The sequence below is a fragment of the Streptomyces sp. NPDC048106 genome (genome assembly GCF_040706415.1).
Taxonomy (GTDB): Bacteria; Actinomycetota; Actinomycetes; order Streptomycetales; family Streptomycetaceae; genus Streptomyces.
This window is the reverse complement of record NZ_JBEZND010000019.1, coordinates 57,480-148,435: the sequence shown is the minus strand read 5'-3', so window position 1 is coordinate 148,435 and position 90,956 is coordinate 57,480. Positions and strand designations below refer to the sequence as shown.

Genomic DNA, 90,956 nt, shown 5'->3' with positions numbered 1-90,956 from the left:
GAACGGGGCTATCCAGGAGGGCTCCGACGCCGTGATCACACCAGACACAGCGAGATCATCTCACCCGTGACCAGCAGTTACGGGACAGCCCTTAGACGATTACGAGAGATTTTTCCCGTTACTGTGGCTGAAGGCTCCCATGATCCGCGGCGACCTCGCGCGCCATGGCGGCGGGGCGACTGATCACATATTGCTGACGAACGTCCCGCCTGCGGAGCGAATTGCCCGGCTCAGCGTCGGCGCCCCCTCCCGAACCGCACTGGTGCTTCCCACGCCCGGGAGCCACGTCGTGCCGGGCACGCTCGGTTGAAACATCTCCAGTACCAGGAGCCGTCGCCACGACGCCGCAGGTCCACATCGTCGCCCCGGCACGAACCACACCGCGGCGGCTTCGCGAAGTCCTCCGCGTGTTCGTGGGTGAGGATCTTGCGGGCGAAGTGGCCACCCTTGATGGTCAGCATCACCTCGCGAGAACGGCTCTGCGAGAGGGAGTTGAGGCTGCCCAGCAGAACCGTGTGCTCGTCGATGACGACGATCTTCTGGTGCATGACGTTGACGGGGACGACGGTGGAGACCACGGTGCGCAGCTGCTTGACCAGGTGGGACTGCTTCTTCTGGCCACTGTCGTAGGGGTCGCGAACGAAGATCGTCACGCGCACTCCGCGGCGTACCGCGTCCTCCAGCACCGGGAGGAGGCTGAGCAAGCGTTTCGCGGTCCAGGGGGACCAGATCCACAGTGAGGTGCGGGCCTCGGCCAGGCGGTCGGCGAACGTCTCGTAGAAGGAGATCTCGTCATGGACGTCGGTGACTTCCACGTGGCGCGAAAGGACGTCGGCGAGGCGGGTGCTGAACGGGCCGAGAGGGATGTCAGGCTGTCCACCGGGGGCGACGAGCTGGGTCGCCGGGACCCATTTGGCACGCCGGTCGTGGATGAGTGCGGCGAGCTTGCCCATGGCCGTCTGTTCACCCGCGGCGAGGATGCGACTGCGGCTTCCGATGACGTACAACCTGGTCTGTACGCGGGTGACGGCGACGTTGAAGAGCCGTACGCCGTTGCGGGCCCAGGCTGTCGCCTCGGGGGCCCGAGTGGCCTGGGACATCCACAGGCCGTCGCCGTAGTCGTCCTCTACAGTGTCGAAGACGACGACGGGGAACTCACGGCCCTGGAACCGGTGGGCCGTCCCGACTTCGGCGAGTTGGCCGCCGGTTGCCTCGTGATCCCGCAGGGCCTCCAGAGTGGCTTCCGCCTGTACCGGGTACGGCGTGACGACACCGGTGTCTTCGCCGTCCTCGCGGTGCAGATCGACCAGCGCCCTGGCGAGCAGGGCGCCGGCTGGCCACCACCCCTTGCGGCGGCCCGTGCGGTGGGCCTGGGCGAGGCTCTGGAGTCCGTCGGTGTCGATGATCACGATTTCCGCGTCGTCGAGTGCGCGCCGCGCGGCACGCTGCTCGACGCCGGGGCCGGGTTTCAGCACGCCGTCATACGCGAGGGTGTTCGCGAGGCTCATGACGTCATGGCCGAAGCGGTGCTGGACGTCCAGGACGACACAGCCGGGGTGGTTGACGGCAGCCACTGGTGAGTCGATGCCGAAGTGCTCGTACACCTCGCGCAGGATCCAGCGGGCGATGTCGGGCCTTTTCGTGCCGTCGAGTTTCGGCAGGACAGGGCCGAGCTGCATGAAGTCCCCGAGCAGAACGGCCGTCGTCCTGGCCTTGCCCACAGCAAGGAGGACTTCGGGCAGATTCGCGGCACCCGCCTCGTCGACCAGGACAACGTCGTACTCTCCTTCGAACACCGCCTTGGTGGTGCGGAAGCGGGCGAGCGTGGTGGCCACGACCTTCGCGCCGCGGATGATCTCGCCCTGGGCGTCGCGGGCGAGTTTGTCGTACTCCTCTTGGAGTTCACGGTGGCGGCGTTCGAGGGCCGGGTGGTTCTCCTGGTCCTCGGCAACATGGGGTTTCAGGGTTGCCGCGAGGGCGTGGCGCCCGGGGTGACCGAGGCGGTCGGCCTCCGCGACACGTGCCTCGGCGGCCTGCGAGAGGCCGAGTTCTCGGACGAGGGGAGCGCAGCGGGCGGCGAGAACCCTGTGGGTGCGGCGGGCCTGCTCCAGGTCCTTCGCCACCTTGTGAAGTGTTGTCCGCCGGACCGTGATCTCCTGCTTGCTGAACGGGATCCGCGCGCGGATCTCCATGAGCCGCGCCGTTACGGATTCCTCTTGGCCGGCAAGGACAGATCGGGCCGCTGAGGCTTTCCTGCCGGCTTCTTGGGCGTTCGTGCGTGCCGTCTCCAGGTCAGCGCTCGCCGCTTCCCGGGCACGCTTGGCCCGGCGCCTCGCCAAACCCGTCAACTGTTCAAGGCCAGCCAGACGGTCCTGAGCCGACGCATGCTCGCTGTCGGCGAGCAGGGCTTTCGCCTCCAGGTCGGAGACCGCCGTGCGCAGGTGGCCGAGGCGTTCCTGATACTCGTCGTGCGCCTTCCAGTCCGCCTGGGCCTGCTCTGTAGCCCTCAGCTTTTCGACCGCAGACTGGTGGTCGTTCTCCAGCCGTGCGACAGCCTCCGCCGCCGCCCGGGCATCGCGGTGCGCCTGATCGCGTGCCCTCTCCAAAGCCTGGGAGGTACGGGCGGGGTCGTCGAGTCGGGTGCGGTCCGCCGCGTGTTCCACTGCATCGAAGTCCGCGAGGCTGCGCTCCAGCTCCTCCAACTGACGTGCCCGATCCCGGATTTCGACCAGCTGCGCGGCAACCGCACGACGCCGTTCATCGGTCTCGGCCAGCCGTTCGCGCACCATCAGGGTGAGACAGACACTCGCGTCCTCCGCGACCTCCCGCAGGTGGGGCGGTCCCACTCGGACGATCTGGCCGTCTGCGTGCCGACGCTCCTTCACCACACCCCACAGGGCGTTGTCCACGGCGATGTTGGTGGCCGAGACCAACAGGACCCGCTTGCCCCGTGCGATCAGGTCGCCGATGGCCCGTTTGAGGACCGTGGTCTTGCCGGTGCCCGGCGGGCCCCACACCAGCCACAGTCCCTCACCCGTGCAGGCACGGTAGGCGAGGTCCTGAGCCGGCAGGAGCACGCCCGGCGGCGGTCCGGTCGGGGCCAGCCGGCCGGTGCCCGCCTCGCCGCGGGCCATGAGGTGGGCCAGCGGGGCGTCGGTGAGGGCGGCCAGGCCCTCACGCAGGGCCTTCACGAGGAATCCGGTGGGCTGCGGTTTCATCCACAGATGCGGGTCAGCGGGGTCCGCGAACTCCGGCACGCGCACCCGAAGAGCGGTGCCGTCCTTGAACACGTCGAGTACGGAGTAGCCCGCGTCGACGCCGTTCTCGTCGGGTCCGGCCAGCCTCAGGCCCTCGCCCTGGAGCTGGTCCGTCCCGATGTCGGAGCCACGCACGTCGACGACGTACTCCCCGGGTTTCCGGCCCCGTACCGCTCGGCCGAGAGAACGCCACCGTGGCTCCCGCGCAGGTACGCCCTCATGGGCCACCCAGGCGTCCAGCGCCGAGACAACTTCTTCCTGCCAGCCCACGTTCCCCCACTATCACTGCGCCGCCTGGATCTTGACCCCGTAGTACCAAGTCAGCCAGGCCATGACCACCGGCAATCTCGCCAAGGTCAAACGGCGACTCGCGCCGCGTTCGTCCCCAGTAGCATGCTTGGTAGCATAGAGAGCATGAGCGAGCCCACCCAGAAGTACTCGATCACGATGCCCCGGGACATCGCCGACGCCGCCCGCGCCCGTAGCGGCCCCTCCGGCCTGTCCGCCTACGTCGCCGCCGCCGTCGCCCGGCAGATCGAGCGCGACAACCTCAATGAACTCATCCAGGTCGCAGAGGCGGAACACGGCCCCATCACCGATGGCGAGGTTCAGGCCCTGCGCGATCAGCTGCACCAGGCACGCGCACAACAGGCCGGCGAGGGGAAGAACGCGGCGTGACACGGTCCTCCGTCACCCCGGGTGGCACGCTGGTGCTCGACAGCGAAGGACTGGCCAAGGCTGTGCTGCGCGACCGAACGGTCACCACCTGGCTCGCGCTGGCCCGCGCCGATGACCTGCGCGTGATCACGTCCGCAGCCACCTTGGTGGAAGTCGTCCACCCGCGCATCAACCGCCCCGCACTGGAATGGACCCTCTCCCGTCTCATCGTGGAGCCGGTCAGCGAGCCGATCGCTCGCCACGCCGCCGCCCTCCTGGCCGATACCGGCCTGCACGGCCACAAATACGCGATCGACGCCATGCTGAGCGCGACCGCACTGGCCGCCCCCGGGCCCGTCACCGTACTTACGTCCGACCCGGAAGACCTCACCGCACTCTGCGGGTCGCGCGCGACGGTCATCAAGGTTTGAGTTCTCTATCGGAACGACCCCTTCTGGCGCTCGGCTCAGCTCGCCGGCCGGAAGCCTCGCGCCGCGCGCGATCACTCGTGTTGGACCTGGCCCTCTTCACTCACGCGGCGGCGCGGGTCCGCCTTTCTGCTCGGCTCGTTCGCATGCCCCGCACCGCCAACTCTTGGACACGAAGGGCGCACGCGGGCGTCCACCACTACAACCCGCACTCAAAGTACTGTCCCCGTCCAGCACTTCACGCACCGCTCCGTACTTCGTGTACACCCAACTCTCCTGCTAGCGCGCGCAGTTCTTCCGACGGAGGCTGGCTCATGGTCAGAAGGTCTGCCACGAGCTGCTTGACCATCGGCAGGGACCGCACCATCTCGGGCGACTGCTCACGGGCCTTCAACAGCGCTGCTACCGCGTCAACGACCTGGCGCCGCTGGGCGTATGCCCTGGCCATATCGATCTGGAACCGCGTCTGCCGCTCTGGCGACAGCCCCGAGGCGTCAATCGCCCGCGCAGCCCGAAGGGCATGGCCGGCGTCTCCGAGATCGACGGCTACAGACACCTCATGCAAGCCGACGTTGGTGAGGCCGAACTCGGTGTTGTAGTCATTACGCCCGTCACCGACCTCTTCGGCCATCGCGCGAGCGTCACGAAGGAAGCCGTACGCCTCATCGGCCAGGTTCAACCGGGCCGCGGCCACCGCCCGCTGCAAGGTCAACGCGCCACGAAGCGCCACTGCCTCCACCTGCCCGGCCTCCGCCAGGGGGCGCAGGGCGTCAGCCGCGCTTCCCGACGCTTGAGCCGCCTGCTCGAAGTGACGCGCGCTGAGGAAGACGATCGAAAGCCGGAACTCACCAGCCGCCATCAACAGCGGATCATCGGCCCGCTCGGCGGCGACCACCGCACGATCGACGGCGATCCAGGCCGCCTCAGGCTCCCCCAGATTCGCGAGCGCTCCACTGCACGTGTGGTACATGACCGCCAGGAGCCGGAAGAGTTCGGGGCGGTCGGCATCCGGAACCGTCCGGGCGGCCGACTCCAGTCGCGGAACGAGCCCTTCAAGCAGTTCGGCCAGGTCGGCGTAGTTTGCCTGATGCGTCAGCGACCAGGCGTGGTCGACCTCAGCCCGCAGCGCGGATACATCAGGGGATGCCTTCTGCTGCCCGAGGATCGCCTTGAGGGAGTGCGCGGCGCTCAGCACCAACCGCAGCCGACTCGCACCGGGCGCCTCACCTTCGGCCACTGACGCACTTTCCCCGGAGACCCGCAAGAACTCAGCGCCGCGCGTCGCTGGACCCGCGCCACCCTGAACGGCCACCCCCGCTCCGAAGACGCCGAGCTGATCGTCACCGAACTCGGCACCAACGCCGTCACCCACACCGCCAGCGGCGAAGACGCCGGCACCTTCCACGTCAGGCTCACTGTCTCGGATCAGACCATCACCGTCGCGGTCACCGACTGCGGCCGCTCGAAGACCGCTCCCGAGGTCCAGCACCCGTCCCTCAACGCCACCCACGGCCGCGGACTCGGCATGGTCGCCGTCCTCGCCGACACGGTCACGGTCGAAGGCGACGACTCCGGCCGCACGGTGACCGCCGAACTCCACCTCCAGGCAGAGCTCCGAGGAGCCGACGCCGCGTCCCTGAAAAACAGGCAGGACAGCCAGGACGTGCCCCATAGGCCCCGGCCCCTCAGGCGGATCGATGGGTGGCGATCGCCCTCCGGACGATCTCACCGGCCCTCGACTCAGACGCGTCGGACGCTGCGTGGGAGTGGCAGTGCGGACCGTCTCATCCGCGTAGCCATACGTGACTCCAAGGCCCCGGCCGTGGCGGCCCTTTCCTTCCCCGCCGGAGCCTTCGTCGCCTTCGTCGCCTTCGTCGAGATCCTGAAGGATCAGTCCACCGCGACGGGCTTCGCCATGTTCCGAGGCTGATCCACCTCGCTCCCGGATGCCCCCTGGCTGAGTGTCCGGGTGGCCGGTTTCGGTGGGGGTTCTTGAAGCTTGGCTTGTCGTCCGCGGATGATGGCCGAGGTTTCCTCGTGCGTCTCCGGGCCGTGGACTCGTGGTCCCCGTGCACGAAGGGGGACGGGATGAGGAACGGGACGGGGGCGTGACAGGGGTGCGCGGGTGTCGAGCAGGCCGGCGCGTCGTATGAGGCGGCGCCTGCAAGTGGTGCTTCAGGTCTTGCTGGCGCTGGTCGCCTGTCTGCTTGGTATCGCCACCAACTACGCCACCAACGCGGCCCATGTGCCCTGGGCGCTGGAGGTCATCCGGCGGGGATCCGTGCCGGCCATCGGGGTGCTCGTCGTCGCCATGGTGATCGGTCAGGTCGTCGTGTACCGGTTGGAGAACCCGGCGCCCGGGCAGTCCGAGTGGCCGCGGGACCGGATTCCGTACCCGGGGCTGGACGCCTACAGCGAGGACGAGGCGGCCGTCTACTTCGGGCGGGAGGCGCAGGCCGCCGAGCTGACCCGCAGGCTGCACGCCGCCGGGCCCCGTCCGGTCGACCGGTTCCTGCTGCTGACCGGGGCCTCCGGCAGCGGCAAGTCCTCGCTGGTACGGGCCGGGGTGATGCCTCGGCTGCGGCAGCGCCGGTGGACCATCGTGCCGGCGTTCGCGCCCGGGGCGAACCCGCTCAGCGCTCTGGCCGCGTCCCTGGCCGTGGCCGGCGGCGCCGAGCCGGTCGGGGCGGTGTTACGACGGCTGCGGCAGGGGCCGGACGGTCTGGCGGCCGAGGTGTCACGCCTGCGTAGCGGGCAGTTCCGGCGGATCCTGCTGGTGATCGACCAGTTCGAGGAACTTGTCACCCTCGCGGGCGAGCGAGAACGGGCCCAGTTCCTGGAGGGGTTGGAGACATGCCTGCGGCGGGAACCCACCGTCCGGGTTCTCGCCACCTGCCGGGTGGACTTGCTCGGAAGGCTCCTCGGGACCAGGCACGCTCACCTTCTTCAGCATCCGGTGGCGATCGGCACGTTGAGCAGGGCTCAGCTCGCTCAGGTCGTCGAGCGGCCGGGCGCCCTGGTGGGGATCTCGTTCGCCCCCGGTCTCGTCGAGACCATCGTGGACGACACCGGCACGGACGACGCGCTTCCGCTCCTCGCCTACCTCCTCCAGGAGCTGTACTTCGCCTGCGGGCCGGGCGGCACGGTCACCGAGGAGACGTACCAGCGGCTCGGGGGCGTGGCCGGGGCGCTCGCGCGGCAGGCCGACAACACCGTGGCGGCGCTCAGCCCACCGAACGGCGTCGAGTTCGCTCTGCGGGTACTGCTGAAGTTCGTCACGTTCGAAGGGCGCGACCTCGCCCGCCGCCCGGTACGCGTGTCCGAGCTCACGGACCAGGAGCGTTACGTGGTGGACGCGTTCATCGACGCGCGCCTCATCAGGTCCGACGCGGTGGAGGGAGCGGCGGGGGAGGTGAGCGTGCGCCAGGAGGCGTACGCGGAGGTGACGCACGAGGCGCTGTTCCGCCAGTGGGCGCCGCTGCGGCAGGAGGCCGAGGCTCGGGCCGAACGCCTGCGGGAGCGAGCCGAGTTGGAACGGTGGGCCGCAGACTGGGAACGGTCCGGGCGCAGCGTGGACTACCTCCTCACCGGTGAGCGGCTCGCCGTCGCGCAGCGGTGGTTGGACGCGCTGGAGGAGGCGGGCCAGGCGTCGGCTGTCGCCCGGGCGCTCGTCGACGCCTCGCAGCGCCGGGACCTGGCCTTCCTCAGCCGCGTCTCCGACAGCATCGGCCGTCAGGTGATCGCGAGTGTGGAGACCGAGCCGGAAAGGGCTCTGCTCCTCTCCCTGGCCGCGCTCGGCGAGTGCGCGCCGACGCCGGCCGCGCGCCGCGGGCTCATGACCGCGCTGGCCGCCGGACATCTCCGTGCCCAGTTGGACGGGCACTCGGACACCGTTCGCGACGTGGCCTGGTCCACCGACGGGAATCTGCTGGCCACCGCGTCCCGGGACGGTACGGCCCGCGTGTACGACGCGCGCTCGGGACGTCAGCTGTGCGTGCTGCCCTGCGACGGGGTCATGGTCGAGTCGGTGTGCTTCTCCCCCGACGCGACGCGGGTGGCCACCGCGGGCCGCGATCACGTCGTGCGCGTCTGGGACGTCGCGTCCGGCGAACCGGTCCGGCGGCTCACCGGTGCCGGGGACATCGGACGGCGGGTGGCGTGGTCGCCGGACGGGCTGCGGATCGCCGCCACGTTCAGGGACCAGGTCGTACGTGTCTGGGAAGCCGGCACCGGCCGGATAGCGAAGGAACTGCGCGGCCACACGGGCGACGTCTGGGGCGTCGCCTGGGCACCGGACGGCACCCGTCTCGCCACGGCGTCGCACGACCGTACCGTGATCGTCTGGGACGCGGTGACAGGCTCGGCCACGACGACCCTGGCCGGCCACACGGAGTTCGTCGAGGGCGTCGCGTGGTCACCGGACGGGGAGTCGCTGGCGACCGGTTCCGGTGATCACACCGCCCGGGTCTGGGACGCCCGTACGGGGGCGCTGCGGCTGCTGCTGCGCGGCCACACCGACTACGTGTGGAACCCCGCCTTCTCGCCGGACGGCAGGATGCTCGCGACTCCGTCGTCCGACCGGACCGTCCGCGTCGTCAGTACCGAGGACGCGAAGGTGGTGGCGGTGTTGCGCGGGCACGCCGACACGGTGTGGTCCGTGGTGTGGTCACCGTCGGGTACGCGGCTCGCCACCGCGTCGACGGACGGCACCGGCCGGGTATGGGACCTGAAGCCGCGGGGCGCGGAGTCCGTCCTGGTGCACGGGCACGACGGGCCGGTGAACCAGGCCGTGTGGTCCGGCGACGGCACCCGTCTCGCCACCGCCTCGGACGACGGCACCGCGCGGGTCTGGAGCGCGGACTCGGGTGTGTCCGCCGGGCCGGTCACGTCGCTCGGCGGACGCGTGTGGAGTGTGGCGTGGGCACCCCACGGCGACCGCCTCGCCCTCAGCACCGCGGACGGCCTGTTCCGCGTCGTCGACGGCTCGGGCGGCACGGTGTTCGAGTCGCAGGGGGAACCCGTCGAGGGGTGCTCGTGGTCCCCGGACGCCCGGCGGATCGCGACCGGCGGCCACGACGGCAGCGTGGGCATCGTATCGGCCGTCGACGGCACGGAACTGGGGAAGTTCACGGGGCACCAGGACTGGGTGGGCCGTGTCGCGTGGTCCCCGAGCGGGCGGATGCTGGCAAGTTGCTCCGACGATCGCACCTGCCGCCTGTGGGACACCGCCGACGGCACACAGCTGACCGTGCTCCGCGGACACGGCAACTACGTGGAGGACGCCGCCTGGTCCCCGGACGAGCAGCGCGTGGCCACGGCGTCCGGGGACTGGACGGCGGCCGTGTGGGACGCGGTCACGGGGCGGCGCGTCGACGTGCTGAAGGGGCACGAGGGGCGGGTCCGGGCCATCGCCTGGTCACCGGACGGCGCCCGCATCGCGACGGGGTCGGACGACCGGACGGTACGGCTGTGGTCCGCCACCACCTTCGAGGAGGTGGGCGTCGTCGGCGTCCACCGGGACAAGGTGACCTCGGTGGTCTGGTCAGGGGACGGTACCCGGCTGCTCACCGCGTCGACCGACGGGACCGCGCGCGTGTGGCAGGCGGATCCCGACTACGACCGGCTCGAAGCGCGGGCGCGCGGGCGGGTCTTCCGCACTCTCGATGCCGAGGAGCGGCGGCACCACCTGCTGCCGCCGGACCCCGCCTGAGTCAGTAACTCGGCTCGACCGTACGGTCCTCGGTGCGCAGGAGATAGTCGTCCGGGTCGAGGTCCATCGCCTCGCGTTCCGGCGACGCCCAGTACATCGCGTTTCGCTCGGCGAAGGTCTCGGGGCCGTCGTAGGAGATCAGCCAGACGAACTGGTTGCGCTCGCGGTCGATCCAGGCCCCGCCGATCTCGAAGCCCAACTCCAGCCGCAGCGGCACGATGTCGTCGCGCCACCGCGCCACCCACTCGTCGAGGAGCCCGTCGCGGACGGTGTACGTACGCAGCTGCGTGGTCCTGGGCATCGCGGAGCGTCTCCTGTCGAGTCGAGGGAGACCGGCGGGCCGTCCCCTCGCTCCACCCGAGCATGACGGGCCACCGGCCGAAGCCACCGAGCCAACCGTACGCCACGGGTCGCCTGCCGATCGTGCGGTCGTCAAGCACCGGAGCCGGCGAGAGCCGCCGCCACCTCCGGTCGCCGGCCCGGGATGCCGTTCTTCTGGCACCATGCCTGCGGGAAGATGTGATGGATGTCCATCGCCTCGTCGAAGTAGACGCGGACCTCCGCCTTCTCCTTCTCGGTCATACGGCAGGCTTATGCGCATTGATATCGCACAGATTTCGGTGATAGCCGAGGTGCGCCTCGTCCACCGGGTGCCTGGGGTCGCGGCGGAGTGCGCGGGGTTCTCTCGTGCCGTTCGTCCCCCTGACCAGGCCGTCGGGGTCGACGTAGATCTCCAGGCCGTCGAAGAGGACATGGCAGTTCGCGCACAGGCACAGGAGGTTTTGCAGTTCGTCGGGGCCGTGGTGGGGCCGGCCCAGGCCCCTTATGTGAGCCGCCTGGCTGTACGGGCGGTTCAGGTAGCGGAGCGCCGTGCCGCAGATCTGGCACCGATCGCCCTCGAGTTCCTTGACCTTCCTGGTCAGGGCCTCGTCGCGGACGATGACGGAGCGGGTCGTGTCACGGCGCGGCGCGGGGCCGGTCGCCCGCCCGTACTCGTCCACGCCGGCACCGCCGCTCTCAGTCTCCGACGGGCTCGGCGGGCTGCCGGCGGTGGTGTATCCGTCCAGGCCGATTCGCTCGAAAAGGGCCTGGCGGTCGACGTCTTCGAGATACGTCTCGCAGATCGTGGCGATGGCGTCGAGGCGGGTCACCGGGTCCCGGAGGAGACCGGCGGCCTCTTCCTTGAGACCGGCCTGCGGGTGGTGCGCGTCGAGGAGGCTCACCTTCGGCATTTCCCTGGCCAGCTCGGCGGGTATGCCCTGGACCTCCCACAGCCCGCTGCCCCGGAGATGCCAGAAGGGGTACTCCGGGGTGGCCTTCGCGTTGGGCAGACCGAACTCGACCAGGAGCGGGCCGACTTCGTCCCGGAACTGTGGCCAGGGGGTCAGGCGGGGCCGCTCGTCGGCTTCGCGGGATATCGCCCACAGGAGGCTCAGCGGCTGGTGGCGGCTGGGTGCCGGGTTTGCGGGCCCGCGGGAGACCTTGAGTTTCCGCAGGCGTTCCAGCAGGGCCGCACGATCGGTGGCCGGCTCCCCGGATTCCAGCAGGGCCGCACGATCGGTGGCCGGCTCCCCGGTCTCCACCACGAAGCCCAGCTCGCGCAGGCGCCGCGCCACCGTGGCGGCGCCGCCGCTGAAGTCCCTCGCGACCAGGAAGTCGCCGGTGGCATGCCCGTGGGCGACACCGGTGATGGCCTTCGAGTCGTAGCGAACACCATCCAGGACCAGTTCGTACGATCTGGCCCGCCCGAAGCCGTACGTGTGGAGGAAGTTGTCCCGGCCCAGGCGGCGGAACTCCTCGGTCGCCGCGATGATGTCTTCGTACGTGATGTCGCCAAGCCCCATCCGCCAAAGGCTAGTCGGATCGTATGACAATCCACATGCCAAGCCGCTCCGATGGCGCGGACAGCAGCCTCGGATGAGAAGAGTGCGATCACGTGTACGTCAGTAGTAGTCGCGCATGATGGTGGTGGCCCAGTCGGGCTGGGTGGTGGTGCCCTGGGGGCCAAACTCGGTCATGTAGGGCTTGATGTCGAGGACGGGGGTGCCGTCGACGGCGTCGAGGCCCTGGACGTGGAGGTCGAGGCCGTCGGTCCTGAGCAGACGGCAGCGGGAGACGCCTAGCCGGTTGGGGCGGTTCTTGCCGCGCTGGGCGAAGATGCCGACCCGGGGCCAGTCGGTGTTGCCGCGCGGATGGCGGGCACCGGTCTCGATCTTCTCCGCCGGCACGCGGTCGAAGTGGTAGACGACCTCCAGGTGGGAGAAGGCGTCCAGACCGGCCACCGCCTCGGGCCCGTACTGGTCGGCATCCAGACGGATGACCGCCGTCTCCCCGCCCCAGTCGTCGTCACGGACCTCCGCCCGCCCGCCGACCACCCGGCCCACCGGAACCGAAACCACCTCGGCGGGAGTGCTGTTCTCGGGCATGCGCAGCGCCTTCCGTCAACGGGGTTCAGAATCAGTCGAGTTGGCCCACCGTATCGACCAGACCGTGCCGCCTCGCCGCCGGGCCGTCCCGCCGCCAAGCCGTCAGTCGGCGGTGACCCCCCAGTACCCGATCTGCGTCGGCCGGTCGTCGGTGTAGAGAACCGTGCAGTTGCCCCGGCCGCGGCCGGGGAAGGGGAGGCGGTCGGAGTTCAGGGCGGTGTTCCACTCGTCCCGGGTGGGGTGGCCGCCGGGGCACCAGGGGCGGATCTCGGCGTCGGTGAGGGGACGCAGGTAGGGGCCGTCGTCGCGGTCCGTGGCTTCGATCATGAGGGGGAAGTCCAGGACCGAGGCCGTACCGCCGGTGAAGACGTACTCGTGCCAGTCCGGGTCCCGCCACAGCTCGGCCACGGTGCGGCCGGCGAAACCGTGGTCGTCCCGGGCCAGTTCATTCTCCTGGGCCGCGCGGAAGGCCGCGGCCAGATCCGGCTGGTACGGGCCCGTCCGCCGCCATGCGTTGCCACCCATGGGCATCTCCCTCTCCACCGTGTGCAGTTGGCAGGGAGGGTAGGGCGTGGCACTGACAACGCGGCACTGACAACGCCCCAGCCCGCCTCAGGCCGCCTCAGGCCGAACGCCTGCGTGCGGCCGTCTTCTTCGCCGTCGTCTTCTTGCCCGTGGACGACTTCGCCGCGCTCTTCCCGGTCGCCTCCGCCGACTTGGCGGCCGACTTCCTGGCCGGGGTCTTCTTGGCGGTCTTCTTGGCGGCGGTCTTCTTCGCCGTGGAGGTGGACTTCTTGGCGTCCGTCTCCTTGGGGGTGGAGCGGCTTCGCTGGAGGGGTCTGACGTCGGCCTCGCCCGCGGGTTCGGCGCCGCGGGACTCGCGGGCGGCACGGACGCTGCTCTCCAGGGCGGCCATGAGGTCCAGGACCTTGCCACCGGTCGCCGGCTCCGGGGCCTCCGGGAGCGCCTCGCCGGCGGCCTTGGCGGCGACGACCTCCTCCAGGGCCTCCCGGTACTCGTCGTGCAGGTCCGCCATCTCGACCTCGCCGAGGGTGTCCATCAGGGCGTCCGCGAGGTCGAGTTCCTTGTCGCGGATGGTGACGTGCACATCCGGGGCGACCCCCTCGGGGGTCCGCACCTCGTCCGGCCAGAGGAGGGCGTGCATGGCGATCGCCTCGTCGACGACCCGGAGCATCCCGAGCCGCTCCCGCCCGCGCAGCGCGAACTTGGCGATGGCCACCTTGTTGCTGCGCTTCAGCGCCTCGCGCAGCAGGGTGTACGGCTTGGCGGCCGGTGCTCCGCTGGCGGCGAGGTAGTACGCCGCGCCCATCTGGAGCGGGTCGATCCTGTCGGCCGGCACGAAGGCGACGATCTCGATGGTGCGCGCCGTCGGGATGGGCAGGTGGGACAGGTCCTCGTCGGTGATCGGGACGATGGTGCCGTCCGCGTCCTCGTACCCCTTGCCGATCTCGGACTGGCTGACCTCGCGGCCCTCCACCTCGCACACCTTGCGGTAGCGGATGCGGCCGTTGTCCTCGGTGTGGATCTGGCGGAAGGAGATCGTGTGGTTCTCGGTCGCGTTGACCAGCTTGATCGGGATGCTGACCAGTCCGAAGGAGATCGCGCCGTTCCATATCGATCGCACGTGCCGCACCCTGCCCTTCCCGTCGAGCCCTCTTGCTCCGCTTATCCCTGTTTGTCTGGGATTGTCATCTTATGACGCCTATCACAGAGGTGGAGGGGCGGCGGGTCCCGCTGACCAACCTGGAGAAGGTGCTGTACCCGGAGACCGGCTTCACGAAGGCGGAGCTGGTCCACTACTACGCGACCACCGCCGACGTGCTGCTCCCGCACCTGCGGGACCGGGCGGTGTCCTTCCTGCGCTATCCGGACGGCCCCGGGGGCCAGGTGTTCTTCACCAAGAACGTGCCGCCGGGTACGCCCGAGTGGGTCACGACGGCCGAGGTGCCGAGGTCGTCGGCGGACAGCCCGGCGCGGATGGTCGTCCTCCAGGACCTGCCGAGCCTGGTGTGGGCGGCGAACCTGGTCACCGAGTTCCACACGCACCAGTGGCTGGTGCGGACGCCCGCCGAGGCCGACCGGCTGGTGTTCGACCTCGACCCGGGGGCTCCGGCCACCATCGTGCAGTGCTGCGAGGTGGCCCTGTGGCTGCGCGAGCGGCTCGCGGCGGACGGGATCGAGGCGTACCCGAAGACGGCCGGGTCCAAGGGGCTCCATCTTCTGGCGGCGGTCTTCGGCGCCTCCTCGGAGCGGACCAGCGAGTACGCCAAGGCGCTCGCGGTGGAGGCGGAGCGGGCGCTGCCCCGCCTCGTGGTGCACCGGATGACCAGGAGTCTCAGGCCCGGGAAGGTGTTCGTGGACTGGAGCCAGAACGCGGCCCGCAAGACCACCGCCACCCCCTACACCCTGCGCGCCCGCCACGCCCCGCTGGTCTCCGCGCCCGTGACCTGGGACGAGGTCGCCGAGTGCGGCGCACCGGGGCGGCTGGAGTTCCAGGCCGAGGACATCGCGCCACGGCTGCGGGACCACGGCGACCTGCTGGCGCCCCTGCTGGACCCGGACCGGGCCGTGCGCCTCCCCGGGAGAACGACCTAGACCTTCTCCCAGGTACGGCGGTCCCGGGCCAGCGCGTGCAGGGCCTCGACGTCCGCCGGTTTCAGCACCCCGCCCAGCCGGGCCAGCCCCGGCAGCTCCCCCGCGGGCAGGATCCGTACGCCCCGGAGCGCGGCGGTCAGGGTCACTCCGGCCGGGTCGGTCGGGGCGAGGACCGGGCGGACCTCGGCGGTCAGTGCGTAGGCGGCCCGGTCGGCCTGGGCGCGCAGCCGGCGCAGCAGGGGCTCGGCCGGGCGCCGGCCCACGGTGACCATCGGGTCGGCGACGCGCACCCGCGCCTTGCGGGCGTAGAGGGCGTGGACGACGAACAGGCCGCCGGGGCCGATCAGCAGATGGTGGACGCGGTCGCCGCCGGGCAGCGGCAGCGAGTGCAGGGTGTGCCAGCCGGCGCCCGCCAGGCCGTCGAGGGTGTCGCCGACGGTCTGCTCGCCAGCAGGGCGCGCCGGCGCGGGTCGGGGCGCAGCCGGTGTGCGGCGCCCGGGTCGCGGTCGAGGGCGATCAGCAGCGCCTCGCCGGGGCGGTTGGGCGCGAGGTCGTCGTCCGGGTGCAGGGCGAGCCGGGCGAGTTCGGCGGGCGTGGGGACCGGGGGCGGGCCCACGGTCACCGGGCCGGTGAGGAAGGGTTTCAGGGCGTCGAGCACCTGCTCCCGCTCGTCCTCGACGAGCAGGTCGACCCGGCCGGCGTCGCGGTCGTACCAGGCGACCCGGTTGCCGTCCGGGCGGCAGACGTACAGCCGTGGCCGGCCGTGCCGGTGGGCCGGCACCACGCGCAGTCCGCTCATCCGCATCACCCCTCGACCATGGGAACAGGCCGGGTGCTTCCCGGGCAAGACCGGTTACCGTGGAGAGCGGCCCTGCGCAGGGGAGTTGGGGAGGCGCCGGTGCGAACCCGCGGGATGCAGCCCGACGTGCCGGCTCCACGGAGTCCGTGGAGCGAGATCGTGCCCGGCCTGTGGATGGGCGGACACGAGTACCGGGACCGTACGGGACGGCTGGAGCTCGCCGTCGTACGGGACGAGTTCGACGTGGTGCAGTCGCTGCTGCGGCTGCCGGGGTACGGCCCGGACGCGGGCGTCGAGCACCATGTGTGGCCGGTGCCGGACGGGCCGCTGGACGGGACGCAGCTCGCCGGGGTGATCCGGCTGGCGCGGGCGGCGAACGAGGCGCTGGACGCCGGCCGCCGGGTGCTGGTGCGCTGTTACCACGGGTACAACCGTTCGGGGCTGGTGGTGGCGCACGCGCTGGTCCAGCAGGGCGGGACGCCGGACGAGGCCATCCGGCTGATCCGGTCCCGCCGCTCGGCGTGGGCGCTGCACAACGAGCTGTTCGTGGCGTATCTGCGCACGGGGCTGCATACCGTACGGCTCCTGGAGGAACTGGCCGAGTAGCCTCTCCCCCGATGTCCCGACATCTCGGTGTCCCGGCGTCCCGACGTCTCAGCCGGGCCCCGCGGCCCGGTGCGCGGAGCCGTGATGCGCGGGTCCGGTGTACGGAACGGGCGAAAAGGGGCTTCCTTGGAATCTATGTGCATACTGGCCTACTGACCTGCAAAACCATCGCTCCAGGAGCATCGTGCCCCTCCGTCGCCCTGTGCGCACCGCCCTCGCCGCGGCCGTCGTCGCCCTGCTGTCGGCGACGGCGGCGGCCTGCGGGGACGCCGGCCAGTTGCAGAGCGCCGGGCCGACCCGGACCGCCGACAGCCCCGCCAGGCTATGGCCCGACCTGCGCCCGGCGTCCAGCCCGGCCTATCCGTACGACGTGGCCACCCGCGAGACCGTCAAGGGCCTGACCGTCCCCGGCGGCGACATCCGGAGGATCGATCCGGTGGACATCGTCGAGGCGGAGCTGAGGGCGCACCCGACCGACTACGGCTCCAAGGGGGCCTTCCACGCGACCGTGGACCGGATGAGGGAGTGCCGTCCGGGCGGCGACCGGGCGAAGTGCCCGCTGCTCAAGCCGTACTACCGGGATCTCACCGGGGACGGCCGGCCCGATCTCACGCTCGGCTTCCGGCTGTACCCGACCAACCAGACGGCGGTCCGGGTCTACACCGTCGAGGGCGGCCACCTGGTGCAGGTGCTGGCCGACAACGACGCGATCATGGGCGTGGAACTGGCCGGGCGCGCGCTGATCGAGCGCAACCCGGCCGACATCTCCGGCTACGAGTACCGCACCACCTGGGAGTGGGACCCCGGGCAGCGGGCGATGGTGTTCTCCCGCGACGAGTACCTGCACACCGGCGGGGGCCGCGGCAACCGCAAGGCCGCCCCGTCCGCGCACTCGTCCGCGCGCGCGTCCGCCGCCCCGGCCCCCTCCCCGAGCGCCTCGTGAGGCCGCCGCTGCCCCGCTGGGCCGGGCCCCTCGCCATGAAGGCGGCCGTGTTCATCACCGTGATGTGCTGCGCGCTGGCCGCGCTGCTCGGCGTACTCGTGCACGTCTCGGTGACCGACCAGACCGTCGGCCAGGCCCGCGAACTCGCCCTGTCCCGGCTCGCGGACGCCACTCGCGCCTACGAGGCCGGGGACGCGCTGCGGCCGAACGCGGGGGTGGACCCCGAGGGGCTGCCCGGCTCGCTGCGGGCGCTCGCGGCCGCCGGGCAGCGCGGCACCATGGTGTCCACGCACCGGGGGCGGCCGACGATGTGGGCGGCGGGACCGGCCCAGGGGCACCGGGCGCTCGCCGTGGAGATCGACTACTCGCAGCAGTCCCGCACCATCGCCGGCCTCGACACCTCGATCCTGTGGTCCTCGGTGCTCGCCGGCGGCGCGACCGTGCTGGTCGGCGTCTTCGCCGTGTCCCGGGTGACGCGGCGGCTGCACGGCACGGCGCGGGTGGCCCGCCGGATCACCGCGGGCGACCTGGACGCGCGGGTCGAGGACCCCCGTACGAAGGATCCGACCCGGCCCCAGGACGAGGTGGCCGCGGTGGCCGCCGCGCTCGACACGATGGCCGCCTCGCTCCAGGGCAAGCTGCTCAGCGAGCAGCGGTTCACCGCGGACGTGGCGCACGAGCTGCGTACGCCGCTCACCGGGCTGCACGCGGCGGCGGAACTGCTGCCGCCGGGCCGGCCGACGGAGCTGGTGCGAGACCGGGTGGCGGCGCTGCGCACGCTCACCGAGGACCTGCTGGAGATCTCCCGCCTGGACGCCGGGCGGGAGCGGCTGGAGGCCGAACCCGAGGAGCTGGGGGCGCTGGCGAAGCGGGTGGTGCGGGCGTCGGGGACGGACACCGAGGTCCGCGTCGTGCGGGACGCGCTCGTGGAGACGGACCGGCGGCGGCTGGAGCGGGTGCTGGGGAACCTGGTGGCGAACGCGCACAAGCACGGGGCGGCGCCGGTCCTGCTGACGGTGCACGGGCCCGTGGTGACGGTGCGGGACCACGGGGGCGGATACCCCGGATACCTGGTCGCGCACGGTCCGCAGCGGTTCCGCACCGAGGGCGGGGCGAGGGGGCACGGGCTCGGGCTGACGATCGCGGTGGGGCAGGCGGAGGTGCTGGGGGCGCGGCTCTCCTTCCGCAACGCGGTGGACGGGGGCGCCGTGGCGACGTTGATCCTGCCGGTGGCTTCGCCGCGCTGACGCGCCCGCGACACACGAACAGAACGTCCCTTTTAGATAGGTTCCGGGCATGACCAACGCCGGAACCGCCGCGGCGACGGCCCGGACGGCCGTGGCCGGCGTACCGCTGCCCCGGCGCCGCGGCATCGAGCTCGCGCTGATCGTGCTGGCCGTCACGCTGTCCGTGTACGGGTACTGCGCGGTGGGCCTGGCCCGCGCCGGGCGGCTGCCGCCGGGGGCGCTGGCGTACGGGGCCGGGCTCGGGGTGCTCGCGCTGCTCGCCCATCTCGCCGTACGGCTGCGGGCGCCCTACGCCGATCCGCTGCCGCTGCCGATCGGGGTGCTGCTCAACGGGCTCGGCCTGGTGCTGATCTACCGGCTGGACCTGGAGACGCCGGGCGACAGGGCCGCCCCCGCCCAGCTGGTGTGGTCCGCGCTCGGGGTGGCCCTGTTCATCGTCGTGGTCCTGCTGCTGCGCGACCACCGGATGCTCCAGCGGTACTCCTATGTGTGCGTGGTCGCCGCGCTCGCGCTGCTGCTGCTGCCGATCCTCTTCCCGGCGGTCAACGGCGCCCGGATCTGGATCCGGATCGCCGGATTCTCCATCCAGCCGGGCGAGTTCGCGAAGGTGCTGCTGGCGGTGTTCTTCGCCGCCTACCTCGCCGCCAACCGCAACGCGCTGGCGTACACCGGCCGCCGGCTGTGGCGGATGCAGTTCCCGACCGGGCGGGTGCTCGGGCCGATCGTGACGATCTGGCTGCTCAGCGTCGGGGTGCTGGTCCTGGAGCGGGACCTCGGCACCTCGCTGCTGTTCTTCGGGCTGTTCGTGGTGCTGCTGTACGTGGCCACCGGGCGCACCGGCTGGATCGCGGTGGGGCTGGTGCTCGCCGTGCTGGGGGCGGTCGCGGTCGGCCGGGTGGAGCCGCACGTGGGCGGGCGGATCGCGGACTGGCTGCACCCGTTCGCCACCATCGAGGCCGGGCGGGGGCCCAACCAGCTCTCCCAGTCGCTGTTCGCGTTCGCGGCGGGCGGGCTGCTGGGCACCGGGCTCGGGCTCGGGCACTCGGTGCTCATCGGCTTCGCGACCAAGTCGGACTTCATCCTGGCCACGGCCGGCGAGGAGCTGGGCCTGGTGGGCCTGGCGGCGATCATCCTGCTGTACGCGCTGCTGGTGGAGCGCGGCTACCGGGCCGGCCTCGCGCTGCGCGAGCCGTTCGGACGGCTGCTCGCGGTGGGGCTCGCCTCGATCCTGGCGCTCCAGGTGTTCGTGATCGCGGGCGGGGTCACCGGGCTGATCCCGCTGACCGGCATGGCGATGCCGTTCCTCGCCCAGGGCGGCTCCTCGGTGGTGACCAACTGGGCGATCGTGGCCCTGCTGATCCGGGTGAGCGACTCGGCGCGCAGTCAGTACGACGGCAGGGAGGCGCCGTGAGCGACTTCTCGGGTGTGGGCGAGAGCGGGCGCCCGATGGCCCGGTACATCCGGCACGCCTGCGGGTTCTGCACCCTGCTGCTGGCGGCCCTGCTGGCCAACGCGGCGCGGGTGCAGCTCGTCCAGGCCGGCGACTACACCGGCAACCCGGCCAACCGGCGCTCCGCCATCGCGCGTTACCAGCAGCCGCGCGGCGACATCCTGGTGGGCGGCAGGCCGGTCACCGGCTCCGTGGACACCCATGAGCAGCTGCGCTACGAACGCACCTACACGGACGGCCCGTTGTACGCCCCGGTGACCGGTTTCGCGTCGCAGTCGTACGGCACCGCGTTCCTGGAGGACGCCGAGGACGGGGTGCTCTCGGGCACCGACCCGATGCTCGCGCCGCTGCCGCTGTGGAACGACGTGACGCGGGGCCTGAGTCCGGGCGCGGACGTGGTGACGACCCTGAACCGGGCGGCGCAGGAGGCGGCGTACCGGGGGCTCGGCGGGCGCAAGGGCGCGGTGGCCGCGATCGAGCCGGCGACCGGGCGGATCCTGGCCCTGGTGACGAGCCCCTCGTACGACCCGGCCCAGCTCTCCGGCAACGGCGAGGCGGTGACCGCGGCGTGGGCGCGGCTCAACGGCGATCCGGACAAACCGATGCTCAACCGGGCGGTACGGCAGACCTATCCGCCGGGTTCGACCTTCAAGGTGGTCACCGCGGCGGCGGCGCTGGACGCGGGTGTGATCACCGACCTGGACGCGCGCACCGACTCCCCCGACCCCTATCGGCTGCCCGGCACCCGCACCCGGCTGACCAACGAGGCCGACGGCTGTGCGGACACCTCGCTGCGGGACGCCTTCGAGTGGTCCTGCAACACCGTCTTCGCCAAGCTGGGCGTGGACGTGGGGGTGCGGGACATGAAGGCCACGGCGGAGGCGTTCGGCTTCAACGACAGCGGGGTGCGCGTCCCCTTCCAGGTCGCGCCCAGCAGCTTCGACTGGCATGTGGACAAAGCCCAGTTGGCGCTGTCCTCGATCGGGCAGTTCAACACCCGCGCCACCCCGTTGCAGATGGCGATGGTCGCGGCCGCGGTCGCCGACGACGGCCGGCTGCACCCGCCGTACCTGGTGGAGCGGACGGTGCGGCGCGGTGGGGAGACGGTCGCGGGCAGCGGGGCGCGTCCGGTGCGTCAGGTGATGCGGCCGTACACCGCCGAGCAGTTGAAGGAGCTGATGACCGGGGTGGTCCGGGAGGGCACCGGCACGCGGGCCGCCATTCCCGATGCCGTGGTCGGCGGCAAGACCGGCACCGCCCAGCACGGGGTGGGCAACACCGGCCTGCCGTATGCCTGGTTCGTCTCCTGGGCGCAGGCCCGGGACGCTGTGGAGCCGGCGGTCGCGGTCGCGGTGGTGGTGGAGGACGCCTCGGCGGACCGGGGCGAGATCAGCGGCGGGGGCGACGCGGCGCCGATCGCCCGGGACGTGATGCGGGCGGTGCTCGGCCGGTGAGACGGGGCTCCCGGAGGCGGCCAAAGTCTCCTTAGGGTTCCACCATGACGAATACCGCACCCGTGTACGAACTGGCCCAGGTCAACGTCGCCCGCCTCAGACACCCGCTGGACGCACCGCAGTTGAAGGACTTCGTGGACGGGCTCGACCCGGTGAACGCGGTCGCCGACGCCGCGGACGGCTTCGTGTGGCGGCTGCGGGGCGACTCCGGCAACGCGACCGACGTCCCGGTGCTCGGGGACGCGTGGATGATCGTCAACCTGTCGGTGTGGCGGGACCCGGGCGCGCTCACCGCGTTCATGTACCGGGGCCTGCACCGGGAGTTGCTGGCCCGGCGCCGGGAGTTCTTCGAGCGGCTGGAGGAGGCGGTGACCGCGCTGTGGTGGGTGCCGGCCGGCCACCGCCCGGCGGTCGCCGAGGCGGAGGACCGGCTGCTGCACCTGAGGGCGCACGGCCCGACGCCGTACGCCTTCACGCTGCGGGCGCCGTTCGCGCCCGGGGACGCCCCGGCGGTCAGCCGATCGGCTTGACCGCCTCGGAGCGGATCTGCTGGGTCTGCTTGGCGAGCGCCGCCAGATCGACCTGCGCGGGATCCTGGGAGAGGTGCGGGGTGTCGACGACGGCGATGGTGGCGCCGGTGTTGTCGTCGGCCCAGGCGCACATGGGCAGGGTCATCTTGGTGCCGAGCTGTTCCTGGGTCAGCACCTCGCAGGTGATGGTGACGCCGCCGAGGTCGAAGTCCTTCGCCGGCACCGCGACCTTGGCGCCGTCGCCCTCGGCGGCGCCCTTCATCATGTTGCGGCGGGCCATGTCGGTGTTCTTGAAGCGGCCGTACATGCCCGACACCACCAGGGTGCCCTTGGCCTGGTCGCCGCCCAGGTCGTAGCTGCCGACGACACCGTGGGTGTCCTTGGCGTCCCAGGCGCCGTCCGCCTCGTCCCCGATCTTCTTGCCCTCGGTGTCGGAGAGGTCCTTGGCCAGCTCGTACTTCCCGTCGAGCAGCGTCTGCGGGAGCGTGAGCTTGTTCTTGGCGTCGGGGAAGGTGGTCGCCGCCTTGTAGCCGATCGCGCCGAGGGCGACCAGACCGCCCACGATCAGCACGACGGCACCGCCGATGATCCCGAGGATCAGGCCGAGCCGCCGCTTCTTCGGGGGCGGCGGCACGACGGGCGGCATACCGCCCCAGCCCTGGTAGGGCGGCTGCTGCGGGGCCCCCTGCTGGGGCCCCGGCTGGGGGTAGGGCGAACCGCCGTACGGACCGGGGTTCTGGGGCGGCTGCTGGCCGTAAGGAGGCTGCTGGCCGTACGGGGGCTGCTGGCCGTAAGGCGGTTGCTGGCCATAGGGAGGCTGCTGGCCGTACGGGGAACCGGGCTGGTTCGGCGACGGCGGCTGCTGCGGGGACGGAGGCATGGACACGCCAGCACGCTACTGCACGAGAGTGAACGGAAGGACAGACGGGCGGTCAACAAGTCGTGCGCGGGGGATTGACGGCCTTGCTGACAAGCAGTCTCATAAGTTAGCGGACAACATACCCCCGGGTAACGAGGTGAGGGAGCCATGACGACGCTGACGGAAGCGGACGCGCTGGACGGCCTGCGCGACGCGCTCGGCCTGCTCAAGGACCGGGAACAGGTGGCCGAACGGCTGCTGGTCTCCTCCGCCAAGCACTCCTTCGACCCCGACAAGGAACTGGACTGGGACGCGCCCTTCGAGGAGGGCAAGTGGTTCTGGCCGCCCGAGCTGGTCTCGCTGTACGGCACGCCGATGTGGCAGCGGATGAGCGAGGAGCAGCGCATCCTGCTGTCCCGCCACGAGGCCGCGGCGCTGGCCTCGCTCGGCATCTGGTTCGAACTCATCCTGATGCAGCTCCTGGTCCGGCACATCTACGACAAGTCGGCCACGAGCGCGCACGTGCGCTACGCCCTCACCGAGATCGAGGACGAGTGCCGCCACTCGAAGATGTTCGCGCGCCTGATCGCGCACAACGGCACCCCCTGGTACCCGGTCAGCAAGGCCCACCTGAACCTGGGCCGCCTCTTCAAGACCATCTCCACCACCCCGGGTTCCTTCACGGCGACCCTGCTCGGCGAGGAGGTCCTGGACTGGATGCAGCGCCTGACCTTCCCGGACGAGCGGGTGCAGCCGCTCGTCCGGGGCGTGACGCGGATCCACGTGGTGGAGGAGGCCCGCCATGTGCGCTATGCCCGTGAGGAGTTGCGCCGCCAGATGGTGACCGCGCCGCGCTGGTCCCAGGAGTTCACCCGGGTGACCTCCGGCGAGTTCGCCCGCGTCTTCTCCGTCGCCTTCGTCAACCCCGAGGTCTACACCAACGTCGGCCTCGACAAGCGCGAGGCCATGGAGCAGGTCAAGGCCAGCGCCCACCGCCGCGACGTCATGCAGACCGGCGCCAAGCGGCTGACCGACTTCCTGGACGACATCGGGGTGCTGCGGGGGGTCGGGCGGCGGATGTGGCGGTCCTCGGGGCTGCTGGCGTAGCCGGGCCCCCGGCCCCCTCCCGGCCCCTTCCCGGCCCCCTCCCGGCCACCACTCGTGGTCGCTACTCGTGGGCGCTGATCACGCCGCCGGCGCTGAGCACGATGTACACGCCGTTGGCGTCGAGCCCGACATCGTGCTGGTTCGTCAGCAGAGTGGCGGCCACTCCGTCGTGGCCGATGATCCGCGCGCGGTAGCGGAGTTCGCCGGACTTCGTGACCTCGGCCTTCCAGCCGCCCGCGAGCCCGAAGGTGCCCGGCCCCTGGTGACCGCCGCCCATCCAGGCGTGGACCTCGCCGCCCAGCGTGAGCACGATGAACATGTCGTTGGCGTCGAGCCCGGCATCGCGCCCGTTCGCGTCCAGTGTGGCCAGGACCGAACCGTGGTTGACGATCTTGGCGTGGTACCCCTGCGCGCCGAACCGGTAGATCTCGGCCGTGCTGCCGTCCGGCAGGGTCTGGGTGCGGTGCGGGGCCGGTGTCTCCTTGCTCGCCGCCACGGTGGCACGGGGCGCGCCACCGCCGGCCGCGGAGGCTGCCCGGGTCACGGACGAGGCGACGGGAGAGGCGACGGCGCCGGAGACGTGCTTCTCCGGGCCGGAAGCGTCACCCTTGCCCCCTCCCTGTCCCTGGCACGCGGTCAGCGAGAACGCCGCGGCGGCGGCGACGGCCACCAGACCGGCGGAACGGACGGTGGCGCGCGCACGGTGAGCAGTCATGATCGAAGTCCCCCTCGGGTGTCCACTGTTACCTACGCCCCGTCAGATGACCCCCTCCCGAGAGCGGTTCAGCCGGTTCTGTCCGTACTTGGTAACAACACCCCGGCACCGCCGGCCGTCAGCACCGTGCCGTTACGGACAGGCCGGTCGGCACGCGGCGCTCGTGCGGGCACGCACGTTACGCTGCGGGGCATGACCTCCCAGACCGCCACCCCCGCCTACCGCCGGCTCAGCGTCGAGGAGCGCCGGCGTCAGCTGCTCGACGCCGCGCTGTCGCTGTTCGCGCACCGGGCGCCCGAGGACGTCTCGCTGGACGACGTGGCGGAGGCGGCCGGAGTGTCCCGGCCCTTGGTCTACCGGTACTTCCCGGGCGGCAAGCAGCAGCTCTACGAGGCCGCGCTGGGGTCGGCCGCGGACGAGCTGCGGCAGTGCTTCGACGAGCCCCGCACGGGCTCCCCGCTGGCCCGGCTGACCCGCGCCCTGGAGCGCTATCTGACCTTCGTGGACGAGCACGACACCGGCTTCGCCGCACTGCTGCGGGGCGGCAGCGTGGCGGAGACCTCGCGCACCACGGCCATCGTGGACGGGGTGCGCCGGGCCGCCGCCGAGCACATCTTCAGCCACCTCGGCGCCACCGACCCCGGCCCCCGGCTGCGCATGACCGTCCGCATGTGGATCACGGCCGTCGAGGCGGCCTCCCTGATCTGGCTGGACGAGGACAAGCAGCCGCCCGCCGGCGAACTGCGCGACTGGCTGGTGGACCAGTTCGTCGCCGTCCTCTCGGTCACCGCGGCCCGCGACGAACAGACCGCCGCCCTCGTGGGCACCCTCGCCCGTGATGGCCGAGACTGAGACCGTGAAGAGCCAGGACACCCCGTTCGAGGGCGGCCCCATGGACGGACGCGTGCTGCCCGTCCTGCTCGGGCCGACCGGGCACCCCCCGAAGACGTACCGCATCCCCGTGCCCGCCCCCGACGGCGGCCCGCCCACGGTGTACGTCTACCGGCGCGTGCCGCGCGGCCACAGCAGGCGGCTGGGCCTGATCCAGGGGTGGAAGTACGCGTACGACCCCGACGACACCTCCGGCGGCCGCCTCCGCTGGCCCTGGTCCAAGCCGCACGCCAAGCCGTCCGGCAACCCGGATGACACGCGCGGGTGACAGGGTTGCGCCGAACCGCGCACACGCGGCGCGCGCCCCACACGGATACGTCTGATTATCGCGGTCGGATAGGGGACTGCAATGCGCCCACCCCTTCCGCACCCGAGGTGATGACGTGTCAGGAAAGCTTGTGCGCCTGGCCTGTACGGTCACGGTGGCGGCCCAGGCCGCCTTCGTGCCCGCGCCCGCCACCGCCGCGCCCGAGCCGCGGCAGCGGTCCGTCTCCCAGCTGCTGACGGACCTGCAGAAGCTGTACCGGCAGACCGAGCAGGCCACCGAGGCCTACGACGCCACCGCCGACCGGCTCACGCGGCAGAAGGCCGAGGTGGCCCGCCTCGACAGGGAACTGAACCGCGCCCGGCTCGCCCTCAAGGACAGCCGCGCCGACGCCGGCCGGCTGGCCCGCCAGCAATACCAGAGCACCTCCGGCGGCCTCGGCCCCTACGTCAGCCTGCTGCTCGCCCCGGATCCGCAGCGCGCCCTGGACGAGGGCCATGTCCTCAACGAACTGGCCCGCCAACGCGCCCGTACGGTCGCCCGGTTGACCAGCGCCGAGAAGCACACGGACGCCGTCGCCCGCGCCGCCCACAAGGCCCTGGGCACCCAACTGGCCCTCGCCGACAAGCAGAAGAAACAGCGCGACGCCGTCCAGGCCAGGCTCGCCGACGTGGAACGCCTCTTGGCGGCCCTCGACCCGGACCAACTGGCCGCCGTCGACCGGCTCGAACAGCAGGGCGTCACCGCGGCCCAGCGGGCCCTCGCCGGCTCACTCGCCGACGACCGCCCGCCCTCCCCCGAGGGCGAGCGCGCCGTCCGCTTCGCCCTGGGGCAGTTGGGCAAGCCCTACGTCTGGGGCGCACAGGGCCCCTCGGCCTACGACTGCTCCGGCCTGACCTCCCAGGCCTGGCAGCACGCGGGCACCCCGATCCCGCGCACCAGCCAGGAGCAGTGGCACCGGCTGAGAAGGGTGCCGCTCGGCCGGCTCCGCCCGGGAGACCTGGTCATCTACTTCCCGGAGGCGACGCACGTGGCCATCTACGTGGGCGGCGGAAAGGTCGTACAGGCCCCGAGACCGGGGACGTCGGTCAAGATCTCGCCCGTGGCCTCGAATCCCGTACTCGGAGCCGTGCGCCCGGGATAGCGATGCCCGGAGCGCGGGGCCGCGCCCGCCGCGCGGCCCCGCGGCGGTCAGGCCCCCGCCAGAGACCCGAGGTACGCGTCCGCCTTCTCCGGCTCGAAGAAGAAGTTCTCGAAGTCGGCCGGGTTGTCGAAGCCGTTGGCGAATCGATCCGCCACCGGCTGCGACTGCCCCGCCGCGCCGATCAGGTTCAGGACGTGCTCCGGCGGCGGCGCCAGCATCGCGTTCGTCCACTTGGTGACGTGCCGCGCCGTCTGCCAGTACCGCTCGAACGTCTCCCGCATCCACTCCTCGTCGAACGGCTGCTCACCGCGCTCCAGGATCGACGCGAGATACGTGGCCGCGCACTTGGCCGCGGAGTTGGAGCCCTGCCCGGTGATCGGGTCGTTGGCCACGACCACGTCGGCGACGCCGAGCACCAGACCGCCCGAGGGCAGCCGGCCGATGGGGTTGCGGACGGTCGGCGCGTACCGGCCGGCCAGCGTGCCGCCGGCGTCGGTGAGTTCGACCTTGGTCGCCCGCGCGTACTCCCAGGGCGTGAACCTCTCCATGAGTTCCAGGGTCAGGGAGAGGTGCTCGGAAGGGTCCTTGACGCCGTTGAAGACGTCGAGCGGGCCGCCCGGTATGCCCTCCCAGAACAGGATGTCGGCACGCCCGGAGACGGTGTACGTCGGCATCACGAACAGCTCGCCGACGCCCGGCACCAGGTTGCAGCGGACCGCGTCGAACTCCGGGTGCTCCGGGCGCGGGCCGAGCCCGTGGACGTACGCCACCGCGAGCGCGCGCTGCGGCTCGCTGTACGCGGAGCGCTCGGCGTCGCGGGCGAACATGGACACCAGCTCGCCCTTGCCGGCCGCGACCAGCACGAGGTCGTAGGTGCGGGAGAAGTAGTCGAGGTCGCCGACCGCGGCGCCGTGGATGACCAGCTGGCCGCCGCGCTGGGCGAAGGTCTCCATCCAGCCGGCCATCTTCACGCGCTGGTCGACGGACTGGGCGTAGCCGTCGAGCCTGCCGACCCAGTCGATGGCGCGCTGGGTGGGGCCGGGGTCGTGCGAGCCGGGGGCCGCGACGGAGACGCCGAGCCCCTGGATCTTCGGGGCCTGGGACTCCCAGAAGTTCAGCTGGAGGTCGCGCTCGTGCTGGAGCGCGGTGTGGAACATGCACTGCGTCGACATGACGCGGCCGGAACGGATCTCGTCCGCGGTCCGGTTCGACATCAGGGTGACCTCGTAGCCGTGCGACTGCAGGCCGAGGGCGATCTGGAGTCCGGACTGGCCGGCTCCGACGACGAGTATCTTGCGCATGCGGGTGGTGGCTCCTTACAGGACTACTCGGGGGTTTCGTCCAGCGCGTGGCCGACCAGGGCCAGAAGGGTCTCGATGGCCGATATCCGGCGGCGCGCGTCCATGATCATGACAGGGATGTGCGCGGGTATCGTCAGCGCCTCCCGCACGTCCTCGGCGTCGAACCGCTCGCTGCCGTCGAAGTGGTTGACCGCGACGACGTACGGCAGCCCGCAGCTCTCGAAGTAGTCCAGGGCGGGGAAGCAGTCCTTCAGGCGGCGGGTGTCGGCCATGACGACGGCGCCGATCGCGCCGCGCACCAGGTCGTCCCACATGAACCAGAACCGCTGCTGGCCCGGCGTGCCGAACAGGTAGAGCACCAGGTCGTCGTCGAGCGTGAGGCGGCCGAAGTCCATGGCCACGGTGGTGGTGACCTTGTCCGGGGTGTCGGACAGGTCGTCGGTGCCCTCGCTCGCCTGGGTCATCAGCGCCTCGGTCTGCAGAGGCGTGATCTCCGAGACGGCCGTGACCAGCGTGGTCTTGCCGACGCCGAAGCCGCCCGCCACCACGATCTTCGTCGCGACGGGGGCCCGCGTCCGGTCCGTCTGCCAGGCCTTGAGGTCCTCGTCGGGCTCGGCGAACCCGGCGACGAGGGGGGCGGTGCCTCCGTAGGAGGCGGCGGCGTCAGAGACGGCGAAGTCCACTCAGCACCCTTTCCAGCAGAGCGCGGTCCGGGCGGCCGGTGCCGTGACCCGTTCCGGTGCCGTACACACGGATCTTTCCCTGGTCCGCGAGGTCGCTGAGGAGCACGCGGACCACGCCGAGCGGCATCTTCAGCAGCGCGGCGATCTCGGCCACCGTGCGCATACGGCGGCACAGTTCGACGATGGCCCGCATCTCCGGCATGACGCCGGCGAGGGACCCGTTCGTCAGCTCTTTGCGCTCCTCGGGGGCCTCGATGGCCGCGGTGCTGGCCACGAACGTCTCCACGAGGAGGACGTGGCCGAAGCGGGTGCGACCGCCGGTGAGCGAGTAGGGGCGCACGCGGGCGGGTTTGCGCTCGCCCCCGCGCACGGGGAGCTTCTTCGGCGTGCCGCTCATCGGGCGCTCCCCGCCGACTCCATGGACTTGCGCAGCTCGCTGCGGAGTTCCGGGGTGAGGACGTGGCCGGCGCGGCCGACGAACAGCGCCATGTGGTAGGCGACCACGCTCATGTCGCACTCGGCGGAGCCGTGCACGCCGAGCAGTGAGCCGTCGCTGATGGACATCACGAACAGACTGCCCTCCTCCATGGCGACCATGGTGTGCTTGACCCCGCCGAGCGTCATCAGCTTGGCGGCGCCGAGGGTGAGGCTGCCGATGCCGGAGACGATGGTGGCGAGGTCGGCGGCGGAGCCACGGGGGCCCTTGCCGGGACGGGCCTGGCGGGACTGCTGGGTGTGGCCCGGGTCGGACGACAGCAGCAGCAGACCGTCCGAGGAGACCACGGCGACGGACTGGATGCCGGGGACCTCCTCGACCAGGTTGGTCAGCAGCCAGTGCAGATTGCGGGCTTCCGTGCTCAGCCCGTAGGTACTGGGAGCGGTCAACTGCTTGCCTCCTCGACAGGGCCCCCCGTGGCTTCCTCGGTATGGTCTGCGATCTCCGCCTCGACGTCGCGGTAGCCGGCCTGTGCTCCTCGGCGGAAGCCACCGAGCCTGCGGCGCAGGGCCTCGGCGTCGACGTTCGTGCCGGGCCGGCGGGGCGCCGGCGCGGGTGCGGTGATCTTGGGCGTGCGCTTGGGCAGCCCCTTGCTGGTGACCCGCTCCTCGGCTTCGCCGTCGCCGTCTTCGTCGACGGGCGCGGACGCGGGCGTGGCGGGAACCGGGGATTTGTCCGGCGCTTCGTCCGGTGCTGCGTCCGGTACGTCGCCTGGTGTGTCGTGCGGTGCGCCGTCCCTGATCGGGAGCAGCAGCTCCATCGTGGTCTCGGCGAGGGTCTCCACCGGGGCCTTGGGGCGGGCCTCCGCCTGCTCGGTGCCGGGGCCGGCCTGCTCGTGCGTCGTCTCCTCGGCGGCCGCCGGCACCGCCTCGTCGGAGGCGTCACCCGGCGCGTCCTCCGCCCCCGGAGCCTCCTCCGGCCCCTGCGCCTGCTCCACCCCGGCGTCCCTGACCGCCTGCTCCGCCAGCGCCACCAGCGGGTCCTGCTCGTCGCCGTCCTTCGGGCGCGTCGGCAGGACGTTGGAGTTGGCCTCGGCGGCGGCGCCCGGAAGGGAGAAGGTGCCGGTGGTGGAGGTGGCGGTCCCCGGGGGTACGGCGGTGGCGGGGGCGTCGGCGAGGAGGGTGGCCGGCAGGACCACGACCGCGGCGACCCCGCCCTGCTTCTGCTCGCGCAGCTGCACCCGCACCCCGTGCCGGTGGGCGAGGCGGGCCACGACGTACAGGCCGAGCCCGAGGCCGTCGTCGCCCTCCTGGTCGTACGCGGAGTCGGGGTCGAAGGCGGCGAGGCGCGCGTTGAGGCGGGTGAGGCGGTCGTCCGCCATGCCGATGCCCTCGTCGTGCACGGAGAGCATGACCTCGCCGGACTCCAGCAGCCAGCCGGAGACCTCGACCGGCACGTCCGGCGGGGAGAACGTGGTGGCGTTCTCCATCAGTTCGGCCAGCAGGTGCGAGAGGTCGTCCGCGGCGAAGCCCGCGAGGTGCGCGTGCGGCGGCAGCGCGGCGATGCGCACCCGCTCGTACCGCTCGATCTCGCTGACCGCGGCGCGCACCACGTCGACCAGCGGCACCGGCCCGTGGTGCTGCTGCACGTGCTCGGTGCCGGCGAGGACCAGCAGGTTCTCGCTGTGGCGGCGCATCACCGTGGCGAAGTGGTCCAGCTTGAAGAGGGTGGCCAGCCGCTCCGGGTCCTGCTCGCGCTCCTCCAGCCCCTCGATGACGGCGAGCTGGCGCTCGACCAGGCCGAGGGTGCGCAGCGCCAGGTTGACGAAGGTGCCGCCGATACTGGCCCGCACCCGCCCCAGCTCGGCCGCGGCGTCGGCGAGTTCGGCGCGCAGCTCCTCGCGGGCGTCGGCCATCTTCTGCCGCTGCCCGACCAGGTGCTTGCGGTCGCTCTCCAGGGTGGCGACCCGCTCGTGCAGCGCGACGGCGTGCGCGTGCAGGGCGTTGACGGAGCGGACGACCTGGGCGAACTCGTCGTTGCGACCGGTGAAGGCGATGGGTTCGCGGCCGGCCGCGTCGCCGGGCTCGGCGAGCCGGGCCGTGCCGCGGCGAAGCACCGACAGGGGCCGGGTGAGGGTGCGGGCCATGGCGGTGGCGATGCCCACCGCGACCAGCATCAGCACGCCGAGGACGGCGATGCGGATCTCCAGCGCGGTGACGTCGTCGTCCCGCAGCTTCTCCAGGTCCTGGGTGCGGTGCTCGTAGAGGGCCGACTCCGCGCCGCGCATCAGGTCGATACGGCCGGACAGGGCCGCGTCCAGCTTGGCGGCGCTGGTGGCCGACGCGCCGGCGGGGAAGGTGGGCTGGGCGGTGAGGGTGTCCAGGTACTTCTCGGCCGAGTTGACGTCGGCACCGGTGACCGTGGAGTCGTACGCGTCGACGGCCGCCTTGGGCGCGGTCTCGCGGAAGTCGGCGAGGGCCGCGTCGGCGCGCAGCCGGGCCTGCTGGGCGGCGGCGGTGAGCGCGTCGCGCTGCTTGCGACCGGCCTCGGTGGGGACGGAGGTGGTGGTGGGCAGGCCGGTGACGGGGTCGATCACCGTCCGGGTGGTCGCCGGGACGCCGAGCGCGGCGAGCAGCAGACCGCGGGCGGCGGCGGACTGCTGGACCGCGGTGTCCAGTTCGGCGAGCGCGTACGCGCCGGAGCCGGCCCGCGGGGGTGTCCGCTCGGCCAGCCGGCCGGCGAGCCGGTGCAGTTCGCCGATCGTCGCCGAGTACGCCTGGTGGGCCTCCAGAGCCGTGCTCTTGCCGGTGAGGGCGGCGCGCCGGACGGTGGCGATGCGGTCGAGGTCGCCGCGCAGGTCCGCCGGGGTGTCGCTGTCGGCGCGCAGGTCCGCCACCTGGCGGTCGACGCGGGTGCTGCGGTCCTCGGAGGGCGCCTTGGACTCGGGGCGCCCGGCGGCGATGTAGGAGGTGACCTCGTCGCGCTCGTCGGCCAGGGAGCCCGCGAGGGCGAGGGCGTCCTGGGTGCGGGCGGCCAGCGTCACCAGTTCCTGGGAGTCGCTGACGTCCGAGGACGCGGTGAGGAGGGAGGGGGCACCGGCACCGGCGACCGCGGCGGCCACGACCGCGACGGCGACGATCAGCCGGGTGCGCACATGCGTGGGCCGGCCGGTGCCCACGGGAGTCTCGGGGGCGGCCTTCTCGGGGGCCGTCTGCCTGCCTGTGCGCCGAGGCCGCTTCATCTGCACCGGTGCTCGCATTCCTGAACTCGTCTACCCAAGGGCCCGGGTGGCACCCCGTCAGCTCGGTGCCAAGTGGTGCGTGCACCCGGTTCGTACGGTTCCCGACCCTCCCAGCGCCGGTGGGCGGTGGTCGCGCATCACCTGACCCGCCACCCGAAGGAGTGAACACGGAGGGGAGTTGGCGGGCAAGTTCCTCTGGCGCGTGCCGCGACCTCGTACGGCGGGCCGGTTGGACGCGCGCGGCAGGGTTTGGCAATATTCGCCACCGCGCTTTTTCGGAGTGGCCCATTCCTGCCCAAACCAGGCGCCTGACCTGCGCGAGTCCGCCGATCCGAGGGCGATTGCCAGGCTTTGGGGGATGCTGTGAAGGGCTCGTGCAGACTGGCTGGATGCGAACTGATCTCGTCTCGGAACCCGGCGACGCCACCCGCCCCAACGAGGACTTCGCCGATGTCCGGCTACCCGCTTCCGGACAGGGTGGTTGCGTGATCTTGCTGGACGGAGTGACGCCGCCCACCGGGGAGACGGGCTGTCTGCATTCCGTCCCCTGGTTCACCGCGCGGCTCGGTGGCGCGCTGACCGAACTGACCGTTTCCGCCCGGGATCTGACGCTCGCGGGCATCCTTTCCCTGGCGATCGGAGAAACGGCGCGGGCCCATGCGGACACCTGTGACCTTTCTCACCCGCGCACCCCGCAGGCAACCGTGGTCATGGCCCGCTGGTCCGCCGAAACGGTCGAGTACCTGGTGCTCTGCGACTCGACGCTGCTGCTGCGCTCGCCCGCCGGCGAGGTCACCGCGGTGCTGGACGACCGGCTCGCCCGGCTGCCCCGCTCGGCCCTCGCCACCGACGCCCTGGTGGACGCGAACCTGCGCAACAAGGAGGGCGGCTTCTTCACGGCCGCCGCGGACCCGGCCGTGGCCGCCCGCGCGGTGACCGGCACCGCGCCCCGGCGCGAGGTCGCCGCGCTGGCCGCCCTGACGGACGGCGCCACCCGCTGGGCGGAGACGTTCCGCCAGGGCGACTGGCGGGGCCTGTTCGGCGTCCTCGCGCGGGACGGCGCCCGCTCGCTGGTCGACCGGGTACGGCGCCTGGAGGCGGCGGACCGGGAGGAGCGGGCGTTCCTGGGGCGCGGCAAGACGCACGACGACGCGACGGTGGTGTACGTCGAGCTGTAGGGCGAAATCACGCCCGGACCGCTCGGGTCACCTCTCCATGACCCCGTTCAGCTCGTGCAGCAGCCGGGCCAGCTCGGCCACCTCCCGGCGGTCCCAGTGGGCGAGCTCGCTGACGTACCGGGCGCGGCGGGCCTCGCGGACCGTGCCTACCCGGCGGTGGCCCTCCTCGGTGAGGGTGACGAGCCAGGCGCGGCCGTCGGCGGGGTCGGGCTCGCGGGTGATCAGGCCCAGCTCCTCCAGGGAGCGCAACTGGCGGGACATGGTGGCCTTGCCGACGCCGAAGTAGCCGGCGAGTTCGGTGGCCCGCCGGCCGCCGTGCTCGCTCAGCCGGATCATCAGCCCGTAGGCGGAGGACTCCAGGTCGGGGTGGACCTCCCGGGCCATCTCCCCCTGGTTGGCGCGGGCACGTCGCAGCAGTACGGTCAACTCGCGTTCGAGTGCCAGGAATTCCTGGTCTGCACCACTGGGCGTCACCTGCTCGGCGACGCATGCTTCCGCGCCGTTCGCGTCCTCGTGCACGTCACACCCCTGATCGGTTTCGCGGTCCTGAAAGTTTCTGTCCAACGCCGTCATTGCCGCAGCTCCGTAAGTATTTCGCAGGCGTAGACCAACGGCAGCGGCCGGACCCCCTTCCCACGCCTTGTCTACGTGCGTAGCTTTTTCGTCAGGCATTGAATGACATGCCCACGACAGTGCACCTCTTCCGAGGTCACTGCCATGTTCCCCCCACTTTCACCCCACGCTCCCCGGAGGCACGTCATGCCCGCGCCCAGACCCCGATCACTGCGCCCACGCCCGCTCGCCGTCATGGTCACGGCCCTGCTCGCGGCGGTGGCCTGCGCACTCCCCCTCAGCACCGCCCAGGCCGCGACCACGCCCACCCGCGGCACCGCCTACATGGGCGAGACCGTCGCGGCCCACGACGGCACGCACGGTACCCCCACCAGCGGTGACGCCACCCAGACCGAGGGTGTGGACGTCTCCAACTACCAGGGCAGCGTGGCCTGGTCGACCCTGTACGGCAGCGGTGTCCGCTGGGCCTACACCAAGGCGACGGAGGGCACGTACTACACGAACCCCTCGTTCACCCAGCAGTACAACGGCTCGTACAACGTGGGCATGATCCGCGGCTCGTACCACTTCGCGACCCCGGACACCACCAGCGGCGCCACCCAGGCGAGCTACTTCGTCGCGCACGGCGGCGGCTGGTCCAAGGACGGCAAGACCCTGCCGGGCGTGCTCGACATCGAGTGGAACCCGTACGGCGCCGACTGCTACGGCAAGACGGCCAGCCAGATGGTGAGCTGGATCTCGGACTTCACGAAGACCTACAAGTCCCTCACCGGCCGTGACGCCGTGATCTACACCGCCACCAGCTGGTGGACCGAGTGCACCGGCAACTACTCCGGCTTCGGCGCCACCAACCCGCTGTGGGTCGCCCGCTACGCCTCGACCGTGGGGACGCTGCCGGCCGGCTGGTCGTACTACACGATGTGGCAGTACACCTCCTCCGGCCCGACCGTCGGCGACCACGACTACTTCAACGGCGCGCTGGACCGCGTCCAGGCGCTCGCCAACGGCTGACGGTCCGACGGCGGCCATCGGGCGCCATCGGCCGACGCCCCGCGTACGCCCGGCTCGATGAGCCGGTGTACGCGGGGTGAGGACCCGGGCCTCCCTCACGGGACCCGGGTCCTGCCGTTCCCCGGCGTCCGTCACGCCGCCAGGGGAACCTCCGGCGCCGCCCCGTCCGCCGCGGGCGCGAGCGCCAGTTCCAGGACCTGGCGGACGTCGGTCACGGTGTGGACGTCGAGCTTGTCCAGCACCTCGGCCGGGACGTCGTCCAGGTCGGGCTCGTTGCGCTTGGGGATGATCACTGTGGTCACCCCGGCGCGCTGGGCGGCGAGCAGCTTCTGCTTCACGCCGCCGATGGGCAGCACCCGGCCGGTCAGCGAGACCTCGCCGGTCATCGCCACGTCCGTGCGCACCTGACGGCCGGACAGCAGCGAGGCCAGCGCGGTGGTCAGCGTGACGCCCGCGCTCGGGCCGTCCTTCGGGACCGCGCCCGCCGGGAAGTGGACGTGCACGCCCCGGTCCTTCAGGTCGGTCACCGGCAGCCCCAGTTCGGCGCCGTGGCTGCGCAGGAAGCTCAGCGCGATGCGCGCCGACTCCTTCATCACGTCGCCCAGCTGACCGGTCAGGGTCAGCCCCGGCGCGCCGGTCTCCGGGTCGGCGAGGGACGCCTCCACGAAGAGCACGTCGCCGCCCGCGCCGGTGACCGCGAGCCCGGTCGCCACCCCGGGCACGGCCGTACGGCGCTCGGCCGGGTCCTGCGCGGACTCGGGCACATGGCGCGGCCGTCCGATCAGGGCCCGCAGATCGCCGTCCGCGACGGTGCGCGGCAGCTCCCGCTCGCCCAGTTCGTGCTGGGCCGCGACCTTGCGCAGCAGCCGGGCGATCGAGCGCTCCAGGGTGCGCACGCCCGCCTCCCGCGTGTACTCGCCCGCGAGCTTGCGCAGCGCGCTCTCCTCCAGCGTGACCTCGCCCTGGTCGAGCCCGGCCCGCTCCAACTGGCGCGGGAGCAGGTGGTCCCGGGCGATGACGACCTTCTCGTCCTCGGTGTAGCCGTCCAGGCGGACGATCTCCATGCGGTCGGCGAGGGCCTCCGGGATCGCCTCCAGGACGTTGGCGGTGGCCAGGAAGACGACGTCGGACAGGTCGAGTTCGACCTCCAGGTAGTGGTCCCGGAAGGTGTGGTTCTGCGCCGGGTCGAGCACCTCCAGGAGGGCGGCGGCCGGGTCGCCCCGGTAGTCCGAGCCCACCTTGTCGATCTCGTCCAGGAGCACGACCGGGTTCATCGACCCGGCCTCCTTGATGGCGCGCACGATCCGGCCGGGCAGCGCGCCGACGTACGTACGGCGGTGGCCGCGGATCTCGGCCTCGTCGCGGACGCCGCCGAGGGCGACGCGGACGAACGTGCGGCCCATGGCGTGCGCGACGGACTCGCCCAGGCTGGTCTTGCCGACGCCGGGCGGGCCGACGAGCGCGAGCACCGCGCCCCCGCGCCGCCCGCCGATCACGCCGAGGCCGCGGTCACCGCGCCGCTTGCGCACGGCCAGGTACTCGGTGATGCGCTCCTTGACGTCCTCCAGGCCCGCGTGCTCGGCGTCGAGGATCTCCTTGGCGGCCCGGATGTCGTAGGCGTCGTCCGTCCGCTCGTTCCACGGCATCTCCAGGACGGTGTCCAGCCAGGTGCGGATCCAGCTCCCCTCGGGCGACTGGTCGGAGGACCGCTCCAGCTTGTCGACCTCCTTGAGCGCGGCCTCGCGGACCTTCTCGGGCAGGTCCGCGGCCTCCACGCGGGCGCGGTAGTCGTCGGACTCCTCGCCCTCCTGGTCGCCGTTCAGCTCGCGCAGCTCCTTGCGGACGGCCTCCAGCTGACGGCGCAGCAGGAACTCGCGCTGCTGCTTCTCGACGCCCTCCTGGACGTCCTTGGCGATGGTCTCGGCCACGTCCTGCTCGGCGAGGTGGTCGCGCAGCAGCTGCGTGGCGAGCTTGAGCCGGGCCACCGGGTCGGCGGTCTCCAGGAGTTCGACCTTCTGCTCGGTGGTCAGGAAGGGCGAGTAGCCGGAGTTGTCGGCGAGCGCGGAGACGCCGTCGATGGCCTGGACGCGGTCCACGACCTGCCAGGCGCCGCGCTTGCGCAGCCAGCTCGTGGCCAGCGCCTTGTATTCCTTGACGAGTTCGGCGACCTGGCCGGGCAGCGGGTCGGGCAGGGTCTCGTCCACCTGCGCGCCCTCGACCCACAGGGCGGCGCCGGGCCCGGTGGTGCCGGCGCCGATGCGGACGCGGCTGCGGCCGCGGACCAGCGCCCCGGGGTCGCCGTCGGCCAGCCGGCCCACCTGCTCGACCGTGCCCAGCACGCCGGTCTTGGCGTACGTGCCGTCGACCCGCGGTACCAGCAGCACCCTGGGCTTGCCGGGTTCCGAGCGCGCGGCGGCCTGGGCGGCCTCCACCGCGGCCCGTACCTCGGCGTCGCTCAGGTCCAGCGGAACCACCATGCCGGGCAGCACGACCTCGTCGTCGAGCGGCAGCACGGGCAGGACGAGTGTGAACGCCGGTGACTCAGCAGCCATGATCTCCCCTTGGGCAGTCAACTTGAGCTATGCCGACTCAATGTCTGTCGCCGGAGGAATGTTCCCAACCGGGTGTTCGCTGTCAGCGATCACCGGGATTCCGCAGGCGGGAGGGGGTGTTCCGGCCGCTCGCGCGGTTCCCCGCGGCCCGGGACGGCCCGGCCCAGCGACGCACGAGCGGCCAGGTGGCCGTCCCGATCGCCAGCGCCATCAGGTGGCCCCAGTCGGTCAGGGGGTCCGCGTAGGCCAGCAGGTCGTTCAGCAGCAGGCCCGCCGCGACGGCGAGCAGCGGCCAGCGCAGCCACGGGCGAAGGAGGCCCGCCAGGGCGCCCGAACTCGCCGCCACGCCGAAGCTGATGCCGTAGTCCAGGCGGTGCAGCGAGGTCGGCGGCAGGCGGCCGGCCAGGACCGCGAGACCCACCGGGACCTCCGTGGCCAGGGTGGCGAGGACGTGTCCGGCCAGGAAGACGCAGGCCGCCCGCGCGCCGCCTATGCGCCGCTCCAGCGCCGTCAGCACCAGGACGAACGCGCCCGCGTACGGCGTCAGCAGCCCGCCCGCGATCCACAGCGCGCTGGTCAGCAGCACCACCGCCGGCGAACGCACCAGGTGGGCCACGTCCGTGCTGGAGCCCTGCTGGAGGGCGCGCACCAGGCCGGGCGGCGCCAGGGCCGCGATCTGGGAGGTGACGGCCAGGACCGCCGCGTAGCCGAAGGTGAACGGCGCCCCGGTGGGCGTCGGCAGCAGCCGCCAGGGCCGTACGCGCGGCACCGCGAGGCGGCGGGCCGGCGGCGCCGGGGGCGCGGCGGCCCACTGGCGGGGCACACCGTCCAGCAGGTCCGCGCCCACGGGATCCGGCGCGATCCGTTCCACGGTGGCGCTCCTTCCGTCGCGCCCCAGCCTCGGCGCGGCGGGGCGCCGCTGTCCACGACCGGCGCCGCGGGAGCGCGATTTCACGGCAACCTCATACGTTCCGGCCGCCTCCGGCGCCCGCGGCCCCGGACTGGCATCCGTAATTGCCGTGAAAGCAAAGCCCCGTTCAAGCAGGATGGACCCATGGCTGTCCCAGACGACTCCCCCCTGGTGCTGGACCGGCGCGAGGGGCCGTACGGCGAGGTGGTGCTGCGCAGGCACGGCGCGCTGCTCCAGATCATCGCCAACGGCTGCTTCCTCATGGACACTTCGGACGGCCGCTCGGAGCGGCTGCTGGTCGACGCGGCGTACGACGCCCTGGACGGGCGACCGGCACCGGCCGTGCTGATCGGCGGCCTGGGCGTCGGATTCTCACTCGCACACGCGTCCGACGACCCTCGCTGGGGACGGATCGTGGTCGTGGAGCGGGAGCCCGCCGTGGTCGACTGGCATCGCTCGGGGCCCCTCTCCGGGCTCACCTCCGCGGCGCTCGAAGACCCGCGCACCGAGATCGTCGGAGCCGATCTGGTCCGTTACGTCAATGAGACATCGGACACGTTCGACGCGCTGTGCCTCGACATCGACAACGGTCCCGGATGGACGGTCACCGAGGACAACGAAAGCCTGTACTCACCGGCCGGACTGGCCGCCTGCGCAAGGGTGTTGAGGCCGGGCGGGGTACTTGCCGTATGGTCGGCGCAGCCGTCTCCGGAATTTGAAGGAACCATGCGGAATGCCGGATTCCGACGGGTGCGTACCGAAGAGGTGCCCGTTGCCCGGGGAGTTCCGGACGCCGTGCACCTCGGCGTCCGCCCTGGATAGCGACGGCACGGCCGATCCCCGTAGGGTGCTTCCCTGACGCGGATCTTTCGCGTCGGACGCAGACATGGGATCACCCCACGGGTTCCGGAAAGCAACAAGCAGGGGCGGGCGATGGAGCAGACACACACCTCCCAGAGCGGCGCGGCGGCGACGACCACCACCCCGGGCGCCCAGCGCCGGGTGCTGGTCGTGGAGGACGACCCCACGATCGTCGACGCCATCTCGGCCCGGCTCCGCGCCGAGGGTTTCCTCGTGCAGACCGCGGCCGACGGACCGGCCGCCGTGGACACGGCCGAGGCCTGGCAGCCCGACCTGCTGATCCTCGACATCATGCTGCCCGGCTTCGACGGCCTGGAGGTCTGCCGGCGCGTGCAGGCCCAGCGCCCGGTGCCGGTGCTGATGCTCACCGCGCGGGACGACGAGACGGACATGCTGGTCGGGCTCGGGGTCGGCGCCGACGACTACATGACCAAGCCGTTCTCCATGCGCGAGCTGGCCGCGCGGGTGCACGTGCTGCTGCGCCGGGTGGAGCGGGCGGCCATCGCCGCCTCCACGCCCCGCTCCGGCATCCTGCGGCTCGGCGAACTGGAGATCGACCACGCGCAGCGCCGGGTGCGGGTGAAGTCCGAGGACGTCCACCTGACGCCGACCGAGTTCGACCTGCTGGTGTGCCTGGCCAACACCCCGCGCGCGGTGCTCTCCCGGGAGCAGTTGCTGGCCGAGGTGTGGGACTGGGCGGACGCCTCCGGCACCCGCACCGTCGACAGCCACATCAAGGCGCTGCGCCGCAAGATCGGCGCCGAACGCATCCGCACGGTGCACGGTGTGGGCTACGCCCTGGAGACGCCGAACCCGTGAGCGTGAGCGGGCGCCAGGCCGCACGGAAGAGCCCCGGGGCCCGCACGGAGGACCCCTGGGGCGGGGTGCGCCCGTTCTCGATCAAGACCAAACTGGGCGCGCTGGTCGTCATCGCGGTGCTGATCACCACCGGTCTGTCGATCGTCGCGGTGCACACCAAGACGGAGCTGCGCTTCATCACGGTGTTCTCGATGATCGCCACCCTGCTGATCACCCAGTTCGTGGCGCACTCGCTCACCATGCCGCTGGACGAGATGAACACGGTCGCCCGTGCCATCTCGCAGGGCGACTACACCCGCCGGGTGCGCGAGAGCCGGCGGGACGAGCTGGGCGACCTGGCGCAGACGATCAACGTCATGGCCGACGAGCTGGAGGCCCAGGACCGGCAGCGCAAGGAGCTGGTCGCGAACGTCTCCCACGAGCTGCGCACCCCCATCGCCGGGCTGCGGGCCGTGCTGGAGAACATCGTCGACGGGGTCACCCAGGCCGACCCGGAGACCATGCGGACGGCCCTGAAGCAGACCGAGCGGCTCGGCCGCCTGGTGGAGACCCTGCTGGACCTGTCCCGGCTGGACAACGGCGTCGTACCACTGAAGCTGCGCCGCTTCGAGGTGTGGCCGTACCTGTCGGGCGTGCTCAAGGAGGCGAACATGGTCGCCTCGGCGCGCGCGGGCATGGCCACCGGCTCCGGCAGCCACACCCGTACCGACGTCCATCTGCACCTGGACGTCTCCCCGCCGGAGCTGACCGCGCACGCGGACCCCGAGCGCATCCACCAGGTCGTCGCCAACCTGATCGACAACGCGGTCAAGCACAGCCCGCCGCATGGCCGGGTGACCGTGAAGGCGCGGCGCGGGCCCCATCCCGACTCGCTGGAGCTGGAGGTCCTGGACGAGGGTCCGGGCATCCCCCGCTCGGAGTGGCACCGCGTGTTCGAGCGGTTCAACCGGGGCGCGGTGACCCGGCCGCACGGTCCGGGCAGCGACGGCGGCACCGGCCTCGGGCTCGCGATCGCCCGCTGGGCGGTGGACCTGCACGGCGGCCGGATCGGCGTGGCCGAATCCGAGCGCGGCTGCCGGATCATCGTCACCCTTCCGGGAGCGAACTCCGCTTCAAGTTGACGTAAAGTTCCGGCGAAGGCACAAGATCCACGGTCGTCCACGCCGTCTTCGCGCAGCTGGACACGTGTGCATCGACACAGGCCCGCACCGCCCGCAGAGACCGGGGGCGCAGGGCCGCACGAGTGCACCCTCACACACCCGGAACCCCGCTTGTTTCCCGCCATTTCAAGCCCTGAAACAAGTTTTTCGGTGTGACTTACACGACGATGAACGGGCCCGACCTGACCTTCCCGGTCTCCAAGGCGTAGCCTTTATTCCCGCTGTCCATCACCTTGTGAAGCGGAAGAGGGCGGTTGCCGCCGTGTCGCCACAGTCCCCCAGTAACTCGAGCATCTCCACCGACGACCAAGCCGCCGGGAAGAACCCCGCGGCCGCGTTCGGCGCGAACGAGTGGCTCGTCGACGAGATCTATCAGCAGTACCTCCAGGACCCGAATTCGGTAGACCGTGCCTGGTGGGACTTCTTCGCCGATTACAAGCCGGGCGCGCCTGCCACGCCCGCGCCGGCGACGGCGGCCTCGGGGGTCGCAGCGACCCCCGCCCCGGCGCCCCAGGCCGCTCCGGCGCCCGCGGCCCCGGCGGCCCCGAAGCCCGCCGCCGCCCCGGCTCCGGCGCCCGCCCCCGCCGCGCAGGCGGCCCCGGCGGCCCCCGCCCCGGCCAAGCCGGCGCAGCCCGCACAGGCGCCCGCTCAGCCGAAGGCGAAGGCCGCTCCCGCCGCGGAAGCCCCCGCCGGCCCCGAGCTGGTCACCCTGCGCGGCCCGGCCGCCGCGGTCGCCAAGAACATGGACGCCTCGCTGGAGATGCCGACCGCCACCTCGGTCCGCGCCGTCCCGGTGAAGCTGCTGTTCGACAACCGCATCGTCATCAACAACCACCTCAAGCGCGCCCGCGGCGGGAAGATCTCCTTCACGCACCTCATCGGGTACGCGATGGTGCAGGCCATCAAGGCCATGCCGGCGATGAACCACTCGTTCGGCGTCAAGGACGGCAAGCCGACCCTGATCAAGCCGGCGCACGTCAACCTCGGTCTCGCCATCGACCTGGTCAAGCCCAACGGCGACCGCCAGCTCGTCGTCGCGGCGATCAAGAAGGCCGAGACGCTGAACTTCTTCGAGTTCTGGCAGGCCTACGAGGACATCGTCCGCCGCGCCCGCGAGGGCAAGCTGACCATGGACGACTTCACCGGAGTCACGGTCTCCCTGACCAACCCCGGCGGCCTGGGCACCGTGCACTCCGTGCCGCGTCTGATGCCCGGCCAGTCCGTGATCATGGGCGTCGGCTCCATGGACTACCCGGCCGAGTTCCAGGGCACCAGCCAGGACACCCTGAACAAGCTCGGTGTCTCCAAGGTCATGACCCTCACGTCGACCTACGACCACCGGGTCATCCAGGGCGCCGCCTCCGGCGAGTTCCTGCGCCAGGTCGCCAACCTGCTGCTCGGCGAGAACAAGTTCTACGACGAGATCTTCGAGGCGCTGCGCATCCCCTACGAGCCGGTCCGCTGGCTCAAGGACATCGACGCGTCCCACGACGACGACGTCACCAAGGCCGCCCGCGTCTTCGAGCTGATCCACTCCTACCGGGTCCGCGGCCACGTCATGGCCGACACCGACCCGCTGGAGTACCGCCAGCGCAAGCACCCCGACCTGGACATCGTCGAGCACGGCCTCACCCTGTGGGACCTGGAGCGCGAGTTCGCCGTCGGTGGTTTCGCCGGCAAGTCGATGATGAAGCTGCGCGACATCCTCGGTGTGCTCCGCGACTCGTACTGCCGCACCACCGGCATCGAGTTCATGCACATCCAGGACCCCAAGCAGCGCAAGTGGATCCAGGACCGGGTCGAGCGCGGCCACGCCAAGCCGGAGCGCGAGGAGCAGCTGCGCATCCTGCGCCGGCTGAACGCGGCCGAGGCGTTCGAGACGTTCCTGCAGACCAAGTACGTCGGCCAGAAGCGCTTCTCGCTGGAGGGCGGCGAGTCCGTCATCCCGCTGCTCGACGCGGTGATCGACTCGGCCGCCGAGTCCCGCCTGGACGAGGTCGTCATCGGCATGGCCCACCGCGGCCGCCTGAACGTGCTCGCCAACATCGTCGGCAAGTCGTACGCGCAGATCTTCCGCGAGTTCGAGGGCAATCTCGACCCGAAGTCGATGCACGGCTCCGGCGACGTGAAGTACCACCTGGGCGCCGACGGCACCTTCACCGGTCTGGACGGCGAGCAGATCAAGGTCTCGCTGGTCGCCAACCCCTCCCACCTGGAGGCGGTCGACCCGATCCTGGAGGGCGTCGCCCGCGCCAAGCAGGACATCATCAACAAGGGCGGCACGGACTTCACCGTCCTGCCGGTGGCGATCCACGGCGACGCGGCCTTCGCGGGCCAGGGCGTGGTGGCCGAGACCCTGAACATGTCGCAGCTGCGCGGCTACCGCACCGGCGGCACCGTGCACATCGTCATCAACAACCAGGTCGGCTTCACCGCGGCCCCCGAGTCCTCGCGTTCCTCCATGTACGCGACGGACGTGGCCCGCATGATCGAGGCCCCGATCTTCCACGTGAACGGCGACGACCCCGAGGCCGTCGTCCGCGTCGCCCGGCTGGCGTTCGAGTTCCGCCAGGCGTTCAACAAGGACGTGGTGATCGACCTCATCTGCTACCGCCGCCGCGGTCACAACGAGTCGGACAACCCGGCCTTCACCCAGCCGCTGATGTACGACCTAATCGACAAGAAGCGCTCGGTGCGCAAGCTCTACACCGAGTCCCTGATCGGTCGCGGCGACATCACCCTGGAAGAGGCCGAGCAGGCCCTCCAGGATTACCAGGGCCAGCTGGAGAAGGTCTTCACCGAGGTCCGCGAGGCCACCACCGCGCAGCCGGCCGCCGGTGCCCCCCAGGAGGCGCAGGACGGCTTCCCGGCCACGGTGCCGACCGCGGTCTCCTCCGAGGTCGTCAAGCGGATCGCCGAGTCCCAGGTCAACATCCCCGAGCACATCACCGTGCACCCGCGGCTGCAGCCTCAGCTCCAGCGCCGTGCGGCGATGGTCGAGGACGGCACCATCGACTGGGGCATGGGCGAGACCCTGGCCATCGGCTCCCTGCTGCTCGACGGCACCCCGGTCCGCCTGGCGGGCCAGGACTCCCAGCGCGGCACCTTCGGCCAGCGCCACGCGGTGCTGATCGACCGGGAGACCGGCGAGGAGTACACCCCGCTGCAGTACCTCTCCGAGGACCAGGCGCGGCTGAACGTCTACAACTCGCTGCTGTCCGAGTACGCGGCCATGGGCTTCGAGTACGGCTACTCGCTCGCGCGTCCCGACGCGCTGGTGATGTGGGAGGCCCAGTTCGGCGACTTCGTCAACGGCGCCCAGACGGTCGTCGACGAGTTCATCTCCTCGGCCGAGCAGAAGTGGGGCCAGACCTCCGGCGTCGTCCTGCTGCTGCCGCACGGCTACGAGGGCCAGGGCCCGGACCACTCGTCCGCGCGCCCGGAGCGGTTCCTCCAGCTCTGCGCCCAGAACAACATGACGGTGGCCATGCCCACCTCGCCGTCGAACTACTTCCACCTCCTGCGGTGGCAGGTGCACAACCCGGCCCACAAGCCGCTGGTCGTCTTCACCCCGAAGTCGATGCTGCGCCTGAAGGCCGCCGCCTCCAAGGCGGAGGAGTTCACGACCGGCGGCTTCCGCCCGGTCATCGGCGACGCCACGGCCGACCCGGCCGCGGTCCGCAGGGTCGTCTTCTGCGCGGGCAAGGTCTACTACGACCTGGAGGCCGAGCGGAAGAAGCGGGGCGCCACGGACACCGCGATCATCCGCATCGAGCGTCTGTACCCGCTGCCGGGTGCCGAGCTCCAGGCGGAGGTCAACAAGTACCCGAACGCCGAGAAGTACCTGTGGGTCCAGGAGGAGCCGGCGAACCAGGGTGCCTGGCCGTTCATCGCGCTCAACCTGATCGACCACCTCGACCTGGCGGTCGGCGCCGACATCCCGGCCGGCGAGCGGCTGCGGCGCATCTCGCGCCCGCACTCCTCGTCCCCGGCGGTCGGCTCCGCCAAGCGCCATCAGGCCGAGCAGGAGCAGCTGGTGCGTGAGGTGTTCGAGGCGTAGGCCTCAGGCACGGCGGCACGGAAAGGGCCCGGTTCCCCTGGGGGAGCCGGGCCCTTCCGCATGCCTGCTCGTTCTCGTCCGCCTGCTCGGCTCAGCCGGCTTGGCCGCGTTACCGGGCTTACTCGTCGTCCTCGTCGTCGAGGCGGGCGAGCCAGGTGGCCAGGCGTTCCACGGGCACCTCGAAGTCGGGGTTGAGGTCCACGAAGGTGCGCAGCTGCTCGGCGAGCCACTCGAAGGTGACCTCCTCCTCGCCGCGCCGCTTCTCCAGCTCCTCGATGCCGCGGTCGGTGAAGTACATGGGGTTGCGTCTCCTGGGTGTGCGTATGCGTCCGGCCCCGCGGGACAGGCACCGGCGTCGTCACCAGCGTATGCAATGCGCGGGGCGGCTCTCCCGAAAGAGTGTCTTGACTTCGCGACCCCACGATATATCGTGTTTCTCGTAGACGCGATATGGCGCGTCACGATCGGGTACGGCCGAGGAGGTCCCCCATGTCCGAGTGGTCCGTCGCCGAGCCACAGAAGCTGACGTTCGACGCCCCCGTGAGCACCCTGCAGGTCCGCATCGCGGGCGGCACGGTGAACGTGGTGGGGGTGGAGGAGGGCCCCGCGCGCCTGGAGGTGTCGGCCATAGAGGGCCCGCCGCTGGTGGTGACCCAGAAGGACGGCACCCTGTCGGTGGGCTACGAGGACCTGACCTGGCAGGGCTTCGCCAAGTTCCTGGACCGCAGGAGCTGGCGCCGCAGCGCGGTCGTCTCCCTGACGGTCCCGGCGGACACCAGGGTGGAGGTGGGCACGGTCGCCGCCGGCGCCGTGGTCTCCGGCATCCGGGGCCCGGCGGTGGTCAGGGGCGTCACCGGCGACACCGCCCTGGTCGGCCTCTCCGGCCCGGTCCAGGCGAACACCGTGTCGGGGAGCCTGGAGGCGCAGGCCGTCACCGGCGAGCTGCGCTTCACCTCGGTCTCCGGCGACCTGACCGTGATCGAGGGCTCGGGCCCCGCCGTCCGGGCCGACTCGGTCAGCGGCTCGATGATCGTGGACCTGGACCCGGAGGGCCCGACGGACGTCCATCTCACCAGCGTCTCGGGCGAGATCGCCATCCGGCTGCCGCACCCGGCGGACGCGGAGGTGGAGGCGAACACGGCGAGCGGCAGGATCTCCAACGCCTTCGAGGGGCTGCGGGTGCACGGCCAGTGGGGCGCCCACAAGATCACCGGTCGGCTGGGCGCGGGCACGGGACGGCTCCGGGCCACCACGGTCTCCGGCGCGATCGCCCTGCTCCGCCGCCCCGACGGCGCGTCCGACGACGCTTCCGGCGACACGTCCGGCGGCCCGACCGGGAAGAAGGTGCTCTGACATGCCCCCCGTCTTCGCTCACGGACGCCTGCGCCTGTACCTGCTCAAGCTGCTGGACGAGGCCCCGCGCCATGGCTACGAGGTGATCCGCCTCCTGGAGGAACGCTTCCAGGGGCTGTACGCCCCCTCGGCGGGCACCGTCTACCCCCGGCTGGCCAAGCTGGAGGCCGAGGGCCTGGTCACCCACACCACCGAGGGCGGCCGCAAGGTGTACGCCATCACGGACGCGGGCCGCGCCGAACTCGCGGGCCGCGGCGGCGAGCTGGCCGACCTGGAACTGGAGATCCGCGAGTCGGTGGCGGAGCTGGCGGCGGAGATCAAGGCCGATGTGCGCGGCGCGGCCGGCGACCTGCGCCGGGAGATGCGCGCCGCCGCGTCCGAGGCCCGCGAGGAGGGCGCCGCCGAGGGCGACATGGACGCCTGGCGCGTCGCCAAGGAGGAGATGCGCCGGGTCAGGCAGGAGTGGAAGGAACAGGCCCGCCGCGCCAAGGACGAGAGCCGCCGGGCCCGCGAGGAGGCCCAGCGCGCCCGCCGCCAGGCCCAGGAGGCCCAGGCCCGCGCCCGCGCGCAGGCCCAGGAGGAGATGCAGCGCGTCGCCCGCCGCGTCCAGGACCACTTCGCCCGCGGCAACTGGCCCGCGGGCGTCCGCGAGGGCCTGACCGAGCTGGCCAGGGAACTGGGCGACCTGGGCAAGGACTGGACGAGCCCCCGCCCCGCGCCGGCGTACACCGCTCCCACGACCGACTTCCCCGCCGACTACGTTCCGGCCTGGACCCACGAGCCCCCGACCGACAACCCCGCCCGCGACCTCGACCGCCTTCTGGACCGCTTCCGCGACGGCATCCGCGACCTGTCCCGCGACCACGGGGTGACTCCGGACCAGCTCCGGGCGGCCCGGGAGCATCTGTCGCGGGCGGCGGCGGAGATAGCGTCGACACTGCGGCCACCGAAGGGGTAGTCCCCGCAGGGGGCGGGCGGGTGACGCGGGGCACGGAAAAGGCGGGCCCGGCGCCCCGGACCCGCCCACGGCTCCCCGGCGAACCTCAGGACGTGGTCAGCACGATCTTCCCGAACTGCCCGCCGGACTCCATCCGTTCGAAGCCCTCGCGGGCGCGGTCCATCGGCAGCACCTCGTCGATGACGGGCCGTACCCCGGCCGTGGCGCAGAAGGAGAGCAGGTCCTCCAGCTCCTCCTTGGTGCCCATGGTGGAGCCGACCACCTTCAGCTCCAGGAAGAAGATGCGGGTCAGCTCCGCGTGCGAGGGGCGGTCCCCGCTGGTCGCGCCGGAGATGACGAGCGTCCCGCCGGGCCGCAGCGACTTCACCGAGTGGGACCACGTCGCGGCGCCCACCGTCTCGATGACGGCGTCCACCCGCTGCGGCAGCCGCGCCCCGCTCTCCACGGCCTCCACCGCCCCGAGCTCCAGGGCCCGCTTGCGCTTCGCCTCGTCCCGGCTGGTGGCGAACACCTTCAGCCCCGCGGCCTTGCCCAGCACGATCGCGGCCGTGGCGACCCCGCCGCCCGCGCCCTGCACGAGGACGGAGTCCCCGGGTCGTACCCCCGCGTTGGTGAACAGCATCCGGTACGCCGTCAGCCACGCGGTGGGCAGACAGGCGGCCTCGGCGAAGGACAGTTCCTTCGGCTTGGGCAGCACGTTGAAGGTCGGCACGGCGACCTGTTCGGCGAAGGTGCCCTGGTAGCGCTCGGTCAGGATGGAGCGCGGCTCGGTCGGGCCGACGCCGTGGCCGGTCTGGCCGATGACGGAGTGCAGGACGACCTCGTTGCCGTCGGCGTCGACCCCGGCGGCGTCACAGCCCAGGATCATCGGCAGCCGGTCCTCCGGGAGGCCGACGCCTCGCAGGGACCAGAGGTCATGGTGGTTGAGGGAGGCGGCGCGCACATCGATGGTGCTCCAGCCGGGACGGGCCTCGGGAGCCGGACGCTCCCCCAACTCAAGGCCGGTGAGCGGCTGGTCGCGGTCGATTCGGGCGGCGTAGACGGCGAACATGGGTCGACGATAGGTGCGCCGGCGCCGTGACGGAACCGGACCGCTCTGTGACACATGCCCTCTTGCCTCCGAGGGCACCCGTTCGACACGCGGGCCGGACGGCGGAGCGGCCGGGCGGCCGGGGAAAAGGGGACGGCCCCGCCCAGCGGGCGGGGCCGTCCCGGCCGGACTCAGCGGCCGGACTCAGCGACGGGCGACGCCCTCGGCCCGCGCCGCCGCGGCCACCGCCGCGGTGACCGCCGGAGCCACCCGCTCGTCGAACGGCGACGGAATCACGTAGTCAGCCGCGAGGTCGTCGCCGACCACCGCCGCCAGCGCCTCCGCCGCCGCGATCTTCATCCCCTCCGTGATCCGCGTGGCCCGCACCTGGAGCGCGCCCGCGAAGATCCCGGGGAAGGCCAGCACGTTGTTGATCTGGTTCGGGAAGTCCGAGCGCCCGGTGGCGACGACCGCCGCGTACTTGTGCGCGACCTCGGGGTGCACCTCGGGGGTCGGGTTGGCCATCGCGAAGACGAAGGCGCCCTCCGCCATGGCGGCCACGGCCTCCTCGGCGACCGTGCCGCCGGAGACGCCGACGAAGACGTCCGCACCCTTGAGCGCGTCCTGCAGCGTGCCGCTGATCCCGGCCTTGTTGGTGAAGCCGGCCAGTTCGCGCTTGACCGGGGTCAGGTCCTCGCGGTCCAGGGAGACGACGCCCTTGCGGTCCGCCACCGCCACATCGCCGATGCCGGCCTCGACCAGCATCCTGGCGATGGCGACACCGGCCGCCCCGGCGCCCGAGATCACGGCGCGCAGCTGCCCGATCTCCCGGCCACTGAGCCGCGCCGCGTTCCGCAGCGCCGCGAGCGTCACCACGGCCGTGCCGTGCTGGTCGTCGTGGAAGACCGGGATGTCGAGGCGCTCCTGGAGGCGGCGCTCGATCTCGAAGCACCGGGGCGCCGAGATGTCCTCCAGGTTGACTCCGCCGAAGGAGGGCGCGAGCCGGACGACGGTCTCCACGATCTCGTCCACATCGGTGCAGTCGAGCGCGATCGGCACCGCGTCGACGCCGCCGAACTGCTTGAACAGGATCGCCTTGCCCTCCATCACGGGGAGGGAGGCCTGGGGACCGATGTCCCCGAGTCCGAGCACGGCCGTGCCGTCGGTGACGACGGCGACGACGGAGGACTTCCATGTGTAGTCGTTGACGAGCTCCGGCTGCTCCGCGATCGCGGTGCACACGCGCGCGACGCCGGGCGTGTACGCGAGGGAAAGGTCGTCCTTGTCGCGGACCGGCACGGTGGCCTGCACAGCCATCTTGCCGCCACGGTGCAAAGCGAACACCGGATCGAAGGAATCGAGGGGCTCGGCCCCGCCGTCCTGGTCCGTGCCGATGTCGCTGCGAGGATTGACGATCTCCGCTGCCACTTGTTCTACCCCTTAGGTATGCATGGTTTGAGGGTCGACCACTCCTGGTGAGGGGTGGGCGGGCACCGCGCAGGGCCCGGTTGCGGATACGCACGGGTCCATGCGCGACGGGCGCGCCGCACACGCGCCCTGAGCCCCGGATGAGGGGTGTAAAGAACCTTCTTACCGGACGGACGGCGCCCACGACGAGTCCAATAGGTCCAAGGTCACATCTGGGAACCAGTAAGCAGCACAGAGGTGACACGCCGCTGACGGCCGTGGTGATCGGCGACGCGGGGGTCCAGGGACTCGGCGGGGCCGGGCGGCCGGGAAGTCGTACGACACCCACAGGTCCAGCCGTCCACATTCTGAGATGTGCCGGAGATTTCCCGGCGATGGGACGGGAATCACGCAGGTGGACCGGTGCGATATGGCACCGGAAGACCGAGGATGTACCGACCTGATGGGGTTCGGGGGTCACCCGTTATCCGATTTTGACATATCGGCGCCCCTGAATGCCGTAGTCCGAATGGCAAGATGCCGTAAACCCGCGAGGTCGCGCCACCCAATGGTGTGTGTTCTCGTCTACCCAGCGGCAAACTCTTCGCATACGCCGGAGGAATCCACCATGACCGCAAGCTCCACCCGTCGTTCGACCGCCACGCACCGCCGGCTGGCTGCGGTCGGTGCGATCGCGGTCGCGGGCGCCCTGCTGCTCACCGGCTGCGGTGACCAGACGAAGGGCAAGAACAACGACTCCGGCGGCGGCGCCGCGGCCAGTGCCCCGCTCGCGAGCAAGCTCCCGCAGTCCATCCGCGACAAGGGCAAGGTCGTGGTCGGCTCGGACATCGCCTACGCCCCGGTGGAGTTCAAGGACTCCAGCGGCAAGGCCGTCGGCCTGGACCCGGACCTCGCGGCCGCGCTGGGCAAGCAGCTCGGGGTGAAGTTCGAGTTCCAGAACGGCACCTTCGACGGCCTGCTCACCGGCCTGCGCTCGGGCCGCTACGACATCGCGATGTCCGCCATGACCGACAACAAGGACCGCCAGGAGGGCATAGACCCGGACACCGGCAAGAAGGTCGGCGAGGGCGTCGACTTCGTCGACTACCTGACCGCCGGTGTCTCGATCTACACCCGCAAGGGTGACACCCAGGGCATCACGAGCTGGTCCGACCTGTGCGGCAAGAAGATCGCCGTCGAGCGCAGCACCGTCTCCGAGGACCTGGCCAAGGCCGAGGCCAAGAAGTGTCCGGCCGGCAAGAAGCTCTCCATCGAGCCCTTCGACGACGACCAGCAGTCCCAGACCCGGCTGCGCTCGGGCGGCGTGGACGCGGCCTCCTCCGACTTCCCGGTGGCGGCGTACGCGGCGAAGACCTCGGGCGGCGGCAAGGACTTCGAGATCGTCGGCCCCCAGGTCTCGGCGGCGCCGTACGGCATCGCGCTCTCCAAGGAGGCCGGCCAGCTGCGGGACGCGATCAAGGCCGCGATGGACGCGGTCATCAAGAACGGCGAGTACCAGAAGATCCTCCAGAAGTGGGGCGCCCAGGACGGCGCCGTCAAGGAATCCGTGATCAACGGCGGCAAGTGACCCGCGGCGTAACCAGCGGCCACCGAGAGGCAGCACATCCGTGACTGACATAGAGAAGACGGCCGGGGACCGAGGCACTCCCCCGGCCGGCCCGGAAGCCATCAGGGCCATCCCGGTGCGGCACTACGGACGCTATGTGTCCGCCGTCGTCGCCATCGCGATCCTCGTCGCGATCATCTACGCGTTCGGCCAGGGCAAGATCAACTGGCACGCGGTGCCGGAGTACTTCTTCGATCACCGGATCCTGACCGGTGTCAGCAAGACGCTTCTGCTGACCGTCCTGTCGATGCTGATCGGTATCGTCGGCGGCGTCGTGCTGGCCGTCATGCGGCTGTCGAAGAACCCGGTGACCTCGTCCATCGCGTGGTTCTACATCTGGTTCTTCCGCGGCACCCCGGTGCTGGTCCAGCTGTTCCTGTGGTTCAACCTCGGCCTCGTCTTCGAGTACATCAACCTGATGCCGCTCTACAAGGACGAGTGGTCGAACTTCATGACGCCGCTGCTGACGGCGCTGCTCGGCCTGGGTCTGAACGAGGCGGCGTACATGGCCGAGATCTGCCGGGCGGGCCTGCTCGCGGTGGACGAGGGCCAGACCGAGGCGGCCCACGCGCTGGGCATGAGCTACGCCAAGACGCTGCGCCGGGTGGTCATCCCGCAGGCGATGCGGGTCATCGTGCCGCCGACCGGCAACGAGGTCATCAACATGCTGAAGACGACCTCGCTCGTGGCGGCCGTCCAGTATCCCGAGCTGTTCCGCTACGCGCAGGACATCGGCCAGAACTCCGGCGCCCCGGTGGAGATGTACTTCCTGGCCGCGGCCTGGTACCTGATCATGACCTCGGTGCTCAGCGTGGGCCAGTACTACATCGAGCGGTACTACGCCCGCGGCTCCAGCCGCAGCCTCCCGCCCACCCCGTGGCAGAAGGTCAGGGCGCATCTGACGACCTTCTCCAGCAGGAAGGTCATGGCATGAGCGACACCAAGGCGAGCAAGCAGGACTCCGTGACCGCGGGCACCGTCCCGATGGTCAGGGCGGAGGGCGTCCACAAGTCGTTCGGGCATGTGGAGGTGCTCAAGGGCATCGACCTGGAGGTGCGGCCGGGCGAGGTGTTCTGCCTCATCGGTCCCTCGGGTTCGGGCAAGTCCACCTTCCTGCGGTGCATCAACCACCTGGAGAAGATCAACGGCGGACGGCTGTACGTCGACGGCGAGCTGGTCGGCTACCGCCAGAAGGGCGGCAAGCTGTACGAGCTGAAGGACAGCGAAGTCGCCCTGAAGCGCCGGGACATCGGCATGGTCTTCCAGCGCTTCAACCTGTTCCCGCACATGACGGCGGTCGAGAACGTCATGGAGGCGCCGGTCCAGGTCAAGGGCGTGGCCAAGTCCGAGGCCCGGGAGCACGCCATGCGGCTCCTGGAGCGGGTGGGGCTGGCCGACAAGGCGGGCAACTACCCCTCGCAGCTCTCCGGCGGCCAGCAGCAGCGGGTGGCGATCGCGCGTGCGCTCGCCATGGAGCCCAAGCTGATGCTGTTCGACGAGCCGACCTCGGCCCTGGACCCGGAACTGGTCGGCGACGTCCTCGACGTCATGCGCGACCTCGCCGAGTCCGGCATGACGATGGTCGTCGTCACCCATGAGATGGGTTTCGCCCGCGAGGTGGGCGACAGCCTGGTGTTCATGGACGGCGGTGTCGTGGTCGAATCCGGCCATCCGCGGGACGTGCTGACGAATCCGCAGCACGAGCGGACCCAGTCGTTCCTGTCGAAGGTGCTGTGACGGGACGCGGAGCGGACATCGGGGGAAGGGGCGGTGCGCGCACCGCCCCTTCCCCCTGTCCCGCCTACTTCAGGGCGAGGACCAGACTGTCCGACGGGGAGCACCACACGGGCCTGGCCTCGGCGAAGCCCTTCTCCCGCAGGGTCCGCGCGTGCCAGGCGGCGGAGGGCATGTCGCCGTCGGCGTGCTCGCCGTAGATCTCGTAGCGGCGGGCGGTCGGCTCGGCGAGCACCGGGTCCTGGGCGGCGAGCTGCCACCACTGCGCCCAGTCGAGGGCGCCGTCCCGCTTGGCCTGATCCATACGGGTGTGGCGCTGGGCCCGCTCGGCCGCGTTGATCCGGGGCGTGCTCTCGTCGATCATGTGGTCCGCGTTCATGAAGACACCGCCGTCGCGGACGAGTTCCGCGATCCGACCATAGAGGGCCGCGAGGGGTTCGCTGTGCAGCCAGTGCAGGGCCGTCGCGGTCAGTACGGCGTCGTACGAGTCGTACGGCAGCTTCGTCGCCCAGTCGGGGTCCTTGAGGTCCGCGGTGACGAACGAGACCCGCTCGTCGCCCTCGAAGGTGCCGCGCGCGATGGCGAGCAGGGCCGGGTCGAGGTCGACGCCGGTGCTGGTGGCCTCGGGGAACCGCGCCAGCAGCCGGGCGGTGATGCTGCCGGTGCCGCAGGCGAGGTCGAGCACGCGCGGGGCCGTGCCGACGAGCGCCTCGACCATGTCGAGCATGATCCGGAAGCGGTCCTCGCGGTCCGGCATGTACCACTCCTGCTGCCGGTCCCAGCTCTCCTGCCAGGCCGCCCAGTCGGTTCCGGTACCGGTGGTCATGGAGCCCGCCTTTCCCCGCGGATGCGTAATACCCTGGATGCACGATCGACTGTTACCCGACCGCCGGTACGACGATAGAGCGCCCCAGTAAGGACTACAAGTGGAACTGGCCTATTACTCGGATTACGCCGTACGACTCGTCAACACCGAGGAACCGGCCCGGGGCAAGGACTGCCTGACCTCGGTCGAGGCCATCCGTGACCTGTTCGGCGTCAACGCGTCCGCGGCCCGCCGCGCCACCGACGCCGACGTCACCCGCTTCCGTTCGGTCCGGGGCCGGCTGCGGTCGGTGTTCGAGGCGGCCGACGAGGGCGACGAGACGCTCGCCGTGGACCTGCTGAACTCGCTCCTGCTGGAGTTCCCGGTGAGCCCCCAGATCTCCGGGCACGACCACCGGGACGAGGACGACCGCCCGCTGTGGCACATGCACCTGGCCGACCACCCCTCCAACGCCACCGCGGGCTACGCGGCGATCGCGGCGATGGGCCTCGCCTTCCACCTCACCGAGTACGGCGTGGACCGCCTCGGCCTGTGCCAGGCGGCCCCCTGCCGCAACGCCTACCTGGACACCTCGACCAACCGCTCCCGGCGCTACTGTTCCGACCGCTGCGCCACCCGCGCCAACGTGGCCGCCTACCGGGCCCGCAAGCGCCTGGAGGCCGACCGGTCGCCGAACAGCGGCCGCGCGGCCGACACGGCCCAGCGCAGCACGGCCAGCGGCGAGCGCTGAGCGGCTCTGAACGGCCGCAGCCGCAGCCACGCCCGCCCGAGGATCAGCTCCTGCGGCACGACCCCGTAATCGGTGCTGTCCCCGCCGGCGTACGGGTTGTCCCCGAGCACCCACCAGCCGCCCTCGCGCCGCTCCACGGCCCGCTTGACGACCAGCAGGTCCTGCTGGAACGGGTGCCGCAGTACGACGATGTCACCGGGCCTGACCGCGCCCCCGTAGCGCACCAGCAGCTGATCGCCGTGCTGGAGCGTGGGCACCATGGACGGTCCCGTCACCTCCGCCAGCCCGAACGGCGCGGGCGGCCTCCCCCGCTCGCTCTCCTGCGACAGCTCCGGCATTCCCGGCACCTCCCCGGTCCGTTCCTCCACCAGTCCCAGTCTGACCCCGGACTTTTGTCCTAAGCCCCAGGGGGCACCCAGGAAAACAGGCCCCCCAGGGAGTAATGTCGCACCTGAGAAGACGATCACGAGGAAGGAATGCTCCATGCTTTCCCGCCTGTTTGCCCCCAAGGTCAAGGTCAGCGCCCACTGCGACCTGCCCTGCGGCGTGTACGACCCGGCCCAGGCCCGCATTGAGGCGGAGTCGGTGAAGGCCGTCCAGGAGAAGATGGCCGGCAACGACGACCCCCACTTCCAGGCCCGCGCCACCATCATCAAGGAGCAGCGCGCGGAGCTCGCGAAGCACCACGTCTCCGTCCTCTGGAGCGACTACTTCAAGGCCCCGCACTTCGAGAAGTACCCCGAGCTGCACCAGCTGGTCAACGACACCCTGAAGGCCCTCTCGGCCGCCAAGGCGTCCACCGACCCGGCGACGGGCCAGAAGGCGCTGGACTACATCGCCCAGATCGACAAGATCTTCTGGGAGACCAAGAAGGCGTGATCTCCTTTCACGCCTTCTGACCTGCGATTCCTTTCATTGCAGTGTCTACCTGTCCGCACCCGGTCCGCAGGCCGCCGAGCACGGCGTCCCTCGCGGTCCGGGTGCGGTCTTGTTCCACCACGCTTCAGGAGCAGTGCCACTCCTCGCTGGGCAGTGAGTGCCACAGGTCGAGCCAGTCGTGGAGCAGGAAGAGCGGCCGGGTCAGGACGACGTCGCCGGCCCGCTGAGAGCGGATGGCCAGGCCGAGGTCGGGGAAGACCGGATCGGCGGCGGGGCTGTACATCACGCTGCCGGGCCGCGGTGCCGCGCGGTGGACGAGCCAGCCCTCCACGAGGGAAGGCGCGCAGCCGGTCAGCGGGACCGCGTCCAGCCTCACCTGGGGTCCGGTGAGGGCGTTCACGGCGACGCACCCCAGGCGGCCGTCCTGGAAGAGGGCCCTGATGCCGTTCTTCGTGAAGTCGGCGTAGTCGAGCCGCTGGTCTTCGCCCTGATAGGAGGAGGCCGTGACGGCCGGTCGTTCGCCGAGGGCACCGGCGATCTCCTCCAAGGCCATCCCGAAGTGCAGGGGACCGACTCCCACGTACGGCGTGAACGTCCACTCGGCGCGCTCCTCCTCGCGGGCGATCCGCCACGGGCCGCGGTACCCCGCCTCGCTCCCCGGGACGGCCACGGGCGGTTCGGGCGCCGGCTCGCGCGGGGCCGCTGGCGCCGGCGCGGTGCGGTCCCCGAGCCGACGGCCGAGTCGTTCCGGGGCCGCGGTGTCCTCGGGTTGCTCCTCCAGCCGGCGGATCGCCTGCTCCTGACCCTCCCCGAACGGGTCGTCCGCCAGAGCGTGTACCCGGTCCAGGGCCGCGCGGTGCTCCTCCTCCGCGGCGACGAGACCGGTGATGTCCTCGCCCCAGGCCGCCAGCCGTTCCCGGGCGATCCAGCGGTGGTACGAGTCCGCGCTCACGGCGAGGACCGCGCGAACGGCGGGCGCGTACCGGGGTACGCACGGGTCGAGGGCCGGGTCGGCCAGCAGCAGGGCGGTGGCCGCGAGCGCGGCCTCCCTCACTCGCGGGTCGTCGTCCTCGCAGAAGTCCCCGACACGCTCGTAAAGCATCGGCCGTGCCGCACGGGCGGCGCCCAGCTCCCGCGCCGCGCCCACACCGTCCTCGACGTCCAGGCGGGCGGTGTCGGCGAACGAGGCCAGCCAGTTCAGCAGTTCGGCGCGCAGCGGCCGCCGGCCTGCCCGGCACGCCCACCGGTCTTCGGTGAGGGTGCGCGGATCGTCGAGAAGCCGGGCGACGACCAAGGCCGCTGGGGCGGTCGCCGGGAACAGGCGCTCCTGATGGAGGAGCAGCCGGTACAGGTCCTCCACCGCCCGCGCCCGCCGGGCCGGTTCGGCGGCGAGCACCCCGCCAAGGATCTCCGGCGTGTCGGGCACACCGTGCCGCCCCGTACAGAAGTGCGGCAACTCCTCCCAGGCATTGCCGGCGAGCTCCGCCCGCGCCGTGGGCGGCAGGGAGCCGACGGAAGCATCGGCAAGGTCGGGGGTCGTCTCGTTCCTCACGGCCGCAGTGTTCCAGCCGGCTCCGACATCAGCGGCGCCGATGCCTGCCGCGGCCCGTACCGATCGCTTCGGCCGGTGGCGGTCCGTTGTCCGACCCGCTGCCTATGCTGCGCCGCATGTCGAACGAACGTGCGCCGCGTCATGGCGTCGACGAGCCGGCCTCCTGGTCGGCCGCCCGAATGGTGGTCCACTACTCCGTCGCCGCTCCGAGCGAAGCGGACGCCCGGTCAGTGGCCTCGGCGCTGGCTCGACGCGGACACCGGTGGGTGACCGTGCGCCCGGTGTACCTTCCGCATCTGGACCCGGGGAACCGGCTGTTCGGCAAGCCCGAGTTCTCCCGGCCCGAGCTTGAGGGCTGGTGGAGCGTGGACAGCGTCGTGGACGAGGAAACCCCCGACCCGGCGTCGGAGTTTCACCAGCACGACTGCGAGAAGGCTGCGGTCGAGGCCATCGGAAGAGCCCACGGCGGTTTCTGGCTGGGCGGCTCCCTGGCCGGCCGGGAGACCATGCTGCCCGGATTCGACCACCGGGGGCTGGTCCATGAACTCGACCAGGAGCACGCCCATCGCATTCGGCGCGACGTGATCTCACGCTTCCCTCCGCCGCCGGAGGAACCCGCCCCGGCCACGCCGCTCCGGTGCGCCGTCGCCGGACGTCCGTTCCCGCCCGTGCTCGACTGTGCGCGACAGGTCGCCCGCGACCAGGAGGCTCGGCAGGGCAGTCTGCCCGACGGAACGGCCTGGTGGCTCACCAGCGAGGCGGACGACTTCTCCGACGATCACGAAGTGATCTTCGAGCTGGCCGACTCGGTCATGCACCAGGGCACCTGTTACCCGCACACCGCCGACGAGATTCCCTTGCTGGCCGGTCTCGCCTGCCACGAAGACGTCCGTCCCGCGCATCGGGCCCTGTTCACCACGTTCTTGTTCGAAGCGGCCACCATCGGCCGGCGCCTGACCGCTTCCGGGGCCGACCGCAGAGTCGCACTGGGCCTTCCGCTGGAGGAGACGGCGGACGAACTCGCCGCCCGCCACGCGGTCGAAGCCGCGGCACCGCACCTTCTGAGCCGCTGGGACGGCGAGGACGAAGCCGTACAGTTCACCCTCGCCGCCCTCGCGGCAGCGACTCGCCACAGCGCCTCACGCGCGTGCATCCGTCATTTGGCGGAACGCTGGACCACGGGACCCCGGACGGATGCCCTGCGTCTCGCAGCCGCCCTGGCCCGATCCGACGACGTCGAGGTGGCCGCCGTTCTCCGCGGCATCGCCGAGAGCGGTGCCATACGCCCCCACAGGGTCCCGAGTCCCCTCGCGCCCACCCGCGGCGCGGCGCTCAACCTGCTCAAGACTCTGGTCGAGCGGGAGATGTCTCCCCTCCTGGCCTCCGGAACGAGTCAGGCGAGCCAGTCGCTGTAGTGCGTGGGAGCGAGTCGGGCGTGCGGGTCCGTGAGGACGTCGCCCTTGACGACGGCGAACATGCCGGCCGTGGGGTCGGTGACGACCGTACGGCTGTCGCCCTTGTGGGACAGGGTGAGCCGGCCCAACTCGTCCAGGGGGAAGACGTCGGGCCCCGCGATGTTGCGGATGCCGTTGAGCGGGGTGCCCGCGGCGACGTCCGCCACCGCGGCGGCCACGTCCTTGGAGGCGATGGGCTGGAGGGGCGTGGCGGGCAGCCGGACGGAGTCGGCGTCGGCGGTCCAGGACATGACGGCGTCCATGAAGTCCATGAACTGCGTCGCCCGGACGATGGAGTAGGGGATCGACCCGGCCGCGAGGATCTCCTCCTGGAGCGCCTTGGCGCGGTAGTAGTCCAGCTCCGGCACCTGGTCCACGCCCACGATCGAGAGGATGACGACGTGGCCGACGCCGCCCTTCTCCGCCGCGGCCATGAGGTTGTCCATTGAGGTCCGGAAGAAGGCGAGGGATGCCTCGTCGAAGGTCGGCGAGTTCGTCAGGTTGACGACGACGTCGGCTCCCGCCACCGCCTCGTCCAGCCCCTGGCCGCCGAGGATGTCGACGCCGGTGGACTTCGAGTGCGGCACCGCCTCGTGCCCGGCGGCGTTCAGGTTCTCGACGACCTGCGACCCGATCAGGCCGGTACCGCCGATGACTGCGACCTTCATGGCACGCCCTTTCCCGTAGGGGTTCATGTGCGGAATATGGCATGCGGTCGGGTACGTGGGCAGGGCAAGAAAGAGCCCTTACGGGGCCGTCACCCACACGGCCGGAGCGTCTCCTCGCACCAAGAATTCATCAAGCAACTTGGCAAAGTTCCTTGATGAGTTTTACGGTGCGAAGGTGACCACCGGCTCCGCTCCCCCCTCCTCTCCGCCCTCCTCGCCCGCCGAGACCGCGCAGCGGCTCAACCAGGCGATGAAGCGTCTGCGGGCGCGGCTGCGCGCGGAGTCGGGGCAGCACGCGACCGGGCTGACCGCCACCCAGCTCGCCGTCCTGGCGGAGGTGGTGCGCGAGGGCCCGGTCACGGCGGCGCGGCTCGCCGCGCTGGAGCACGTGACCCCCCAGGCCATCGCCCAGAGCCTCGCCGTGCTGAAGGCCGCCGGACTGGTGCACAGCGCGCCGGATCCGCGGGACGGCCGCCGCAAGCTGATCAGCGCCGACCCCTCGGCCGGCGCGCTGATCGAGCGGCTGCTCGCGGGGCGCGCGTCCTTCCTGGCCCGTGCCATGGAGACGGCCGTGACCCCGGACGAGCTCGGCACCCTGGAGAAAGCGGTGGAGTTGCTGGAACGGCTGGCCACTGTCGAACCGGACATCGCCGCGGTCCGCCGCTGGACACCCCATGAGCTCCACGAGCAACGCTAGATCCGCAAGTTCTGCAAGAACCGCAAGGAGAACCACCGTATGACCAGCCCCACCGCCCTGTCCGCCATCGACCCCAAGCGCACCGCCCTGCTGGCGATGGATCTCCAGGGCGGGATCCTGCCCCTCGTCGCGGACCCCGACGCCCTGGTCGAGCGGATCAAGGGCGCCATCGCCGACGTCCGCGCCGCCGGCGGCACCATCGGCTACGTCCGCGTCGCCTTCACCGAGGACGACTGGGCCGCCGTCCCGGAGACGAACAAGTCCTTCAGCCCGCTCGCCGCGGCCAAGCGCAACCACCACGAGGACCCCGACACCCAGGTCGACGCGCGGATCGCCCCCGAGGAAGGCGACGTCGTCGTGCGCAAGGTCCGCATCGGCGCGGCCTCCACCACCGACCTGTACGAGCAGCTGCGCGAGCGCGGCGTCGACACGCTGATCCTCTCCGGCATCAGCACCAGCGGTGTCGTCCTGTCCACCCTGACCGACGCCGCCGACCGGGACTACCGCGTCATCGTGCTGTCCGACGGCGTCGCCGACCGGGACCACGAGGTCCACCGCGTGCTGCTGGAGAAGGTGTTCCCGATGCGGGCGCACATCATCGACACCGCGGAGCTGCGCGAACTGCTGCGCACCGCCTGATCGCGGACGGCAGCCGGTAATCCTCGGTCGGTGGCGGGCCGGACGATCCCGGACCCCGGTGTCAGTGGGCTGTGCCAGGCTGTGGGCGTGACTCTGGAGGATCTGCGGCGGTTGCGGCGCGTGCGGGACCGGATGGACCGGGAGTACGCCGAGCCGCTCGACATGAGCGACCTGGCGCGCGGTGCCCTGATGTCTCCCGGACATTTCCAGCGCAGCTTCCGCAAGGCGTTCGGGGAGACGCCCTACAGCTATCTCATGACCCGCCGGATCGAGCGGGCCAAGGCACTGCTGCGCCGGGGTGATCTCACGGTGACCGAGGTGTGCCTGGCCGTGGGGTGCACGTCGCTGGGGTCCTTCAGCTCCAGGTTCACCGAGCTGGTCGGCCAGACGCCGAGCGCCTACCGGGCGGCCCCGCACGACCCGGCCGCGGTCATCCCCTCCTGTGTGGCCCGCACGTTCACCCGGCCCCGCCGCCGTCCCTACTGATCTTCCCGCGCCGATCCACCGAGCCGCGCACACCGACGGCCCGACCGGCTTAGCGTGAGACGCATGAACGTACGACTCGCGCAGTGCTTCATCGCCGTGGACGACCACGACAAGGCCCTCGCCTTCTACCGCGACATCCTCGGCCTGGAGGTCCGCAACGACGTGGGTTTCGAGGGGATGCGATGGGTGACCGTCGCCTCGCCGCACCAGCCGGACGTGGAGATCGTGCTGGAGCCGCCGGACGCCAACCCCGACGCCTCCCCGGCCGACCGGCAGGCGCTCGCCGAACTGCTCGCCAAGGGCCTGCTGCGCGGCGTCATCCTGGCCACCGGCGACTGCGACGCGCTGTGGGAACGGCTGCGCGAGTCCGGCGCCGAGGTGCTCCAGGAGCCCACCGACCAGCCGTGGGGCGTCCGCGACTGCGCCTTCCGCGATCCGGCGGGCAACCTGCTGCGCTGCTTCCAGCGCCCGGCGGACTGAACTCCCCTACGACACGCGGCACTTCACCGCCAGGGCTCCACGTCCACCACGGCGGTCACCGCCAACGGTCCGTAGAGGTGCGGGAATTCCTCGCCGTCCGGCTCCACCGCCTCGTACCGCAACGGTGCGTCCAGGAGGGCCGGGTCCACCACCAGGACCACCAGGTCGTCCGGGCCGTCGTACGCGCCGTACAGGAAGGCGGCGACGCGCGGGAGTTGCTCGCGCGTGGAGAAGTGGATGAAGCCCACCTGCTGGAGGGTGCGGCCCCGGGTCGACACCTCGTAGGCGCCGCGCTCGCGGGCCGCTTCCCACAGGGAGCGCTCGGTGATGTGGAGGATGCGGGACGGTTTCGGCATGGCCCCACGGTAGACGGCGGGCCCCGCGCACTGTGGGGATGCGCGGGGCCCGCCCGACCGGAGCCCCCAGGACACCGTGCGGGGTCAGGAGCCGCACAGGCCCGGGGACTCCGGGTCCTTCGGGCCGCCGGACGGACCGGCGGCGTGGGTCACGGCGCTCAGCTGCTGCGCCGGGTCACGAACTCGGCGAGGGCCAGCAGGCCGCCCGCCCTCTCCGGATCGGGGATCGCCCGGGCCAGCTCCTGCATCGCCCGGGCCATCCGGTCGGCCGCCTCCGCCTGCGCCCAGTCCCGGCCGCCGGCCTGCTCCACGGCCAGCGCGGTCCGCGCGATGCCCTCGCTGTCCCCCTCGATGTACGGCTTCCCGTACAGCGCGGCGAGTTCGGCCGCCGCCGGGGTGCCGGAGACCAGGGCCGCCACCACCGGCAGGGACTTCTTGCGGGCCGCGAGATCGGCCCCGGCCGGCTTGCCGGTGCGCAATGGGTCACCCCATATGCCGATGACGTCGTCGATCAGCTGGAAGGCGAGCCCCGCCTGACGCCCGAAGCCGTCCAGCGCGGCCACCTCCTCGGGCCCCGCGCCCGCGTACAGCGCGCCGAGGGCACAGGCGCAGCCCAGCAGCGCCCCCGTCTTCGCCTCGGCCATGGCCAGCACCTCGGCCAGCGTGACCTCGTCCGGGGCGCGGTGCTCCAGGTCGGTGTCGGTGTGCTGGCCGGCGCACAGCTCCACCACACAGTCCGCGAGGCGGGCGGCGGCCGGCGCGGCGGCGGGGTGCGGATCCTCGGCCAGCAGCCGCAGCGCGAGCGCCTGGAGCGCGTCCCCGGCGAGGATCGCGTCGGTCTCCCCGAACACGGTCCAGGCCGTGGGCCGGTGTCTGCGGGTGGGGTCCCGGTCCATCACGTCGTCGTGCAGCAGTGTGAAGTTGTGGACCAGTTCCACCGCCGCCGCGGCCCGCACAGCGGCCGTCCGGGCCGCCGGGCCACCGAGCGCGGCGGCCGCGGCGAGCACCAGGGCCGGGCGGATCGCCTTGCCCGCGTTGCCCGCGGCCGGGCTGCCGTCCGCGCGCTCCCAGCCGAAGTGGTAGCGCGCGACCCGGCGCATGGAGCCGGGCAGCGACTCGACGACGGCCCGCATCGCCGGGTCGACCAGGGCCCGGCTCCGCTCCAGCAGCGCCGGCGCCTCCTGCCCGTCGAGCGGGCCGGGGCCGGTGCCACCGCTCCCCGGCCGTCCCTCCCCCGTGCCGGGGTGCGGCACACCGCAGGGACGTTGTTCGGTCTCCGTCATGGACTCGGCCATGTCTCCCCCTCGCCAGGTCCGCGGGCATCGGCGACGCCTGCCCGGCCGGACGCGTACTCCGAGGGTTTACCCCTCCCGGCGGTCGGGGACACGGCCGCGACGTGCGGAAACGTCACCTCCACCGGCCGATCTCGACGTTCTCCAGCACGCCGAGCGCGTCGGGCACCAGGACGGCGGCCGAGTAGTAGGCCGTGACCAGGTACTTGATGATCGCCTGTTCGTTGATGCCCATGAAGCGGACGGACAGGCTCGGCTCGATCTCGTCCGGGATACCGGACTGCCGCAGGCCGATGACGCCCTGCTCCTCCACCCCGGTACGCATCGCGATGATCGAGGTGGTCCGCGCCTCGCTGATCGGGATCTTGCCGCACGGGAAGAGGGGCACCCCGCGCCAGGTCGGGATGCGGTTGCCGCCCATGTCGATGGTCTCGGGCACCAGCCCCCGCTTGTTCAGCTCGCGTCCGAACGCGGCGATCGCGCGCGGGTGGGCGAGGAACAGCTTGGTCCCGCGGCGGCGGCTGAGCAGCTCGTCCATGTCGTCCGGGCTCGGCACGCCGTCGTGCGGCTGGATCCGCTGGTCGTACTCGCAGTTGCTGAGGAGCCCGAACTCCGGGTTGTTGATCAGCTCGTGCTCCTGGCGCTCCTTCAGCGCCTCGACGGTGAGCCGCAACTGCTGCTCGGTCTGGTTCATCGGCTGGTTGTAGAGGTCGGCCACGCGGGAGTGGACGCGCAGCACGGTCTGGGCGATGCTCAGCTCGTACTCGCGGGGCCGGGGCTCGTAGTCGACGAAGGTGTGCGGGATGTCGGGCTCTCCGGAGTGGCCGGCCGCCAGGTCGACCTCCTTCTCGCCGTAGGTGTTGGTGCGCTGCTCCGGGATCGAGCGGAGCTGGGACAGGTGGGCGCGCAGCGACTCGGAGCGCTCGGCGATCTGCTCGAAGTCCTGACGGCTGAGGATCAGCACGGTGCTGGCGGTGTCCGCGCGGACCGTGAACTCCCAGATGGCGTCCGGGTCCACCAGCGCCTGGTCGCCGAAGTAGGCGCCGTCGGCGAGGACGCCGAGCACCGAGTCGTCGCCGTAGGGACCGGTGCCGATCTTCTCCACGCGGCCGTGGGCGAGCAGGTACACCCCGTCGTTCCGGTTGCCGAAGTCGGCGATCACCTCGCCCGGCGCGAAGTCGCGCTGGCGGCAGCGCCTGGCCAGCTCGGCCAGCACGTCCTCGTCCTCGTACGACCGCAGGGCCGGGAGTTCGCCCAGTTCGGCCGGGATGACCTCCACCTGCCCCCCGGTCTTGACGAAGGTGATGCGGCCGTCACCGACGGCGTACGTCAGCCGGCGGTTCACCCGGTACGTGCCGCCCTGGACGTCCACCCAGGGGAGCGTGCGCAGCAGCCAGCGGGAGCTGATCTCCTGCATCTGCGGCACGGACTTGGTGGTGGTGGCCAGGTTCCGCGCCGCCGCGGTCCCGAGGGACTGCTGCGGCTTGCCCTGATCGGTGCCCAGCTCTTCGCCTACCGACATCTGGAAACGCCCTCCCATGTAACACACCGGTCGCGACGGGCCGGTCTCGCATCGAGCGTCCCATCACGCACGGTTGGCCCGCCATTACCCGAAAGAGGGGGAATGGATCATCGGACTAGTGGGCAGAAAGGAGGATTTCCACAAAGTGGGCCGCGGCCGGGCGCGGTCGCGGGGCGTCGGCGACAATGGCACCGTGACCAGCAGCGATCCCCTCGTCCCCCGGCTCCCCTCCCCCCTCCTGGAGCTCCGGGACGAACGGTTCGACCGGCACGGGATCCGGCTGGTGCTCAAGCGGGACGACCTGATCCACCCCGAGCTGATCGGCAACAAGTGGCGCAAGCTCGTGCCGAACATCGACGCGGCGGGCGGGCGGCCGCTGGTCACCTTCGGCGGGGCCTACTCCAACCACCTGCGGGCCACCGCGGCGGCCGGACGGCTGCTCGGGACGGCCACCACCGGTGTGGTGCGCGGGCAGGAGCTGGCCGACCGGCCGCTCAATCCCTCCCTGGCCCGGTGCGCGGCCGACGGGATGCGGCTGCACTTCGTCGACAGATCGGCCTACCGGCGCAAGGCCGAGCCGGAGACGCTGGCGGCGATCCTGCGCGCGGCCGGCGCCGAGGGGGCGTACGTCGTGCCCGAGGGCGGCAGCAACGCCGCGGCGGTGCGCGGCTGCACGGCCCTCGGGGCGGAACTGCGCGGGCAGGCCGACGTCGTCGCGGTCGCGTGCGGCACCGGGGGCACGCTCGCGGGGCTCGCCGCCGGGCTGGCGCCGGGTCAGCGGGCGCTCGGCATACCGGTCCTCAAGGGCGGTTTCCTGGCGGCCGACGTCCAGGCGTTGCAGGAACGTGCCTTCGGCGGGCGTACCGGCGACTGGTCCCTGGACGACCGCTTCCACTTCGGCGGATACGCGCGCACGGCCCCCGAACTCGACGCGTTCGCCGGGGACTTCGAGCAGCGTCACGGGCTGCCCGTGGAACGTCTCTATGTCGCCAAGTTGCTCTACGGACTTGTCACCCTCGCCGCGGAGGGCGCCTACCCGCGCGGCACCACGCTCGCGGCCGTCGTCACCGGCCGCCCGTTCCCCGAGCCCTGAGGCCCGCGCCCTGAGCCCCACGCCCCGCGCCCCGCGCCCTGAACCCAGAGCCCCGGGCCCTGCGCCCCGGCCGCCGCGCCAAGGGAGCTACGCCGCCTCCCGGTGCGCCGCCGCCTCCTCCAGGTCCAGGTGCCGGAGCAGGGCGCGCAGCATCTCGTCGTCGATGTAGCGGCGGTCGCGCAGCCGTACGAAGACGTCGCGTTCGGCGCTGATCATCGCGCGGGACAGCCGCCGGTAGGTGTCGTCCACGGACTCGCCGGTGACGGGGTTCACCTGGCCGAGGCGCTCCCAGACGGCGTTGCGGCGGTGCTCCAGGACGCCGCGCAGGCGGTCGGCGAGCGGCGGCGGCAGCGCGTTGCGCTCGTCGGAGAGGAGTTCCTCCAGGCGGCGCTCGGCGGCCAGGGAGGCCTGCGCCTGTGCGTTGGCCTCGGCCAGGGTCTCGGCCTGGCGGTCGCGGCCGGGGAACTTCATCAGGCGGATCAGCGGGGCGAGGGTGAGGCCCTGCACGACCAGGGTGCCGATGACCGTGGTGAAGGTCAAAAAGAGGATCAGGTCGCGCTGCGGGAAGGGGGCGCCGCCCCGCACCGTCTGCGGGATGGAGAAGGCGATGGCCAGGGACACCACACCCCGCATCGCGGCCCAGGAGACCACGACCGGCGCCCGCCAGGTGGGGTTCTCCTCGCGCTCCCGGACGCGCCGGGACAGCCTGTGCGGCAGGAAGGTCGCCGGGAACGTCCAGACGAACCGGGCCGCCACGACGACGAGGAAGACGACGACGGCGTACCAGGCCGCGTCGGCCCCGTGATAGGCGCCGAGGCCCTTGAGGATGGGCGGCAGCTGGAGGCCGATCAGCGCGAACACCGCCGACTCCAGCACGAAGGCGACCATCTTCCACACCGCCTCCTCCTGGAGCCGGGTGGCGAAGTCGACCTCCCAGGCACGGTGTCCGAGGTAGACGGCGACCACCACGACCGCGAGCACACCGGAGGCGTGCAGCTGTTCGGCGACCCCGTAGGCGACGAACGGGATCAGCAGCGAGAGGGTGTTCTGCAGCAGCGCCTCGGTCAGCCGGGTGCGCAGCCAGTGGATCGGCACCATCAGCACCAGGCCGACGACCACGCCGCCCACCGCCGCCTGCAGGAACTCCTCGATGCCGCCCGCCCAGGTGGAGCCCGCGCCGACGGCGGCGGCCAGGGCCACCTTGTAGGCGGTGATCGCGGTGGCGTCGTTCAGCAGGGACTCGCCCTGGAGGATCGTCGTGATCCGGGACGGCAGCCCGACCCGGCGGGCGATCGCGGCGGCCGCGACCGCGTCCGTCGGTGCCACGACCGCGCCGAGCACCAGGGCGGCGGGCAGCGGCAGCCCCGGTACGACGAGATAGGCGGCCCAGCCGACGACGAAGGTCGCGAAGAGCACGTACCCGACGGACAGCAGCCCCACGGGACGCATCTGGGCCCGCAGGTCCAGGTAGGAGCTTTCGGTGCCCTCCTTGTAGAGCAGCGGCGGCAGCACCAGGGGCAGGACGACGTCGGGTTCGAGCGTGTAGTCGGGAATGCCGGGGACGTACGACACCGCCAGGCCCACCGCGACCAGCAGCAGCGGCGCCGGCACCGGGGTGCGCCGGGCGATCCCGGCGACCGCGGCACTGCCCGCGACCAGCAACAGCAGGGGCATCACGTCCATGCCTCTCGCCCACCCTCTTTTTCCGCGCGGTCACCCGCACACCCGTCGTAATCTGGCAATCATGAAACAGTGCACGCACGCCGACGCGCTGCCGCATCCGGAACCCGAGCCGCAGTCCGTGACCTGTCCGGAGTGCCTGGCGAGCGGGACACACCCGGTGCAGCTGCGGCTCTGCCTGACCTGTGGCCACGTCGGCTGCTGCGACTCCTCGCAGGGCCGGCACGCGACCGGGCACCACGAGCAGTCCGGGCACCCGGTGATGCGGACGTTCGAGCCGGGCGAGGACTGGCGGTGGTGCTTCGTGGACCACGTGCTCGTCTGAGCGCGGTTTCCCCCGGCCTGACCCCCTCCGGACCCCCGTTCCCCCTTCGAGAAGCATCCGATCGTTGATCGTGTTCCCGTTCGGGTGCTGTGTCGTGTGACACTGCATGCGGCGGCGGACGCACGACGGTTCGGGCGTCTGACGTCTGGGTACGTCAACCCGGCGCGCGCTCTTCCGATTTGGGGCCGCCCACCCCCTAGACACGGAGCGTATCCACAGCTTTACTGTGAGTGACGCCAGGGGGTTGGGGTCCCGGGGACAGGAACATTCGGCGCGCGATAGCGTCACCGCTTGAACCACCCACGCGTTAGCCCCGGGGGGCGACCCTCGGCCCCGTAAAGCTTGTACCACCATGGAGGTGAGGGTGTCCCAGATCGCAGGCGAACCCGCGGCGAACCAGGATTTCGTGGAGGTCCGGCTGCCGGCCGCGGGTGCCTACCTGTCGGTGCTGCGGACGGCCACGGCCGGTCTGGCGGCCCGCTTGGACTTCACCCTGGACGAGATCGAGGATCTGCGCATCGCCGTGGACGAGGCCTGCGCGATCCTGCTCCAGCAGGCCGTGCCGGGCTCGGTGCTCAGCTGTGTCTTCCGGCTCGTCGACGACTCGCTGGAAGTCACCGTGTCGGCCCCGACCACGGACGGCCATGCCCCCTCGCGGGACACCTTCGCCTGGACCGTGCTGTCGGCCCTCGCGGGGAAGGTCTCGTCCGCCGTCGACGAGGACAAGACGGTGTCCATCAGCCTCTACAAACAGCGCGGCGCGGGTCCCGGGCCGGCGTGAGGGAGAACGGGGACGGTCCGGTGCGGGACGAAGAGCGCGGCACGCGAGAGCTGCCGACCGGGGACGGGGGTGCCCCCGGGTCGAATGCGGCCGAGACCCGCGGGGAGAGCCCCCGCGACGGTTCCCGGCGCATGGCGGACGGCATCGACGGCATCCCCGAGCAGGCCAGGCCGCACCCGGAGGACGACTCCGCACGGCCCGGTGGCGCGGGCGCAGGCCCCGACGCCGCGCCGAAGACACGCGGTGGGGCCGCTCCCGCCGGCCGCGCGGGCGCGCGGGCTCGGGGAAGGGCTACGGGCGGGACGATGAGCGAGCACGAGCGATACGCGGACGACGGCACGCCGGGCGCCGAGGCCGTGCAGGCCGCACCGCACGACCCGCAGGACCGCAGCGGGGCCCGGGCGAAGTTCGTCGAACTGCGCGCGCTCGACGCGGGCAGCGCGGAGTACGCGGAACTGCGCAACCAGCTGGTCCGCATGCACCTGCCGCTCGTGGAGCACCTGGCGCGCCGGTTCCGCAACCGCGGCGAGCCGCTGGACGACCTCACCCAGGTCGCCACCATCGGCCTGATCAAGTCCGTGGACCGGTTCGACCCGGAGCGGGGCGTGGAGTTCTCCACGTACGCCACGCCGACCGTGGTCGGCGAGATCAAGCGGCACTTCCGGGACAAGGGCTGGGCGGTCCGCGTGCCGCGCCGGCTCCAGGAGCTGCGGCTCGCGCTGACCACGGCGACCGCGGAGCTGTCCCAGCTGCACGGCCGCTCGCCGACGGTGCACGAGCTGGCCGAGAAGCTCGCCATCTCCGAGGAGGAGGTCCTGGAGGGCCTGGAGTCGGCGAACGCGTACTCCACGCTGTCCCTGGACGTCCCCGACACCGACGACGAGTCCCCCGCGGTCGCCGACACGCTCGGCGCGGAGGACGAGGCGCTGGAGGGGGTGGAGTACCGGGAGTCGCTCAAGCCGCTGCTGGAGGATCTGCCGCCGCGGGAGAAGCGGATCCTGCTGCTGCGGTTCTTCGGGAACATGACGCAGTCGCAGATCGCGCAGGAGGTCGGGATCTCCCAGATGCACGTCTCCCGGCTGCTGGCGCGGACGCTGGCGCAGTTGCGGGAGAAGCTCCTCGTGGAGGAGTAGAGCGGCCGCCCCGTCCGGCCGCCGGCCCCTTACCCGGCGCGGCCCGGGCCCTTGATGCCGAGGGCCTCGGTCGTCTCGCGGTTGACGAGGAGGACGAGGGCCGCGACGGCCACGACCGCCATGACGATGCCGACCGGGACTGCGGCGCCGCCTGACTTGAGCAGGTTGTACGCCACCGGGAGGGCCATGAGCTGCGTGATCACGGCGGGGCCCCGGCTCCAGCCGCGGCGCAGCAGCAGGCCGCGGGCGGCGAGGAGCGGGAGCAGGGCGAGTACGGCGAGGGTGATGCCCAGGGTCACGGCCTGCTGCCGGTCGTCGGGCGCGCCGGTGATGCCGAGCACAAGGACCCAGAGGCCGCCGGCGAACAACGCGACGCCCTCCAGACCGGCCAGCACGGCGGCGTACGTCAGCCGCCGGGGCCGGGTGCCCTCGGCTCCGGCCAGGTCCTGCGCGGGGGTCTGCTCACTGCTCACCCCAGCAGGGTAGCCGCCGGCGGCCCAGGGGCCGGGGGTCGGGTCGCCCGCCCGCCCGTGTCCGGGCTCACGCGCTCATCTCCTACGGGTCTCACCGGTCCGACTTGTCTTACCTGTCTTACCGGATCCCTACCTCGGTCTGGGCCGAGTACCACCCAGTAGGTACGCTTCCTTGCATGCGTGCTCTTCTCGTGGTCAATCCGGCGGCAACCACCACCAGCGCACGCAGGCGCGATGTGCTGATCCACGCGCTGGCCAGCGAGATGAAGCTGGAGGCGGTCACCACCGAGTACCGCGGGCACGCGCGGGACCTGGGCCGGCAGGCGGCGGAGAGCGACGACATCGACATGGTCGTGGCGCTCGGCGGCGACGGCACCGTCAACGAGGTGGTCAACGGACTGCTGCACGCCGGCCCCGACCTGGGCCGGCTGCCCGGCCTCGCCGTCGTGCCCGGCGGCTCCACCAACGTCTTCGCCCGCGCCCTGGGCCTGCCCAACGACCCCGTCGAGGCCACCGGCGCCCTGCTGGACGCCCTGCGCGAGGGCCGGGAGCGCGTGGTGGGCCTCGGCCTCACCTCCGGCACCCCCGGCACCGAGGACGAGGGCGTCCCGGCGCGCTGGTTCACCTTCAACGCGGGGCTCGGTTTCGACGCGGGCGTCGTCGGCCGGGTCGAGCAGCAGCGCGAGCGCGGAAAGAAATCGACGCACGCGCTCTACGTACGGCAGGTGCTCCGGCAGTTCCTCGGCGACGCCAATCGCCGGCACGGCCTGATCACTTTGGAGCGGCCCGGCGAGGACCCGATCGAGGATCTTGTCGTCGCCATAGTCTCGAACACGTCCCCTTGGACGTATCTCGGCAATCGCCCCATGTACACATCACCTAAGGCCTCGTTCGACACGGGCATCGACGTGCTCGGTCTCAGCCGCCTGTCGACGGCCGCGGTTGCCCGGTATGGCACCCAGTTGCTCACTTCGTCCCCCGAGCGCGGACCCCATGGCAGGCATGCGTTTCCGCTCCATGACCTGGACCGCTTCACCTTGCATTCGAAGGCTCCTCTGCCTCTGCAGATGGACGGTGACCACCTGGGGCTGCGTAGAAGCGTGACGTTCACAGGCGTACGCCGCGCACTGCGTGTGATTGTGTGAGTGGAAGAGGCGAAAGTCCTTTCACTCGAACGTTTAGGCCAGGATCCACCCCATGGAAGTACGGCTGTGACCCAGTCGACACCGAGGAATCAAAAAAAACTTTCCGGAAGGGGTTGTATCCGCCGCTGAGGTTTGCGAGTCTCTACGTGGCGATCGGGACGGCCCCCAACACCGGCCTCCACTGATCACCGGAACCCCTCTTCATACCAAGGACCACGCCGGGGAAGACCCGACGATCGGCCCTTCACTTGTCGAGGGATTCGTGAAAGCGTTCACATTCACAAGCAACTTGCATGTAATACCAAGGAGAGGTAGCAGCCATGGACTGGCGTCACAACGCCGTTTGCCGCGAGGAAGACCCCGAGCTCTTCTTCCCCATCGGCAACACCGGTCCCGCGCTGCTGCAGATCGAGGAAGCCAAGGCCGTCTGCCGTCGCTGCCCGGTGATCGAGCAGTGTCTGCAGTGGGCGCTTGAGTCCGGCCAGGACTCCGGCGTCTGGGGTGGCCTCAGCGAGGACGAGCGTCGCGCGATGAAGCGCCGTGCCGCCCGCAACCGGGCCCGTCAGGCCTCCGCCTGACGCACCCACCCCAGGTGACAGCCTGAGCTTGGCGGCGCGTGCATCGTGTACGCATCTCCCGCCCCCGAGCAGCAGCGCGCAGTAACCCCCGATGCCGCCCGCGAACAGCAGCGCAGCAACGAGCACGAGCCTCGGACCGAAGACGGTCCGGGGCTTTTTGCTGCCCCGGCGCCAGTGGTCCATACCAACGGCCCCTCCCCGGGGCCGCCGGCCGCCTCCTGAACCCGTCGGCTACTTCTGCGCCCGCACCGGGAGGTCCAGGATCACCCTGGTGCCCCGCTCCGGCGCCGGGACCATGTCGAACGTGCCGCCCAACTCGCCCTCCACCAGGGTCCGCACGATCTGGAGCCCCAGGTTGCCCGAACGGTGCGGGTCGAATCCCTCGGGGAGGCCGACCCCGTCGTCCTGGACGGTGACGAGGAGACGGGCCTCCTTCGTCGTACCGCCGCGCACCGCCGAGACCTCCACCGTGCCGGTCTCACCCTCGCGGAAGCCGTGCTCCAGGGCGTTCTGGAGCACCTCGGTGAGGACCATGGACAGCGGCGTGGCCACCTCGGCGTCGAGTATCCCGAACCGCCCGCTGCGCCGGCCGGTCACCTTGCCCGGCGAGATCTCGGCGACCATCGCCAGCACCCGGTCGGCGATGTCGTCGAACTCCACCCGCTCGTCCAGGTTCTGGGACAGCGTCTCGTGCACGATGGCGATGGAGCCGACCCGGCGCACCGCCTCCTCCAGGGCCGCGCGCCCGCGCTCGGAGCCGATGCGCCGGGCCTGGAGCCGCAACAGGGCGGCCACCGTCTGGAGGTTGTTCTTCACCCGGTGGTGGATCTCCCGGATGGTGGCGTCCTTGGTGATCAACTCACGCTCGCGGCGGCGCAGTTCGGTGACGTCCCGGCACAGCACCAGCGCCCCGATCCGGGTGCCCTTGGGCTTGAGCGGGATGGACCGGAACTGGATCACCCCGTCGCCGGACTCGATCTCGAACTCGCGCGGCGCCCAGCCGCTGGCCACCTTGGCCAGCGCCTCGTCCACCGGGCCGTGGGTGGGGGCGAGTTCCGCGGTGGTCTGCCCGAGGTGGTGCCCGACCAGGTCGGCCGCCAGGCCGAGGCGGTGGTAGGCGGACAGCGCGTTCGGGGAGGCGTACTGGACGATGCCGTCGGCGTCCAGCCTGATCAGTCCGTCGCCGACACGCGGCGAGGCGTCCATGTCGACCAGCTGGCCGGGGAAGGGGAAGGACCCGGCCGCGATCATCTGGGCGAGGTCGGAGGCGCTCTGGAGGTAGGTCAGCTCCAGGCGGCTCGGGGTGCGGACGGTGAGCAGGTTGGTGTTGCGGGCGATCACCCCGAGGATCCGGCCGTCGCGCCGTACGGGGATGGACTCGACCCGTACGGGGACCTCCTCACGCCACTCCGGGTCGCCCTCGCGCACGATCCGGCCCTCGTCCAGCGCCACGTCCAGCATGGGCCGCCGGCCGCGCGGCACGAGATGGCCGACCATGTCGTCCTGGTAGGAGGTGGGGCCGGTGTTGGGGCGCATCTGGGCCACCGAGACGTACCGGGTGCCGTCCCGGGTGGGGACCCACAGGACCAGGTCGGCGAAGGAGAGGTCGGAGAGCAGCTGCCACTCCGAGACCAGCAGGTGGAGCCACTCGAGATCGGAGTCGTCGAGGGCGGTGTGCTGGCGGACCAGCTCGTTCATGGAGGGCACGTTTGCGAGCGTACCCGCGGCACTCGGGATGGCCGAAAAAACACCCGCGGGCCGCGGCGCCTGGAAGGGACCCTCAACCCTCCCGGCACCGCAGCCCGGAGCATCATCGGCCGTGGGGTGTGCGGTCCCGGTCGGCCGAAGGCCGAGGAGCCGGGGCAGTCAGGGCAGAGAGCGCCGGTTCCTCGTCCGTCTTCCTGTGCGGGGAAGACGGGGCTTGTTCGCTTCGTACTGTTCGCTGCGCGCCGTCCGCTTCGGACGGTTCGCTTCACACCGCTTGTTCGAACAGTCTCTTCGATTGTGGACTAGACCATGAGGCATGTCCATGCCCTACCGGCATGCGGACCCCATGGCACTCGATGCCACGCAGCCTAGCCCGCCGGGGTCGACCATGGGGACAGAAGGCGGCGGCAATTTCCGTCACGCCTCGCGCCGGGAGATCGGCGCGAGGAACCCGCTCTGTTAGATTGGTCTAAACCACATAGACGCACGAGCCCTCTCCAGAACGGCAGGCCCAGCGTGGAAGTTGTCATCGTTCCGGACGCCGCGGCGGGTGGCGAGCTGATCGCCGAGGCCATGGCACAGCTGCTGCGACGCAAGCCCGACGCCCTGCTCGGCGTCGCCACCGGCTCCACCCCGCTCCCCGTCTACCAGGCGCTCGCGGCCAAGGTGCGCTCCGGCGCCGTGGACACCGCGCGGGCCCGCATAGCCCAGCTTGACGAGTACGTGGGGCTGCCCGCCGAGCACCCCGAGTCCTACCGCTCGGTGCTGCGCCGCGAGGTGCTGGAGCCCCTCGGCATCGGCATGTCCGCCTTCCTCGGCCCCGACGGCACGGCCGAGGACGTCCAGGCGGCGTGCGAGGCGTACGACCAGGCGCTCGCCGCGGCCGGCGGGGTGGACCTCCAGCTGCTCGGGATCGGCACCGACGGGCACATCGGGTTCAACGAGCCCTGCTCCTCGCTCGCCTCCCGCACCCGGATCAAGACCCTGACCGAGCAGACCCGCGTCGACAACGCGCGCTTCTTCGACGGCGAGATCGACCAGGTCCCGCACCACGTCATCACCCAGGGCATCGGCACCATCCTGGAGGCCCGGCATCTGGTGCTCCTCGCGACCGGCGAGGGCAAGGCGGACGCGGTCGCGGCGACCGTGGAGGGCCCGGTGGCGGCCGTGTGCCCGGCCTCGGCGCTCCAGCTGCACCCGCACGCCACCGTCGTCGTGGACGAGGCCGCCGCCACCAAGCTGAAGCTGGCCGGCTACTTCCGGCACACCTACGCGAACAAGCCGCACTGGCAAGGCATCTAGGGCCGGCCCTGTTGGACTAGACCAGCTCGGGACCCGGCTGTATACAGAGGAGATCATGAGCGTGCGGGTGGAGTCCTGACGCAGCAAGCCGTGCCACGATGTGAGCCGTGGCCGATGGGGATGTCGGTCGCTTTCGGCATCCGGAGCCGGGAAGGCAGAGCATGAGCACCGACGTCAGCAGCGCGGAGAACGAGGCCGGCGCGACCGTCCGTACCGCGCGCGTGCCGAAGTACTACCGCCTGAAGAAGCACCTGCTCGACATGACGGAGACGCAGGTGCCGGGCACCCCGGTGCCGCCGGAGCGCACGCTGGCCGCGGAGTTCGACACCTCCCGCACCACCGTCCGCCAGGCGCTCCAGGAACTGGTCGTGGAGGGCCGCCTGGAGCGCATCCAGGGCAAGGGCACCTTCGTCGCCAAGCCCAAGGTCTCCCAGGCGCTCCAGCTCACCTCCTACACCGAGGACATGCGCGCCCAGGGCCTGGAGCCGACCTCGCAGCTCCTGGACGTCGGCTACATCACCGCCGACGACCGGCTCGCCGAGCTGCTCGACATCTCGGCCGGCGGGCGCGTGCTGCGCATCGAGCGGCTGCGCATGGCCAACGGCGAGCCCATGGCCATAGAGACCACGCACCTGTCCGCCAAGCGCTTCCCCGCGCTGCGCCGCTCGCTGGTGAAGTACACGTCCCTCTACACCGCGCTGGCCGAGGTGTACGACGTCCACCTCGCCGAGGCCGAGGAGACCATCGAGACCTCGCTGGCCACCCCGCGCGAGGCCGGCCTGCTCGGTACGGACGTCGGGCTGCCGATGCTGATGCTGTCCCGGCACTCCCTGGACCGCTCGGGCCAGCCGGTGGAGTGGGTGCGCTCGGTGTACCGGGGCGACCGGTACAAGTTCGTCGCCCGGCTCAAGCGGCCGGTGGACTAGGCGCGTATACGTTCCGGACGTGCCCGTTCCTTCGCCGAATCGATATACACAGCTTGAGACAGGGTCTTCCACTGGCTGGATTCCGTCACCTAGATTGCCTGCGCATTACCAGAGGTGATCGACGAGGGAACGGAGCCACAGCATGTCAGAATCGCCCGAAGTGAGACCACCGGTGGTGACACCGGTACGTGTGGTCATCGGCATTTGTCTCATCGCGCCCTTCGTGGCACTGCTGTGGATGAGCTCTTACTCGAAGACGGATCCCGCGTTCATCGGGATCCCGTTCTTCTACTGGTACCAGATGCTCTGGGTGATCATTTCCACCGCGCTCACCATGATCGCTTACAAGCTGTGGCAGCACGACCAGCGCTCCCGCCACGGCGCGCAGGGGGGTGCCGCGAAGTGAAGACCGGGGTCAACGGCGTCGCACTCGGCGTCTTCATCTTCTTCTTCCTGGCCGTCACGGTCCTGGGCTTCCTCGCCGCGCGCTGGCGCAGGGCCGAGAACGAGCACTCGCTGGACGAGTGGGGCCTGGGCGGACGGTCGTTCGGTACCTGGATCACCTGGTTCCTGCTCGGCGGTGACCTGTACACGGCGTACACCTTCGTGGCCGTGCCGGCGGCGATCTACGCGGCGGGCGCGTCCGGCTTCTTCGCGGTGCCGTACACGATCCTGGTGTACCCGCTGATCTTCACCTTCCTGCCGCGCCTGTGGTCGGTCTCGCACCGCCACGGGTACGTCACCACCTCGGACTTCGTGCGTGGCCGGTTCGGCTCGAAGGGGCTGTCGCTCGCGGTCGCGCTGACCGGCATCCTCGCGACGATGCCGTACATCGCGCTCCAGCTCGTCGGCATCCAGGCGGTGCTCGACGTGCTGGGCGTCGGCGGCGGCGAGAACACCAACGCGTTCGTGAAGGACCTGCCGCTGCTGATCGCCTTCGCGGTGCTGGCGGCGTACACGTACTCCTCGGGTCTGCGGGCGCCGGCGCTGATCGCGTTCGTCAAGGACGCGCTGATCTACATCGTGATCATCGTGGCGATCATCTACATCCCGATCAAGCTGGGCGGGTTCGACGACATCTTCGCCAAGGCGGGCCACGCGTTCAGCCAGGTGAATCCGGCCACCGGCAAGCCGCGCGGGGCGCTCGCGCCGCCGCCGGCGGGACAGTGGACGTACGCCACGCTGGCCCTCGGCTCCGCGCTCGCGCTGTTCATGTACCCGCACTCGATCACCGCGACGCTCTCCTCCAAGAGCCGTAACGTGATCCGGCGCAACACCACGATCCTGCCGCTGTACTCCCTGATGCTCGGCCTGCTGGCGCTGCTGGGCTTCATGGCGATCGCGGCCGGCGTGAAGGTCACCAACGGTCAGCTGGCGATCCCGCAGCTCTTCGAGAACATGTTCCCGGACTGGTTCACGGGTGTGGCGTTCGCGGCGATCGGCATCGGCGCGCTGGTGCCGGCGGCGATCATGTCGATCGCGGCGGCGAACCTGTTCACGCGCAACATCTACAAGGACTTCATCAAGCCGGACGCCACGCCGAAGCAGGAGGCCCAGGTCTCCAAGATCGTGTCGCTGCTGGTGAAGGTCGGCGCGCTGATCTTCGTGCTCGGCATGGACAAGACGGTCGCCATCAACTTCCAGCTGCTGGGCGGTATCTGGATCCTCCAGACCTTCCCGGCCCTGGTCGGCGGCCTGTTCACCCGCTGGTTCCACCGCTGGGCGCTGCTCGCCGGCTGGGCGGTCGGCATGGTCTACGGCACCCTCGCCGCGTACGGCGTCGCCTCCCCGACCCAGAAGCACTTCGGCGGCTCGTCCGACGACATCCCGGGCATCGGCCAGATCGGCTACATCGGTCTGACGGCCTTCGTCCTCAACGTCCTGGTCACGGTCGTCCTGACCTTCATCCTGAAGGCCGTCAAGGCGCCCGAGGGCATCGACGAGACCCGTCCCGAGGACTACACGGCGGACGCGGGCGACCCGGACGTCCAGGTGGAGCTGCCCCCGGCCACCGCGGGAAGCGCCCACTAGAACCGCCCGCCAGAGCCCCTCAGGGGGCCCGGGCAACCGCGAACGACCCGCAGCGGGCCGTCGGCGTCACACGCCGGCGGCCCGTTTCGCATGTCCCCCATGGACACATGGCGACACAACATCTGGGGGTGGCATGACGGCCCGGCACTAGATGTATGCTCATGCTCGCTGTCGTCGCAGGGGAATCCGGTGCGAATCCGGAACTGTCCCGCAACGGTGTACTTGTGCGTGTCTGCGCACAGGAGTCAGTCCGAGGACCTGCCGGCAGCGCACCCGGCCGGCCGGTTCGGGTGCTCTGAGACGTCCGGGCCTCGTGGAGTGGGCCGGTGGACGCGACGCCGTGTGCGCTCGTGGCTGCTGCCCCTGCCCTCCGCCAGGCCCCGTGCCGAGCGAGGGAGAGCCCACGTGACCATCGCGCCAGCAGACCCGGTTTCAGCCACAGGCCAGGAGAACGAAGGTCCCGGTGCCGCGCTGCTGCGGACCCTGACCGAGCTGACCGGGGACCTCCCCGACGCCGACCCCGGCCGCGTCGCCGCCGCCGCCCTGCGCGGCCGCTCGGCGGACGCCGACGAGGCGGAACTGCGCGAGCTCGCGACCGAGGCCGCGGCCGGCCTGATCTCCGAGGATCCCGCCTACTCGCGGCTCGCCGCCCGGCTGCTGACCGTCTCCGTCCGCGCCGAGGCGGCCTCGCAGGGCGTGACGTCGTTCACCGGTTCGGTGGCCGTCGGGCACCGGGAGGGCCTCATCGCCGACCGGACCGCCGCGTTCGTGGCGCTGCACGCCGCCCGGCTGGACGCCCTGGTCGACCCCGCCGCCGACGACCGCTTCGGCTACTTCGGCCTGCGCACCCTGCACAGCCGCTACCTGCTGCGCCACCCCCTCACCCGCAAGGTCATCGAGACCCCCCAGCACTTCCTGCTCCGCGTCGCGGCCGGCCTCGCCGAGGACGACTCCGCCCGCTCCGTGGACGAGGTCGCCGCGCTCTACGGGCTCATGAGTCGGCTCGACTACCTGCCCTCCTCGCCCACGCTGTTCAACTCCGGCACCCGGCACCCCCAGATGTCGTCCTGCTATCTCCTCGACTCCCCGCTGGACGAGCTGGACTCCATCTACGACCGCTACCACCAGGTCGCCCGGCTCTCCAAGCACGCGGGCGGCATCGGGCTGTCGTACTCCCGCATCCGTGCCCGCGGTTCGCTGATCCGCGGTACCAACGGGCACTCCAACGGCATCGTGCCGTTCCTGAAGACCCTGGACGCCTCGGTGGCCGCCGTGAACCAGGGCGGCCGGCGCAAGGGCGCCGCCGCGGTGTACCTGGAGACCTGGCACTCCGACATCGAGGAGTTCCTGGAGCTGCGGGACAACACCGGTGAGGACGCCCGCCGTACGCACAACCTGAACCTCGCGCACTGGGTACCGGACGAGTTCATGCGCCGCGTGAACGCCGACGGGCAGTGGTCGCTGTTCTCCCCGGCGGACGTGCCCGAGCTGGTGGACCTGTACGGCGAGGAGTTCGACGCCGCCTACCGCCGGGCCGAGGAGGCGGGCCTGGCGAAGAAGACCATGCCGGCCCGTGAGCTGTACGGCCGCATGATGCGCACCCTCGCGCAGACCGGCCAGGGCTGGATGACCTTCAAGGACGCCGCCAACCGCACCGCCAACCAGACCGCCGAGCCGGGCCAGGTCATCCACTCCTCCAACCTCTGCACGGAGATCCTGGAGGTCACCGACGACGGCGAGACGGCGGTCTGCAACCTGGGCTCCGTCAACCTCGGTGCGTTCGTGGCCGAGCGGGGCGCCGAGGGCATCGACGCCGACGGCATCGACTGGGCGCGCCTGGACGAGACCGTCCGCACCGCCGTCACCTTCCTCGACCGCGTGGTGGACATCAACTTCTACCCGACCGAGCAGGCGGGCCGCTCCAACGCCAGGTGGCGCCCGGTGGGCCTCGGCGTCATGGGCCTCCAGGACGTCTTCTTCAAGCTGCGCCTGCCCTTCGACTCCCCCGAGGCGAAGGCCCTGTCCACCCGGATCGCCGAGCGGATCATGCTCGCCGCGTACGAGGCCTCCGCCGACCTGGCCGAGCGGGGCGGCCCGCTGCCGGCCTGGGAGCGGACCCGCACCGCGCGGGGTGTGCTGCACCCCGACCACTACGGCGTCCAGGAGACCTGGCCCGAGCGCTGGGCGGCGCTGCGGGCGCGGATCGCGGCGGTCGGCCTGCGCAACTCGCTGCTGCTGGCCATCGCCCCGACGGCCACCATCGCCTCCATCGCGGGCGTCTACGAGTGCATCGAGCCGCAGGTGTCCAACCTGTTCAAGCGCGAGACGCTGTCCGGTGAGTTCCTCCAGGTCAACTCGTACCTGGTGCGGGACCTGAAGGACCTGGGCGTCTGGGACGCGCGCACCCGGGAGGCGCTGCGCGAGTCCAACGGCTCGGTGCAGGGCTTCGCGTGGATCCCCGAGGAGGTGCGGGCGCTGTACCGCACGGCGTGGGAGATCCCGCAGCGCGGTCTGATCGACATGGCGGCGGCGCGCACCCCGTTCATCGACCAGGCGCAGTCCCTGAACCTGTTCATGGAGACGCCGACGATCGGCAAGCTCTCCTCGATGTACGCCTACGCCTGGAAGTCCGGGCTGAAGACGACGTACTACCTGCGCTCGCGCCCGGCGACCCGCATCGCCCGCGCCGCCCGGGCGCAGCAGACCATCCCCGTCCAGCAGGTCGCCGACCCCGACGCCGTCGCCTGCTCCCTGGAAAACCCCGAGTCCTGCGAGGCCTGCCAGTGATGTCCGACCGTAACCTGCTCGACCCGGGCTTCGAGCTGACCCTGCGTCCCATGCGCTACCCGGACTTCTACGAGCGCTACCGGGACGCCATCAAGAACACCTGGACCGTGGAGGAGGTGGACCTCCACTCGGACGTCGCCGACCTCGCGAAGCTCAGCCCGGCCGAGCAGCATCTGATCGGCCGCCTGGTCGCGTTCTTCGCGACGGGCGACTCGATCGTCGCCAACAACCTGGTGCTGACGCTGTACAAGCACATCAACTCCCCCGAGGCGCGGCTGTACCTGAGCCGTCAGCTCTTCGAGGAGGCGGTGCACGTCCAGTTCTATCTGACGCTCCTGGACACCTATCTGCCCGACCCGGAGGACCGCGCGGCGGCGTTCGCGGCCGTCGAGAACATCCCCTCGATCCGCGAGAAGGCAGGGTTCTGCTTCAAGTGGATCGACTCGGTGGACAAGCTCGACCGCCTGGAGACCCAGGCGGACCGCCGCCGCTTCCTGCTGAACCTGATCTGCTTCGCCGCGTGCATCGAGGGGCTGTTCTTCTACGGCGCCTTCGCGTACGTCTACTGGTTCCGCAGCCGGGGTCTGCTGCACGGCCTGGCCACCGGCACCAACTGGGTGTTCCGGGACGAGACGATGCACATGTCCTTCGCCTTCGACGTGGTCGACACCGTCCGCAAGGAGGAGCCGGAGCTGTTCGACGACCGGCTCCGGCAGGAGGTCACCGACATGCTGCGGGAGGCCGTCGAGGCCGAGCTGCAGTTCGCGCGCGACCTGTGCGGTGACGGCCTCCCGGGCATGAACACCGACTCGATGCGGCAGTACCTGGAGTGCGTGGCCGACCAGCGCCTGACCCGGCTGGGCTTCGCGCCGGTCTACGGCTCCGAGAACCCCTTCTCCTTCATGGAGCTCCAGGGTGTTCAGGAGCTGACCAACTTCTTCGAGCGCCGTCCCTCGGCGTACCAGGTGGCGGTGGAGGGCACCGTCGACCTGGACGAGGACTTCTGAGCCTCCTCGTCCGCGCGGGCCTCCTGGGCCTTCCTGATCTGCCGGTCGACGCGCCTGTCGCGCAGGATGCCGAGCACGGAGGGGAGGACCAGGAGGACGAGGATCGCGAGGGTGGCGGTCATTCCGATGAGGCCTTGGATCTGGTTTCCAGTCATGCCACTACTGTCCTGCCGGACGCTGCTGACCGGGAGTGGCAGGACTGCCGTACACCCTCGAATTACTGCCAGCTCTGCGGCACACTGGGGACATGCTGAAGAACGTGGCCGCCGTGCTGCTGAACGGAGTGCACCCCTTCGAGCTGGGCGTCGTCTGCGAGGTGTTCGGCATCGACCGCAGCGACGAGGGACTGCCGGTGTACGACTTCGCCGTGGTCTCGGCCGAGGGGCCCGACCTCGGCACCCACTGCGGGTTCACCGTGTCCACGCCGCACGGCCTGGAGCGGCTGGAAGAGGCCGATCTGATCGCCGTCCCGGCCGGTGAGAGCTACGTGGAACGGGACTATCCGCCCGAGCTGCTCGCGGCGCTGCGGCGGGCCGTCGACCGGGGCTGCCGGGTGCTCAGCGTCTGCTCCGGGGTGTTCGTGCTGGCCGCCGCGGGCCTGCTGGACGGGCGGCGGTGCGCGGTGCACTGGCACCACGCCGAGCGGCTGGCCCAGCGCTATCCGCGGCTCGCCGTCGAGCCGGACGTGCTCTACGTGGACGAGGACCCGGTGATCACCTCCGCCGGCACCGCGGCCGGCATCGACGCGTGTCTGCACCTGGTGCGCAAGGAGCAGGGCCCCGAGGTCGCCAACAAGATCGCCCGCCGGATGGTGGTGCCCCCGCACCGGGACGGCGGCCAGGCCCAGTACATCGAACGGCCGCTGCCCAAGGGGCGGTGCGACACCGTCGGCGAGGTGCTGGTGTGGATGGAGGAGCACCTCGATCTGGAGGTGACCGTCGAACAGCTCGCCGCCCGCGCCCACATGGCACCGCGCACCTTCGCCCGCCGCTTCCAGCAGGAGACGGGGACCACGCCCTACCGCTGGATCCTGCGCCAACGGGTGCTGCGCGCCCAGGAGTTGCTGGAGGGGTCGGACGAGACGGTGGACGCGATCGCCGCGCGCACCGGGTTCGGCACGGCGGCCGCGCTGCGCCACCAGTTCGTGCGGGCGCTCGGCACCACGCCGAACGCCTACCGGCGCGCGTTCCGGGGCCCGCAGGCCGCCTGAACACGCGCCGGTAGCGGCGTCACTCCCGGTCTCGCCCGGAGTCTCTCACCAGGGCCGCGGCCGCAGCCGCAGGTCGCCCGGGCGCAGGGTGATGCCCACGCGGACGGTGTCGTCGGACTCGTCGGCCGGTTCGAAGCGGTACTTCGCCGTGATCGCCGCGGTGATCAGGCTCAGTTGGGCCATGGAGAAGTGGTCGCTGGGGCACTTGCGGTTGCCGACGCTGAAGGGGCTCATGGCGTACTTCGGCACCTGCGCGGCCCGGTCCGGAAGCCAGCGGTCCGGGTCGAAGTCGAGCGGGCGGTCGTACGAGCGGGGGTCGCGCTGAATGGCGTACGGGCTGTAGATGATGTCCGCCCCGGCCGGAATGCGATAGTCCCCGAGCGCGGTGTCGGCGGTCGCCCGGCGCGTCAGAATCCATACGGCGGGGCGCAGCCGGATGGCCTCCAGGATCACATTGTTGGTGTGCCTGAGGGAACGGACGTGCTCGAATCCGACGGGCCGGCCGCCGGTCACGCATTCGACCTCGGCACGCACCTTCTCGGCGTGCTCCGGGTGTGCCGCGAGCGCCTGGAGCAGCCACATGATCGTGGACGCGATCGTTTCGGCACCCGGGGTGATAATCGCCACGACCTGATCGTGGATCTCCTGCTCCCCGATGGGCTCCCCATTGTCGTCCTTCGCCTCCAGCAATGCCGTCAGCAAATCGTCCGGCTTTTGACCGGATGCCCTCCGCTCGGCGACGATCTCGTCCACGAGCAGATGCAAATCGGCCAATGCGCGGTTGAATTCGCGGTTGGCCGGAAACGGCAGTTTGTACAGGGGCCCCAGCGGCACCACCATCCTGCGGTACATACCACGGAAGACGGTGGCGAGGTCGGTGCTCAGCCGCTCGGCGCGCTCGTCCATGAACGCGCCGCGCAGCAGACAGCGGGCGGCCATGCGCACGGCCACCCGGAAGGACTCCGAGGTGCAGTCGATGGTGGTGCCGGGCCGCCAGCGCCCGGTCAGCGCGTGCGCCTCCTCCTCCATGATCGAGCCGTAGCCCGGGATGGCGTCCATCCGGAACGCGGGCTGGATGGTGCGGCGCTGGCGGCGGTGGAGGGGGCCGTTGGCGGTGGCCACGCCCTCCTTGCCGAGCAGGCCCACCAGCGACTCCCACACCGGGCCGTCGATCTTGAAGTCGGGGCTGAGGGCGAGGGCGCCCGTCAGCTCCGGGGTGGTGACGGCGTACACGGTCTTGGGGCCGAGCTTGAGGCGCACGATGTCGCCGTGGTCGCGCAGCCGGGACATGAAGTCCAGCGGATCGCGCACCAGGCGCAGGCCGTGCCCGAGGACTGGTACGCCACCGCCGGCCAGGGGTGGTTCGCGCAGCTCCGCCGGGGCCGCGGGGGTCTCGGGCCGTACGGACTCTACGGTCATTTCTCACCTGCCGCTTCGCTCGTGACGTACGGGGGTGTGGAGCGGTCGGCCCAGCTGTCCACCATGTACCGGCCGGATTCGTGGTGGAACCAGTAGACCGAGCTGAACCAGTTGCGCATATGACTGACGCAGGTGCGGACGGTGGTGCTCAATTCCTTTCCGTGGACTGTGCCGTCGGCAAGTGCATCCGCGAAGAGGAGTACTTCGTGTTCGGCTTCGAGGAATTCGTCGACGCAGGTCTCGACGCGCTGCCTGACGTCGTCCACCGCCTCCTCGTACGTCAGCCCCTCATGGGTGATGAGACTGATTCCGAGATTGTGGACCTCGGCGCCCGCCAGCTCTTTCGGGAGCGAACACAGATCGTTGTACCAGGCGGCGAATTCCTGACTGAGCAACGCGGCCCGGCGATAGGATGGGTGTTTCCTTATGACGTCCGGGAGTTCGCATCCGGCGCTGGGTTCCAGCAGGTCCGTCCAGATCCAGTGGGCGAAGGTCAGCCGGCGCAGGTCGAGGTATTCATCGACGCCCGGCACATATCCCCGGGTGCGATTACGGAATTCACGGTCGTAGGCTTCGATGACCGCGTGGAAATGCCGGGCGAAACGGCGGTTCCAGGAGCCCGGCAGGAAGCCGTAGAGCCGCAGCACGCTGTCGGCGAAGCCCGCGACCAGCGGGTCCGGGTGGTGCAGATGGTGCCGGGGTGCGTCGAGTGCCGTGTGCAGCCGGTGGCGCAGCCGCCGCCAGTCGCCGGCCCGCGCGTGGACGATGTCGCGGTCGTGCCGGTCGTCCCAGACGAAGAACCAGGCGCTGTAGTCCGCTATGGCCTGGAGTACGTCGTCCCGGGCGTCCGTGTAGTAGCCCGCCATCAGGTCGGTGTAGCGCAGATCGTCCGCGTACTCCCGCACCTTGTCTTCCGGCATCAGCCGTTTTTCCAGCAGCCACAGCCGGGTCTTCTCCTGAAGTCGCGGCCAATAAGGATGCAGTTGCCGGGGAAAGTCCGACTCGATCACCGGGAGCGCCAGTGAGGGTGGTACCGCGACCGCCGTCGTCGCCTCTGTGGTGCTGTGTGGGAAAGCTTGCACAGAACAAACCCCTCTCAGCCGCCGGATACGCACCCGCCGGATGGGGCCGGTGCGCGTCGTTACCTGTCCCGCACTTCCCATTCAGCACCACAACTGACCTTCGTGGGAACGGATTTGCGTCACTCACTACCCCATGGTGCCGAGATTCCCCTCTTGCGTGACTGATTAAGGATCACCGGTCTCATAGAAACGACCATTTGTGCGACGCACTGATGAGCGAAGAAGGGCAACAAGAAGGGCGCCCGGCCGGGAGTGATCCCGGCCGGGCGCCCAACGGGCCGACGGCCCTCAGTCGTTGGCGACCACGGGGTAGCGCGGCTCCTTCTCGGCCATCTGCCGCAGCGCGTCCTTGCGGTCGCGCTTGGACAGCCGGTCGATGTAGAGGTAGCCGTAGAGGTGGTCGGTCTCGTGCTGCAGGCACCGGGCGAAGTATCCGGTGCCACGGACCTTGATCGGGTTGCCCTGCTCGTCCTGGCCCGTCACCTCGGCGTAGTCGGGACGCGGCAGCTCGGCGTAGGCGCCGGGCACCGACAGGCAGCCCTCGTTGTTGTCGTCGAGGCGGCGCCGCTGGGCGGGCAGCTCGACCAGCTTCGGGTTGCACACCACGCCCACGTGCCGGACGCCCTCGTCGTCCTGGCAGTCGTAGACGAAGACCTTCAGGTCGACGCCGATCTGGTTGGCGGCCAGGCCCACGCCCTCGGCGGTGTGCTGGCTGGCGAACATGTCCGCGGCCAGTTGCCGCAGCTCCTCGCCGAACTCGGTGACGTCCCTGCACTCCTTGTGCAGCACCGGGTTGCCGACGACCGTGATCGGCCGCGAGGTACCGCTCTCCCGCCAGGCCTTCTCGCGACCCTCGCAGTCGCCCGTGTCCACGACATAGCCGTCGTCGTCGACGGGGAGCACGCCCGCGTGCTGGTGATCGGTGTCCTGCTGCGCCATGACCGACGTACGCCTTCCTGCAAGCCTGGAAAATTCTGCGTGTACAGCCTAAAGGGGGCCGGTCACCGGCTGCTCAGCAAACCTCTTCCAAGTCCCGCCAGTCCCTCGAATCGGGACTGTCGGCCACCCACCCGTCCAGCAGGCCGCGCACCAGCGAAGGCGGCGCGGCCACCCCGCACTCCCGCTCCGGCACCCACAGCTGGCCGTCCGTGCGATGCCCCAGGGGGCCGGGATGGCCGGGTTCGCTGTGGTCGTGCGGGTCCAGGTGGTCTCCCTCGCCCTCGTCGGACGGCATCCGGGACTCGCTGCACATCCGGCACAGCAGCCGCACCGAGGACGACCAGTCCTCCGCGGCGAAACCGGCGTCCGCGGCCAGTTGCTCCAGCGCGTCCCGGTCCGCCTCGGTGGCCGCCTCCAGGAGGACCACCCAGGTGGGCACGGGCGAGGGCGCCCACAGCTCGATCTCGTCGAAGACGGGGTAACTGTGCCCGGCGGACGTGGTGCGCTCACCGTGCGGGACGCCGTCGTGCAGGACGACCTCGCCCCAGCGCCGCCCCGAGGAGGGCAGCGGGATGGACAGCACCTCGATCCGCGCGGGGTCCAGCCGGCGGCCCCACACGACCTCGGCCTCGCCCTCCGGCGACAGCCGTACGGCCGCGCTGCCCAGCTCCATGCCGAGCGGTTCCCCGGCGGCGGTCGCGCCCCCGGGCACCTTCAGGCCGTACGCCTGCCAGGCGCGGCGGGCCAGCGGCCAGTCCTGGAGGGCGGTGGCGGCGATGCCCACGTTCCACCAGTCGGGAGCGCCGGTCTCGCGGTCGAGCAGGGCGACGGCGCGCAGCCCGGCGGCCCGGGCCTGCTCCCAGTCGTGCCGGAACTTGTGCAGCAGGGCGAGGTTGAACCAGGACTCCGACAGCCAGGGCTCCAGGTCGGCCGCACGGGTCAGCAGTTCGCCCGCGTCCTCGTACCGGCCGTCGCCGATGAGCGTGAACGCGCGGTCGGTGGCCTGCCGCCAGGAGGCGGAGGGCCGGTGCCGTCCCTTGCCGAAGATCCTCACGATTCCCGCCTGCCAGTTCCAGTTCCGCACAGTGGGCTGGCTTGTGCCCCCAGGCGCCCTCTCCCTCGCATCCAACCACGTGCGATGGGAACGGCGCTCATTACCCATGGGTTACCCAGGCGGGGGCGGGATCAGACAGTGCCGTACGTCTCGCCGGCGGGAAACCGGGCGGGGATCAGCGAGGGTGCCGGGGGGTACAGGATGTTCGGCGGGACGACGGCTCAGCTGTCCTTGGCCGTGACGTCGTGCTCGGGCGCGGGCACTCCGGAGCGGAGCAGTTCGAGCCGCCCCATCACCTTGGCGCGCAGGTCCGCGGGCACGTCGTCATGACCGCAGCACCGCTTGACCAGCTTCTTCACCGCCTGCTCCAGGCCGTACTTCTCCAGGCAGGGCGAGCACTCCTCGAAGTGGTGCCGGAACTTGTCGCGATCGATGTCCGGCATCTCGCTGTCGAGGAACTCGTACAGATGGTCCAGGACCTCACCGCAGTCCGTCTCGTGCGGCTCTCCGCAGCTCATGAGCCCGAACCTTTCGCTTCGTCCGACTCTCCGGCGCCCGCCGGGACCAGCCCGCGCTCACGGGCGTAGTCCTCCAGCATGCCGCGCAGTTGACGGCGGCCCCGGTGCAGCCGGGACATCACCGTACCGATGGGTGTCCCCATGATGTCCGCGATCTCCTTGTAGGCAAACCCCTCCACGTCCGCGAGATACACGGCGATGCGGAACTCCTCGGGGATCGCCTGGAGCGCTTCCTTCACGTCCGAGTCGGGCAGGTGGTCGAGCGCCTGCGACTCGGCGGAGCGCAGCCCCGTCGACATGTGCGACTCGGCACGGGCGAGCTGCCAGTCCTCGATCTCCTCCGCGGCGGAGCGCTGGGGTTCACGCTGCTTCTTGCGGTAGGAGTTGATGAAGGTGTTGGTGAGGATCCGGTACAGCCACGCCTTGAGGTTGGTGCCCTCGCGGAACTGGTGGAAGGAGGCGTAGGCCTTGGCGTACGTCTCCTGCACGAGGTCCTCGGCGTCGGCCGGGTTGCGCGTCATGCGCAGGGCGGCCGAGTACATCTGGTCGAGGAACTCGAGCGCGTCCCGCTCGAAGCGCGCGCTGCGCTCCACGGTCGACTCGGCGGACGCCTCCGCGCTCGTGCCCCGGCCCTCGGGCTGCTCCGCCTGGCCGCTGTCGGTCCCCGCGTCGGTCCCAGTGACCGGACCCACCTCCTCAAGATTGCGGGCAGGACCCAAAGTGGTCCCACTCGATTCGGAGGATAGAACACGACCCGCACCCGCCGCCCCTCGAATCAAGGCGTTCTTCGGTGCGTGGAGCACCGTCCAGGCCAGGTCAGCGCCGGTCTGGCGGGAATCAACAGGTACCGCGCCCAGCGCGTCCCCCGAAGGGTGGTGGTGGGCGGCGGGCGGGCAGACGGTCGAACCCATGCGGCGGACTTCCCTTCCCACGACGTCGGTGCCGAGGCCTCAGCACTTCTGAGCGTCACAACAGCACTGCGGCGCGCGGCATTCCCGGGCGTCACCCGAGTGACGCGGTCCACTCCGTCACAGCGTCGGTGATGATCTCCAGGGCCCGTTCCTGGCCGATCTCCGCGCGCCGGGCGACGCCGAAGCCATGATCGGCGCCCGGCACCTCGACGAGCCGGAAGTCGCCCTGAGGGAACTCGGCGGGCTTCCCGAAGGGGTCGTTGCCGCCCTGCACGACGAGGGTGGGCACGCCGGTGTCCAGCAGCTCCTGGACGCGGGACTTCTCGGGCGCGCCCGGCGGGTGCAGCGGGAAGCTCAGGGCGAGGACGGCGCGGGCGCCCAGTTCGGTGGCCGTACGGCAGGCGACGCGGGCGCCGGCGCTGCGGCCGCCGGAGATCACCGGCAGCTCCATGCCGGCCAGCGCGGGCCAGATCCCGCGCCATCCGGTGTCCAGCGTCTTCGGGGCGGGCGCCATCTTCTTGCCCGCGACGCGCCAGGGCTGTTCGACGAGCGCCACGCTCACCCCGTGCTCCGGCAGGGCCCCGGCGAGCGCCTGGAGGTCGCGCGCCTCGATGCCGCCGCCCGCGCCGTGGCTCAGCGCGAGGACGACCCGGGGGTCCGTGGCCCGGTGCCATGTGATGCGGGCGGTTCCGGCTTCTGTCTCCACAATCTCGATCACGCTAGAAAAGTGTGCCCTCTTCCGGGGCTTCCAGCTCCTTCAGCAGTTCCGGGCCGTTGTTGCGGACGTTGCTGACGGCGGTGGCCACCGGGTAGGCGCGCATCAGTGACGGCGGGGGCGGGGCGAGCAGCGCGCGCAGCTCGTCCGGGTCGGTGCGGGAGGGGTCGAGCCAGGCGTCCCAGCGGTCCGGAGTGAGCATCAGCGGCATCCGGGGGTGGATGTCGGCGAGCGAGCGCGGGCCGTCGGCGGGGGCGACGGCCAGCGGCGTCCGCTCGGCCTCCGTGGTGATCACCGAGCAGGTGACCCACCACGCCTGGGGGTGGTCGTCGGGCAGGGTGCGGTCGCGCCAGAACTCGTAGAGGCCGGCCATCGCGAACACCGAGCCGTCGGCGGGCAGCACGAAGTACGGCTGCTTGCGGGGCCGTTTGCGCCGGCCCTCCACCTCCAGGTCCCGCTCCTGCTCGCCGGTCACCCATTCGTAGTAGCCGTCGGCGGGCAGGATGCAGCGGCGGGCGGCGAAGGCGCGGCGGTAGGACGGCTTCTCGTGCACGGTCTCCG

86 protein-coding genes, 2 pseudogenes and 1 riboswitch (1 of these 89 only partly in view) are annotated in these 90,956 nt (G+C 71.2%); of the genes and pseudogenes, 47 read left to right on the top strand and 41 right to left on the bottom strand.

Going from position 1 to position 90,956, the window contains the following annotated elements; all coding sequences use genetic code 11:
• Positions 1–230: 230 nt before the first annotated feature.
• Positions 231–3,392: an AAA domain-containing protein gene (locus AB0927_RS20910; RefSeq protein WP_366669139.1), complete on the bottom strand. Its 3,162-nt coding sequence runs from the start codon at positions 3,390–3,392 to the stop codon at positions 231–233.
• A 279-nt stretch (positions 3,393–3,671) separates the two neighbouring features.
• Here AB0927_RS20910 and AB0927_RS20905 point away from each other — a divergent pair, with 279 nt between their 5' ends.
• Positions 3,672–3,935 (top strand): CopG family transcriptional regulator, encoded by a 264-nt coding sequence (locus AB0927_RS20905; RefSeq protein WP_366669138.1) that lies wholly within the window; start codon positions 3,672–3,674, stop codon positions 3,933–3,935.
• Entirely contained in the window at positions 3,932–4,345 is a 414-nt protein-coding gene (locus tag AB0927_RS20900) for a PIN domain-containing protein (protein ID WP_366669137.1), read from the top strand. The genes AB0927_RS20905 and AB0927_RS20900 overlap by 4 nt, the downstream gene beginning before the upstream one ends.
• A 235-nt stretch (positions 4,346–4,580) precedes the next feature.
• Here the strand turns inward: AB0927_RS20900 and AB0927_RS20895 are convergent, their stop codons facing one another.
• Positions 4,581–5,747, bottom strand: a complete 1,167-nt coding sequence (locus AB0927_RS20895) for a transcriptional regulator (protein ID WP_366669136.1) — start codon at positions 5,745–5,747, stop codon at positions 4,581–4,583.
• Here AB0927_RS20895 and AB0927_RS20890 point away from each other — a divergent pair.
• The 3 genes and pseudogenes from AB0927_RS20890 to AB0927_RS20880 all read left to right on the top strand — a co-directional run.
• Positions 5,643–5,873: pseudogene (locus AB0927_RS20890) on the top strand (ATP-binding protein); the annotation flags it as partial. The gene AB0927_RS20895 and the pseudogene AB0927_RS20890 overlap by 105 nt on opposite strands.
• A gap of 225 nt (positions 5,874–6,098) precedes the next feature.
• Entirely contained in the window at positions 6,099–6,272 is a 174-nt protein-coding gene (locus AB0927_RS20885) for a DUF397 domain-containing protein (protein WP_366669150.1), read from the top strand.
• A gap of 237 nt (positions 6,273–6,509) precedes the next feature.
• Entirely contained in the window at positions 6,510–10,052 is a 3,543-nt protein-coding gene (locus tag AB0927_RS20880; RefSeq protein WP_366669135.1) for an AAA family ATPase, read from the top strand.
• Position 10,053: 1 nt separating this feature from the next.
• Here the strand turns inward: AB0927_RS20880 and AB0927_RS20875 are convergent, their stop codons facing one another.
• The 6 genes from AB0927_RS20875 to AB0927_RS20850 all read right to left on the bottom strand — a co-directional run bounded on the left by AB0927_RS20875 (position 10,054) and on the right by AB0927_RS20850 (position 14,123).
• Positions 10,054–10,353, bottom strand: a complete 300-nt coding sequence (locus tag AB0927_RS20875; RefSeq protein ID WP_366669134.1) for an NIPSNAP family protein — start codon at positions 10,351–10,353, stop codon at positions 10,054–10,056.
• Positions 10,354–10,484: 131 nt separating this feature from the next.
• Positions 10,485–10,634, bottom strand: coding sequence for a hypothetical protein (locus tag AB0927_RS20870; RefSeq protein WP_366669133.1), 150 nt, complete (start codon positions 10,632–10,634; stop codon positions 10,485–10,487).
• Positions 10,631–11,896: an HNH endonuclease gene (locus AB0927_RS20865; RefSeq protein ID WP_366669132.1), complete on the bottom strand. Its 1,266-nt coding sequence runs from the start codon at positions 11,894–11,896 to the stop codon at positions 10,631–10,633. The genes AB0927_RS20870 and AB0927_RS20865 overlap by 4 nt, the downstream gene beginning before the upstream one ends.
• A gap of 99 nt (positions 11,897–11,995) precedes the next feature.
• The gene (locus tag AB0927_RS20860) at positions 11,996–12,478 is read right to left on the bottom strand and encodes an SAM-dependent methyltransferase (RefSeq protein WP_366669131.1); all 483 of its coding nucleotides are present in this window, start codon (positions 12,476–12,478) and stop codon (positions 11,996–11,998) included.
• A gap of 102 nt (positions 12,479–12,580) precedes the next feature.
• Complete coding sequence (locus tag AB0927_RS20855) at positions 12,581–13,003, bottom strand: hypothetical protein (RefSeq protein ID WP_366669130.1); 423 nt, start codon at positions 13,001–13,003, stop codon at positions 12,581–12,583.
• 97 nt (positions 13,004–13,100) lie between these two features.
• The gene (locus AB0927_RS20850; RefSeq protein ID WP_366669129.1) at positions 13,101–14,123 is read right to left on the bottom strand and encodes a Ku protein; all 1,023 of its coding nucleotides are present in this window, start codon (positions 14,121–14,123) and stop codon (positions 13,101–13,103) included.
• Between the two features lie 71 nt (positions 14,124–14,194).
• Between AB0927_RS20850 and ligD the strand changes: the two genes are divergently transcribed.
• Positions 14,195–15,094: a non-homologous end-joining DNA ligase gene (gene ligD / locus AB0927_RS20845; protein WP_366669128.1), complete on the top strand. Its 900-nt coding sequence runs from the start codon at positions 14,195–14,197 to the stop codon at positions 15,092–15,094.
• On the opposite strand, the pseudogene AB0927_RS20840 reads toward ligD, so the two are convergent.
• Positions 15,091–15,893 (bottom strand): annotated as a pseudogene (locus tag AB0927_RS20840) (nuclease-related domain-containing protein). The gene ligD and the pseudogene AB0927_RS20840 sit on opposite strands and share 4 nt — an antisense overlap.
• Positions 15,894–15,992: 99 nt before the next feature.
• Here AB0927_RS20840 and AB0927_RS20835 point away from each other — a divergent pair.
• The 6 genes from AB0927_RS20835 (at position 15,993) to AB0927_RS20810 (ending at position 22,123) form a co-directional block, all read left to right on the top strand.
• Positions 15,993–16,499, top strand: a complete 507-nt coding sequence (locus AB0927_RS20835; RefSeq protein WP_366669127.1) for a protein phosphatase — start codon at positions 15,993–15,995, stop codon at positions 16,497–16,499.
• 184 nt (positions 16,500–16,683) lie between these two features.
• Positions 16,684–17,442: a hypothetical protein gene (locus AB0927_RS20830; protein ID WP_366669126.1), complete on the top strand. Its 759-nt coding sequence runs from the start codon at positions 16,684–16,686 to the stop codon at positions 17,440–17,442.
• Positions 17,439–18,689 carry a HAMP domain-containing sensor histidine kinase gene (locus AB0927_RS20825; RefSeq protein WP_366669125.1) on the top strand — a complete coding sequence of 417 codons (1,251 nt, stop codon included), beginning with the start codon at positions 17,439–17,441 and terminating at the stop codon, positions 18,687–18,689. The genes AB0927_RS20830 and AB0927_RS20825 overlap by 4 nt, the downstream gene beginning before the upstream one ends.
• Before the next feature lie 49 nt (positions 18,690–18,738).
• Positions 18,739–20,100 (top strand): FtsW/RodA/SpoVE family cell cycle protein, encoded by a 1,362-nt coding sequence (locus AB0927_RS20820; protein WP_366669124.1) that lies wholly within the window; start codon positions 18,739–18,741, stop codon positions 20,098–20,100.
• 35 nt (positions 20,101–20,135) lie between these two features.
• A complete protein-coding gene (locus AB0927_RS20815; protein ID WP_366669149.1) occupies positions 20,136–21,593 on the top strand; it encodes a penicillin-binding transpeptidase domain-containing protein in 1,458 nt (485 codons plus the stop codon).
• A 44-nt stretch (positions 21,594–21,637) separates the two neighbouring features.
• Entirely contained in the window at positions 21,638–22,123 is a 486-nt protein-coding gene (locus AB0927_RS20810; RefSeq protein ID WP_366669123.1) for a DUF3291 domain-containing protein, read from the top strand.
• On the opposite strand, the gene AB0927_RS20805 is transcribed toward AB0927_RS20810, so the two are convergent.
• Positions 22,107–23,003: a hypothetical protein gene (locus AB0927_RS20805; RefSeq protein WP_366669148.1), complete on the bottom strand. Its 897-nt coding sequence runs from the start codon at positions 23,001–23,003 to the stop codon at positions 22,107–22,109. The genes AB0927_RS20810 and AB0927_RS20805 overlap by 17 nt on opposite strands.
• Before the next feature lie 147 nt (positions 23,004–23,150).
• Here AB0927_RS20805 and AB0927_RS20800 point away from each other — a divergent pair, with 147 nt between their 5' ends.
• A complete protein-coding gene (locus AB0927_RS20800) occupies positions 23,151–24,089 on the top strand; it encodes a diiron oxygenase (protein ID WP_366669122.1) in 939 nt (312 codons plus the stop codon).
• A 61-nt stretch (positions 24,090–24,150) separates the two neighbouring features.
• Here AB0927_RS20800 and AB0927_RS20795 read toward each other — a convergent pair whose 3' ends face one another.
• Positions 24,151–24,804 carry a hypothetical protein gene (locus AB0927_RS20795; RefSeq protein ID WP_366669121.1) on the bottom strand — a complete coding sequence of 218 codons (654 nt, stop codon included), beginning with the start codon at positions 24,802–24,804 and terminating at the stop codon, positions 24,151–24,153.
• A 192-nt stretch (positions 24,805–24,996) separates the two neighbouring features.
• Here AB0927_RS20795 and AB0927_RS20790 point away from each other — a divergent pair, with 192 nt between their 5' ends.
• From AB0927_RS20790 to AB0927_RS20780, 3 genes are all read left to right on the top strand, one after another.
• A complete protein-coding gene (locus AB0927_RS20790) occupies positions 24,997–25,656 on the top strand; it encodes a TetR/AcrR family transcriptional regulator (RefSeq protein WP_366669120.1) in 660 nt (219 codons plus the stop codon).
• Entirely contained in the window at positions 25,643–25,963 is a 321-nt protein-coding gene (locus AB0927_RS20785; protein WP_366669119.1) for a hypothetical protein, read from the top strand. Before AB0927_RS20790 ends, AB0927_RS20785 begins: the two co-directional genes overlap by 14 nt.
• Before the next feature lie 115 nt (positions 25,964–26,078).
• Positions 26,079–27,104, top strand: coding sequence for an NlpC/P60 family protein (locus AB0927_RS20780; RefSeq protein ID WP_366669118.1), 1,026 nt, complete (start codon positions 26,079–26,081; stop codon positions 27,102–27,104).
• Between the two features lie 47 nt (positions 27,105–27,151).
• Here AB0927_RS20780 and AB0927_RS20775 read toward each other — a convergent pair whose 3' ends face one another.
• The 5 genes from AB0927_RS20775 to AB0927_RS20755 are packed head-to-tail and all read right to left on the bottom strand — an operon-like array spanning position 27,152 to position 32,783.
• Positions 27,152–28,405: a styrene monooxygenase/indole monooxygenase family protein gene (locus AB0927_RS20775; RefSeq protein WP_366669117.1), complete on the bottom strand. Its 1,254-nt coding sequence runs from the start codon at positions 28,403–28,405 to the stop codon at positions 27,152–27,154.
• A gap of 23 nt (positions 28,406–28,428) precedes the next feature.
• Complete coding sequence (locus AB0927_RS20770; RefSeq protein WP_366669116.1) at positions 28,429–29,088, bottom strand: ATP/GTP-binding protein; 660 nt, start codon at positions 29,086–29,088, stop codon at positions 28,429–28,431.
• A complete protein-coding gene (locus AB0927_RS20765; protein ID WP_366669115.1) occupies positions 29,069–29,485 on the bottom strand; it encodes a DUF742 domain-containing protein in 417 nt (138 codons plus the stop codon). Before AB0927_RS20765 ends, AB0927_RS20770 begins: the two co-directional genes overlap by 20 nt.
• Entirely contained in the window at positions 29,482–29,973 is a 492-nt protein-coding gene (locus AB0927_RS20760) for a roadblock/LC7 domain-containing protein (protein WP_366669114.1), read from the bottom strand. Before AB0927_RS20760 ends, AB0927_RS20765 begins: the two co-directional genes overlap by 4 nt.
• Positions 29,970–32,783: a nitrate- and nitrite sensing domain-containing protein gene (locus tag AB0927_RS20755; protein WP_366669113.1), complete on the bottom strand. Its 2,814-nt coding sequence runs from the start codon at positions 32,781–32,783 to the stop codon at positions 29,970–29,972. The genes AB0927_RS20760 and AB0927_RS20755 overlap by 4 nt, the downstream gene beginning before the upstream one ends.
• A gap of 371 nt (positions 32,784–33,154) precedes the next feature.
• Here AB0927_RS20755 and AB0927_RS20750 point away from each other — a divergent pair, with 371 nt between their 5' ends.
• On the top strand, positions 33,155–33,943 hold the full coding sequence (locus AB0927_RS20750) for a hypothetical protein (protein WP_366669112.1): 789 nt from the start codon (positions 33,155–33,157) through the stop codon (positions 33,941–33,943).
• A gap of 27 nt (positions 33,944–33,970) precedes the next feature.
• On the opposite strand, the gene AB0927_RS20745 is transcribed toward AB0927_RS20750, so the two are convergent.
• A complete protein-coding gene (locus AB0927_RS20745) occupies positions 33,971–34,462 on the bottom strand; it encodes a MarR family transcriptional regulator (RefSeq protein WP_366669111.1) in 492 nt (163 codons plus the stop codon).
• Positions 34,463–34,702: 240 nt separating this feature from the next.
• On the opposite strand from AB0927_RS20745, the gene AB0927_RS20740 reads away from it, so the two are divergent.
• A complete protein-coding gene (locus AB0927_RS20740) occupies positions 34,703–35,527 on the top strand; it encodes a lysozyme (RefSeq protein ID WP_366669110.1) in 825 nt (274 codons plus the stop codon).
• A 131-nt stretch (positions 35,528–35,658) separates the two neighbouring features.
• On the opposite strand, the gene lon is transcribed toward AB0927_RS20740, so the two are convergent.
• Together lon and AB0927_RS20730 are read right to left on the bottom strand one after the other, a co-directional pair.
• Positions 35,659–38,079 carry an endopeptidase La gene (gene lon, locus AB0927_RS20735; RefSeq protein ID WP_366669109.1) on the bottom strand — a complete coding sequence of 807 codons (2,421 nt, stop codon included), beginning with the start codon at positions 38,077–38,079 and terminating at the stop codon, positions 35,659–35,661.
• Positions 38,080–38,161: 82 nt separating this feature from the next.
• Positions 38,162–38,902 (bottom strand): rhomboid-like protein, encoded by a 741-nt coding sequence (locus AB0927_RS20730; protein ID WP_366669147.1) that lies wholly within the window; start codon positions 38,900–38,902, stop codon positions 38,162–38,164.
• A 231-nt stretch (positions 38,903–39,133) separates the two neighbouring features.
• Here AB0927_RS20730 and AB0927_RS20725 point away from each other — a divergent pair, with 231 nt between their 5' ends.
• From AB0927_RS20725 to AB0927_RS20710, 4 genes are all read left to right on the top strand, one after another.
• A complete protein-coding gene (locus AB0927_RS20725) occupies positions 39,134–39,811 on the top strand; it encodes a spermidine synthase (protein WP_366669108.1) in 678 nt (225 codons plus the stop codon).
• A 111-nt stretch (positions 39,812–39,922) separates the two neighbouring features.
• Positions 39,923–40,669: a response regulator transcription factor gene (locus AB0927_RS20720; protein WP_366669107.1), complete on the top strand. Its 747-nt coding sequence runs from the start codon at positions 39,923–39,925 to the stop codon at positions 40,667–40,669.
• Positions 40,670–40,671: 2 nt separating this feature from the next.
• Positions 40,672–41,790: an ATP-binding protein gene (locus tag AB0927_RS20715; RefSeq protein ID WP_366669146.1), complete on the top strand. Its 1,119-nt coding sequence runs from the start codon at positions 40,672–40,674 to the stop codon at positions 41,788–41,790.
• Positions 41,791–42,091: 301 nt separating this feature from the next.
• The gene (locus tag AB0927_RS20710; RefSeq protein ID WP_366669106.1) at positions 42,092–45,889 is read left to right on the top strand and encodes a multifunctional oxoglutarate decarboxylase/oxoglutarate dehydrogenase thiamine pyrophosphate-binding subunit/dihydrolipoyllysine-residue succinyltransferase subunit; all 3,798 of its coding nucleotides are present in this window, start codon (positions 42,092–42,094) and stop codon (positions 45,887–45,889) included.
• A 118-nt stretch (positions 45,890–46,007) separates the two neighbouring features.
• On the opposite strand, the gene AB0927_RS20705 is transcribed toward AB0927_RS20710, so the two are convergent.
• Positions 46,008–46,187, bottom strand: a complete 180-nt coding sequence (locus tag AB0927_RS20705; RefSeq protein WP_003992906.1) for a DUF6104 family protein — start codon at positions 46,185–46,187, stop codon at positions 46,008–46,010.
• Positions 46,188–46,378: 191 nt separating this feature from the next.
• Here AB0927_RS20705 and AB0927_RS20700 point away from each other — a divergent pair, with 191 nt between their 5' ends.
• Both AB0927_RS20700 and AB0927_RS20695 read left to right on the top strand, forming a co-directional pair.
• The gene (locus AB0927_RS20700; protein ID WP_366669105.1) at positions 46,379–47,242 is read left to right on the top strand and encodes a DUF4097 family beta strand repeat-containing protein; all 864 of its coding nucleotides are present in this window, start codon (positions 46,379–46,381) and stop codon (positions 47,240–47,242) included.
• 1 nt (position 47,243) lies between these two features.
• Positions 47,244–48,200 (top strand): PadR family transcriptional regulator, encoded by a 957-nt coding sequence (locus AB0927_RS20695; RefSeq protein ID WP_366669104.1) that lies wholly within the window; start codon positions 47,244–47,246, stop codon positions 48,198–48,200.
• An 85-nt stretch (positions 48,201–48,285) separates the two neighbouring features.
• On the opposite strand, the gene AB0927_RS20690 is transcribed toward AB0927_RS20695, so the two are convergent.
• Together AB0927_RS20690 and AB0927_RS20685 are read right to left on the bottom strand one after the other, a co-directional pair.
• Entirely contained in the window at positions 48,286–49,251 is a 966-nt protein-coding gene (locus tag AB0927_RS20690; RefSeq protein ID WP_366669103.1) for a zinc-binding dehydrogenase, read from the bottom strand.
• Positions 49,252–49,434: 183 nt separating this feature from the next.
• On the bottom strand, positions 49,435–50,658 hold the full coding sequence (locus AB0927_RS20685; RefSeq protein ID WP_366669102.1) for an NADP-dependent malic enzyme: 1,224 nt from the start codon (positions 50,656–50,658) through the stop codon (positions 49,435–49,437).
• A 607-nt stretch (positions 50,659–51,265) separates the two neighbouring features.
• On the opposite strand from AB0927_RS20685, the gene AB0927_RS20680 reads away from it, so the two are divergent.
• From AB0927_RS20680 to AB0927_RS20670, 3 genes are read left to right on the top strand one after another with little or no spacing between them, the layout of a single operon-like run.
• Positions 51,266–52,225: an ABC transporter substrate-binding protein gene (locus AB0927_RS20680; protein WP_366669101.1), complete on the top strand. Its 960-nt coding sequence runs from the start codon at positions 51,266–51,268 to the stop codon at positions 52,223–52,225.
• Positions 52,226–52,265: 40 nt separating this feature from the next.
• The gene (locus tag AB0927_RS20675; protein ID WP_366669100.1) at positions 52,266–53,198 is read left to right on the top strand and encodes an amino acid ABC transporter permease; all 933 of its coding nucleotides are present in this window, start codon (positions 52,266–52,268) and stop codon (positions 53,196–53,198) included.
• Complete coding sequence (locus AB0927_RS20670; protein WP_366669099.1) at positions 53,195–54,001, top strand: amino acid ABC transporter ATP-binding protein; 807 nt, start codon at positions 53,195–53,197, stop codon at positions 53,999–54,001. The genes AB0927_RS20675 and AB0927_RS20670 overlap by 4 nt, the downstream gene beginning before the upstream one ends.
• A gap of 64 nt (positions 54,002–54,065) precedes the next feature.
• Here AB0927_RS20670 and AB0927_RS20665 read toward each other — a convergent pair whose 3' ends face one another.
• Positions 54,066–54,824, bottom strand: coding sequence for a methyltransferase domain-containing protein (locus AB0927_RS20665; protein ID WP_366669098.1), 759 nt, complete (start codon positions 54,822–54,824; stop codon positions 54,066–54,068).
• Positions 54,825–54,924: 100 nt separating this feature from the next.
• Here AB0927_RS20665 and AB0927_RS20660 point away from each other — a divergent pair, with 100 nt between their 5' ends.
• Positions 54,925–55,554 (top strand): CGNR zinc finger domain-containing protein, encoded by a 630-nt coding sequence (locus tag AB0927_RS20660; protein ID WP_366669097.1) that lies wholly within the window; start codon positions 54,925–54,927, stop codon positions 55,552–55,554.
• Here the strand turns inward: AB0927_RS20660 and sodX are convergent.
• Positions 55,458–55,892, bottom strand: coding sequence for a nickel-type superoxide dismutase maturation protease (gene sodX / locus AB0927_RS20655; RefSeq protein WP_366669145.1), 435 nt, complete (start codon positions 55,890–55,892; stop codon positions 55,458–55,460). The two genes, AB0927_RS20660 and sodX, sit on opposite strands and share 97 nt — an antisense overlap.
• Positions 55,893–56,037: 145 nt before the next feature.
• Between sodX and sodN the strand changes: the two genes are divergently transcribed.
• Positions 56,038–56,433, top strand: coding sequence for a superoxide dismutase, Ni (gene sodN / locus AB0927_RS20650; protein ID WP_046418451.1), 396 nt, complete (start codon positions 56,038–56,040; stop codon positions 56,431–56,433).
• A gap of 124 nt (positions 56,434–56,557) precedes the next feature.
• Here sodN and AB0927_RS20645 read toward each other — a convergent pair whose 3' ends face one another.
• Entirely contained in the window at positions 56,558–57,985 is a 1,428-nt protein-coding gene (locus AB0927_RS20645) for a hypothetical protein (protein WP_366669096.1), read from the bottom strand.
• A gap of 116 nt (positions 57,986–58,101) precedes the next feature.
• Here AB0927_RS20645 and AB0927_RS20640 point away from each other — a divergent pair, with 116 nt between their 5' ends.
• Positions 58,102–59,400, top strand: a complete 1,299-nt coding sequence (locus tag AB0927_RS20640; protein WP_366669095.1) for a hypothetical protein — start codon at positions 58,102–58,104, stop codon at positions 59,398–59,400.
• Here the strand turns inward: AB0927_RS20640 and AB0927_RS20635 are convergent.
• Positions 59,379–60,107: an NAD(P)H-binding protein gene (locus AB0927_RS20635; RefSeq protein ID WP_366669094.1), complete on the bottom strand. Its 729-nt coding sequence runs from the start codon at positions 60,105–60,107 to the stop codon at positions 59,379–59,381. The genes AB0927_RS20640 and AB0927_RS20635 overlap by 22 nt on opposite strands.
• A gap of 250 nt (positions 60,108–60,357) precedes the next feature.
• On the opposite strand from AB0927_RS20635, the gene AB0927_RS20630 reads away from it, so the two are divergent.
• The 4 genes from AB0927_RS20630 to AB0927_RS20615 all read left to right on the top strand — a co-directional run bounded on the left by AB0927_RS20630 (position 60,358) and on the right by AB0927_RS20615 (position 62,409).
• Positions 60,358–60,804 (top strand): MarR family transcriptional regulator, encoded by a 447-nt coding sequence (locus AB0927_RS20630; RefSeq protein ID WP_366669144.1) that lies wholly within the window; start codon positions 60,358–60,360, stop codon positions 60,802–60,804.
• A 39-nt stretch (positions 60,805–60,843) separates the two neighbouring features.
• Positions 60,844–61,443 carry a cysteine hydrolase gene (locus AB0927_RS20625; protein ID WP_366669093.1) on the top strand — a complete coding sequence of 200 codons (600 nt, stop codon included), beginning with the start codon at positions 60,844–60,846 and terminating at the stop codon, positions 61,441–61,443.
• Positions 61,444–61,530: 87 nt separating this feature from the next.
• The gene (locus tag AB0927_RS20620) at positions 61,531–61,929 is read left to right on the top strand and encodes a helix-turn-helix transcriptional regulator (protein WP_366669092.1); all 399 of its coding nucleotides are present in this window, start codon (positions 61,531–61,533) and stop codon (positions 61,927–61,929) included.
• Positions 61,930–61,992: 63 nt separating this feature from the next.
• Positions 61,993–62,409 carry a VOC family protein gene (locus tag AB0927_RS20615; protein ID WP_366669091.1) on the top strand — a complete coding sequence of 139 codons (417 nt, stop codon included), beginning with the start codon at positions 61,993–61,995 and terminating at the stop codon, positions 62,407–62,409.
• 23 nt (positions 62,410–62,432) lie between these two features.
• Here the strand turns inward: AB0927_RS20615 and AB0927_RS20610 are convergent, their stop codons facing one another.
• The 3 genes from AB0927_RS20610 to AB0927_RS20600 all read right to left on the bottom strand — a co-directional run bounded on the left by AB0927_RS20610 (position 62,433) and on the right by AB0927_RS20600 (position 65,579).
• The gene (locus AB0927_RS20610) at positions 62,433–62,765 is read right to left on the bottom strand and encodes a DUF952 domain-containing protein (RefSeq protein WP_366669090.1); all 333 of its coding nucleotides are present in this window, start codon (positions 62,763–62,765) and stop codon (positions 62,433–62,435) included.
• 158 nt (positions 62,766–62,923) lie between these two features.
• Positions 62,924–64,060 (bottom strand): family 2 encapsulin nanocompartment cargo protein polyprenyl transferase, encoded by a 1,137-nt coding sequence (locus AB0927_RS20605; protein WP_366669089.1) that lies wholly within the window; start codon positions 64,058–64,060, stop codon positions 62,924–62,926.
• 112 nt (positions 64,061–64,172) lie between these two features.
• Positions 64,173–65,579 carry a family 2B encapsulin nanocompartment shell protein gene (locus tag AB0927_RS20600; protein ID WP_366669088.1) on the bottom strand — a complete coding sequence of 469 codons (1,407 nt, stop codon included), beginning with the start codon at positions 65,577–65,579 and terminating at the stop codon, positions 64,173–64,175.
• Between the two features lie 193 nt (positions 65,580–65,772).
• Between AB0927_RS20600 and AB0927_RS20595 the strand changes: the two genes are divergently transcribed.
• A complete protein-coding gene (locus tag AB0927_RS20595; protein WP_366669087.1) occupies positions 65,773–66,672 on the top strand; it encodes a pyridoxal-phosphate dependent enzyme in 900 nt (299 codons plus the stop codon).
• A gap of 87 nt (positions 66,673–66,759) precedes the next feature.
• Here AB0927_RS20595 and AB0927_RS20590 read toward each other — a convergent pair whose 3' ends face one another.
• Positions 66,760–68,355 (bottom strand): Na+/H+ antiporter, encoded by a 1,596-nt coding sequence (locus tag AB0927_RS20590; RefSeq protein ID WP_366669086.1) that lies wholly within the window; start codon positions 68,353–68,355, stop codon positions 66,760–66,762.
• 61 nt (positions 68,356–68,416) lie between these two features.
• On the opposite strand from AB0927_RS20590, the gene AB0927_RS20585 reads away from it, so the two are divergent.
• The 3 genes from AB0927_RS20585 (at position 68,417) to AB0927_RS20575 (ending at position 70,591) form a co-directional block, all read left to right on the top strand.
• Positions 68,417–68,677 (top strand): UBP-type zinc finger domain-containing protein, encoded by a 261-nt coding sequence (locus AB0927_RS20585; protein ID WP_366669085.1) that lies wholly within the window; start codon positions 68,417–68,419, stop codon positions 68,675–68,677.
• A 364-nt stretch (positions 68,678–69,041) separates the two neighbouring features.
• Positions 69,042–69,458 (top strand): anti-sigma regulatory factor, encoded by a 417-nt coding sequence (locus tag AB0927_RS20580; protein WP_009190566.1) that lies wholly within the window; start codon positions 69,042–69,044, stop codon positions 69,456–69,458.
• A 20-nt stretch (positions 69,459–69,478) separates the two neighbouring features.
• Entirely contained in the window at positions 69,479–70,591 is a 1,113-nt protein-coding gene (locus tag AB0927_RS20575) for an RNA polymerase sigma factor SigF (protein WP_366669084.1), read from the top strand.
• A gap of 29 nt (positions 70,592–70,620) precedes the next feature.
• On the opposite strand, the gene AB0927_RS20570 is transcribed toward AB0927_RS20575, so the two are convergent.
• Positions 70,621–71,064 (bottom strand): hypothetical protein, encoded by a 444-nt coding sequence (locus tag AB0927_RS20570; protein ID WP_366669083.1) that lies wholly within the window; start codon positions 71,062–71,064, stop codon positions 70,621–70,623.
• A gap of 176 nt (positions 71,065–71,240) precedes the next feature.
• On the opposite strand from AB0927_RS20570, the gene AB0927_RS20565 reads away from it, so the two are divergent.
• Both AB0927_RS20565 and AB0927_RS20560 read left to right on the top strand, forming a co-directional pair.
• A complete protein-coding gene (locus AB0927_RS20565; protein WP_366669082.1) occupies positions 71,241–72,209 on the top strand; it encodes a diacylglycerol kinase family protein in 969 nt (322 codons plus the stop codon).
• Positions 72,210–72,529: 320 nt separating this feature from the next.
• Positions 72,530–72,787 carry a WhiB family transcriptional regulator gene (locus AB0927_RS20560; RefSeq protein ID WP_003992873.1) on the top strand — a complete coding sequence of 86 codons (258 nt, stop codon included), beginning with the start codon at positions 72,530–72,532 and terminating at the stop codon, positions 72,785–72,787.
• Between the two features lie 231 nt (positions 72,788–73,018).
• Here the strand turns inward: AB0927_RS20560 and AB0927_RS20555 are convergent, their stop codons facing one another.
• Entirely contained in the window at positions 73,019–74,485 is a 1,467-nt protein-coding gene (locus tag AB0927_RS20555) for a PAS domain-containing sensor histidine kinase (protein WP_366669143.1), read from the bottom strand.
• Between the two features lie 525 nt (positions 74,486–75,010).
• On the opposite strand from AB0927_RS20555, the gene nagB reads away from it, so the two are divergent.
• The 6 genes from nagB (at position 75,011) to AB0927_RS20525 (ending at position 82,547) form a co-directional block, all read left to right on the top strand.
• Positions 75,011–75,796 carry a glucosamine-6-phosphate deaminase gene (nagB, locus tag AB0927_RS20550; RefSeq protein ID WP_366669081.1) on the top strand — a complete coding sequence of 262 codons (786 nt, stop codon included), beginning with the start codon at positions 75,011–75,013 and terminating at the stop codon, positions 75,794–75,796.
• 161 nt (positions 75,797–75,957) lie between these two features.
• Positions 75,958–76,722 (top strand): GntR family transcriptional regulator, encoded by a 765-nt coding sequence (locus AB0927_RS20545; protein ID WP_366669080.1) that lies wholly within the window; start codon positions 75,958–75,960, stop codon positions 76,720–76,722.
• A 142-nt stretch (positions 76,723–76,864) separates the two neighbouring features.
• On the top strand, positions 76,865–77,128 hold the full coding sequence (locus AB0927_RS20540; protein ID WP_366669079.1) for a DUF3311 domain-containing protein: 264 nt from the start codon (positions 76,865–76,867) through the stop codon (positions 77,126–77,128).
• Complete coding sequence (gene mctP, locus AB0927_RS20535; protein WP_366669078.1) at positions 77,125–78,753, top strand: monocarboxylate uptake permease MctP; 1,629 nt, start codon at positions 77,125–77,127, stop codon at positions 78,751–78,753. Before AB0927_RS20540 ends, mctP begins: the two co-directional genes overlap by 4 nt.
• 120 nt (positions 78,754–78,873) lie before the next feature.
• A riboswitch (cobalamin riboswitch) is annotated at positions 78,874–79,034 on the top strand.
• A 124-nt stretch (positions 79,035–79,158) separates the two neighbouring features.
• Complete coding sequence (locus AB0927_RS20530; RefSeq protein WP_366669077.1) at positions 79,159–81,540, top strand: ribonucleoside-diphosphate reductase subunit alpha; 2,382 nt, start codon at positions 79,159–79,161, stop codon at positions 81,538–81,540.
• Entirely contained in the window at positions 81,540–82,547 is a 1,008-nt protein-coding gene (locus tag AB0927_RS20525; RefSeq protein WP_366669075.1) for a ribonucleotide-diphosphate reductase subunit beta, read from the top strand. Before AB0927_RS20530 ends, AB0927_RS20525 begins: the two co-directional genes overlap by 1 nt.
• Here AB0927_RS20525 and AB0927_RS20520 read toward each other — a convergent pair.
• The gene (locus AB0927_RS20520; RefSeq protein ID WP_366669074.1) at positions 82,460–82,702 is read right to left on the bottom strand and encodes a hypothetical protein; all 243 of its coding nucleotides are present in this window, start codon (positions 82,700–82,702) and stop codon (positions 82,460–82,462) included. The two genes, AB0927_RS20525 and AB0927_RS20520, sit on opposite strands and share 88 nt — an antisense overlap.
• Before the next feature lie 92 nt (positions 82,703–82,794).
• Between AB0927_RS20520 and AB0927_RS20515 the strand changes: the two genes are divergently transcribed.
• Entirely contained in the window at positions 82,795–83,757 is a 963-nt protein-coding gene (locus AB0927_RS20515) for a helix-turn-helix domain-containing protein (protein WP_366669073.1), read from the top strand.
• Positions 83,758–83,802: 45 nt separating this feature from the next.
• Here the strand turns inward: AB0927_RS20515 and AB0927_RS20510 are convergent, their stop codons facing one another.
• The 8 genes from AB0927_RS20510 to AB0927_RS20475 form a co-directional block, all read right to left on the bottom strand.
• Positions 83,803–85,176, bottom strand: coding sequence for a cytochrome P450 (locus AB0927_RS20510; RefSeq protein ID WP_366669072.1), 1,374 nt, complete (start codon positions 85,174–85,176; stop codon positions 83,803–83,805).
• Positions 85,173–86,258, bottom strand: a complete 1,086-nt coding sequence (gene cyc1, locus AB0927_RS20505) for an epi-isozizaene synthase (protein ID WP_366669142.1) — start codon at positions 86,256–86,258, stop codon at positions 85,173–85,175. The genes AB0927_RS20510 and cyc1 overlap by 4 nt, the downstream gene beginning before the upstream one ends.
• A 288-nt stretch (positions 86,259–86,546) precedes the next feature.
• Positions 86,547–87,197 carry a peptide deformylase gene (gene def / locus AB0927_RS20500; RefSeq protein WP_366669071.1) on the bottom strand — a complete coding sequence of 217 codons (651 nt, stop codon included), beginning with the start codon at positions 87,195–87,197 and terminating at the stop codon, positions 86,547–86,549.
• 73 nt (positions 87,198–87,270) lie between these two features.
• Complete coding sequence (locus AB0927_RS20495; protein WP_366669070.1) at positions 87,271–88,251, bottom strand: hypothetical protein; 981 nt, start codon at positions 88,249–88,251, stop codon at positions 87,271–87,273.
• A gap of 221 nt (positions 88,252–88,472) precedes the next feature.
• Complete coding sequence (gene rsrA / locus AB0927_RS20490; RefSeq protein ID WP_366669069.1) at positions 88,473–88,769, bottom strand: mycothiol system anti-sigma-R factor; 297 nt, start codon at positions 88,767–88,769, stop codon at positions 88,473–88,475.
• Complete coding sequence (gene sigR / locus AB0927_RS20485; RefSeq protein ID WP_366669068.1) at positions 88,766–89,461, bottom strand: RNA polymerase sigma factor SigR; 696 nt, start codon at positions 89,459–89,461, stop codon at positions 88,766–88,768. Before sigR ends, rsrA begins: the two co-directional genes overlap by 4 nt.
• 310 nt (positions 89,462–89,771) lie before the next feature.
• Positions 89,772–90,398 carry an alpha/beta family hydrolase gene (locus AB0927_RS20480; protein ID WP_366669067.1) on the bottom strand — a complete coding sequence of 209 codons (627 nt, stop codon included), beginning with the start codon at positions 90,396–90,398 and terminating at the stop codon, positions 89,772–89,774.
• 1 nt (position 90,399) lies between these two features.
• On the bottom strand, positions 90,400–90,956 hold the 3' portion of the coding sequence (locus tag AB0927_RS20475) for an SOS response-associated peptidase (RefSeq protein WP_366669066.1). 259 nt of this gene lie beyond the right edge of the window; the window shows 557 of its 816 coding nt (coding positions 260–816); the start codon falls outside the window, past its right edge; it ends in the stop codon at positions 90,400–90,402.

Excerpts from the sequence above, each read along its gene's own strand:
- AB0927_RS20905 (WP_366669138.1), top strand. The coding sequence starts at position 3,672 with ATGAGCGAGCCCACCCAGAAGTACTCGATCACGATGCCCCGGGACATC.
- AB0927_RS20665 (WP_366669098.1), bottom strand. The coding sequence starts at position 54,824 with ATGACCACCGGTACCGGAACCGACTGGGCGGCCTGGCAGGAGAGCTGG.
- AB0927_RS20800 (WP_366669122.1), top strand. The coding sequence starts at position 23,151 with ATGACGACGCTGACGGAAGCGGACGCGCTGGACGGCCTGCGCGACGCG.
- AB0927_RS20870 (WP_366669133.1), bottom strand. The coding sequence starts at position 10,634 with ATGACCGAGAAGGAGAAGGCGGAGGTCCGCGTCTACTTCGACGAGGCG.
- def (WP_366669071.1), bottom strand. The coding sequence starts at position 87,197 with ATGGCGCAGCAGGACACCGATCACCAGCACGCGGGCGTGCTCCCCGTC.
- AB0927_RS20755 (WP_366669113.1), bottom strand. The coding sequence starts at position 32,783 with ATGCGAGCACCGGTGCAGATGAAGCGGCCTCGGCGCACAGGCAGGCAG.
- AB0927_RS20785 (WP_366669119.1), top strand. The coding sequence starts at position 25,643 with ATGGCCGAGACTGAGACCGTGAAGAGCCAGGACACCCCGTTCGAGGGC.
- AB0927_RS20605 (WP_366669089.1), bottom strand. The coding sequence starts at position 64,060 with ATGGCCGAGTCCATGACGGAGACCGAACAACGTCCCTGCGGTGTGCCG.
- AB0927_RS20680 (WP_366669101.1), top strand. The coding sequence starts at position 51,266 with ATGACCGCAAGCTCCACCCGTCGTTCGACCGCCACGCACCGCCGGCTG.
- AB0927_RS20795 (WP_366669121.1), bottom strand. The coding sequence starts at position 24,804 with ATGACTGCTCACCGTGCGCGCGCCACCGTCCGTTCCGCCGGTCTGGTG.
- AB0927_RS20725 (WP_366669108.1), top strand. The coding sequence starts at position 39,134 with ATGGCTGTCCCAGACGACTCCCCCCTGGTGCTGGACCGGCGCGAGGGG.
- AB0927_RS20555 (WP_366669143.1), bottom strand. The coding sequence starts at position 74,485 with ATGAACGAGCTGGTCCGCCAGCACACCGCCCTCGACGACTCCGATCTC.
- AB0927_RS20860 (WP_366669131.1), bottom strand. The coding sequence starts at position 12,478 with ATGCCCGAGAACAGCACTCCCGCCGAGGTGGTTTCGGTTCCGGTGGGC.
- AB0927_RS20615 (WP_366669091.1), top strand. The coding sequence starts at position 61,993 with ATGAACGTACGACTCGCGCAGTGCTTCATCGCCGTGGACGACCACGAC.
- AB0927_RS20855 (WP_366669130.1), bottom strand. The coding sequence starts at position 13,003 with ATGGGTGGCAACGCATGGCGGCGGACGGGCCCGTACCAGCCGGATCTG.
- AB0927_RS20765 (WP_366669115.1), bottom strand. The coding sequence starts at position 29,485 with ATGAGCGGCACGCCGAAGAAGCTCCCCGTGCGCGGGGGCGAGCGCAAA.
- AB0927_RS20515 (WP_366669073.1), top strand. The coding sequence starts at position 82,795 with ATGCTGAAGAACGTGGCCGCCGTGCTGCTGAACGGAGTGCACCCCTTC.
- AB0927_RS20525 (WP_366669075.1), top strand. The coding sequence starts at position 81,540 with ATGTCCGACCGTAACCTGCTCGACCCGGGCTTCGAGCTGACCCTGCGT.
- sodN (WP_046418451.1), top strand. The coding sequence starts at position 56,038 with ATGCTTTCCCGCCTGTTTGCCCCCAAGGTCAAGGTCAGCGCCCACTGC.
- AB0927_RS20600 (WP_366669088.1), bottom strand. The coding sequence starts at position 65,579 with ATGTCGGTAGGCGAAGAGCTGGGCACCGATCAGGGCAAGCCGCAGCAG.
- AB0927_RS20775 (WP_366669117.1), bottom strand. The coding sequence starts at position 28,405 with ATGCGCAAGATACTCGTCGTCGGAGCCGGCCAGTCCGGACTCCAGATC.
- AB0927_RS20810 (WP_366669123.1), top strand. The coding sequence starts at position 21,638 with ATGACGAATACCGCACCCGTGTACGAACTGGCCCAGGTCAACGTCGCC.
- AB0927_RS20805 (WP_366669148.1), bottom strand. The coding sequence starts at position 23,003 with ATGCCTCCGTCCCCGCAGCAGCCGCCGTCGCCGAACCAGCCCGGTTCC.
- AB0927_RS20720 (WP_366669107.1), top strand. The coding sequence starts at position 39,923 with ATGGAGCAGACACACACCTCCCAGAGCGGCGCGGCGGCGACGACCACC.
- AB0927_RS20610 (WP_366669090.1), bottom strand. The coding sequence starts at position 62,765 with ATGCCGAAACCGTCCCGCATCCTCCACATCACCGAGCGCTCCCTGTGG.
- AB0927_RS20700 (WP_366669105.1), top strand. The coding sequence starts at position 46,379 with ATGTCCGAGTGGTCCGTCGCCGAGCCACAGAAGCTGACGTTCGACGCC.
- AB0927_RS20750 (WP_366669112.1), top strand. The coding sequence starts at position 33,155 with ATGCGAACTGATCTCGTCTCGGAACCCGGCGACGCCACCCGCCCCAAC.
- AB0927_RS20510 (WP_366669072.1), bottom strand. The coding sequence starts at position 85,176 with ATGACCGTAGAGTCCGTACGGCCCGAGACCCCCGCGGCCCCGGCGGAG.
- AB0927_RS20695 (WP_366669104.1), top strand. The coding sequence starts at position 47,244 with ATGCCCCCCGTCTTCGCTCACGGACGCCTGCGCCTGTACCTGCTCAAG.
- AB0927_RS20705 (WP_003992906.1), bottom strand. The coding sequence starts at position 46,187 with ATGTACTTCACCGACCGCGGCATCGAGGAGCTGGAGAAGCGGCGCGGC.
- AB0927_RS20565 (WP_366669082.1), top strand. The coding sequence starts at position 71,241 with ATGCGTGCTCTTCTCGTGGTCAATCCGGCGGCAACCACCACCAGCGCA.
- AB0927_RS20740 (WP_366669110.1), top strand. The coding sequence starts at position 34,703 with ATGCCCGCGCCCAGACCCCGATCACTGCGCCCACGCCCGCTCGCCGTC.
- ligD (WP_366669128.1), top strand. The coding sequence starts at position 14,195 with ATGACGCCTATCACAGAGGTGGAGGGGCGGCGGGTCCCGCTGACCAAC.
- AB0927_RS20545 (WP_366669080.1), top strand. The coding sequence starts at position 75,958 with ATGAGCACCGACGTCAGCAGCGCGGAGAACGAGGCCGGCGCGACCGTC.
- AB0927_RS20560 (WP_003992873.1), top strand. The coding sequence starts at position 72,530 with ATGGACTGGCGTCACAACGCCGTTTGCCGCGAGGAAGACCCCGAGCTC.
- AB0927_RS20630 (WP_366669144.1), top strand. The coding sequence starts at position 60,358 with ATGAAGCGTCTGCGGGCGCGGCTGCGCGCGGAGTCGGGGCAGCACGCG.
- AB0927_RS20820 (WP_366669124.1), top strand. The coding sequence starts at position 18,739 with ATGACCAACGCCGGAACCGCCGCGGCGACGGCCCGGACGGCCGTGGCC.
- AB0927_RS20640 (WP_366669095.1), top strand. The coding sequence starts at position 58,102 with ATGTCGAACGAACGTGCGCCGCGTCATGGCGTCGACGAGCCGGCCTCC.
- sodX (WP_366669145.1), bottom strand. The coding sequence starts at position 55,892 with ATGCCGGAGCTGTCGCAGGAGAGCGAGCGGGGGAGGCCGCCCGCGCCG.
- rsrA (WP_366669069.1), bottom strand. The coding sequence starts at position 88,769 with ATGAGCTGCGGAGAGCCGCACGAGACGGACTGCGGTGAGGTCCTGGAC.
- lon (WP_366669109.1), bottom strand. The coding sequence starts at position 38,079 with ATGGCTGCTGAGTCACCGGCGTTCACACTCGTCCTGCCCGTGCTGCCG.
- AB0927_RS20670 (WP_366669099.1), top strand. The coding sequence starts at position 53,195 with ATGAGCGACACCAAGGCGAGCAAGCAGGACTCCGTGACCGCGGGCACC.
- AB0927_RS20625 (WP_366669093.1), top strand. The coding sequence starts at position 60,844 with ATGACCAGCCCCACCGCCCTGTCCGCCATCGACCCCAAGCGCACCGCC.
- AB0927_RS20875 (WP_366669134.1), bottom strand. The coding sequence starts at position 10,353 with ATGCCCAGGACCACGCAGCTGCGTACGTACACCGTCCGCGACGGGCTC.
- AB0927_RS20540 (WP_366669079.1), top strand. The coding sequence starts at position 76,865 with ATGTCAGAATCGCCCGAAGTGAGACCACCGGTGGTGACACCGGTACGT.
- AB0927_RS20690 (WP_366669103.1), bottom strand. The coding sequence starts at position 49,251 with ATGTTCGCCGTCTACGCCGCCCGAATCGACCGCGACCAGCCGCTCACC.
- AB0927_RS20815 (WP_366669149.1), top strand. The coding sequence starts at position 20,136 with ATGGCCCGGTACATCCGGCACGCCTGCGGGTTCTGCACCCTGCTGCTG.
- AB0927_RS20590 (WP_366669086.1), bottom strand. The coding sequence starts at position 68,355 with ATGGACGTGATGCCCCTGCTGTTGCTGGTCGCGGGCAGTGCCGCGGTC.
- AB0927_RS20585 (WP_366669085.1), top strand. The coding sequence starts at position 68,417 with ATGAAACAGTGCACGCACGCCGACGCGCTGCCGCATCCGGAACCCGAG.
- AB0927_RS20520 (WP_366669074.1), bottom strand. The coding sequence starts at position 82,702 with ATGACTGGAAACCAGATCCAAGGCCTCATCGGAATGACCGCCACCCTC.
- AB0927_RS20635 (WP_366669094.1), bottom strand. The coding sequence starts at position 60,107 with ATGAAGGTCGCAGTCATCGGCGGTACCGGCCTGATCGGGTCGCAGGTC.
- AB0927_RS20865 (WP_366669132.1), bottom strand. The coding sequence starts at position 11,896 with ATGGGGCTTGGCGACATCACGTACGAAGACATCATCGCGGCGACCGAG.
- AB0927_RS20790 (WP_366669120.1), top strand. The coding sequence starts at position 24,997 with ATGACCTCCCAGACCGCCACCCCCGCCTACCGCCGGCTCAGCGTCGAG.